Source organism: Actinacidiphila guanduensis (assembly GCF_900103985.1).
Taxonomy (GTDB): Bacteria; Actinomycetota; Actinomycetes; order Streptomycetales; family Streptomycetaceae; genus Actinacidiphila; species Actinacidiphila guanduensis.
The window spans coordinates 57,672-173,014 of the sequence record NZ_FNIE01000015.1 but is presented as its reverse complement, the minus strand read 5'-3'; the positions used below and the strand labels follow the sequence as shown (position 1 = coordinate 173,014).

The window sequence follows — 115,343 nt, the reverse complement described above, 5'->3', positions numbered from 1 at the left end:
GATGACCGCGGCCGGCGCGGGCGTGGCCTTCTTCGGCTCCTCACCGGCGAACGTGAAATGGCTGCTGGCCAACAACGCCAAGCGCTCGATCGGCCCGGACAAGGTCAACCAGCTGCGGCACGTGATGTTCCTGCGCGACGCCGAGGGGGTGCGTGCCCACATGGAGCGCCACCGGGCCCTGCTGCAGCCGAAGTTCGAGGCCGTCGCCCGTATCCTCCAGCAGGAGCTGGGCGGCACCGGCCTGGCCAAGTGGACCTCGCCCAAGGGCGGTTACTTCGTGACGCTCGAAGTCCCGGACGGCTGCGCGAAGGAGGTCGTGCGCAGGGCCGCCGAGGCCGGCATCGTCCTCACCCCGGCGGGCGCCACCCACCCGTACGGGAAGGACCCGCGCGACGCCGTCATCCGCATCGCGCCCAGCTACCCGGGCCTGAAGGAGCTGGAGCAGGCGATCGAGGGCCTGGCCGTGTGCGTCCGCCTGGTCGGGTACGAGCGGCAGGCCGCCTGACCCCTGTAGCTCTGCGTCCGTGCGGGCGCCCGGCCGGCCCCGGCCCCCCTGCAACCGCGGGGGGCCGGCGCCGGTACGGGCCCGGGCGTCAGCCCAGCGTCACGTCCGCCGAGGCGGTGAGGCCGCCGGAGGCCACCGTGACGGTGACCCGGCCCGCCCGCACGGCCGTCAGCGTCCCCGTGGACACATCGAGCACGGCGAGCGTGCGGCGGCTGCGGCGGGCCGTCCGCGCGGCGGCCGCGGAGTCCACCACGACCAGGCCCGGACCGCCGCTCCAGGTCACGCTGGCCGGGAAGCGCAAGGGGAAGCGCAGGCCGAACTCGCTGGTGATGCCGGTGGCCGCCAGCTGCGTGGAGGCGCCGCTCTTGAGGGTGCCGGGGGCGTCCAGCTCGATTCCGTCGATGAGCGGTCTGCTCTCGGCCCGCAGCCACTCGCGGGTCTGCGGGCTGGGCTGCCCGGCCTGCACCCCGGCCGGGCGCGGTTCGACGCCGACGTGCATCCAGCCGAAGAAGCCGCCCTGGTCGGGCGAGCTGTAGGGGGTCTTGCCGACCGCGGGGGTGTTGACCTCCAGCACGCCGTCGGAGCGGGTGACGGCCGCGGTGTGGGCGTGGCCGTTGAAGAGGGCGACGGGCTTGCCCGAACTCTCCCGGAAGTCGGCCAGCCACTGCTTGAGCAGGCCCGCCTCCAGCTGGTCGGAGAGCTGGGAGGCGCCCGAGCCCGAGGGGTCCTGCAGCGGGTGGTGGAAGGAGACCACGACGCCGGTGACCGCGGGGTCCTTCTCGGCCTTGGCCAACTCCTCCTTGAGCAGCGGGACCTGGTCCCAGTCGGAGGTGCGCATGTCGCCGGTGTGGGAGTCGAGCAGGATGAACCGGGTGCCCTTGTGGTCCAGGATCTGCTTGTTGGGGCGGCCCGTCGCGGCGAGGAAGGCGTCCAGGCCGCCGGTCGCGGTGAGGCCGGCCTCGTGGTTGCCGGGCGTCCAGTGGACGGGCAGGCCGCTCGGGACGTGGTCGCGCAGCAGCCCGTTGGCGAGGGCGAAGTCGGCCGGGTTGTCGTCGTCGACGAAGTCGCCGTTGATCAGGATGAAGTCCGGTTCGGCGGCGACCACTTGGTCCAGGGCGAGGGCGGCCTGGCGGCCGGAGAAGGAGTCGAGTCCGGCCGCGGCGCTGACGTGCAGGTCGGACAGGACGGCGAAGGTCCAGTGGTGGGCGGGCACCTCGCCCTGCTCCACCACGTAGGGGTCGGGCCGGGGCGGCTCGGTGGTGTCGGGCTGCTGGCCGACCTGGGCGGCCAGGCCGTCGAACTCCAGCTGCCCGGCGTTCTTGTCGGTCTGCGAGGTCTCGGCGATGTAGACCCGCGCCAGGGTGAGCGGGTCGGAGTAGCCGGCCGGGATGTCGCCGACGACCCGGCGCCAGCCGGTCCAGTCCACGACGGTGGCGAAGGTGAAGGGCACGTTGGTGGTGCCCTGGGAGGAGACCATGGCGCGCAGCCAGTGGTTGTTGCCGTCGCCGTTGACCCACAGGGCGAGGCGCTTGGTGCCGGCCGGCAGGGTGATCGGCGCCGGGCCGGCCACCGCGTAGGCGGCCGAGGTGCTGGACTGGCCGGTGAAGTCGTAGGTGAGCCGCAGGGCGTGGTTGTCCGCGGTGGCGCCGGGCCGCTCGGGGGCGGCGGTGAAGGCGACCGAGGCGGTGCCGCGCGCCGAGGCGGCCGTCCAGGTCTCGGTGGGCTCGAACTCGGCGAGGGAGACGTCGACCAGGCCGACGGTCACCGGCAGCTTCGCGGTGACGCCCTGCACAGTGGCGGTCACCACGGTGGCCTTGCCGGAGGCGTCGGCGGCGCCGGTGACGGCGAGGCTGCCGTCGCCCGCGTCCTTCACGCTGACGACGGCGGCGTCGAAGTCCAGCTCGGCGTCGCGGGGGGCCACGGGCGCGTCGAAGCCGTCGGCGTCGTAGCCGGTCAGGCGGACGGTGGCGCTGCTGCCCGGGTCGATGGTGACGGCCCGCTCGGTGAAGGCGAGGTGGTCCAGGGGGCCGACGACCCGCAACGCGTGGCTGCCGTCCGCGCCGCCGGCGTCGGCCCGCAGGGTGCCGGCGCCGGGGCGGTCGGCGCGGAAGACGCCGCGGCGGGTGCTGCCGAGCGAGCCGGGCACGGCCCGGTAGCGCACCTGGTGCCCGGAGGCGTCCACCGGCGACCAGGTCTCGTCGAAGCCGGCGACCGTGACGTCCAGGGTGAGGCCCGGCACCACGCGGTCGGCCTGCGGCCGTACGTCCAGGCCGCGCAGCCGGCCCGAGCCCTTGGCGCCGAACAGGCCGACGCCGTCGGCCACCGGCCGCTCGCTGCCGTCCGAGGGGGTGTTGATCACGCCGGCCGCGGTGTCGCCGGGGCGGCGGGCGACGAGTTCGGTGGAGCCGCCGCCGTCGAGCATCAGGGCCTCGTCGGCGCCGAGCCGGACCATCAGGGCGGCGGTGTCGTCGAAGCTCAGCCCGGCCGAGAAGTTCGCCGAGCCGTCCACGGCGACCAGCAGCAGCCGGTGCCCGCCGGCCGGCCAGCCGATGGCGGTGCGCGGCTTGGGCTCGTCGTTGCCGGTGCTGGGCGGGAAGTCGACGGCGGTGCCGCCGCGCACCAGCACCGAGCCGGAGCCGAGCGCCATCCTCAGCGCGACGGGCGCGTCGGTCTGCGGCGCGAACTCCACCGTGACGGTGTCGCCGGGCCGGGCGGCGGCGAGGTCCGCGGCGGCGGCGCCCCGGCCGAGCACGACGTAGCCGCCGTCGGGCACGGGCGTGTCGGTGATCGCGGCGCCGGTGGCGGTCACCTTGCCGCCGGAGACGACGAGTTCGGTGTACGGGCCGGGGTCCTGGATGAGGGTGCGGGCCCCGTGGCCCCACTGCGGGGTGAACACGGCGATGCCGTCGGCGGGCACGGACGCGGAGTTGAGGGCCGCCAGCGGGCGCCTGGTGCCGGCCACGGTGACCGAGCCGGTGAGCACCAGGTCGGCCAGGCGGGCCACCTGGTCGGCGCCGAGCGCGGCCACGGTGGCGTGCTGGGTGGTGGCCTTGCGCAGCTCGCCGCCCTGGATCTCCGGGCCTTCGGCGGCGTAGGTCTCGGTGATGTCGAAGTAGTCGCCGTTGACGGCGGCCACCGCGTGGGCGGCGTTCGCCGCCTGCGCCACCGGCTGCGGGTCGCTCACCCCGGCCCCGAGCAGGTCCGCGCCGGCCTGGCCGAGGTCGGCGTTGAGGACGTGCACCCGGGTCCATCCGGTGCGGCCGAAGGTGTCGAAGGAGGTGAGGACGATTCCGGGGGCGACGGGGATGTCGGTGCGGTCGGTGGCCACCGATTCACCGGGGACGGTGAGTCGGTAGTCGGGCGCGGTGAAATCCGGAAAACGGGGGGCCGTCGGGAAAGCGGGTCCCGCGGAATCGGCCGCGGCCGGGGTGCCGCCGGGCGTGCCCGCGCGGGCGGCCGTCGTGCCCGCGGTCGCGGTGAGTCCGGCGGCGACCGCGCCGACGATGAGCCCGCGGCGTGTGACGCCCGCGGCGGCGCCGCTCCCGGTGCTGGGGGTGCTCTCAGGGTCCATGGGGGGCAACGTATGGGCTGCGGGGGACCCCGGGATGAACGGCGGACCGATATTTCTTCCCGTCCTGCGGCGACGCGGAATTCGCCAGTGGTTCAGACAACTGGAACGACGGAAAGCAAGGGGAAGGACAACGGGAAAGGCAACGGGAAAGGGGCGCCGCCGAATTGGCGGCGCCCCTGGCGAACCGCGCCCGGTGTCCTGAGCGTTGGGGTGTGCACGCGGTGGTACGGGTCCCGGCGCGGGCCGTTGCGGGGCCAGGTCCGCTACAGGGCGTCGGCGCGGCCCTCGATGCCCTCGGCCGGGCCGCCGGCCCGGGCGTCACGGGTGAGGTCGAGGCCGAGGACGCGGTCCACGAAGGCGGCCGTGCCGAACTTCGCGCCCGCCGGCACATTGCGCGCGGCCGCGACCGTGCGCAGCAGTTCCAGCACGGCGGGGGTGTCCAGGTCGTCGTCCAGCGCGTCGGCCACCCGGCGGCGGAACACCTCGGGGACCGGCCGCGCGGGTGCGTGCGCCCACTCCGCGGCCCGGGCCCGCCAGGCGCGCAGGGTGCTGTCGGCTTCCAGCACGTCGTGGAAGGTGAGCGACAGGGGCCGCCGGTAGGACTGGCCGAGCAGCACCAGCCGGATCGCCAGCGGGTCCACGCTGCCGGTGTCGAAGGGCTCGGCGGCGGTGTCGGACACCTCGCCGACTTCGATCCACAGCCCGTCCTCGGGCTGGTGGAGGGAACTGCCGAAGAGGTGGGCGTCCGGCTCGCCGGTCAGGCCCGAGGGCGGGGGGATGCCGAGCGTGCTGCGGACGTAGGTGATGCCGCCGGCCTGCTCGGGCGGGTGGGCGAGGTCGTGCTCGACCCGCCGGCCGCCGGCCGCCACCGCGCGCACCAGCACGTCGCCGGTGAGCAGGGTGCGCATCTCGGCGGCGCCCACGAAGCCCTCGGCGCACGGCAGGTGCAGCCGGACCCGCACCGCCCCGTCCTCGTCACAGGGCAGGCTCACCAACCGGCGCACCCGGCCGTCCGTCACTTTCACCGGGCGTGTCCCTCCCGAGCTCCCCATCCGACCTTCCCCGCGGCGGTTCCCACGTGTCCAGCCCCATCGTCGCGGCTGCGGCTCCGGCGCACCAGCACCGGGGTGGCGATCAAGCCGACCTTTCCCCGCCACGGGGACGGGTGGGGCCGGGTGGGACTGGGGTGAGCAGTGGGGAGGCGGTCCCTGGCGCGACCGGGGGTGCGACCCGGGGGTGACCCGGGGGGTGAGCGGACATCAGCCGGCCCGACGGGCACGAGCGGACGCGATCGGGGACGGCCCGGCGGCCGGGTTCGGCCATACCTGCCGTGCGCCGGGGGAGCGGTCAGCGGGAGCCGGCGAGGAGTTCGGCCGCGGCCACGCCGGAGGCGGCGGTGGCGCCGTGGGTGAAGATGCGCAGGGCGCCCGCGCCGGAGTCCTCGGGCAGGCCCATCTCGACCACGATCGCGTCGGGGCGGTCCGCGGTGAGGGTGGCCAGCGCCCCGCCCATCCAGCGGTTGCGGGCCGCGTCGCGGACCACCACCACGAGCGGGCGGTCGGCCGCGGGCGCGAGCGCGTGGGCGGTCAGCACGCTCGGCTCGTCGGCGAGTTGGCGGTGGGTGACGCGGACGAAGGTGGTCCCGGGCAGCCGCTCGCGCAGCGGCGCCGCGACGCCCCACGGGGTCTCCTTGGCGATCGCCAGGTTCGTGGACGGCACCAGCTCCACCACGTGCGGGGCCGCGGCCAGCGGCAGGACGCCCTCGGCACCGCTGACCCGCACCGCCCGCCGCGCGGCCACGTACCCGATGTCGCGGCCGACCGGGTCCACCGGCACCGAACCGGCCAGCCGCGTCGACCAGCCGGCGAACTCCTTCACCCGGCGCGATGCTTCGGCCAGCCGCGCCTCGGTGAGGGCGCCCGAGCCGACCGCCTCGACCAGAGCGTCGGCGAGGTCCTGGGTCGTGTCCTCGCCCGCGCTCTCACCGCCCACGCACACCGCGTCGGCGCCCGCGGCGACCGCCCGCACGGTGGCGCCCTCGATGCCGTAGCGGCCGGTGACCGCGCCCATCTCGATCGCGTCGGTGACGATCAGCCCGTCGAAGCCCAGCTCCTTGCGGAGCAGGCCGCCCAGGACCCGGCTGCTCAGCGTCGCGGGCACGTCAGGGTCGTAGGCGGGCACCAGCAGGTGACCGCTCATCACCGCCCGCACGCCCGCCGCGAGGGCCGCCTTGAAGGGCGGCAGCGCCTGTTGGGCGATGGTGTCGAGGTCGGCGTCGTAGCTGGGCAGGCCGTGGTGGGAGTCCACGGCCACATCGCCGTGGCCGGGGAAGTGCTTGGCGCAGGCGGCGACCCCGCCGGACTGCAGGCCGCTCACCCAGGCCGCCGCGTGCCGGGCCACCCGGTCCGGCTCCACCCCGAAGGAGCGCACGCCGATGATCGGGTTGTCCGGGTTGGAGTTGACGTCCACACTCGGCGCGTAGTCCAACGTGACGCCCACCGCGTGCAGTTGGCGGGCCAGGTCGCGCGCGACCTCGGCGGTCAGCTCGGTGTCGTCCACCGCGCCGAGCGCGAAGTTGCCCGGCCGGGTGGAGCCGGTCGCGGACTCGATGCGGGTGACGTCGCCGGCCTCCTCGTCGATGGCGACGATCAACTCCGGGTTCTCCGCCCGCAATTGCGCGGTGAGCCGGGCGACCTGCTCGGGGGAGGCGATGTTGCGGGAGAAGAGCACCACGGAGGACAGGCCGTCGGCGATGGCCCGCAGCACCCACTCCGGCGCCTCGGTGCCGACGAATCCCGGCTGCAGGACGGAGAGCGCGAGTCCTCGCAGCTCACGGCTGTGCTTGCTGGCGGACATCGGCGGAGCCTTTCGCAGGGAGCCGGGATTGGTACAGACCAACGGATAGTGGCTCAGCCGATCTTGGGTGTCAAGGCACCCCGCAGCCTTCGCCGCGGCGGGCTCGCGGCAGCCCCGCCGCACCCCGCGGCGGTTTCACGACAAGCCCGCGGCAACACGCTTGACGACTCTGCGTCGCCCGATAAGTGCGTACGGCAACGGGAATTCGCCGGTCACCCGCGGATGATCATCCGGGCACCCTGTGCGAGGTGCGGAAACGGCCCTTTCGGAGGAGTTCCGGATAAGCCTGCCTTCGCCGGTGCAATGCCGCCGCACAACCCGCGGTGGCCGGTTGTCGGGACACTGTCCCCCGACCTGTCATTTGACAGGTCGAGTTGGTCTAGTCCAGTTTAGGACCACGCGAGTTCAGCGAGCGACAGCCGCGGCGTGCGCCCCGGCGGACGATCACGCTGGCCGGCAGAGCCCCGCGGTGCCCGACGGTGTCCACCGGCGGTCCCCGAGCCCCACCGCCAGGCGTTTTCTCCCCCGGGCGCCCACCCATTGCCGTGCGTATCCTCTCGCGCACCGACAGCAGCGCGGGCCTGCGGCACGACTGTTGCCGGCACCGCAAGGGCATTGCCCGGAAGCTGATCCGAACCCTGGGAGCGACCGACGTGTTGACGCCTGACCGGCTTTACCGAGCCTCCTCGGAAATCCCCTACTCCAGCGCGGACGGCGAGAGCTATGACGCCCCGGTCCCGCTCCGGGACCTGCGCAAGTCGAAAGAACTCCGCGTGCTGTCGGACGACGACTTCGCCTTCTGGCAGAAATACGGCTACGTCGTGGTGGAGCAGGCGATCACCGCCGAACACGCGCAGCAACTGCTCGACTTCGCATGGGAGTTCCAGGGCCTCGATCCCGAGCGCCCGGAAACCTGGTACGAGGAGCCGAAGTTCCGCGACGACCTCGACCGCGAGCTGCACATCTACGGCTTCGTCGAGGCCTACCACCACCAGCTGATGTGGGACAGCCGCCAGGCCCAGCGGGTCTACGACGCCTTCGTGGACGTCTGGGACTGCGAGGAGCTGTGGGTCACCCTGGACCGGCTCAACCTCAACCCGCCGAACATCAAGAACCGCGACCGCGCGCTCATCGCGCCCACCGAGCGCGGCTTCGACATCCGCCTGCACTGGGACATCGACAGCACACTGGACGTGCTGCCGCAGCGGGTGCAGGGCATCATCGCGCTGAAGGACACCAAGCCCGACGAGGGCGGCTTCCAGTGCAACCCCGAGCTCTTCCACCGCTTCGAGGAGTGGAAGGCGACCCAGCCCGAGGACCGGGACCCGATCCGCCCGAGCATCGACACCGACGAGTTCCCCGTGGTGCGGCCCGATCTGAAGGCCGGCGACCTGCTGATCTGGAACGGCGCCCTCGCCCACGGCGTCGCCCCCAACCTGTCGGCGGACGGCGTGCGCGCCTGCCAGTACCTGGCGATGATGCCCGCCCTGGAGTCGCACGAGGAACTGCGCCGCTCGCGGGTGGAGTCCTGGCGCACCCTGAGCACCCCGGAGTGGAACAAGACGCTGGTCGGCGACCGGGACAAGCACGAGTCGCTGCGCTACGGACCGGCCGAACTCACCGAGCTGGGCGCCCGGTTGCTGGGCCGCGACTCGTGGAACACGCCGTACGGCAACGTTGTCGACCAGGCGGCCGGAGAGTAGCGATGCGCCGCATCTGTCTGGCCCTGCCCACCAACCGGGCCTGCGCACCGGCCATTTCGGCGCTGCACGACGAGGCCGCCTACGCGGCACGCGAATTCGGCGTCGAGGTGCACATGCTCGTCCTGGACTCCTGCGAGGGGGCCGTCCTGGCCGAGCACGCGGCCCTTGCCGCGCGGCTGCCCGAGGTGCCCGGTGTCGTCGTGCACCACCTCGGCGAGGACGCCCAGCGCGACTTCCTGCGCGCGGTGATCGCCCGCTCGGGCGCCGCCGGGCCCGACGCCCTGCTCGACCTGATGCTGCCCGCGGCCCTGTCCTACGGCGCCTGCACCAACCGGATCTTCCTGGTCGCGGCCGCCCTGGGCTGCGCGTCGGTGCACCGCCGCGACTCCGACAGCCGCTACCAGAGCCTGGACGGCGAGGTGGTCTACCCGGTCCACCACGAGCTGCTCTCGCTGGGCCGGCCCGCCGCCGAGGCTGCCGGCGCCGTCACCGCGACCGACCTCGACCCCCGGCACCTGGCCAAGCCCGTCTCGATGGTGGGCAGTTCGTTCATCGGCGAGATGTCGGTGGACATCGCCGAGATGCAGCGGCTCGACCCGCGGACCTACCAGGAGGTCGTCGGGCTGTGGGCGCCCTTCGACTGGCCGGCCGAGCAGAAGCGGGAGTTCGCCGCCGACTCCTTCATCGGCGCCGGCACCGAGCCCTTCACCGCGGACCACTCGGTGCTGACCCTGGTGGACCCGATGCGGGTGGACATGTGCAACATCGCCTTCCACGGCGTGCACGAGGACGTGCCCCTGCTGCCGGCCACCGACACCATCGGCAGCGACTACTTCCTCATCCACCTGGTGCACGACGCCACCCTGCCCGGGGTGCTGCACAACCGGAACATCGTCAACTTCTACACCGGCGAGCGCCGCACCGACGCCGGATTCGCCGCCTACCAGCTGCGGTTCGCCAAGTTCCTGCTCTCCATGCTCTACCTCAACGACGTCTACGCCCACCTGGAGCAGGCCGGCGCCTCGCTGCTCGGCCCGGACCACCGGGTGCGGCCCGCGGCCGTGACCGAACTGCTGTGGAACGCGGCGAAGCTGGACGACGGCGAGAACGTGCAGCGGCTGGAGATCCTGGACCGCGCCTACCGGCGGCTCGGCGGCCGGTACGCGGCCTTCGCCGATCGGCTGGCCGGCAGCAGGGACCGCCTGCTCGCCGAGGCCCGCACCGACATCGAGGAGTACGCGCTGCTCACCGAGGCGTGGCCGGCGCTGGTCGCCGCCGCCAAGGAGCAGGGGCCGGCGGACGGTTGGCGCCGCGGCTCCGGCGCGGTCCCGCAGCAGCCGAACCGACGGCCATGACCCGGACGCGCACCGAGGAGCGCGGGCAGCAGGACCCGCTGACGGCCGCGCTCGCCGCCGCCGACCAGGACCGTATCGTCTTCGACCTCACCGGGATCGAGGCCCGCTACGACGCGCTGATCGCCGAACTGCCCGGCGCCGCCGTGCGGTTCGCGCTCAAGGCGTGCCCGGTGGACGAGGTGGTGGACACCCTGGCTCGCCGGGGCAGCGGTGTGGACGCGGCCAGTGTCCAGGAGATCCGGCAGGCCCTGGCCTGCGGGGTGCCCGCCGAGCGCATCCACTACGGCAACACCGTCAAGTCCGACACCGAGATCGCCGAGGCGTACCGGCTCGGCATCCGCGACTTCGCCACCGACAGCCTCGCCGATGTCGCAGCCCTCGCCGAACACGCCCCCGGCGCCCGGGTGTTCTGCCGCCTGGCCACCGACGGCGGCGGCGCCCTGTGGGGGCTGACCGGCAAGTTCGGCTGCTCGCTGCCCGACGCCGTCGCGGTGCTGGTCCAGGCCCGCGAGCTGGGCCTCATCCCGGCCGGACTGTCCGTCCACGTCGGCTCCCAGCAGATGACGGCCGGCGCCTGGACCCGCGCCTTCGACCAACTCGTCGCCGCCGTCCGCGAGTCGGCCCGGCACGGCATCACCCTGCGGTACCTGGACCTCGGCGGCGGTCTGCCCGCGCTCGGCTACCTCGACCCGCGCGGCGAGCCCCTCGACCCGCCGCTGGACAAGATGTTCGCCGTCATCCGGGAGGGCATGCAGCACTGCCGCGAGGCGGCCGGCCACCCGCTGGACTTCGTCGTGGAACCCGGCCGGCACCTCGTCGCCGATCACGGCGCCATCCGCGCCCACGTCTCGCGGCTGACCCTGCGGCACGGCCCGGACGGCGAGCCCCAGCACTGGCTCTACCTGTCCTGCGGCCGTTACAACGGCCTGTACGAGATGGACGCCCTGCAGTACCGGCTGGTCTTCCCCGGTCACGAGGGCGCCCCGACCGTGCGGGCGGTGGTCGCCGGACCCACCTGCGACAGCGACGACGCCTACCCGCGCGGCCACGCGCCCGTCCCCGTGCCGGCCGCGCTCGCCTCCGGGGACCCGGTGTGGGTGCTGTCCAGTGGTGCCTACGCGGTGAGCTACATGACCCAGGGCTTCAACGGGTTCCGCCCGCTGCCCTGGTCCTGCGTGCGCGGGAGCGGGGCCTAGATGCAGCCGCGCGCCCGGGTGCGGCCCATCGCCGCCGACGACTGGGAGGCCATCACCGCCCTGGAGGCCCGCGCCTACCGCCCCCTCGGGCTCTCCGAGGAGCGGGCCGTCCTGCAGTCCAAGGCCCGCTCCTCGCCGGCCACCTGCTTCGCGCTCGACGCCGCCGGGCGCAGCCCGGCCGGCTACCTGCTGGCCCTGCCGTACCCCGAGTCCGCGGCGCCCTCGCTCACCGCGCGCGAGGAGAGGGTCTTCCGCAGCCGCAACCTCCACCTGCACGACCTCGTCGTCGCCGAGGAGTTGCGCGGCCGCGGGTACGGGCGGCTGCTGCTGCGCCGGCTCGCCGGGCAGGCCCGCCGGGCGGGCTACGAGCGGATCTCGCTGGTGGCGGTGGGCGGCAGCCGCGGATTCTGGGCCGCGAACGGCTTCACCGCCCGCGACGGCGAGGTCGCCGGCTACGGACCGGGCGCGGTCTACATGTCCATGGCCCTGCCGCGGCCGGGGGACCACGGGCGGCACGTCCTGGCCGGGCACCCGCGGGGCGCCGGGCGGGAAGAGGCCGGGCGGAACGGGATCGTCCGCAACGGGACCGTCCGTAACGAGCCCGGCCGTGGCGAGCGTGGCCGTAGCGACATCGGCCGGAACGAGAACAGCAGGGACCTGACCAGGCGGGACGAAAGTGGGATGAGCTGATGCTGCGCGTACGCGACCCGTTCTGGCGAGGGCAGTTGGCCACCGCCGCGTTGTTCTGCTCGCTGGGTTTCCAGTACGCCACGTGGGCCTCGCGGCTGCCGGCGCTCAAGTCGCACCTCGGGCTGAGCGCGGCCGAGGTGGGCCTGCTGCTGATGTCCACGGGCATCGGGGCGGTGGGTACTTTCCCGCTGGTGGCGCTGCTGATGCGCCGCCTCGGCTCGCGCCGCCTGGCGCTGGCCAGTGCGACCTGCCTGGCGCTGCTGCTGCTCGCGATGTCCGCGCTGCCGGACTACCCGGTCGCGCTGCTGGTGATGCTGTGCGACGGGGCGCTGGTCGGCGGGCTCAACGTGGCGATGAACGCGCAGGGCGCCGCGCTGGAGGTCGCGCACGGGCGCAACGCGATGGCCAAGCTGCACGCGACCTTCAGCGGTGGCTCGCTCGCCGCGGCCCTGCTCGCCTCCGGCATGAACGCGATCTCCTCGCGGCTGATCGTCCACTTCGGCGTGGCCGCCGCGCTGTTGCTGCTGCTGGTGGCGTACGCCAGGGGCGGGCTGCTTGCCGAGGACCGCCCGGCGGAGAAGAAGGAGAAGAGCCGCGGGCGGTGGACGCTGCCGTCGAGGGTGACGCTGTGGCTGGGGGCCGCGATGGTCTTCGGCACGGTGACCGAGGGCGCGATGAACGACTGGTCGGCGCTCTACATGAAGGACGTGGCCAAGGCGTCGGCGGAGGTCGCGCCGCTGGGCATCGCGGTGGTCTCGGTGATGATGGTGCTCGCCCGCCTCTTCGCCGACGGCTGGCGGGCCCGCTTCGGCGACGGCCGCATCGTCCGCTCCGGCAGCGCGCTGGCCGGCATCGGCCTGGCCCTCGCGCTCCTCAGCGGGGGCGTCGTCCCGGCGCTGATCGGCTTCGCCTGTGTGGGCCTCGGCATCGCCGCGGTCACCCCGTGCGTGTACGTGGCCGCGGCGAAGGACGGCTCCGACGCCCTCACCGTCGTGGCCACCATGGGCACCACCGGCCTGCTGGCCGGCCCGCCGGTGATCGGCTTCATCGCCAACGGCAGCGGCCTGGTCTGGGGCCTGGCCGCGGTGGCCGCCTCGGCGGTCCTGGTCTCGGTCTGCAGCACCCAGATCAACTGGCCGTCGACCACCGCGACTTCGGCGGCGTCGGCGCCCGCCCCGACCGAGGCGTAGCGCTCCGCCGGCCGGCAGGGTCCGGCCGGGTGTCGCCCGCTCTGTGACAGGGGTCACTTCCGGCGGTGACACATCCGCGGGGCTCCCGGAGTCAGTGCTGCGTACGGATGGGCACGGCGAGGGGAGAGCATCGTGGACGCGCGGTTCGACTACTACGGGACGGCCACCGGCGCCAGGTTCGGGCGGTACGTCGGCTCGGCGGGCAAGGCGGTCGCGGACTCGGGGCTGCCCGCGGCGACGCAGGAGCTGGTGAAGATCCGGGCGAGCCAGATCAACGGCTGCGGGTTCTGCCTGGACATGCACATCAAGGACGCCCTGCACGCGGGGGAGGACGCGCTGCGGCTGCACCTGGTCGCCGCCTGGCGCGAGGCGACCGTCTTCACCGACGCCGAGCGCGCCGCCCTGGCGCTCGCCGAGGAGGCCACCCGTATGGCCGACACCCCCGGCGCCGTCTCCGACGAGGTGTGGGCGGCTGCGGCCCGGCACTACGACGACGACCAACTGGCCGCCCTGGTCTCCCTGGTGGCCCTGATCAACACCTACAACCGGATGAACGTGACCACCCGCCAGCCTGCGGGCGACTACCACCCCGGCCAGTTCGACTGAGCACCAAGCCCCGCCAGGGGCCCACGCGGGCGGGCCCGGGGTAACGGGTGCCACGGGGGCCCCGACCCCCGCCAGGCCCAGCCACGCGAGCCGGCAGGCGGGGACGAGGCCGCCCCACGCGGGCCGACAGCACGGGGAAACGGGCGTCACGGGGGCGCCGATTCCCCCATGCCCGTTTGGCCGAAACCCACCCCCGCCACTTGCCCCACCCTCGGCTCCTAGGCTCGCCCTCATGAACCGTCTGCAACGCGCAACCGGCGCCGTCGTGGGATCGGCTGTGGGCGACGCGCTCGGCGCTCCCTTCGAGTTCGGCCCGGAGGGCGCCTTCTCCGCCCGCTTCCCGCGGCCCGGCAGCGGCGGCGAGATGTGCGGGGGCGGCGGCTGGGCGCCGGGCGAGGCCACCGACGACACGCAGATGGCCGTGCACGTCGGCGAGTCCCTGCTGGAGCGTGGCGGCCTCGACCTGCCCGACGTCTTCGCCCGCTTCCGGCGCTGGGCCGCGGCCGACCCTATGGACATCGGCGTCCAGACCGAGGCCGTCCTCACCGGCGGCCTGCCCTGGGACCGGGCCGCCGCCGAGCACTTCCGCACCGAGAGGCGGGCCGCGGGCAACGGCGCGCTGATGCGGGTGGCGACCTCCGGGGTGTACTTCGCCGCGCACGGCCGCACGGCGACCATGGACGCCGGCCGCCGCCTTGCCGCCCTGACCCACGGCGACCCCGCCGCGTGGGAGGGGACGGCGATCCTGCACGACCTGCTGCGGGTGGCCCTGGACGGCGACGACCCCTTGGCGGCGATCCCCGGCACGCTGGCCGCCGTCGTCCCCGAGCACCGCGAGCGCTACGCGGTCGTTCTGTCGGCGGGTTGGCACCCACGGGACGCCACCGAGTTCAACGGCGCCGTCTGGCCGTGCCTCGGCACCGCCGTCTGGGCGCTGCGCACCACTGGCTTGTACGAGGACGCCGTGCGCGCCGCCGTCGACTGCGGGGGCGACACCGACACCGTGGGGGCGGTGGCCGGGGCGCTGGCGGGCGCCGTCCACGGCGCCGAAGCGATACCGGCGCGGTGGCAGGAGGTGCTGCATGTGCCGCTGCCCGGTGCGCCCGTGGCCGGGCGGGTGCTGCGGGCGCCCGAACTCGCGGGGCTGGCCGGACGGTTGGTGGGAGCGTGAAGGACGGCGCGGGGAGATCCGCGCGATGCGGGTCCGGGCGGCCCGGGGAACCCCGGTGGCGGGCTCAATGGCCCGGGGTGGGCGGGGAGCGCGTACGGGGGCTGCGGGGAAAGGGGTTTGACGGCGGGCGGGGGTGGGGGTCGGATGGCCGATGTGATGCATAAAGGCGCGTACCCCGTCGGTGGAGAGCTGGTGCGGCGGCTCGTCGCGGGGCGGTTTCCGCGCTGGAAGGGGCTCGACGTGCGGCCGGTGGCGTCCGGGGGGACCGTCAACGCGCTGTTCCGGCTCGGAGAGGAACGGTGGTGCGGCTGCCGCTGACCGAGAGCGGGGCCGGGGACGTGCTGCGCGAGGCCGAGTGGCTGGGGCGGTTGGCGCCGCTGCTGCCGGTGGCCGTGCCCGAGGTGGCGGCGGTCGGGGAGCCCGCCGAGGGGTACCCGTGGCCCTGGGCGGTGCACCGGTGGCTGCCGGGGGAGCACCCCGAGCCGGGAGCGCTCGCCGCACCGCGGGAGTTGGCCCTTGACCTGGCCGGATTCGTCGACGCCATGCGCGGGATCACCCTGCCCGGCGGGCCGCCGGCCCACCGAGGGGGCCCGCTCGCCCTGCTGGACGCCGGTACGCGGGCCGCGATCGAGGAGCTGCGTGCTCTGCCCGAGGAAGGCGTCGACTGCGCCACGGTGACCGCGGTGTGGCAGGACGCGCTGGCCGCGCCGGGCCCGGACGGCCCGCCGGTGTGGCTGCACGCCGACCTGATGCCGGGCAACATCCTGGTCGACGGCGCCGGTCGGCTCGCCGCCGTGATCGACTTCGGCTGCGTGGGCCTCGGCGATCCCGCCTGCGACCTCTTCCCGACCTGGAACCTGCTGCCCGCAGCCGCCCGGCGGGCCTTCCGGCAGGCGCTCGCCGTGGACGGGGCCGCCTGGCGCCGCGGTCGCGGTCGCGCCCTGTCCCAGGCGTTGCTCGCCCTGCCCTACTACCGGGCCACGAACCCTTCGATGGCCGCCAACGCGCGCCACGTGATCCGCGCGGTGCGGTCCGGGGCGGCCGGGTGAACCCCGCCGGGGCGGAGGAGCAAACCGGCCGGGGTGGGGTCAGCGGTTGCTGTGGACCGGGCCCACCTGGAGGTTCTGGACGCCGGAGCCCACGCACTCCTGGCGGTTCCACGGGATGTTCGTGGACTCCTTCTGGTTCGGCGGGTAGACCCGCAGCGTCGGCACCGTCTGCAGATCGCACTGGGCCGCGGAGTAGCCGCCCTGGCCGTTGACCGTGCGCACGTCGGCGTAGGCGTGCGCGTTGGGGATGAGGGTGACGATCGTCGGCGCGGTGGACGTCCGCTCGGCCGCCTTGCCCATCTGCGTGTTGTGGATCTTGACGAAGGAGACCCCGGGGAAGCCGCTCAGCGTGCAGGGCGCGCTGCCGGTGTTCTGGAAGACCAGCTGGAAGGTCGTGCTGCCCGCGCCGCTGCTGAAGCCGTCCGCGGTCACCTTCAGGTTGCTGGTCGCGCAGCTCGGCGTGGTGCTGCCGGCCGCCCGGGTGGACTGCCCGCTTGACTCCTGCGCGGGCGCGTTGCCCGCGGTGGTGGGCGCGGTGCTGCCGCCGGTGTCCGTGGTCCCGGTCGAGGTCGGGGCGGCCTGAGCGGTCGTGGAGGTGGCCGGCGCGCTGGAGGAGGTGGACGCCGTGTCGTCGGAACCGCACGCGGTCAGCGTGAGCCCGGCGGCGACGAGCAGCAGCGCGGGTACTCCACGGCGGACGGTGGTGCTACGCATGGTGTGCCTCTTTCCTGTGTGCCGGATGTGTCCGGAGCGCCGCAGACCATCCTGCCCCCGCCCGGCCGCTTCAAGGCGCCGCGTTACACGGCGGGGACAGAACCTCCGAGGGCGGCGAACATTCGTTTCACGGCCGTTCCGGTCACCGGCCGACGAGAACCCGCAGGTCAGCCCGGTTCTGCTCATGCCCCCCCTACGACCGCGCCCGCATCGCCTCCGCGGGCGGCGTCCGCAGCGCCTGCCGGGTGGGCATCTCGATGGTGGCGAAGGCGGTGACCGCGACCGTGACGGCGGCGGCCGGCAGCAGCCAGACCGGCCCGGCCGGCCAGGGGCGGCCCAGGAAGCCCTGGCCGAGCAGGGCCAGCGGCAGCGCGGACAGGGCGAGCCCGGCCGCGATCGCGGCCCCGGCGACCATTGCCGCCTCGCGCCGCATCATCGACAGGACCTGCCGCGGCGTGGTGCCGGCCAGCCGCAGCGCGGCGATCTCCGAGCGGCGCTGCGCGGTCGCGGCGACCAGCCTGTTGGCGATGCTGAGCAGCAGGTAGCCGAGCATGACCACGACCACCGCGAGGTTCACCCAGGCCTCGGGCGGGGTGCCGGCGCCGTTGCCGTCCCCCGCGGTGGCGGTGAGCACCAGCCCGGGCCGGGCGGCGGCGTATCCGGCCAGGCGCTGCCGCGCGGCGGCGCTGCCGTCGGTGCGGACCAGCACGCTCTGGTCGAGCCCGGCGGTGGTGTGGCCCGCGGCCAGGTCGCGGGAGAGCACCAGCGGGCCGAAGCCGAGCCCGCGCCCGTACACGGCCACCACCCGGGCCCGCACCGGCGTCCCGTCGCCCAGGGTCAGCCGCACGTAGTGGCCGAGCCCGGCCCCCCGCGATCCGGCGGCGTCGCTGCTGACGGCCACGGTGGCGCCGGTCAGGGCAGACAGGCTGCCCTGCCGCACCCCGAGGTCCAGCACGCCCGCGGCCCGGGGCGTGAGCACCATCGCGGACTCCGACTCGGTCGTCGGGTCGCCGAACTGCCGGTACGTCCACAGGGCGGTGGTGGTCGCGGTGGGGGCCGCCGCCCGTACGCCCGGCAGGGCCCGCACCGCGGCGGCCGTACCGTCGGGGAGGCCGCCGAGCGCCGGGGCGGTCAGCTGCTGCCCGGCGAGGGTGCCGGCGCGGGCCTCCTCGGAGGTCGCGGCCATCACGGTGGTCTGGGCGAGGGTGTAGGTGAGGACGAAGACCACGGCCATCGCCAGCGGGGCGACCACGCCGGTGACGCGGTGGGCGTACGCCCGTACGTTCGCCGCCGCCAGCCAGGTCGGCGCCGAGGCGCCCGGGCGCAGGTTCCGTACGGCGGCCTCGCCGGCCCGCCTGACCAGGGCGGGGCCGGCCGACGCGAGGCCGATGGCGGCGAGGATGCCCGCGATCGAGGTGGCCGAGGCGGAGACCAGGCTGCGTTGCAGCAGCGGCGCGGTCGACAGCACGCAGGCGGCAGCGATGAGCAGCAGGCCGATCCCGGTCCTGCCCGGCGACGACTGCCGCGGCTCGCTGTGCGAATCTGCGACGGCCTCGGTGGCGGGCATCCGCGAGGTGCGCCAGGCCGCGCAGCCGGCCGCGGTCCACACGGTCGCGGCGACCAGCGCGATGGTGGCGAGCGCGGGGAACGGGCTGAGGGCGAGCGGCAGATGGGCGGGCAGCACCCCGCGGCCGACCAGCAGTGAGCGGAACCGCCCGGCCAGCAGGTAGCCGATCCCGATGCCGGGGGCGACCGCCGCGGCGGCGACGCGCAGCGACTGGCCGCGGGCAAGTCGCCTGATCTGCTGGGGCGTCGCGCCCACGGCCCGCATCAGCGCCAGGTCCCGGCGCTGCCCGGCGATCGAGACGCCGAGCGCGCCCGCGGTGACGAACCCGGTGATGAGCAGCACGATCCCGCCGAGCGAGCCGGAGAGCAGGACGAGCAGCGAGCGGCCCGCGTCCTCGCCGGGGGCGGCGGCCGCGCCCCGGCCGCCGCCGGTGGTCACCTTCAGCCCGGTGCCGGCGAGCAGGTGCCGGGCCTCGTCCGCGACGCGCGGGCCCTGCCCGGGCGCGGCGGTCAGCCCGACCAGGTCCACGGTGCCGGCCCGCGGCCCGCCGGAGGGCCCGCGCCCGGCCAGGCGCACGGCGGCGGTGTCGGCGACGTAGATCCCCGCGCCGGGAGCCCGCACCAGCGCGGTGACCCGGTACGGCGCGGCCGCGCGACCCGCGGCGGCGAGCCGCACCCGGTCGCCGAGGCGCAGCCCGGTTCCCGCGTCCACGGCGACCTCGCCCGGGCCGGAAGGCGCCCGCCCCTCGATGCGCGGGTGGGCCAGCAGCCGGGTGGAGGACCAGCCGTGCCCGTCGGCCCGCGGGTCGCCCTCGGCCACCGGCAGCACCCGGCCGCTCCTGTCGATCACCGCGGCGGGGAAGCCGATGTCGCCCACGGCCGCCGTGACGCCGGGCAGCCCGGCCAGCCGCCGGGTGAACGTCGCGGGCACCACGGCCCGTTCGGGCAGCGCGATCGGCACGTCGCCGGCCGGGTGGTACTCCTGGCCGGCGGCGACCACGACGTCGGCGCCGCCGAGCCGGCCGGGGGCGAGGTGGGCGCGCAGACCGGACTCGGCCAGCACGCCGGTCGCGGTGATCAGCACGGCGCCGCCGAGCACCGCGCCCGCGACGGCGAGCAGCGCGCTGATCCGGTGGGCGGTCATCCGCCAGGCGAGGTGCAGCACGGCTCACCGCTCTCCCAACGCGGCGAGGCAGTCGGCCAGTCGGTGCGCGGCCGGGGTGTGCAGGGCGTTGACGACCTGGCCGTCGGCCATCACCAGCGCGCTGTGCGCACGGGCCGCCGCCGCGGGGTCGTGGGTGACCATGACCACGGTCTGGCCGAACTCGTCGACGAGGTCACGCAGCAGGTCCAGGACCTGGCGGGCGCTGCGCAGGTCCAGCGCGCCGGTCGGCTCGTCGGCGAACACCACGGCCGGCCGGGCGGCCAATGCCCGTACCAGAGCCGCGCGTTGCTGCTGCCCGCCGGAGAGCTCGGCCGGGCGGTGGTGCAGCCGGCCGCCGAGCCCCACGCGCTCCACCAGGGTGCGCAGCCAGGCCCGGTCGGGGGCGCGGCCGGCCAGCCGCAGCGGCAGCGTGATGTTGTCCTCGACCGACAGCGAGGGGATCAGGTTGTAGGCCTGGAAGACGAACCCGACACGCTCGCGCCGCAGTTCGGTGCGGCGGGTCTCGTTCATCCCGGCGATCTCCCGCCCGTCGATCCGCACGCTGCCCGACGTCGGGGAGTCCAGCCCGGCCGCGCAGTGCATCAGCGTGCTCTTGCCGGAGCCGGAGGGCCCCATCACGGCCAGGAAGGTGCCGCGCTCGACGGTCAGCGACACGTCGTCCAGGGCGCGCACACCGCCCGCGTACGTCTTGGACAGGTGCGCCAGCGCGATGGCCGGGGCCTGGGCGCCCGACGGGGCCGCACTCACCGCCGCCCCCGTCCGCGCAGCGCCCGCACCCCGAGCGCGGCCGCGGCGAGCGCGGTCACGAGGCCGCAGGCCAGGTGGAGCGCGGTGGGCACCCCGCTCAAGGAGGCGGCCATGTTGGCCGCCACGCCGATGACCAGGACGGTCCACAGCAGCGCGCGGATCACCTCGCCGCGGGCCGGTGGGCGCGAGGCGGGCTCGGGGCGGGCGGGGCCGCTGAGGCGGTAGGGATCGGCTTTCGCCACGGTGTCCTCCGGGGGCTGCTCGGGTACCGGCGCCTGTGGGCCGCGCCGCTGTGCCGTTCCGACGTGCGACGACGCTACGCAGCCGCGCTCTTCGGACCGATCCCGCGAGCCACCGGATCCGCGGTACAGCAGGCTGTACTTTCGGGCCTCCGCGGGGTTCCGGGGGTGACGCCGCGTGGCGGTGCGGCCTAGGGTCGTGGGCAGACGGTGACCGCGCCCGCCGCCGTACGGCGCCGCGCCGTACCCGGCGCCCCCGGTCCTCGGCGGCCGCACGGCGGCCGCCTGTTCACGCGCGGTGACGCCCCGGACGCGTGACGTACCGTACGAGAGGAGCCCGCATGGCCATGCAGGCGGCCACGATGCCGGAGCCCGCCGACGGACCGCGGGCCACCGCCGTACGAGCGGCGCGAGCCGCGGCGGGCGCGCTGCGGCAGCTGCTCGGCGGGTTGCCGACGGCCGCCGCCGCGGCAGCCGTCCTCCTCCTGCTCGCCCTGAGCGCGATCACCGCCCCGGCCGGGATCGGCCTGCTCCTCGCGCCCGCCGCGCTGCGCGCCCTGCACGCGCTGGCCGGGCGGGAGCGGGCCCGGCTCGGCCGGCACGGCCTTGAGGTCGTCGCCCCCGAACCGCCCCCGACCACGCTGCGCGCGGCCCTCACTGACGCCACCACCCGCCGCGAGCTGCGCTGGTCGGCCCTGCACGCCACCGCGGGGCTGCTGCTGGGCTTCCTCGCGGTGTGGCTGCCGCTGTCCGCCGTCCGCGACACGGCCTTCCCGCTGTACTGGCGGCTGATGCCCGAGGGCACCACCGCCACCTCGCTCGGCGTCGGCAGGGCCGACTCCTGGCCCGACGCGCTGGCCGTCGCGCTGCTCGGCGTCGGCGAGATCGCGGTCGTCCTCGGCCTGACCCCGGCCATGGCGCGCCTGCAGGCCGGGCCCGGACGGCGGCTGCTGGCGGCCGGGCCCGGCACCGATCTGTCCCTGCGCGTCGCCGAGCTGACCGCCACCCGGGCCGCCGCGCTCGACGCCCACGCCGCCGAACTGCGGCGCATCGAGCGTGCCTTGCACGACGGCACCCAGAACCGGCTGGTCTCCGTCACGGTGCTGCTCGGCGCCGCGCGCCGCCAGGTCGCCCGCGACCCCTCGCGCGCCGGGGAGATCCTGGAGCGCGCCCAGTCCGCCGCCGAACAGGCACTCGCCGAACTGCGCACGGTCTCCCGCAGCATCCTGCCCGCCGTGCTGGACGACCACGGCCTCGCGGGCGCCCTGTCCGGCCTGGCCGCCGAGAGCCCGGTCCCCTGCCGCATCGACGTGGACGCCCCCCAGCGCTGCGCGGCCTCGGTGGAGGCCACCGCGTACTTCGTCGTCGCCGAGGCGCTGACGAACATCGCCCGGCACAGCGGCGCCCGCCAGGCGGCGGTGACCGTACGGTCGAGGGCCGGCCGCCTGCGGGTGACGGTGACGGACGACGGCCGCGGGGGCGCGGTGCTGCTGGAGGAGGCGGGTCTTGAGCCCGGCACGGATGGGCTCGTACGGGGTGGCGCGGTGCCGCCGGGCGGGGCGGGCGGACTCGTACCGGACGGTGCGGTGCCGCCGGAGGCGGCTGGTCCCGGTGCCGGTGGCGCGGACGGGCTCGTACGGGACAGCGGGCCGGTGCGGCACGGCCGGGCCGGCCCCGCTTCCGCGCAGGCCCCCGGCGGCGCGCCCACCGCTGCTGCGCACACCCCGGTGAGTCCGCCGCGGCTGCCCGGGAGCGGGTCCGGGCTCAGCGGGATCAGGCGGCGGGTCGCCGCGCACGACGGCACACTCCGCCTGGACAGCCCGCCCGGCGGACCGACCATCCTGGAAGTGGACCTGCCCTGTGGAACGTGAGCCGTGTGAGCCCGAGGACCGTCCGGTGCGGATCGTGATCGCCGAGGACGACCCGCTGCTGCGCGAGGGCGTCGCCCTGCTGCTGCGGCCGGAGTCGCTGGACGTGGCGGCGACGGCCGGCACCGCGGAGGAGGCGCTGGCCGCGATCGACGCGCACCGGCCGGACGTCGCCATCTTCGACGTGCGCATGCCGCCCACCCACACCGACGAGGGCATCCGCGCGGCCGTCGAGGCCCGGCGCCGCCGCCCGGACCTCGCGGTGCTGGTGCTGTCCGCGTACGTGGAGCAGAGCTTCGCCACCGAGCTGCTCACCGGGGGCGTCGCGGGGCTCGGCTACCTGCTCAAGGAGCGGGTCGGCCGGGTCGAGGAGTTCCTGACCGCGCTCCACCGGGTGGCGGACGGGGGCACCGCCATCGACCCCGAGGTCGTCGCCCAGCTCTTCACCCGCTCCCGCCAGGACACCCGGCTGGACCGGCTCACTCCGCGTGAGCGGGACGTGCTGGCGCTGATGGCCGAGGGGCTGGGCAACGGGGCGATCGCCGAGCGGCTGGTCGTCACCGACGGGGCCGTCCACAAGCACATCCGCAGCATCTTCGCGAAGCTGGACCTCGCGCCGACGGACCAGGTGGACCGGCGGGTGGCGGCGGTGCTGCACTACCTGGAGGCGTCGCCCCGCCGGCTCTGAACGGACGTGTGGGCGGCCGAACGTCCCTGGCAGCGCCCGGCGTTGACGGTACCGGCGCCGTGCGGCCCGTCCGCCGGGGCGAGTTGCGTACCCTCGCGGCCCGGCCGCGGGGCCGCCGTCAGTGGGAGGGGCCCGTCGCGCTCTCCAACGACGCGGTCAGGGAGCGGAGTTCATCCAGCAGGGCGCTCGCCTGGGTGCGGTTGAGCGCGGTGGCGCGGGCGATGGTGAGCGGGACGTCCTTGATCGTCGTCCGCATGGCCTCGCCGGCGGGCGTGAGGCGGACGATCACCGAGCGCTCGTCCTGCGGGCTGCGCTCGCGGGTGACCAGCCCCGCGGACTCCAGCCGGCGCACCAGCGGCGACAGGGTGCCGGAGTCCAGCCGCAGGTACCGGCCCAGCTCCTTCACCGACAGCGGGCCGTGCTGCCACAGGACGAGCATCACCAGGTACTGCGGATAGGTCAGCCCCGATTCCTTCAGCGCGCCGCGGTAGATGTCGTCGTACGCCCGCGCGGCCGCGTGGAGGGCGAAGCACAGCTGGTCCTCCAGGCGCAGCACCGGCTCGGCGGAGGGCTGGGCGGGGGTCGTCGGCTTCATGGCGCCAGTCTACGGGGTTCGGTTATCCGCAGTCGAGTTGTGCACAACTGAATTGTGTGCTTCACTTCTGGTCGTCGGGGCCGGATCGGCCGGCCCGCGAAGAGGGGAAGCACGATGGACGTCGTCTACACCGCCGCAGCCACCGCCACCGGCCGTGACGGGCGCGCGGTCAGCTCCGACGGGCGGCTCGACCTGAAGCTGGCGTTCCCGCCCGCGCTCGGCGGCAACGGTGAGGGCACCAATCCCGAGCAGCTCTTCGCCGCGGGGTACGCGGCCTGCTTCGCCAGCGCGCTGGGTGCCGCGGGCCGCGCGTCGAAGGTGGACACGCGTGACGCCTCCGTCACCGCGGAGGTGGGCATCGGCCCCGACGGCGACAGCTTCGGCCTCACGGTCACCCTGCGGATCGAGCTCCCCGACACGATCGACGCGGCCGCCGGCCGCGAACTGGTGGACCGCGCCCACCAGCTCTGCCCTTACTCGAAGGCCACCCGCGGCAACATCGAGGTCGACCTCGTCATCGAGTAATGGCTCGCGGCACGCCGAAGGCCGGCCCCTTCACACCGAGGGGGGCCGGCCTTCGGCGTACGTACGGTCAGTAGTGCCAGTGGGGCCTGCCGGACACCATTCCGCAGGTGATACGGGTGCCGTTCGCGTCCGTCGTACTCGCCCCGAGGTCGCTCTCCCGGCAGAACTGCCCGGCCCTGTAGCAGTTCCCGGCGTTCGAGCGGATGCTGCACACGCTCGCGTGCGTCACAGGTGGGGGCGGCGGCGTCGTCCGCCGGATCACCGGCGCCCTGGTGTGCGTCGGGGCCGCGGCCTTCTGGGTCGGCGGGTGCGTGGCCGGCGCCTTGCTCGGCGTCGTCGGCGGTGTCGTCGCCGGCGTCGTCTCGGGGGTGCTCGGCGGGGTGGTGACGGGGGTGGTGGGCGGCGTGGTTGCGGGCGTGGTCGGCGCCGCGGTCGTCACGCTGGGCGTGTGGGTCGGTGTGTGCGAGGTGTCGGCCCCGCAAGCGGCCAGCGCCGCGGCGGCGGCCACCGCGACCAGGGCTCCCCGTATTCGTCTCGTTCTCATGCGGGCACGCTAGGTGCTGGGCAATTGCTCCCACTCCGGAACGAACCAACCTACGCCATGCGTTGACGGGACCCACGGGTTCCCGCCGTAGGAGTTCCCCGCCGTTCCCGACCGCCAGGCCGGTGCCTGGCTGATCGCGCAGTTCCTCCCCCAGAGCTTCGACTGGGAGGTACCCCCAGCGCCCCTGGGTTGTACGGCCTCGCCGTTCGCGCGAAGGGCAAGGTTTTCAGGGGCGCGGGGAACTGCGCGCGCAACCGGCCACCGGGCGGTGGGCGGGAATGGCGGCGAACTCCCGCGGCGGGGAGCCGTACCCGCACCGCGTATGCGGGACCGTGTCGGTGGGGGCACGCGGGACCGTGTCGGCGAGGGGGCGGGGGTCAGCTCAAGGGGGCCGTGGGCCAGAGGGGGTCCGTGGCCACGTCCTCCGCGGCGCGCAGGACGCGCAGGACATTGCGGCCCGTCAGAGCCTCGAGTTCCGGCCGCGACCAGCCGCGCAGCGCCAGTTCGCGGAGCAGCGCGGGGTAGCCGGAGACATCCGCGAGGCCGGCCGGCTGGCGATCGACACCGTCGTAGTCCCCGCCGAGGCCGATGTGCTCGACACCCGCCGCCTCCCGCGCGTGCTCGACGTGGTCGGCGACCTGGGCCACCGTCGCCTCCGGGCGCGGGTGCGCCTCCAGCCAGGCGCGCAACCGGCGGTCGAGCGGCCGCTCGCGCTCGGCGGCCACCTCCTTCGCGACCGCTTCGGCGTCCTCGCCCGGCCGCGGGGCGCGCGGCCAGCTCCAGGGCCGGGCCGGCAGGTCCAGCCGCTGCCGCTCGGCCCGGAAGGCCGCCGACCACGCGGCCACCTCGGCGGAGACGAAGGCGGGCACGAAGGTGAGCTGGACGACGCCCCCGTTGTCCCGCAGCCGCTCCAGCACCCGGTCGGAGACGTTGCGCGGGTGGTCGGTGACCGCGCGGGCCGAGGAGTGGCTGAAGAGCACCGGCGCCTCGGAAGCCGCGAGCGCCGCGAGCTGCGTGCTCTCGGCGACGTGCGAGAGGTCGACCAGGACCCCGATCCGGTTGAGTTCGGTGACGATTGCGAGGCCCGTCGCGTTCAGCCCGCCGACAGCGGGCGCGTCGGTGGCGGAGTCGGCCCACGCGGTGTTGTCGTTGTGGGTGAGGGTGACGTACCGGACGCCGAGCCGGGCCAGGATACGCAGCACCCCGGCCGAACCGGCCAGGCTGTGGCCGCCCTCCACCCCGAGCAGCGAGCCGATCCTCCCGCCGGTGTACGCCCGTTCGACCTCGGCCGCGGTGTAGGCGATCCGCAGGTCGTCGGGGTAGGCGGCGACCATCCGGTACACGGCGTCGATCTGCTCCAGCGTGGCGACCACCGCCTCGGGCTCCGGCAGGTGCGAGGGCACGTACACCGACCAGAACTGCGCCCCGACCCCGCCCGCGCGCAACCGCGGGAGATCGGTGTGGAGTTCGGGCCGCGCGGTGTCCAGGCCCGCCACGCTGTAGCCGGCGCGGGCGCGCAGGGCGGCGGGCAGGTCGTTGTGCCCGTCCACGACGGGGGTGCTCTCCAGCACCAGCCGTACGGTCTCGTCGGGTGCGGGATCGGCGCGGTAGGCGGTCATGGCCCAGGGCTCCTCGGTTCTCGGTGGTGGGGCGGCCTCAACGGCCGCTCGGGCGGGGGGCGTTCCGGTCAGCGGGGCGAGAAGACTGCCCGTCCACGACGGTGCCGACCGCGGTGGACAGCACGTGCGGGAAGAGCGGGGCGTCGGTCGGCTTCAGGGCGAGCACCACCACCGCCGGGGCCGGCGCCGCCATCGAGGCGGGGCCGGCGAGCAGCGCGGAGGGGCCGTTCGGGTCCCTGATCCCCAACTGCCCGTCGAGGCCGGACTTCACGTCGGAGCGGTGCCGGATGCTTGCCGCCTCATGTACGCGGCTGCGCCGGGCGGGGCGGTCGTACGGGGGCGGTGGTGCAGGACCCGATGCGTATGGCTGCGGCGGGTGCGAGGCCTGCGGGTCGTACGGGCCCAGAGCTCCGCCGTACCCGAAGTCGACCCTGCTTCAGGGCGGTTGACGTCGGCACCGAACTCGCCGCACGCGGGACCGCGTTCGGGACGGCGGAACTGTCACCGCCGTGCCGGACCGTTCACCGCGAGCGGCCGCGTACCGCGAACCGGCGTCAGCGGGCCGGGAGTTGTCCCGGACACAGGGCGCTGTTCACGCGGAGCAGGTCCACGTGGCGCCGGGCGACGAGCGGGGCGAAGGAACCGCGGGGGAGGAGGCGCATGACGTCGCCGTGGGGGAGCCGCATGTGATCACCTCGCACCTGTCCGGCCCTCGGGCCTCGCGCTCGCGGGGCAGCCGTTGCCCTGCCGGTCGTCACCTGGAGCACTCCACCGAGGCGGAGGGTCGCGCGCTCGACGGGCCGGAATCCGGCGTCGACGCGCGTCACCGTCGCTCACGCTAGCCCGTGCGCCCGCCTTCGGGCAATGGCGTCCTGAACCGTGGACGAGCCCCGGTCGAGCCCCGGTCGGACCCTGCTCGGACCTGCGCGGACCTCCGCGAGGGCTCCCTGCCGATCCGGTCAGAGGGCGCGGCCTCGCCATCCGGACCCTGGTGGCCGGACCCGTTGACGCGCCCGTTGGCGGACCCAGCTGCCGTGCCGACGCGGGCGTCGCGGGGTTCTCTTCGCGCGGATTGTGATGTGTCATGGACATGCGCGTCACTCGCGCCACGCACAGCACGGCACGGCACCCGCACCACACGCGTACACGCCGCACCCGTACGCACGTACCCGCCCGCACCCGCACCCGCGATGCACCCGCACCCGCACGCACTGCACCCGCCCGCATCCCCGTGGCCCATCACCCGAGAGGATCGCATGAGCGTGAGAAGTCCCAAGTCGCTGGCGGCCGTTGCCGTCGCCACCGTGGCCCTGCTGCTGGGCGGCGGCCTCGGCACCGCCGCCGCCAGCCCCGCCGCCCACCCCGCTGCCGCTGCCGGCTCCCGTCCCGCCGCCACCGTCGCCTGCAGTTCGGCCGCCGCCTCCGGGCAGGCCGTCCAAGGCGCCCTGTCCCCGGGCGAGGTGCGCCGGCAGCTCGCCCCGCTCACCGCCCAGCACCGCGCGCAGTACGGCATCCCGGACAAGGGGCCGCTCGGCTCCACCGCGGCCACGCCCGACGCCAAACCGCTGGCCGACATCCACCCGGCGCAGGGCACCGCCTTCAAGTCCGCCTCCGGCGCGGACGGTTCGTGCGCCACCCAGTCGGTCACCACCGCGCTCACCGTGCGGGACGGCTACACCACCATCTACACCCCGACGATGTACCCGCCCGGCGGCTCCTGCGTCGAACTCGTCACCGTCTACACGCAGTCCGTCCACGAGGTCGCGGCCTGGGACTGGTGCCGCAGCGTCGACTTCGCCGCCTCGGTGCCCATCAACAGCTCGTTCCTGTCCACCTACACCAACGGCTCGGGCGCCTACACCGGCCGGGTCATCCGCACCTCCGCCTCCTCCAACACCTGGTCCGCGGCGCTCTACAACTACGCGGCCGGCCGCTGGGACACCCTGTTCACCCAGTCCGGCACCAACCAGTCGGGCCGCACGGACGGTTGGGACATCGAGGAGCTGTACTCCACCGTGCCCTCCTCCGGAACGGCATACTCCTGCACCGACATGGCCGGCCTGACCTTCGAGTCGTCGGGGATCTCGGTGCGCACCAACGGCAGTTGGGCCCTGGCGTCCCCGGCCAACGCCGACACGCACTACGACTCGGGCGCGGGCGCCTTCGCCTGTCCCACCCGCGCCTACCAGATGGTCAGCGCCTACGACCACTGGAAGGTCACCGGCTGAACCCCGTACGGGCGTGAACTCCCGTACGGGCGGCTCCCCTTCCCGCGAGGAGGGGAGCCGCCCGTACGCCGCTTCGCGGACGCCCCTCAGCAGGCGCCCTGGTCCGACCAGACGGCCCAGGAGGACGGGTCGGAGGGCACCGCGCCCGTCGAGTAGTACGTGGCCTTGTACGCGTGGCCGTTGTAGGAGACGGTGTCGCCCGGCACGTAGGAGGTGGACGGGTTCCAGGCCGCGGGGCACCCGGTGCCGCCGCCCCCGCCGGCCGCGGTGGTGGCCGTGACGGGGGAGGAGAGTGCGCCCGTGCCCGCGGTCCCGGTGGCCGCCACGGTGTAGGTGTAGGAGGTGGCCGCGGACAGCCCCGTGTCGGTGAACGAGGTGCCCGAGGTGGTGCCGACCTGGGCGCCGCCGCGGTAGACGGTGTACGAGGCCGCGCCCGCCACGCCGGACCAGGACAGCGAGACCGAGCTGCTGGTGGTGCCGGTGACGTGCAGGCCGGCCGGCGCGCCCAGCGGCGGGGGCGTGCTGCCGCCGCCGGAGGAGACGAACTCCCAGGTGATACCGGTGATCACGCCCGTCCCGGTCGGCGCGAACTCCTCGAAGGCGGGCTGGCTGAGGTCGATGTGGGTCGCGTCGCAGGTGGGGCACTTGTCGACGACGGGCAGCGTGACGGTGCGCCCGTTGTAGCCGACCTGGACGGAAATCCCCTGGCACAGGGGGTCGTTGTTGGGGTTGGCGGTCGTCCACCACTGGTAGGAGACGGCGACGAGGTATTGCGTGGAGGCGTCGATGGGCGTGCCGCAGGCGCCGTAGCCGACGTCGTTGTAGTAGGTCATCTCGCCGGACATGGGCTGCCCGATGGGGATGGCGGCCGCGGCGGGGCCGGTGGCGAGCAGCACCAGCGCGGCGGCGCCGGCGAGGCCGCCGAGCCACTTGCCGATGCGTGGGGGGATGCGCACGGAGCTCTCCTCTGTGTTCCGTTCGGCGGGTCGGGTCCGAGCAGGGCGTTCCGAGCAAACGTATTGACTGTACGCGAACAAACTCGGGTCCGGCCGGAGCGGCGGCGCCCCAGCGAACGGTTCCGGCCCGCGCTCCGCACCCGGCGCCCCCACGCGCCTCCCGCGCCCCCGCGGAACCCCTGATCACTTCCTCGGCCGAAGGCCCGCGCGGCCAGGCATGTTGCCCGATAGTCACGCCTTATGGCCATCGACTACCGCAAGCGCCTCATCGACTACCGCAAGCGCCCCAAGGCGCCCGCTCCGGCCGCAACGGGGAACAGGGCCGACAGCGCCGCGACCACCCCCGCCACCGGCGGGGCCATCAGCCTGGAGAAGGTCGCCACCCGCGCCCCCGGCCTGGTCAGCCTGTACAAGAGCGCCGCCGTCTCGCTGGCCAAGCACCGTGTCGTGGGCAGCCGCGCGGCCGTCTACCTCGTCCTGGACCGCTCCGGCAGCATGCGGCCCTTCTACCGGGACGGCTCCGTCCAGCACTTGGCCGAGCAGACCCTGGCGCTGGCGGCCAACCTGGACGACGACGGTGTCGTGCCCGTCGTCTTCTTCTCCACCGAGGTCGACGGCATCGCCGAGATCGGCCTGGACGACTACCGCGACCGCGTCAACCCGCTGCACGAGTCGATGGGCCACATGGGCCGCACCAACTACCACCTGGCCATGCAGGCGGTCATCGACCACTACCAGGCGTGCGGCGCCACCGACCCGGCCTTCGTCGTCTTCCAGACCGACGGCTCGCCGACCTCCCGCGCCGCCGCCGAGCACGTCCTGTGCACCGCGGCCCGCCTCCCCCTCTTCTGGCAGTTCGTCGGCTTCGGCGACGACGAGTTCCGCTTCCTGCGCAAGCTGGACGACCTCCCCGTCCCGGCCCGCCGTCCGGTCGACAACGCGGGCTTCTTCGCCGCGGGCCCGTCCCCCCGCTCCCTGACCGACAGCGCCCTCTACGACGCCCTCCTCGCCGAGTTCCCCCACTGGCTCGACTCCGCCCGCACCGCCGGCATCCTCCCCGCCGCCTGAGTGGCCTTGGGCAGAGCCGGGTGAGGTTCGCACCTCAGGCGCGCCGGTCCTCGTCCCTGTGCGGGCCCTCCGCCCAGCCGAGCACATAGGAGAAGCGCCGGATTCTGGGCACCCACAGCTGAAGCGCGGCCAGGTCGGGCAGCGTCACTTCGGGCGACAGCCGCAGCAGCGTGCTGTGCACGCGTGACCATTTCGGTACGCTCTCCGGCTGCAGGCTACCGACCACGCGGTTGCCCTGGCCGCGGACTTCCAGGTCGGCGACGAAATCGGGCCACGGCGTCTCCGGCGGTCTGGACATCAGACCGCCTGCGATGTCGTGCACCGGATCGGGCGGCGTGTCCAGCATCTGCTGCAGGAGCCTCGGCTGCGCTGTGATCAGTCCGAGCAATAGGACGACTGCCTGGTAGTCGCCCGGTTCGCCGTCCTCCCCGAGGAAGCGGGAGGCGCCGGACAGGTCCCGGGTGGACCTCAGCATGCGGTAGAGGTTGAGCAGTCTCTTTGCCTTCCGAGGAGTGCCGATCAGCGGGTTCAGGCTTGCCAGCAGGTCCAGTTCCGGCTTCGTCAGGGGTCTGAGGCTTGGTGCCGCGGGCCGTGGACCTCGCGGAAGGTCAGCCTCGGAGCCGGTCTCGACCGTGAGGGCGGTGTATGTCGATGCGTCCTCGACGCCGCGCGCCGAATCGGCGGACGCGTTGTTGACGGGCGCGATCGGCTCGGCTGCCTCAGCGGGCGCGGCCAGTGAGGACAGCAGTGGACGCAGGCTTCCGGCAGGCAGGCCAGGAAGGAGGAGAGGGATGTTGATGATCTTCTCCAGGTAGTCCTCGGGCAGCACCCGCGATCGATCCGCCGGGTCGCCGTCCTGTGTGTCCAGCATGCCGACGTAGTGGCTGGCCAGCGCCCGCACCAGCCAGCGCGGGTCCACACCGAGGACGACCACGAACAGGTCCAGGGCCAGCAGGAGGTGCACGGCCTGCAGTACCTCGACCACTTGCCTCGGGCTGCACCGATCGAGGTCGTCGATGTAGAGGACGATGCGATCGATCGGCCGATAGGAGGGCTCGGCCTGTTCCGGGTGCGCCCGCCAATCTCTCATCAGCGCGACCAACTGCTCAAGGTCCTTCCGCAGCACGGAAATCAGACCGAGGTTTCCCTTGTAGGAGTCGCCCCCGGCCCGCGCGCTCAAGAAGCTGTAGAGCCTGCGCCCTGGGCTCAGCTCGGTCAGTTGGCGGCCCAGGGCCCCGATGTGGGATACGGCGTCGTTCAGTTGGGCCTCGGCAACGCGCTGGTCGGCCTCGGCCTGGCGGAGATCGTCCAAGGCACGGGCCACCGCGCTCTTCGTGTCGGCCCGGCGGATGCGGTGCAGGTCCGCCCTCAGGTCTTCCGCTAGCCCGCGTAGCGCCCGGAGCCCCGAACGGGCACGCGCGACAGCGGCGAGTCCGAACGCTGTGCAGGTGACGAAGACACCTCCGCCGGAAACGAGCACCTCGGGTGAGGCGGGAGCAAATGCCATAGCGGTGATCATGGCCAAGAGGGCCAGCACGGCCACCCCGAGCGCGGCCCTGCCATGACGTTCGCGCGTCAGGCCACGGAGCGCCTGCGCATCCGAGACCGTGCCGTGCAACTGGTCCGCGAGGATTCTGGCCTGGTCCACGTCGTCCTTGACGCCCAACCTGCGCCACACGGCGCCCACGCGCTCGGCGAACTGCGGGGACTCCGCGAGCGAGCGGACCAACTCGCGGATTCCGACATCCCTGTCCGCCCCTGCTGCGTCCACGGCCTCCTGCAGGTGGGCGACGGTCACGCGGGCCTGCCGGGTGAGGGCGTCCAACTCACGGCGCTGGTCGAGCCGTACGGCAAGACGGTCGCGCAGGTCCCGCCGCTGGTCCTCCGGGCTGGCCTCGGGACCTGCCAGTTGGCGGAAGATCTCGTCGCCCAGACTTGCCCAGATGTTGGTATCCGCGTAGTGCCAGGCGTTGAAGCCGATCTGGGCGATCTCCGTGCAGTACCCCGGATGGCCCGACGCCGCCAGCTCCGCGATCCGGCTGCGCAGCATTGCCATGAAGTAGCTCTTTCCCGACCCCCATTCGCCGAAGATCCCCACAGACAAGGGCGTTGGCGTCCCACGGTCGCTCACGACGGCGGCGACCATGGACACGTACGGCGCCAGGCCGAGCCGGTCGCGGTTCAAGGGGATCCCGCCGTTCGGGTCGACCCAGTCGGCGGACACGCCACCCAGGAGGTCGGCCGGTGGGACCCTCCGCCCATCGAGCCGCTGCGAATCCGGCGCCGGCAGCTCGCCGGCCGCTGCGGCCTCCACGGCTGAAGCATCCGACTCGCTGTAGCCGAAGAAGACGACGTGCGTCCCGTGCCGGCGTGCGGCCGCCAGAGCCGCGGGCACCTCCACTGCCGCGACCAGTTTCCTGTCCAGCCCGAGGGCACCTGTCGCGAACAGCGGCAGTCCGACCGCATGCGCGCCGGCTTCGGCCGCTGTTGCGATCGCGCTCTCGGCGGCCGAAGTGATGGAGCCGATCGTCAGTGCACCGGTCCCTGCCTCGTGCGGCGTGGCCAGGACGGCGAGCCACGGACCCGCTGGCGCCTGCCCTCCGGACTCGGTCAGCCGGACGGTTCCTGGCCGCGTCGGCACCACCTCCGAGAGTGGCACCGACCGGAAGGGCGCCTCAGGGAAGTGGTCGGCGACGGTTGCCGCGAGAAGGCCGAAACTCTCGCCCACGGACACCACGATCGCGTCGATGTCCAACAGCCAGGGTTCCCCCGTCACCGCGACCGACATGCGTCCCGGTAATCCCGAGTGCCCACCCGCCCCGAAATCGCGCGACTCGGTCATGCCGTATCTCCTGTCGTCAACGTCGGTGCCGCAACACCTGAGCTCTCCGCCGCACCGGGCAGGTGCAGACCCCGGACCTTAGCGCCGCCTCGGAAGGGCGCCCGCGAGGTTTCGGCCGTTCGGCGGGGTGGGTCTGTTGTGGTGGGTGGGACCGTTGGGGCGCACCGGTTGTATACGGAGTTGCGGGCTCCTGGGTGCCGCGAGCTGGGCGGAGGGGCTGTCCGGCGGTCCTCGGCAGGCCCGGTGGGAGGCGCGGGGGCTCCTCGGGGAGGTGATTGCGGATCTTCATAGGAAGGCGAGAAATGACAGGTCAGAGGCGTGTGTCCGAAAGTTGGCCCTTGCACATGTTCGGGAAGCCGCTGCCCGTTGACGATCTCGTCCGCGCGGATCACCCTCACTTGTAGATGCCCCCTACACGCGAATCCGCGTAACGCGCGCGTTTCGCCGCCGGGGGCACGCGGCCGGGCGGAACCGAGCGTACGGAGGAAGAGACGTGTGCGGAATCGCCGGATGGATCTCCTACCAGCGTGACCTGCGGAGCGAGCAGGACACCCTCGACGCGATGACCGGGACGATGGCATGCCGCGGGCCGGACGCCGGCGGCACCTGGGTGAGCGGGCCCGCCGCCCTCGGCCACCGCCGGCTCGCCGTCATCGACCTGCCCGGCGGTCGGCAGCCGATGAGCGTGCGCACCTCCGGCGGCGAGGTCGCCATGGTGTACTCCGGCGAGGCCTACAACTTCACCGAGCTGCGCCGCGAACTGACCGCCCGCGGGCACCACTTCACCACCGACTCCGACACCGAGGCGGTGCTGCACGGTTACCTGGAGTGGGGCGACGCGGTGGCCGAGCGGCTCAACGGCATGTACGCCTTCGCCATTTGGGACACCCGCACCCGGCGGCTCGTGATGATCCGGGACCGGATGGGCATCAAGCCCTTCTACTACTCCCCGACCGCCGACGGCGTGCTCTTCGGTTCCGAGCCCAAGGCCATCCTCGCCAACCCGCTCGCCGACCGGACCGTGACCGCCGACGGGCTGCGGGAGCTGTTCGCCTTCGTCAAGACGCCCGGCCACGCCGTCTGGCACGGCATGCGCGAGGTCGAGCCCGGCACCGTGGTGACCGTGGACGCCGACGGCATCCGCACCCGCGTCTACTGGTCGCTGGAGACCCGGCCGCACACCGACGACCGCGCGGCCACCATCGCGCACGTGCGCGAGCTGCTCGACGACACTGTCCGCCGCCAGCTCGTCGCCGATGTCCCCCTGTGCACCCTGCTCTCCGGCGGCCTGGACTCCTCCGCCATGACCGCGCTGGCCGCCCGGCACCTCGCCGAGTCGGGCCGGCGGGTGCGCAGCTTCGCGGTGGACTTCGCCGGCCGCACCGAGAACTTCGTCGCCGACGAACTGCGCACCACCCCCGACACCCCGTTCGTGCACGACGTCGCCGAGGCGGCCGGCACCGACCACCAGGACATCGTCCTGGACTCCGACCAGCTCGCCGACCCCGAGGTGCGCTCCCGTGTGATCCGCGCCCGCGACCTGCCGGCGGGGCTGGGCGACATGGACGCCTCGCTCTACCTGCTCTTCAAGGCGATCCGGCAGCACTCCACGGTGGCCCTGTCGGGCGAGTCGGCGGACGAGGTCTTCGGCGGCTACCTGCAGTTCTTCGACCCCGAGGCGCGCAAGGGCGGCACCTTCCCCTGGCTGGTGAAGTTCGCCCGGCAGCTCGGCGACGACGAGTCCGTCCTGCTGCCGGACGTCGCCAAGCTGCTCGACATCGACGGCTACACCCGCGACAGCTACGCCACCGCGCGGGCCGAGGTGCGCCGGCTGGAGGGCGAGAGCGACTTCGAGTTCCGCATGCGCGAGATGTCCTACCTGCACCTGACCCGCTTCGTGCGGGTGCTGCTGGACCGCAAGGACCGGGCGAGCATGGCCGTCGGCCTGGAGGTGCGGGTGCCGTTCTGCGACCACCGGCTGGTCGAGTACGTCTACAACGCGCCCTGGGCGCTGAAGTCCTTCGACGGCCGGGAGAAGAGCCTGCTGCGCGAGGCGACCGCGGACGTCCTGCCGAAGTCGGTCTACGACCGGGTGAAGAGCCCGTACCCCTCCACCCAGGACCCCGCCTACGCCGTGGCTCTCCGGAACGCCCTGAAGGACCTCCTCGCCCGCCCCTCGCACCCGGTCTTCGACCTGGTGAGCCGCGAACGGACCGAGCGGGACGCCGCATTCGACGGTCCCGTCGTCGACCAGGCGGCCCGCAAGGGCATGGAGCGCACCCTCGACCTGGCCCTGTGGCTCGACATGTACCGCCCCACGATCACCCTCGACTGACCCGCCGGGCAGAGAACCGGGCAGAAAAACGCGGCACGAGGAACGCAGAAGGCAGAACGCAGCACGCGGAACGGAGGACGCGGGGCCGAACACCGGACGCGCCCGGCGCAGGGAACCCGGACGCGCCCGGCCCCGGGAAAGGGCCGGGCGCACGACCCGCGGCAGCAACCCGCCGCGGTTCAGGGCGCGATGGTGAGCACCGCCCGCCCGTCCGACCCCGCGGTCACCGGGAGGGAGAACAGCTTGGTGGAGGTGTCGTACGCCACCGCTCCCGCCTTCCCGTTGCTCGCCGTGGCGGTCGGCTTGCGGGGCGCGTACCCGTGCAGCGTCACCGGCCCCTCGCCCGCGGCGAAGGCGACCGTCACGTGCACGCTCCCGTCGTCGCTGAGGTGCTCGATCCGCTTGTCGCCGTGCGCGACGAACTTCCCCGCGTCGCCGAGGAACGCGATGCCGGAGTCGCCGACCGGGGCCACCACCCAGTAAGTTCCGCTGCCGACGGTGGTGTTCACGCCGCCGCCGGCGCCGACCAGGGCGCCGGTGCCGGCGAAGTAGTCGTAGACGTAGGCACGTCCGGTCACGCCCACCTCGGACAGCGCGAAGGAGACGGGCTGCGACAGGCCGGTGGCCACCGCGCCCTGGGTGACGCCGAGCCAGTCGATGTCGCCGCCGCTCGCCCCGGTGGCCGTCGCCCGCACGGTGTTGGCGCCCTGGGCGAGCGTGGCGGTCACCCCGACCACGCTCCACGACGTCCACCAGCCGGTGGAGGGGAAGGAGAGGGTCTGCGCGGCCCCGCCGTTGACGGTGATCGCGAGCGGCCGGTCGCCGAAGCCGCCGTTGGAGTAGCGGAACTGCAGCGTGTACGTGCCGGCGGCCGGCGCCTGCACGGTCCACTCGACGTAGTCGCCGCTCGCGTTCTGGTAGTCGGCGAAGCCCCGCCCGGTGTAACCGGAGTTGTCCGAGGCCACCACCGGCCCTGACAACTTCGCGTCCTCCGCCTGGTAGAGCTGCTGCGGCGGCACGAACTGCCGTGCGTAGGAGAAGACATAACGGTAGGTCAGGCCGACATGCGCCACGCTCGTGCTCGCCACCATCGCCGGCATCCGCCCGGCGCCCTCGCCCACGTAGGTCGCGTCGGTGGGGACGATCGGCACGTCCGGCTTGACGATGACGCCGTCCGGGCGGGCCACCTGGAACAGGTTGGCCGCGTTCACCTTCCCCAGCGCGTCGCCGACGCCGACCGGCCCGGCCGACAGGTTCGCCAGCAGCAGGTTGGTGGTCTCGCCGCTCATGAAGACGTCCACCCACGGCCAGATCCCGAGCGCGCTGGCGAGCTGCGAGTCGTAGAGGAACATGTCCCACTTGGGCCGGTCGAAGCGGTCGTCGCTGACCCGGATGGTGGTCAGGTTGGCGTAGCGGGTGCTCTGCAGGTAGTCGCGCGGCAGCGCCATGCAGTACTGCAGGTCCAGGCCGTCGCTCGCGGCGTGGTGGGCCATGGCGTCGAAGAACTCGTCGGCGTCGGTGAGGTTCTCGGCCGGCTTGGCGTTGTTGCAGAGCCAGTCCTGCTCGTAGACGACGACCCCGCCGTCGCGCAGGTAGTCCATCACGCTCTGCCAGTAGGCCGGGTCGGTGATGATGTTGTTCGAGAACGTGTACTCACCGTGGTACGGGCTGGACGCGTTGATCCAGCGGCCGTGGGTGACCAGCGGCATCCCCAACTGCGAGCGGAAGGCAGCCAGTCCGTTCGGGAAGAGCGTCCGGTCCGCCTGGTACAGGTAGGTGCCGTCCGGGTTGTCGGTCCAGTCGGCGTTCGGGCCCTTGGGATACCACCAGCTGTCGAGCTGCATGTAGCCCATCGGGAGCTTGTGCGCGGCCCACTCGTCGCGGACGGCCAGCAGGGTGCCGGTGTAGCCCTTGGACTGGTCGTAGGCGTAGTAGTAGTCGGCGCCGTTGTCGGTCCAGTAGCCCAGCGTGTTCAGCACCACGCCCGCGTCGTTGGCGGGCAGCGGCTTGCCCGCGAGGCGGGTGAGGGCGGTGCCCCAGGAGCGGTGGGCGGCGCCGATCCCGTCCTTGGTGGTCAGGATCGTCCGGCGGGTGTAGCCGGCCGGCAGCGTGCCGACCGAGCCGAGCACGCCGGCCGCGATGGCGCCGCTCGCGTCCTGTGTCGTCTGCGCCTCCTGGAAGTGGTCGGCCGCCGAGACGATGAAGGCGGCGCCGGCGTCGTCGAAGAAGATCCACGGGCTGTCCGAGGCGCCGGCGAAGGTGTTGAACTGGAAGCGGCCGAAGCAGTCGGCGTGGCTGAGCCGGTGGGGCAGCTTCGGGTAGCCGGTGAAGGTGGGGAACGGGTCGGCGTTGGCGGCGGCGGTGACGTAGGTGTCGGTGAAGATCACCGCGGAGGCCGCGTCGTAGACCCGGATGCCGCCCCTGCGGGCGCCGGACTTGAAGGTGAACGTGGTCTCGGTGTAGGCGCCCAGCGCGTCGGAGCCCGAGGCGGTGGCGATGTCCGCGGCGGCGCCGACCGAGCCGCTGAACGTCCAGCCCAGCGCGCTCGCGGTCACCTGCCAGGCGCCCGAGGTGCTGACGGTCCCGCTGAGCACCTTGGGCTTCGGCCGGTGCGGGTGCCCGTCGGGTCCGTGCGGTCCGCCGTGACGGGGGCTGTGCGCCTCCGCCTGCGTCGCGGCCGCCAGTGGCAGGGCGAGGGCGGCGGACCCGAGCCCGGTGGCCCTGATGAAGTCGCGGCGGTTGAATCCGGACATGGGGGTGCTCCTCGTCTCGCCGCGGGCGGCGCCGGGGCGCGGCTCCGCGGGGCTCGTCACGGGAGTGGATGGCGGACAGTGTGCTGTCGTGTTTCTTTTGCGGTCAAGACCCGAAGATAAGGAAACAGTTCCGCACAGGGGGGCCGCTCAATAAGCCGCAGGCCAACGGCACTTTTCTTGTCTGCACAGTTTTTTGCCGAACGGTAAATGTTCGCTCCCGTGAACGAACTGACGCCGCGTCATGTCAGCGCGGGTGCCTCGTGGGGTCATTGGTGTGCCGTGGGGTTGACCCTTGAGGGTGGCCGGAGCTAGCGTCGATCCGGAATGGTTCAGTGCGCGATCCGTTGTTCACATCTATGAACGGCGTGAATTCCCCGCGTGAATCCAGGAGCGGCGCACCCGAAAGGCCCGGCGGGCCCGGCACCGTATGGCGTTTCAGTGTCATTGACAGCCGTGGTCCGCACCAGCACGATGTCAGCCGTCCCACCGCCGCTTTCCAGGGGTCGGCGCGACCGCGTGTGCTGAATCGTTTCACACCGGAGGTTCCGATGGCACGGTCCCGCCCGCCCGCGCGCCGGTCGCTGCTCCTGCTCGCCGCGCTGACCGCGTGGCTCGCCCTGGTCGGCCTGGTGCTCGGAACCCCGGCCTCCGCCGGGCCCTTCCCGGACCGCCCCCCGCACGGCGCCGGCCACCCCTCGCGGCCCGGCGACCCGCACGCCCACCCGCACGCCGACGCCGCCACGCCCCCCACCGCCCTGACCGTCGGCGGCCTCACCGCCCCCGCCGACGTGGACGCGAGCGGCACACCGCTGCTCGGCTGGCAGGTCGGCGCGGACCGGCAGACCGCCTACCAGATCCAGGTCGCCACCACCGCGGCCGCCCTGTCCGGCACCCCCGACATCTGGGACTCCGGCGAGGTCGCCTCCGCCGCGAGCAGCAATGTCGCCTACCGCGGCCCCGCGTTGCAGGCCGCGGCCGGCTACGTGTGGCGGGTGCGTACCTGGAACTCCGGCGGCACCGCCTCCGGTTGGTCGGCCGCCGCCTCCTTCGGCACGGGCCCCGGCCGCAGTTGGCCGGGCGCGAGCCCCATCTGGGCGCCCGACGCCCTGTGGCAGGACTACACCTTCCAGGGCACCTTCGTGATCGACGCGAAGTACGCCAGCGTGACCTTCCGCGAGACCGACACCCGCGACTTCTACCTGTGGCAGTTCAAGGGCAACGGCGAGAACACCATTGCCCCCCAGGTGCAGAAGAACGGCACCTTCTCCAACCTCAAGGCCGCCGAGCCGCTGCCCTTCGCGCTCGCCGACGGCACGGTGTACGACTTCCGGATCGTGGCGGCCGGATCGACGTTCACCACCTACCTCAAGCCCGCGACCGGCACCTCCTGGTCCCTGGTGGACACCACCACCGACACCACCTTCCCGGCCGGCGGCATCGGCTTCCGCACCGGCATGAGCGAGCAGGCCACCTTCGACGACATCGACGTCACCGGCTCGGGCGGCACCGTGCTCTACAGCAACGACTTCAGTGCCCCGGGAGCGACCGGCTTCTCCTGCGGCACCGTGGTGGACCAGGCGCTGTTCATCGACAAGAGCCAGAACTGCGGCACCGGATTCGGCTCTGTGGACTGGGTGTTCCTGCGCGGGCAGACCACCTTGGCGGCGGGCCGGCAGATCGCCTGGGCGCACCTGTACGCGACCGGCGCCTCCACCGCGCCCACCCACCAGTTCGTCTACAAGCTGTGGGTCAACGACCACTTCGTGGGCGTCGGCCCGACCCGCCCGATCGGCAGCGAGACCCGCTACGACGGTTACGACGTCACGTCGCTGCTGCGCCCCGGCGCCGCCAACACCGTCGGCGCCCTGGCCTACACCACCAGCGACCAGCGCTTCCTGGCGGACCTCGTGGTCCGCTACACCGACGGCAGCACCCAGACGTTCGGCACCGGTCCCGCCTGGCGGGCCAGGAGCGGCGCCGATGTGCTGCCGAGCGCCGGCAGCATCGGCACCGGTTTCTACACCGCCCCCGTCGAGGACTTCGACGCCCGCGCCTACCCCACCGGATTCGCGGCCCCGGGCTTCGACACCTCCTCCTGGCTCGCGCCCGTCGTCAAGTCCGCCTTCTCCGACCTGGAGCCGACCCCGACCGCGAAGGTGGGGCAGCAGACGAAGACCCCGGTCTCCGCGGTGGAGTACGCGCCCGGCGACTACTACGTCGACTACGGCCGCACCTGGATCGGCGGCCTCTCGCTCGACCTCACCGGCACCGCGGGCCAGGTGCTCGACATCCGCTACGGCGAGGTGCCCTCCGGCACCGACACCGTCCGCTACCAGACCTCGGCCGGCAACACCTACGAGGACAAGTGGACGCTGCGGGCGGGCAGTCAGCACCTGGAGACCTGGGGCCTGCGGGTCTTCCGCTACGTGCAGATCACCGGCGCCCCCACCGGCCTGACCGCAGCCGACCTCACCGCGGAGGCGTACCTCTACCCCTTCGACGAGTCCGCCGGCACCTTCGTCTCCTCCGACAGCTCGCTCGACCAGGTGTGGGCGCTGTCCCGCAACACCGTGGAGACCGCGAACCAGGACCTCTACGTCGACTCCTGGGAACGCGAGCGCGGTGTCTACGAGGCCGACTCCTACCTGCAGTTGATGTCCGACCTCTACACCGGGGGCGACGCCGCCCTCGGCAATTACTCCCTGAACTTCCTTCTGCCGAACCGCACCTGGCCCACCGAGTGGCCGATGTACCTGATCCTCGCCATGCACGACAGCTACGAGGCGACCGGCGACACCACCGCGCTGACCGCCGCCTACACCGCGCTGCGGGGCAAGCTGCCCGACGAGTGGTTCGACCCCGTGAGCGGGCTGATCCACAAGACCACCGGCGACACCGGCGGGACCTGCGCCACCGACTGCGACCTCGTGGACTGGCCCGCCTCCGAGCGGGACGGCTACGTGTTCAGCTCCTACAACACCGTGATCAACGCGATCGGTTACGCCGCCTACCGCGACATGGCCGACATCGCCACCGCGCTCGGCCGCACCCAGGACGCCGCCGCCGACACCGCCCGGGCGCAGACCATCAGGTCCGCCGTGAACGCGAAGATGTGGGACCCGGCCAAGGGCGCCTACCGCGACGGCCTCGACGACAGCGGCGCCCCGATCTCCCACTACGCCGTGCAGGCCAGCGTGTTCGCCACCGCCTTCGGCCTCACCGACGACCGGCAGGCGTCACAGGCCGCCGCCTACCTCGGCAGCCGCGGCATGGCGTGCAGCGTCTACTGCGCGGCCTTCATGATCCAGGCCCTCTACGCCGGCGACCGGCCGGACCTGGCGCACGCCTTGCTCACCTCCACCGGCACCGACAGCTGGCTGAACATGATCCGGGCCGGCGCCGGGGCCACCATGGAGGCGTGGGACCTGTCCCTGAAGCCCAACACCACCTACTCCCACTCGTGGGCGGCCTCACCCGCCTTCGACATCCCGCAGGACATGTTCGGCATCCGGCCCATCACCCCCGGCTACGCCACCTTCGACGTCAAACCGCAGCCGTCCGGGGTGAGTTGGGCGCACGTGACCGTGCCCACGAACAAGGGCGGCATCGGGGTCGCCTTCGACACCGCCGGCAGCCGGGTGGACACCTCGGTGGAGGTGCCGCCGAACACCGCCGCCGACGTCCGCCTGCCGGGCGGCACCGCGGGCACCACCTCCGTGTACATGGACGGCCGGACGGTCGCCGCCACGTACGACAACGGCTACCTGCGGGTGGACGGCGTCCCGCCCGGCTGCCACGTCTTCACCACCGACCCGGGCACCTCCGCCTACGGCGACCCGCGGCTGACCGGCATCTGCCCCGGCGGCTACCGGCCCGCACCCGTGCCTCGGGCCCGCCCGCAGAAGCGGACGGGCCCGGACGGGCGGTGACGCCCGCGTCAGCCGACGTGCACGGTGACCGTGACGGTCTTCAGCACCGCGGGGAGCCTGGTGGTGTCGACCTTCAGGATCTCGCCGTTGTCGGTCTGCCCGGTGGACGGCAGCGTCTTCTGGTGGACGGTCCAGGTGCCGTCGGGGTCCACGGAGATGGTGTCGATGCCGAAGTCGTCGTCGTTCGACAGGTACAGCGTCTTCCCGGCGTCCGTGGTGGCCACGCCCTCGACCTTGTCGTGCGCGAAGAAGCCGCCGGTCGGGTCGAGTTGGCTGACCAGCGTGCCGAGGTCGAGGTACGGCTGCTTCTGGGCGACGTTCACGCCGGCGGCGGTGAGCGCGGCCAGCGCGTCGTCGGTGCCGTCCTTGCCGACCAGCGCCTCGGGCGTCTTGCCGCCGATCGTCAGGTTGCTGACGTCGGTGGCGCCGTTGGTGTCCACCTCGTAGAGCGTCTTCTTGGCGAAGGGCTCGAAGTTGCCGTCGCGCTCGTCCACCAGGAACTTGGTGTCGGACAGCGCGGTGATCTCGCTGTTGGCGTCGCCCGTGTCGTCGGGGTCGTCCAGCAGGTAGAGGTACTGCTTGGTCTTCAGCGTGTGCAGGTCGATCGTGAGGATGCGGGTCGGCGCGACGTTGCTCGCCTTCGGCCCGAGGTCGGGCTGCTGGAGCGCGGACTGCATGAGACCCACCAGCGTGGAGCCGTCCGGCGTGACCGTCAGGCCCTCCATGCCCTTGTTCTTCAGCCGGTCGGCGAACTCCGCCGGCAGGTACCCCAGGATCGTGTGGTACGCGTTGTCCGGGCTGTTCCGGTACGGGGTGAGCCGGCCCAGCTCGTAGCCGTTCGCGTCGAAGTGCGTGAGGTACGGGCCGTATTCGTCGGAGACCCAGAACGTGCCGTCGGGCAGCGCGACCAGGCCCTCGGAGTCGTAGCCGTAGGGGTCCTCGGCGATGGGGACGGGCGTGCCGCCGTTGGCGTTCGTCGCGGCGACGTCGTCGATGACCTCGCTGGTGTCGTGCGGCGGGCGGCCGCTGTACGGCACGCCGCCCAGCCGCTTCGGGCCTTTGAGGGTGACCTTCCTGACCAGCTCGGCCTTGCCGCCCACCAGTTTGAACTCGCCGATCTGGGGCGTGAAGTCCGGCACCATCTCGGACTTGTTGCCGTCGGGGGCGTCCGCGTTGGGGCCGCGGTCGGTCAGGCCGTAGAAGGAGCCGGCCTTGCCGGGCACCGCGGCGAGCGCGGAGCCGTAGCCCTCGCCGGAGATCCGGGTGGTGGTGCCGTTCGGCCCGGCGACCTGTGCCAGCGGCGGCAGCGGCGCGCCGTTCGCCTGGGTGTCCTGGTACAGCTGCACCGCGTCGGTCGCGGTGTAGGTGAAGGTGTCGGTGCCCTTGAAGCCGGCACTCGGGGTGTAGGTGAACGTGCCGTCCGCGTTCACCGCCACGCTGCCGTGCCCGGGGGCGGTGTGCCGCACGACCGCGGTCGCGCCGGCGTCGTTGCGCAGGACGTTGCCGGTCACGGTGCCGCGGCCGGAGAAGGTGTCGGCGTTCGCGCGGAAGTCGTGCGAGGGGGCCGACAGCCAGCCGTGCGCCTGGGCCGTGGCGGTGGCCGCCCCGGCCATGGCGACGGCGGCGCCGATCGCCACGGCGACGCGGGCACGCTTGCGGGGGAATCGTCTCTCAGTCACACCCGAGAACTTGGCGGCCCGTGGTGAACGGCGGGATGCGCCCCGGTGAACCCTCGACCGCGAACCCCTCGGAACCTGGATTCTCCTCGACGCGGGCCGCCCGCCGTGGTAGCCGTGTGGTTGCCGGGACCGGTGATACCGGCCGCTAGATCGTGCCGTCCTCCCACCACCAGGCGCGGCCCAGGTCCGCCCGGCTGTCCACGTGCTGGTGGTCCTCGGTGTAGGTCTCCAGGCCGGAGAAGCCGCAGGTCTCGGACTTCTGGTAGACGGTCTTGTTGGCCACGCCGGGGACGTCGAGGTCCGCGGCCGTGCCGTACAGGTGCATGCTGTCGCTCGCGCCGCCGACCGACGCGTTGTGCGCGATGCTGCGGAAGCCGGAGTTGACGGTGATCGGGGTGTTGCCGAGCTTCTTGCGGAGCGCTTCGAGCTTGTACATCAGCCGCCGCACGTTCTCCTTGGCGGCCGACGCGCTGACCTTGCCGCCGTCGAAGGTGCCGCTCACCCGGTCGGTGAACTCGCTCCAGTCGAAGTGCGCGGTCGAACCGTCCGACTGCTCAAGGGCGTTGAGCTGCGCCTGGGTCGCCGGGCCGACGATCCCGTCCACCCCGAGCCCGTAGGCGCCCTGGAAGAGCCGGACCGCGGTGGCGGTGCCGGGCCCGAAGTCCCCGTCGATGGCCACCCGGGTGTGCCCGGCGGTGCTCGTCGCCCAGCCGGCGACCCGGATCTGCAGCTCGGTGACGTCCGCGCCGGTCGCCCCCTGCTGCAGGGTGCGCGACCAGCCGTACGCGGAGGCCGTGCCGGACAGCAGCACCGGCCCCACCGCGGCACCGGCCCCGACGGCGAGCGCTCCGCGCAGCAGGGTGCGGCGGCCCAGGGGGAAAGCGGAGGAGGACGGTGCGGGGGACGCGGAGGGTGCAGCCATCGGTGGTCCTTCCGTGACTCATCAGGTCCATGCCAGCCGCGGCGCGGCCGTCCCAGCATGCCGCCCGCCCCTTGAGTGCTCAAGGGGGCGGCGGTGACGGGTGGGTGACGCGTGGGGGGCGCACGATGATTGACATGTCCATAGCGACTGGGGATGCTGAGGAGCCATGAAGCTTCTGCGCGGCCGGTACGGCCTGGCCCTGTGCGGCGCGGTGGCCGCCGCGGTGTCGCTGCTGGGCCCCGGGCCCGCGCAGGCGGCCGCCCCCATGGACCAGACCACGATCCATAACGCGGACCCCAGCGTGATCCGGGTCGGCAGCACGTACATCTCCGCGGAGTCCGCCGGCGGCGGCATCGCCGTGCGGGAGGCGTCCTCCACCGGCGCGCTCGGCGCGGCGACCGCGAAGAAGGTGTGGTCGGACACCAAGGGCCGCGGCGAGGTGTGGGCGCCGGAGATCGTGGTCGACAGCGGGCGCTACTACATCTACTTCACCGCCGGCACCGGCGCCGCCCACCGGATGTACGTGATCAGCTCGGCCACCGCGGACAGCGGCTACGGCGCCGAGACCGAACTCGCCCTGCCCGACGACAAGTGGGCCATCGACGGGAACATGTTCACCTTCAACGGGCAGCGCTGGTTCGTCTGGTCGGGCTGGGCGGGCGACACCAATGTCGAGCAGAACCTCTACCTCGCCCGGATGAGCAGCCCCACCACCCCGACCGGGGCGCGCTACATCATCTCCCAGCCGCGCGAGAGCTGGGAGCGGGTGGTCGGCGACCCGTACATCAACGAGGCACCCGCGGCGATCAAGGACCCCAACGGCCAGCTGCACATCGTCTACTCGGCCAACGGCAGCTGGAGCGACCAGTACTGCATGGCCGACCTGCGGCTGCGCGCGGGCGGCGACCCCACCTACGTGTGGGACTGGTACAAGTCCAACGGCTGCCTCTTCGGCTCGCACGCGGACACGATGATGTCCGGCTGGGACCCGACCCTTTATGTGGACGGCCCCGGCAGCCACAGCTTCGTCCTGCTCAACGGTGACATCAACACCAGCCCGCCCGCGGGCCCGACCTTCCCGCTGATGTTCACCGCGGTCCCCAAGGGCACGCCGTACTCCTGGTCCAACCGCTACTGGTTCACCGGCAGCTTCTGCTGGTGGGGCAACACGACCTACACCCGCGCCAACGTCCCCGGCGCGACGAGCAACACGGGATGGGGCCTGAAGTTCTTCGAGTGAGACCTTGACAGAGGCTCGTGAAAGCATCCAAGGGCGGTCGATCTTGGGCGAATCGCGTGGTACGTTCTGTCACACCCGATCTCAATAGAGTGACCCCGGCAGCGCGCCAACGCTCCGGGGTCCGGCACAGGAGCAAGACCTCCCGATGCACATCCATCGTAGCCGCCACACGCGCGGTTTCACCGTCCTGCCGAACACGGCGCTGCAGGACCGGCGGCTGTCCTACACCGCCCGGGGCCTGCTGGCCGACCTCCTCTCCCGCCCCGACGGCTGGCGCGAGGACGGCCGCCGCATGGCCGACACCAGCCCGCAGGGGCGCCTGGCCGTCGCCAAGGCCCTGCGCGAGCTGACCGCCGCCGGGTACTACCGCGTCGAGCGGGTGCGCCTGCCGGACGGCACCTTCGTCAGCCAGGCCCACGTGTACGACACCCCGTACGCAGCCGCGCAGGTGGGACCGGGTGCCGTACTTCCGGGCCCCGGCCGGCCGGCGGACGGCGCCCCTGCCGCCCACCCCGTAAAGGACCGCGGGAAAGAACCCTCCCTCCCCGCGCGGCGGACACCGGCCGGGGGCACCAGGGGTGCGCGACCGGGCGGGAGGCGGGAGACCCCACCGGACGGGAACACCCCTGTGCCCGGCAGGGTGCCGCCCGGCACGGCGGCGGGTGAGGCGGCGGCCCTGCTGCACGAGGTGACCGCGGCCGAGCCCCGTCTGCGCCTGGGCGCCGCGGAGGCCCTGGCGCTCGCGCCCCTGGTGACACCCTGGCTGGAGCGCGGCCTCGGCCCCCGCGACCTCGGCTCCGCCCTGCTGGTCGGCCTGCCCGAACGCGTCCACAGCGCGACGGCGTTGCTGCGCGACCGCCTGACCCGCAAGCTGCCCCCTGCATCGGAGCCGCTCACCGCACCGCCGCGGCCACGCCGGCACGAGTGCGCGGGCTGCGCCCGCCCGATCCCGCACGAGGGCACCTGCCGCACCTGCGCGGGCCTGGACGCCGTGCCCCCCGACACCCTCGCCGAACGCGCCCGCACGGCGGCCCGCGGCCGCGCCCTGGTCCACGCGACCCTCACCGGCCGCCGCCCGGACGCCTTGGCGGCCGCCGCTTCGGGCGCCTGACGGCTCACGCCAGGGGGCCTGGTTCCGGCAACCGCCGCCCGGCCCGCGCGGCCTCCGCTGCCGCCACTACGGCGCCTGACGGCTCCGGTCCCGTCCTGCCCGGCGGGCGCCCCACCTCGCCGGACTGGCGCGATCCGGTGGCCGGGAAGCCCGGCCGGCTCGGTCACCGGAACGGTCGGCGTGCCCGTCCGCGGACAGCTCGTGCGCCTCAGTGCAGTTGGCGGCGCACCAGGTGGTGGAACAGACCCTCGGTGTCGGCGAGGAGGTCGGACGGGGGGCCCTGCTGGGCCACGCGGCCCTCGGACATCACGATCACCCGGTCCGCGTCCATGATCGTGGACAGCCGGTGCGCGATCACGATCCGCGTGGCCCGCAGCGCGCGGGTGCTGTCCATCACCACGCGCTGCGTCTCGTTGTCCAGCGCGCTGGTGGCCTCGTCGAAGAAGAGGATGCGCGGGCGGCGGATCAGCGCCTGGGCGATCATCAGCCGCTGCCGCTGACCGCCCGAGACGGCGCCGCCGCCGTCGGAGAGCACGGTGTGCATCCCCATCGGCATCTGCTTGATGTCCTCGGCGAGGCCCGCCAGTTCGGCCGCCGCCCACGCCTCCTCCAGGGTGTACGCGCCGGCGCCGCGGATGCAGTCGAGGATCGAGCCGGTGAGCGGCTGCGCGTTCTGCAGCACCACCCCGCACTGGCGGCGCAGCGCGGACTGGTCGAGCGCGGCGAGGTCCTGGCCGTCGTAGTGCACCCCGCCGGACAGCGGCCGGTCGAAGCCGATGAGCAGCCGCAGCAGCGTCGACTTGCCGCACCCGCTGGCGCCCACGATCGCGGTGAACTCGCCCGGCCGCACCTGGAAGGAGACGTCGTCCAGCACCAGCGGCGCGTCGTCGGCGTACCGGAAGGACAGGTTCCTGACCTCGATCGCGCCGGACAGCACCCCGGGCCGGGTGCTGCCGCCGCGCACCTCGGGAGCCGCGTCGAGAATGGGCTTGACCTGCTCGAACAACGGCAGCACCGCGGCGGCCGACAGCAGCGCCCCGGTCAGCTGCGTCACCGAGGTCAGCATCATCGTCACCGCGGTGGTGAACGTGAGGAAGGCGCCCGGCGAGAGCGCACCGCGGGCCGGGCCCGCCAGCAGCATGAAGGTGGTGAGCGTGCACAGCGGCAGGCACAGCGAGGTGAAGACGGTGACGAGGTTCTTCGTCCGGCCCACCCGCTGCTGCAGCTCCCGGCTGCGCGCGAACTGCCCGGCCCAGGCGGCGTAGGCGAAGCTCTCCGAGGCCGACACCCGCAGCTTCGGCAGCCCGCGCAGCGTCTGGAAGGCGAGGTTGCTCAGCTTGTTGGTGAGCACCACCAGCTGCCGCTGCCACCGCAGTTGGGCGAAGCCCAGGCCGAGGAAGACCGCCCCGATGACGGCCAGGACCGCGAGCGCCACCAGCGCCATCGGCACGCTGTACCACAGCAGCAGCACCAGGTTCACCGCGCCGACCGCGCCCGCCTGCACCATCACCGAGCTGGTCCCCGACAGCACCTTGCGGATCGCGCTGATGCCCATCGCCGCACTCGCCAGTTCCCCGGTGGAGCGCTCGGCGAAGAACCGCGTCGGCAGGCTCAGCAGCCGGTCCCACACCGCGGGTTGCAGCGTCGCCTCGACCCGGCCCTCGACCCGCAGGATCGCGGTGTTCTGCATCAGCAGGAAGGCGGTGGACACCACCGTGGTGGCCACGATCGCCAGCGCGGTCTGCACGATGAGGCTGCTCTCGGCGTTCGGCACGTACACCCCGAGCACCCGGCCGGTGGCGATCGGCACCAGCGTGCCGAGGCCGACGGCGACCAGCCCGCTCAGCAGCAGCGCGCGCAGGTCGGCGCCGGTGCCGCGCAGGCAGAAGGCGAGCAACCGCCGGGCGGACATGGGCTCTTCGGGCAGCGGCCGGTAGAACATCACGGCGCTGGGCGCGAATTCGGCCGCGTTCGCCCTGCCGACGCGCGAGCGGCGGCCGGTGGCCGGGGTCACCGCCTCGTACCCGCCGCGGCGCCACAGCAGGGCGACCGGGGCACCGCTCGCTGCCCGATGACCCACCAGGGGACCGGAGTTCTCCCGCCACCACTGCCCGCCGAGCCGGACCGTACGGGTACGCACCCGCGCCCGAACCGCGATCCGCTCGACCGCGCCCATCCGGTCCGCCCCGTCCGGGTCGTCCACCGCCCCTTCGGTCAGGTCGAGTTCGATCCCGGCCGCGGCGGCGACCAGACGGCATGCCTGCAGCGTGCCGTCGTCGCGCGCGCTCCCGCGACCGCCCGCCGCCCGCCCGGCCCCCGGCTTGCCCAGCGAGGCCAGCAGCGTGTGGTCTGCCTCCTCGCGTACCTGCTCGCCGGCCCTGATGCCGGCCGCGGCCCGGTCCTCGTACGCCTGCTCCGCGCTCTCGATCCAGCGGTCCAGCGCGAGCAGCAGCCGGGTCTGCTGGTCCACCAGGCTGCGCCACATCCGGCCGTCGACCAGCAGGTCCCCGTAGGCGGCCTGGTACGCGTCCCCGTTCGCGCTCGCGCCGTACCCGTAGCCGTACGGGTCGGCGTAGCGCACGCTGCCCGGCGCGACCGGCATCCACAAGATGCCCTCGTCGGCCGGGCCGCCGCCCTCCTGCCCGCTGCCGCCCGGGACCGCGCGGCCGTCTACCGGCGCGTCGAACAGGACGGCCAGGCCGCGCCCGATGCCGCGGGCGAAGGCGTTCTCCAGCGGGCCGCCGCCCCACGCCTGGCTGCTCTCGGCCCACCCGTCGGCCCAGGGGCCGGCCCCGCCGCCGTACCCGGTCCCGTACACCGAACCGTCCCCGTACACCGAGCCGTCGCCGTGACCCCCGCCGTAGGCGACCTCGTTGCCGTAGCCGGTGCCGAACAGCTCCTGCAGCGCGATCCGGCGCAGCACGCTGCCCTCCAACGGGCGGCCGACCAGGGTGTGCTGCGGGCCCGCGGCCGGACCGAGCAGCAGCGTGCCGGTGCCGAGCCGGCCCAGGAAGTGCCAGCGGCCCTGCTGCGCCGCGTCCACCGCGAACAGGTCCATCGCCCCACCCGCGACCAGCCACAGCACGTGCGGGCCCTCCAGCGGCAGGCTGCGCCGGCCGGCCGGCGCCACCGGCAGGCCGAGCGCGCCCATGGCGTCCAGCACCGGGTCCGCGGGCCCCGGCCGCACCTCGGTCACCTCAGCGCTCCCTGACCAGGTCGGCGTACGCCCCGCCGGCCGCCAGCAGGTCCTCGTGCCGGCCGCGCTCCACGACCCGGCCGCGGTCCAGGACCACGATCTCGTCGCTGTCGCGGACCGTGCTCAGCCGGTGCGCGATCACCACGCAGGCGCAGCCGCGCCGCCGCAGGTTGTCGATGATCACCTGTTCGGTCTCGGCGTCCAGGGCGCTGGTCACCTCGTCCAGGACCAGCACGCTCGGCTGCCGGACCAGCGCGCGGGCGATCTCCAGCCGCTGCCGCTGGCCGCCGGAGAAGTTGCGGCCGTCCTGCTCCACCCGGGCGTGGATGCCGCCGGGCCGACGCGCAACCGCGTCGTGCACGGCGGCGTCCCTGAGCGCGGCCACCACGTCCTCGTCGGGGATCGACGGGTCCCACAGCGCCACGTTGTCGCGGACGGTGCCCTCGAAGAGGAAGACGTCCTGGTCCACGAAGGACACCGACGCGGCCAGCGAGCCGCGCGACAGCGTGTCCAGCGGCTGCCCGTCGATCCGGATCTCGCCCTCCCACGGCCGGTAGAGGCCCGAAATGAGCCGCGAGACGGTGGACTTGCCGCTGCCCGAGCCGCCGACGAGCGCGACCTGCCGGCCCGGCCCGACCTCCAGCGAGAAGTCGGTGAGCAGCGGCTCGTCGAGCGGGCTGTAGCCGAAGGTGACGCCCTCCAGCGCCACATGACCGCTCAGCCTGCGGACGCCTCCCGGGCGGTCCCGGACGAGCGCCGGGTCGGCGGGAAAGCGCTCGACGTCCTTCAGCCGCGCCACGTCCGCCGCGAAGTCCTGCACCCGGCCGGCCGTCGCGCTCAGCCGGCCGACCGGCGCGGTGAAGCTGGTCACCAGCGTCTGGAACGCGACGAGCAGCCCCACCGAGATCTGCCCGTCCACCGCCCGCACGCCGCCGAACAGCAGGATCAGCGCGCTGTTGAGCGCCGCGAGGGTGGGCGCGACGACCGCGAGCGCCGCGCTCGGCACCCCAAGTCGCTGCTGGCCGTCGAGCGTGACGGCGTGCTGCCCGGCCCAGCGGCGGAAGAACTCGTTCTCGCCGCCGGTGGCCTTCATCGTCTCGATCACCTGCAGCCCGCTGTAGGCGGTGTTGGTCAACCGGGCCCCGTCCGCCCGCAGTTTGTGCACCCGGGTGCTCCTGATCCGGGCCACGACCCGCAGCGCCACGACGTTCAGCAGCGCCAGCAGCACCCCGATCACCGTCAGTTGGGGGTCGTACGTCCACAGCAGCACCGCGTAGATGACGACGACCACAGCGTCCACACCCGCCGAGGCGAGGTCGCGGGCCAGCGTCTCGGCCACCGAGTCGTTGGACTGCAGCCGCTGGACGAGGTCGGCGGGGCTGCGCTGGGCGAAGAACGTGACGGGCAGCCGCAGCAGATGGCGCAGGAAACGGGCGCTGCCGAGCGTGGAGGAGATCACCCGCCCGCGCAGCAGATTGGCCTGCTGCACCGAGGTGAGCACCGCGGTCAGCGCGATCAGCACGGCCATCGAGGTGAAGACCACCGGCAGCAGCGAGGTGCGCCCTCCGAACAGGAAGGTGTCGATGTACGCGCGGCTGACCGCGGGCACCGCCACCCCGACGGCGACCAGCAGGAAGCTGGCGGCGAGCGCGGCCAGCGTCGTGCCGCGGGTGCCGCGCAGCCGGGCCGGCAGCGCGGCGGCGATCCCCGGCCGCCGCCCGCCGGGCCGGAACCTGGGACCCGGCGCGAAGGTCAGCACCACACCGGTGAAGCTCGCGTCGAAGTCCTCCTCGGAGACGAACCGCCGCCCCCGAGCCGGGTCGTTGAGCCGCACCCCGCGGCGGCCGAAGCGGCGCACGGTGCCCTCGTAGACCACGAAGTGGTTGAACTCCCAGAACAGGATCGCCGGGGCGCGCACCTGCGCCAGCGCGGCAGGCTCCATCTGCATGCCCTTGGCGTCCAGCCGGTACCTGCGGGCCGCCTTGAGCACGTTGCTCGCCCTGGAGCCGTCGCGGGAGACACCGCAGGCGATCCGCAGCTCCTCCAGGGGCACATGGCGGCCGTAGTGGCCGAGCACCATGGCCAGCGCCGCGGCGCCGCACTCCACGGCCTCCATCTGCAGCACGCCGGGCGTGCGGACCGTCCGCTGCCGCCGCGCCCTCACGGCAGCATCCAGTCGACCGGGTGCTGCGCGGCCAGGTGGACGGACCCGCTGATCAGCGTCCTGGAGTCGATCGGATACGGCGGCCCGTCCGCCGTCGACCACCGGTAGCCCGACTTCGTGCCCGCCGCGCGCTCCAACCGCACGACCACCGGCACGGGTTGGCCCTTCGCGGAGAACTGGCTGCCCAACTGGGCGTCGCCCAGGAAGCTGCTGATCTGGGCCTGCGTCTGCGGCGCCCGGCCGACCGCCAGGACACGGCCGCGCAGCACGCCGAACCGCTGGGTGGGCACGGTCTGGACGGTCAGGTCCACCTTCGCGCCCGGCGCGATCGAGGACGCGTCGCCGCTGCGCGCGTACAGCACGGCCACCAGCGGGTCGTCGGGGGCGTCGGCGTGCTCCAGCGTGGCGAGGTCGGCGCCGGTGGCGACCACGGTCCCGATCTTCGCGGTCAGCGCGGTCACCCGGCCTGCGGCCACTGTGCGGACGGTCTCCACCGCGCGGCTCGTGCGCACGGTGAGCAGCTTCGCGCCGCTCGGCAGCGACTGGCCCTCCTGCGCGTACACCGCGGTGACCTGGCCCGCGTACGGGCTCTGGAGGACGTAACTGCCCTGCTCGCGGGTGAGGATGCCGGGGACGCCGACCTTGGCGGAGATCGTGCCGGTGACCGCCCAGAAGGCGGCGGCGGCCATCACGGCCGCGGTGACGGCGAGCGCGAGCCGGCCCTGGGGGCGGGCGAGGCGGACCGGGATGTCGAGTTCTTCGGGCGCCTGGAGCTTGGCGAGGGCCTTCTGCCGGAACTGCACGGGACCTTTCCTTCAGCCGTCCGCCGGGGGCCTTGCGGGTGTGGGGGTTCCGCGCGGTGTGCGGGGGCCTGAGGTGCGGGATTTGCGCGCGGGTGTGCGCGGGTGTGCGGGTCGTGCGTGGGCGCGGGCTCGTGCGAGTCGCGCCGGACGGAGCCGGACGCGGCCGGACCCCGGAACCGGCGGTTCCGGGGTCATGGCCGAACTCTCGCGGTCAGAGACCCGCGAGACCGGTGACGCCGGAGAGCGTGGTGGTGGCGCCGCCGACCAGGTTGGTGACCTGGCCCACGGGCAGCAGGTTGCTGACCGGGGCGAGGACGTCGCCCAGGCCGAGGCCGTCCACGCCGATGCCCACGCCCACGCCGCCGGAGATGTTGTCCAGGTCGCCGTCGGCAAGCTCGCGGGTCTCGACCTGGGGAGTGGTGTTACGCATGAATTGCGTTCCCTTCATGACTCTGCGGAATTGCGAATGGTGAGCAGGGGCGCGCGGTGTTCGAAGCAACGGCCGAACACAATTCGCCGCACCCGTTCGACGCAGGACGCTAGTACGGCGTCCTGCCGTGCGGCCACCCTGGTCAGCTCGGTGTTTCGGTCGGCCTTTCGGTACCGCGACGCGTATTCGTGCGGCATCGGCCACGATATTCTGACGTTTCCTTCACATCGTTCGAACGGCTATTCCTGCCCGCCGGGCGCGCCGCCGACCGCGATGCGGACATTCCTGCGACTTACGATTTCGGCCCGCCGGGGGCGGCGGAACGTGTCGCGCTGCTGTGCGGCTTGTGCGTCAAAGGTGTGCAGGAATGCGGGGTGCCTGCGCTGAGCTCGCGGGGTGCCCCCCGGGGTGCCCCTTCCCCGGTTGCCGGGACCATCCGCCGGCCCGCGCTCGTCGCGCAGTTCCTCCCCCAGAACTTCGCCTGGAGGTACCCCCAGCCCCCCTGGGTGGTACGGACCTTGCCGTGCGCGCAAAGGGCAGGCTCTACAGGGGGCGGGGAACTGCGCGAGCAACCACCGACCGGCCTGCGGCCGGGACCGGCGGAAGCTCCTACGGGGGGTTGCCGTTTCTTGGCAGCGCGGCTGCGGCTCAGAGGGAGCCCGCGTCGGCCGACGGGTGGCCGAGGAGGGCGTCGGGGAGGCGGTCGCGGCCGTCGATGCCCAGCTTGCGGTAGGCGTTGGTGAGGTGGATCTCGACCGTCCGCAGGCCCACGGCCAGCACCTCGGCGAGTTCCCGGTTGGTCCGGCCCTCGGCGGCGAGCGTGGCCGTGCGCAGCTCGGCGGCCGTCAGCGACGCGACCCCCACCGGGTCCGCGGCCTTCGGCGGCCGCCCGCCCGCCGTGTACATCTCGACCCGGGCCCGCCCGGCCAGGTCCGGGCAGCCGCACTCCTCGGCGACCGCGATCGCGCTGCGCAGCGAACGCCGGGCGGGCACACGGCGGTTGGCCCGGGCGAGCGCGGCACCGTGCGCCGCCAGCGACCGGGCCAGGCCGAGCCGGTCCTCCGAACGCTCGGCCACTTGGACCGACTTCTCCAGCAGCGCCAGCCCCTCGGTGCCGCCCACGACAGCCCCCAGCGCCCGCAGCGCGGCGCTCAACGGTCCCGGCGTGCCCCACCTGCGCGCCTGCTCGACCTCCTCCGCGGCGTACCGCCGGGCCTCGGCCGGCTCGCCGAGGGCGAGCAGCGCCCAGGCGGCGCCCGACCGCCAGGGCGCGACCGCCGGGTTGTCCGCCTTCCACGCGGGCAGCCGGCCGCCGGACGTCAGCAAGTCCCGCAGCCCGTCCGCGTGTTGCCCGGCGGCCACCCGGAGCCTGCCGCGCGCGAGCAGCAGCGCCGTGCCCGCCCAGGTCCGCGCCGTGTCGGTGCGCACCTCGGCCACCAGGGCCGCCGCCTCGTCGTACGCGCCCAGATCGACGTGCACGTGGACCAGCCGGGCCAGCAGCCCCAACGCGGCACCCGCGTACCGCGGGACCCCGCACCCTTCCAGCAACTCCACTGCGGCACGCGCGTCTTCGGCCGCCGCGGGCATGCGGCCCAGCCGGTGGGCGACGGCTCCGCGCAGCGACCGTACGGCGGCGAGCCCGGGCCGGTGCCCCCACCGGTTCACCTCGGCGAGCAGCGCCTCGCACCGCTCGTACGCCTCCTCGGCCCGCCCGGCCTGCGCGAGCACCAGCACGGCCCGCAGCGTCGGACGCAGCGACTCCGGCGTGAACGGGGCTGCCGCCAGGGCCTGTTCGGCGAGCGCGGCGGCCTTCGACCGGGACCGTCCGGCCCGCGCCGTCCGGGTCGCGAGCAGGCTCAGATGGCGTATCTCGTCCACGCCGCCGGACCGTTGGGGCCGGGGCAGGCGGGGGAGCGGCCCGGTGGCGGCGCCGGCGGGCGCCTCCGCGTCGCACCGCAGGTCGGCCGCCCACAGGGCGCGCTCGCCGGGGACGGGCTCGGGGTTGGCGTCGAGGAGCCGGTCGGCCTCGTGGGGGCGGCCGGTCGTGGTGAGGTGGTCGGCGAGTTCGCGCAGGGCGGCTTCGCGGAGGGAGGGTTGAGGGCTTTCGCGGGGGCGAGGGGTGTGCGCTGTGGAGTGGGGCGCGGTGGTGTCCGGCGCGGTGGGGGCGGCCAAGGGGAGGGCTGGAACGGGTCGGTCGTGTCCGGGTGGGTCTTGTACGGGCCGTTCTTGCGTGGGCCGGTCCTGTTCGGGTCGGCCGGGTGCGGTCGGCTCACGCAGGGTCTCGCCTGGCGGGACTTGGGCGCTCGGCGCCGGGACGTACGAGGGGTCGGCGTGCCGGGCGCGGTGATGTGCGGCGTGCTCGGGCGCCGGCTGGTCGTGCGCTACCGATGCGCGTACGCCGTCGCCCATGGTCCGTGCGTGCTGGGCGGGCACGTGTGCGGCGGGCTCCCGTGCGGTGCCGCCGAGGTGGGCGTGGTCGCGCGCGGCGAGGTCGTACGGGGCCGGTTCACGCAGGCCCTGGTCGGGTGCGCGTTCGTGCAACGGCTGCTGCGGGACGCGCTGTTCGCGCGCGGGCGGGGTATCCGCGAACTGCTCGCGGGCGGGGCGAGCGTGCCCGAGTTGTTCGCGTGCGGGCCGGACATCCTCGAACTGTTCGCCTGCGGGCCGGGCGCGTACGGCATCGTCGGCGCCGAGCCGATGGAGTCCGCCGCGTTCGGCCCCGGCGTCGTGGCGATCTGCGTCATGGCGATCGGCTGCCGCGGGCTCGGCTGCGTGGGCTCCGGTTCCGTGGCGGCCCGCTGTGCGGGTCCCGGGTTCAAGACGAACAGCCCACTGCCCCTCGGCCTCCTCCGGCCGTCCCGATTCCTCTGTCGGGTCCGCTGGTTCACCGTCTCGGCCCGCTCGCTGCCCTTCAAGCTGCCCCGCGCCTTCCGCCGGCGGCCCCGCGCACGCTGCCGCCAAGTGGTCGATCGCCGCTTCGAGGTCCAAGTACCCCTCGACGTGGCCGAGTTCGGCGAGAAGTTCGGTGCGGGTGGCGTCCGGCAGCGGCTCACGCAGGGCCCGGGCCAGGTATGCGGCGGCCTGGTCGGGAGCGCCGCGGTCGAGGGCGGCCGCGGCGGCGGCCCGCAGCACCTCGCCGGCCCACGGGCCGGTGGGCAACGGGGTGGCGACGAGCTGTTCGGCCACCCGGTCGTCAGGGGCGCCGGTGGCCCGGAGTGCGCCGGCCGCCCGGGTGTGCAGGGCGTAGAGGTCCGCCAGCGGTACGTCCTGGAGCACCGCGTTGCGTATCAGGGGCTGGGCGAAGGCGAGGGAGCCGTCCGTGACCTCGATCAGGCCGGAGCGGTCCAGCGCCGTCACGGTGTCCATCACCTGCGCGGGCCCGACCTCGCAGAGCAGGCCCACCCGGGCGAAGTCCGCGTCGGCGCCGAGGACAGCGACGGCCCTTGCGAGTTCGAGGGCGTACGGCGACATCCGGCGCAGGCGCGCGCGCAGCCAGGCGGCCAGCCGGGGTACGGCGATGTCGCCGAGCAGCCCTGCCGAGTCCGCCGTGGGGGCGACCGCGTGGTCCCGCAGCGCCGAGGTCAACTCCGCCACGGACAGCGGGTTCCCGCCCGTCTCCCGCATCACGGCGGCGACGAAGGGCTCGTCGGGGGCCGCGGTCAGGGCCCGCTCGACCACCGTTCCGGCGGCGAGGGCGCTGAGTTCGGCGGGGTGCACCTCCACCGCGCTGACGGCGAGCAGTTCGTCGAGGGCCGCGGGGTCCGCGCACGGCTCGCCCGGGCACACGGTGAGCATGACGGCGACGGGTGCCTGGTCGATGCGCTGGGGGAGGGCGCTGAGCCAGCGCAGCGACTCGCGGTCGAGGTACTGGAGGTCGTCCACGGCGACGAGGACGGGGGAGCGGGCCGCGAGCCGGGTCAAAGCGGCCTGGAACCGCTGGAGTTCGGCGGCAAGTTCGGCATCGGAGGGGTGCCCGGTGAACGCGGCCGCGGCGTCGCCGGGCTCGGGCAGGGCGGGCGCGAGCAGCCGGTTCACCAGCCCGAAGGGAAGATCGCGCTCGGACGGTATGCCCCGGGCGGCGAGCACGGTGAAGCCGCTGTCCCGGGCCGGTGCGAGGGCCGCGCGGAGCAGCGCCGACTTCCCCGTGCCCGCGCCGCCGCTGACCACCACCATCCGCCCGGCGCCCGCGGCCGCCGCGGCAAGCATCGCCTCGACCTCACCGAACTCCCGGTCCCGCTCGACCAGTTGCGAGTCCGAGTTCTGCATGTGGTAACCCCTTTTTCGGGAGGCCCCCCTTTGTTTTGAGACGCCCCTCCGCCTCCGGGCGCTGGAGTCACTGTCGACAGTCCACCGTGCTCAGTTTCTTCGTTCCTCAGAAACTTCCGCGCGCTCTCCCTTTCGACAGCGACGCGCCCTTCGGCTCCAGGGCTTTTCGACCTCCCGCTGGTTCCTGCCCACGGGCACCCCCACCGGGGGCCGTCACGTTCAAGGGCGCCCCCAGATGGCACCCTTCACGCTCACCGGTACCCCTGCCGGGAACCCTCGTGGCACGGTCGCCCCCACGCGGCGCCCCTCAAGCACGCGGGTGCCCCGGCGGCAGCCCTCGCGCTCATGGCGGCCACGCGTGGAGCTCTTGAGAGCGCGGGTTCGCCGATCGGGAGCCGTGTCGCTCGCGGGGGCCGCCCGCGCGGGTTCGCCCGCTGCGGGCTCGCGCTGGTTTTGACTGCCAGGTCGTGCCATGTCCTCGTCCACCGCAGATCAGTTGCCCCCGACCGGGTGCCACACCTTAGCGCCTCATCCGGCCCGCGAGCAGGCTTGTGACCAGGGCTTCACGGCTCCATCACGGTTCGGGACCCTGCGTGTCGGCTCGCCCCCGGTGGCAGCCGGGGCGTTCAGTCGAACCAGTCGGGGTCCCCGGTCTCGATCAGCTCGCTGAGCACGTCGCGGTCGTGCAGGGCCTCGCGCAGCAGGGTGCCGAGGGTGCGCAGGGCCTCGGGGTCGCGTCCGTGGGCGACGAACATGCCCGCCTCGGGGTCGAAGGCGACCCGCCCGGCCAGCTCCGGGGCCCGCGACCGTATCGCCGAACGGGCCACGCCCGCCCACCCGTACCCGTTCCCGTACTGCCCGCAGTCCTCGAAGACGTCCAGCAGGTCGACCATGTGCCGGTCGCTGAGCATCAGGCAGTAGTGGCCGGGCTTGTGCTCGTACTCGAAGAACTGCAACGGCTCCAACGCCAAGGTCTCGTCCACCCTCCCGAACCTACAATCCACCTTCGACACCCGCCCGGCCGTCGCGCAAGCCTGCCCGACGGCTTCCCCGGACGCGGTCGAGAGGCATCCCCGGACCGGGGATTTTGGACGGTGTTGAGCAGAAGCCCACGCCCTGCGCACTCCTGCGGCCCCGTTTTCGGCATATTCGGCCCACCCCGGCCAAGCCCCCGGCCGGCGTGCCCGTTGGCGTCCGAATCCCCTGTCAGGCAAGTAATTTGACGGCTTCCGCCAATCCCGCGCACTGCTGCGCGATGCCTTGACTTTCGCTCAGAACAGGCTGAACAGTGGCTGGGCGAGTTCTCAAGGGTCCGGTGGGCGGCCGCGTGCGCGAGTGCGGTGCGCGTGAGAGGAGACATCGTTGTCAGCTCAACGATCGAGCCGCCGCCCCGCACCGGTGCCGTGCACGCTCCCCATGAACCTGTGCCCCAGCGGCGCGTGACGTGAAGGAGACAACCTTGCGCTCCCGAAGACTCCGGACATCGGCCGGACGCATGCTGGCCGCCGCCGTCGCGGCGACCGTGGTGGCCGGGGTGCCGGCCGTGGCGGAGGCGAGCCCCGCCGGCCCGGCCACCAAGGCCGCGGCCGCCACGACGCCGCTCTACCTGGACACGCACTACTCGTTCGCCGAGCGGGCCGCCGACCTGGTGTCGCGGATGACGCTGCCCGAGAAGGTGGCGCAGCTCCAGACCAACAACGCGCCGGCCATCCCCCGGCTCGGGGTCCAGCAGTACACGTACTGGAGCGAGGGCCAGCACGGGATCAACCGGCTCGGTGCCGACACCGCGGCCGGCGGGCAGGGCGAACTCGACGTCACCGCCACGAGTTTCCCGGTGAACTTCGCCGCCACCATGTCCTGGGACCCGCAGCTGACCTACCAGGAGACCACCGCGATATCCGACGAGGCGCGCGGCTTCCTGGACAAGTCGCTGTGGGGGAAGGGGCAGAACAACATCGGCCCCTCCGCCGCCGACTACGGCGACCTCACCTTCTGGGCGCCCACGGTGAACATGGACCGCGACCCGCGGTGGGGGCGGACCAACGAGTCCTTCGGCGAGGACACCTACCTGGCGTCCGCGATGGCCGACGCCTTCGTCGACGGCTACCAGGGCGAGACGCCGAGCGGCAAGCCGATGACCCCGTACCTGAAGGTCGCGGCAACGGCCAAGCACTACGCGCTGAACAACGACGAGAACAGCCGGCACACCCAGAGCGCGAACACCACCGACGCGAACATCCGGGACTACTACACCAAGCAGTTCGCGAGCCTGGTGCGGGACGCCCACGTCTCCGGCGTGATGACGTCCTACAACGCGATCAACGGCACCCCGGCGCCCGCGGACACCTACACCGTGGACGAACTCCTGCAGGCCACCTACGGGTTCGGCGGATACACCACCTCGGACTGCGGCGCCATCGGCGACATCTACTCCTCCGGCGCCCACAACTGGGCCCCGCCCGGCTGGACCACCAACGGCACGACGTGGACCGACACCGCCACCGGCGAGCAGATCTCCGCGGCGGCCGGCGGCCAGGCGTTCGCGCTGCGGGCCGGCACCCAGCTGAACTGCGCCGGCGGCGAGTTGACCACGCAGAACATCGACGCGGCCATCGCGCTGGGCCTGCTGACGCCCGGCGTCATCGACGGCGCGCTGACGAAGCTGTTCACGGTCCGCATGGAGACCGGCGAGTTCGACCCCGCGGGCAAGGTCGCGTACACGAAGATCACCAAGGACCAGATCGAGTCGCCCGCCCACCAGGCGCTCGCCGAGAAGATCGCCGCCCAGGACCTCGTGCTGCTGCAGAACGACAAGGTCGCGGGCACCTCGGCGCCGCTGCTGCCGGCGAACCCGGCGAAGCTGAAGAACGTCGTCATCCTCGGCAATCTCGCGAACACCACGACGCTGGGCGGATATTCGGGCCAACCCACGCTCAGGGTCGACGCCGTGCAGGGCATCACCGCGGCCGTCAAGGCCGCCAACCCCTCCGCGACCGTCACCTTCGACGCCTGCGGCACCTCGACCACCGCCACAACGCCCGCCTCCTGCTCGGCCGCCACGCAGTCCGCGGTCAAGGCCGCCGACCTGGTGATCGTGGTCGTCGGCTCGGACATGGCCGTGGCCGACGAGGGCACCGACCGCTCCGCGCTGTCGCTCCCCGGCAACGAGGACTCGCTGGTCGGCCAGGTCGCCGCCCTCGGCAACCCGCGCACCGCGATGGTCATGCAGGCCGACGGCCCGTACGACATCCAGGCCGCGCGGAAGGACTTCCCGGCGATCGTCTTCAGCGGCTACAACGGCGAGAGCCAGGGCACCGCGCTCGCCCAGGTCCTCTTCGGCGAGCAGAACCCCTCCGGCCACCTGGACTTCACGTGGTACGCCGGCGACTCGCAGCTGCCGCCGATGGACGACTACGGCCTCACCCCGTCCCAGACCGGCGGACTCGGCCGCACCTACCAGTACTTCACCGGCACGCCGACCTACCCCTTCGGCTACGGCCTGTCCTACGCGCACTTCGCCTACTCCCACGTCCAGGTGGGCCCCGGCACCGTGTCCGCGGACGGCACCGTGAAGGTCGGCTTCGACGTCACCAACACCGGTACGGTCGCGGGCGCGACAGTCGCGCAGCTCTACGCGGCCCCCCAGTTCACCGTGCCGGGCGCCGAGTTGCCCAAGGAGCAGCTGGTGGGCTTCCGGAAGACGGCGGTGCTCGCGCCCGGGCACACCCAGCACGTGAGCCTGTCCGTCAAGGCCGCCGACCTCAGCCAGTGGGACGAGGACGCCCTGAAGCAGGTGGTCCACGACGGCGCCTACCAGTTCCGGGTCGGGCCCGACTCCGCGACCGTCGCCGGCTCCGGCACGGTGCGGGTGCACGGCACCATCACCCCACGGGTGCGGACGGTCACCGTCCAGCCCGGCCAGGTGGTCTTCAAGCCCGGCGACGCGCTGGACCTGAAGGGCACCAATGCGTGGCTCGCCCCGGACACGGACTCCGCGCTGGAGCAGCAGCACGCTGCCGCGGACCACATCGTCGAGGCGGCCGACAACGACCAGTCCTTCGCCGACCTGTCCCGCGCCCACGTCACCTACCGCAGCACCGACCCGGAGGTCGCCTCCGTCAGCCGCACCGGCGTCGTCACCATGCGGGCACCCGGCGCCGCGTCGATCGAGGTGACGGTGGACGGCGTGACCGGCACCGCGCCGATCGTGGTGCAGGACCCGTTCACGCTCCAGGCGGACGGCATCGTGAAGCCCGACACGGCGATCACCGCGACCGCGACCTTCACCAACACCAGCGGGCAGAGCGTCCGCGCCCTGTCGGTGGGCCTCACCGTGCCCGACGGCTGGACGGCGACGGCGACCTCACCGGTCTCGGTGGCGCGCGTCGCGCCCGGCCAGAAGGTCACGGCGACCTGGAGCGTCCAGGTCCCGGCGAGCGCGAGCCCGGGCACCAAGGCGGAGCTGGACGCCTCGGCGGCCTTCACCGGCGGGGCCGGCACCTACACCGAGGCCGCGGTGAGCGCGCTCACCGTGACCTCCGGCGCCACGCCCCAGCAGGTCACCCCGGTGGTCACCGGGACCGACCCGGCGGCCGGTTCGCTGCGGGTCGTGATCGACAACCCCTCGGACACGCCCACTTCCGTGACGGGCGTGACGTGGAAGCTCGGCAGCCGCACGGGCACCCAGCCGGTGTCCGCGACCATCGCCCCGGAGTCGACGGCGACCGTCGATGTCCCGGTGACCGGAATCGACTTCGCGAAGCCCTATCCCTTCACGGTGACCAGCGTCATCTCCGGCGACCTGTCCTCGGAGGCGTTCTCCGGGCACGTCACCTTCCTCCCGGTGGTCAGCAAGTCCCTGGGCACCTCGTGGACCCTCGACCAGGTCCAGGACGGGCCCTCGGTCGACATGGCCGCGACCGCGGACGGCACGTGGAGCACGCTGGACGGCTCGCAGCCGTACGGGGGTCCCTCCGACCTGTCGGGCAAGGTGTGGCTCGACTGGGACGCCCAGAACCTCTACATCACCGCCGACCTGACCGACGACGTCCAGTCCCAGCCGGCCACGGGGGCGGACATCTGGCAGGGCGACTCCCTGCAGTTCGCGGCAACCTCGGGCGTCCCGGGCGCCTCGGCCACGGAGAGCACCGCCTCGGTGAACGGCCACTACGAGTACGGCGCCGCCCTCACCTCGGCGGGCTCCCAGCTCTACCGCTGGATCGCCCCCACCGAGGGCAGCGGCCAGGTCACCAACGCGACGGTCCATGTCACGCGGAACGAGTCGACCCACACCACCCTCTACGAGATGGCCGTCCCCTGGAGCGACCTCACCTCGATCCAGCCCACCGCGAACACCGTCTTCTCCTTCGCCCTGGACGACAACGACAAGGACAACGGCGTCCGCAAGGGCTACATGCAATGGGGCGACGGCATCGGCTCGAGCAAGGACGTAGCCGGCTTCAACATGGCCCAACTGATGCCGCCCGCCACCTCGTAACGACCCCCGCACACCCGCCGGCCACCCGGGCCCCCCGCCCCCCCAAGGGGACGCAACCAGGCCCGGGTGGCCGCCTTGTCGGCCGCGTCGGCAACTCCAGCTCCGCGCCCGGACCGTCGCAGTATCGTCGCGGGCATGAAGGTGCGGCACAACGTGCGCGCGGTTCTGCTCCACGACGGTCACCTCGTCTTCCTGCGCCGCGGCTGGCCCGGTGGCCCCTCCTACTTCGAGACCGTCGGCGGCGGCGTCGAGGCCGGCGACGCGGACCTCGAAGCCGCCCTGCGCCGCGAGGTCATGGAGGAGATCGGCGCCACCATCGGCCCGCCGATCGGGATCCTGACGTCGACCGACCCGGGCGAGCGCGTCACGGTCGTCCGCCATTACTTCCTCGCCGACGTGCTGGAGGTGGACGCGAGCCGTCGCGGCGGCCCCGAACTGGACGATCCCGACCTCGGGGACTTCACGCCGGTCCGCGTCCCCCTGGACGCCGCGGCCGTTGCCGCACTCGACCTCCAGCCGCCCGAACTCGCCGTCTGGCTGCGGGACTACGTCACGCGACGGGCGTGAGCGGCGGGAGGCCGCGTCAACTCGTAGTCGTGGCCGGGTCGCTGGTGCTGGGGGCGCCCGTTTCGATGTGGGCGGCGAAGCGGCGGATGTAGGCGGGGTCGGTGGAGGAGGTGACCGTGATGTCGTACCAGCGGTTGGCGGCGGCTACGCCCCAGTTGGGGACGGTGCGGGAGGTGGCCGGCTGGAGGGTGTAGGTGTAGTGCTGGGTGGGGGCGTAGGCGTCGGTGGCCGTGAAGGTGACCGGGGCCGAGGAGGGGTTGCTGAACACCAGGGTGACGTGGCCGGTCGAGGCGTCGTGGCGGGCGCTCACCTCGGGGCCGGCCGAGCCCGCCGTCCCGGCCATCCGGCGCAGGAAGCCGTTGGGGCCGTACACCGAGAAGTCGTAGCGGGCCGAGCCGGTGGGCATCGCCCAGGTGTCGCTGAGTGTCTTGCCCGCCTCGACGGTGTACGGCCACGGGCCGTCCGAGCGCACCGCGGAGGTGACGAGGAAGGCCGCGCCCGCCGTACCGAAGTTGCCGAAGGTGAACTGCATGCGCCCGCTCACCGGTTGGGTGTCGGCGCTCAGGTCGTACGGCAGGGCGCGGGCGTTGCGCAGGCCCGGCTCCTGCTTGGGCAGCGCGCCGGCCGCCGGCGGGGTCGGGACGTAGCTGCCGGGGTTGTCGTGGTTCGGCGGGACGTAGCCACCGGTGCCGGGCAGCGTCGGCGCCGCCGCGTTGCTGCGGGTGAAGTCGAAGGCGGAGGTGAGGTCGCCGCAGACCGCGCGCCGCCAGGGCGAGACGTTCGGGTTGCGCACCCCGAACCGCTTCTCGATGAACTGCACGATCGAGGTGTGGTCGAAGGTCTGCGAGCAGACCCAGCCGCCCGTGCTCCAGGGCGAGAGCACCAGCATCGGCACGCGCGGCCCCAGCCCGTACGGCCCGGCCGCGTATCCCGACACGCCGCCGGTGTAGAGGTCCTGCGTGACGTCCACCGTGGACAGGCCACGGGCCGCGGAGGCGGGCGGGAAGGGCGGCACCACGTGGTCGAAGAAGCCGTCGTTCTCGTCGTAGGTGAGGAAGACGGCGGTGCGGCTCCACACGTCGGGATCGGCCGTCAGCGCGTCCAGCACCTGCGAGACGTACCAGGCGCCGTAGTTGGCCGGCCAGTTCGGGTGCTCGCAGAACGCCTCGGGCGCGGCGATCCAGGAGACCTGCGGCAGCTTCCCGGCCAGGACGTCGGCCCGCAACTGGTCGAAGTAGCCGTCCCCGCCCGCGACATGGGTGCCGGTGCGGGCCTTGTCGTACAGCGGGCTGCCGGCCTTGGCGTTGCGGTACTGGTTGAAGTACAGCAGCGAGTTGTCGCCGTAGTTGCCGATGAAGGCGTCGCCGGTCCAGCCCCAACTCCCCGCCGCGTCGAGGCCGGTGCCGATGTCCTGGTAGACCTTCCAGGACACGCCCGCCTTTTCCAGCACCTCGGGGAAGGTGCTCCAGGCGTAGCCCGCCTCCTCGTTGCCCAGCACGGGACCGCCGCCCTTGCCGTCGTTCCCCGCGTAACCGGTGTACAGGTAGTAGCGGTTGGGGTCGGTGGAGCTGAGCATCGAGCAGTGGTAGGCGTCGCAGATGGTGAACGCGTCGGCGAGGGCGTAGTGGAAGGGGATGTCCTCGCGGGTGAGGTACGCCATCGTGGTGGTCGTCTTCGCCGGGATCCAGCGGTCGTAGTTCCCGCCGTTCCACGCCTGGTGGGTGCCGGACCAGCTGTGGTCGAGGTCCTGGATGAACTGCAGGCCGAGGTTGTCGGCGTCCGGCCGGAAGGGCAGCGTCTCGTGCCCGGAGGCATTCGCCTGGTGGAAGACGGACTTGCCGCTGGGCAGCGTCGCCGGCCGCGGGTCGCCGAAGCCGCGCACACCGCGCAGGGTGCCGAAGTAGTGGTCGAAGGCGCGGTTCTCCTGCATCAGCACGACGACGTGCTCGACGTCCTGGAGGGTCCCGGTCCCCGCCGCGGCCGGGATGGCGGCCGCCTTGGCGATGCCGCCGGTGAGGACGGAGGCCGCGGCGGTGGCCCCGGCGAGCTGCAGGAACCTTCGGCGGTCGACGTTGGCCATGGGCGGTTCTCCTGACGTCCGGTGGGGGCGGGGTCCGGCGGCGTACCAGGCGGCGGGCCGGCTGCCTCGTACGACCCGGGGTCGCGCGACATGACGTGTGCATGGTGGTGACGCGGGAACATGGTGTCAATGCCGCGTGAACGCGGGCGTGCGGCGGCCCGTCCCGCACCCGACGCTCCGGCGACGGCACACTGTTGCCCCTCTCGGACGGCCGGGGCGGCGGCCCCTATCATCGACCGCGACGGCTGACGTGGGGTCACCTGTGCGAGTGACCGGGCGCATCGCGTACCGGCGGAGAAGAGGCAGCGTGGGTCAGAGACGGGGATCGCGACGGAAGCTCGCGACGGGTGTCGTGGGCGCGGCGATGGTCGTCGCGGGGTGCGTGTCGGTGCCGGCGGCGTCGGCCGCCCCGGGTACGCCCGCGGCGACCAGCGCGGGGGCCTCGGCGCAGGCTTCCTCGGGGGCCTCCTCGGGCGAGCAGCAGGACTTCGCGTTCGCCGCGCGGGAGTCGAAGGTGCCGCAGGCGGTGCTGATGGCCGTCGGGTACGAGGAGTCCCGGTGGGACGTCCACCAGGGGCACAACACCAGCGGCGGCTACGGGCCGATGAGCCTGACGGACGTGACGCCGTCGATGGTCGCGGACGGCGGCGCCGGCGCGGCGGGCCGCTCCGACCTGGCGTCGCTGACGGCCGACCCCTCGCTGCACACGCTGACCGCGGCGGCCCGGCTGATCGGCGTCCCCGCGCAGCAGGTGCGCACCGACCGGCGGGACAACATCCGCGCGGCGGCGGCGCTGCTCGCCTCGTACGAGAAGAGCCTGGCGGGCGGCACCCCGAGCGATCCCGCGCAGTGGTACGCGGCGGTGGCCCGCTACAGCGGGTCGAGCGACCAGTCCGCCGCCGCGGGCTTCGCGAACCGCGTCTTCGCGACGATCAGGTCGGGCGCCGCGCGCACCACGGCGGACGGCCAGCGCGTGGACCTCGCGGCGCAGCCCTCGCTGCGGCCCGACACCGGCCGGCTGGCCGCGCTGCACCTCGCGAAGACCTCGGCGGCGGGCACCGACTGCCCGCCCGACCTGGACTGCCAGTCGGCGCCCGCGGCGACCACCAACTACCAGGTGGCGAACCGTCCTTCGGACGGCATGAAGATCGACTACATCGTCATCCACGACACCGAGACGCCCTACCAGACGGCGATCGACGCCTTCCAGAACCCGGCCTCCGGTGACGCCGCGAACTACGTGATGCGGTCCTCGGACGGCGCGATCACCCAGTCGGTGGCCGACAAGGACCTCGCGTTCCACGCGGGCAACTACTGGTTCAACATGCACTCGATCGGCATCGAGCACGAGGGCTACGCCGCCCACGGGGCCACCTGGTACACGCAGGTCCAGTACGAGAACACCGCCGAACTGGTGAAGTACCTGGCGGCCAAGTACGACGTGAAGCTCGACCGCGAGCACATCATCGGCCACGACAACGTGCCCGGCCCGGTCGACTCGTACGTCTCCGGCATGCACTGGGACCCGGGACCGTACTGGGACTGGAACGGCTTCATGGCGCTGCTGGGCGCGCCGACCGACCGGGGCCGGCACGGCGTCGGCCCGGTCGGCACCGCGGTGACGATCGCACCGGCCTTCGCGACCAACGAGCAGACGGCCACGGTCTGCCCGAAGGACGACCCGACCGGCGCCACACCCGCCTGCACCGAGGAGACCGCCCCGTCCAACTTCCTCTTCGTGCGCACCGCGCCGAGCGCGGACGCGCCGCTGGCGGGCGACCCGTACATCCACGCGAACGGTGCCGCGGGCACCGACGACATCAGTGACTGGAGCGCCACCGTCTCGGCGGGCCAGCAGTTCGTCGTCGCCGGCCGCCAGGGCTCGTGGACGGCGATCTGGTACGGCGGCCAGAAGGTGTGGTTCGACAACCCGCACGGCTGCAACACGGTCCAGGCGCGGCACGTGCGCATCCTCACGACGACGGGCGCCAGTGCCCCCGTCTACGGCGAGGCCTACCCCGACCCCTCGGAGTACCCCGCGGGCCTGGCCCCGGACACGGCCCCGCCGCTGAGTAAGTACGCCTTCCCGGCCGGCCAGGCCTACGTGGCCACCGCCGCGCCGGCCCCGCATGACGACTTCTACCCGGCCAACGGCACCACCCGCCCCACGGAGACGTACATCGAGGGCGCGGCAACGGTCTACACGATCCAGTACAACCACCGCGTGGCGCTGGTCAACGCGGCGGACGTCACCGAGAGCTAGCCCCTCTTCCCCCTCAACGGGCCCCCGCCCCGCGGCACCCAAAGCCGCAGGCCGGGGGCCCGTGCGTCTGGTTGTGCCCAACTCGACGCAGCTCAAGCAGAAGGCCCGCCGAAGACCGATTCCTCCTGGCCCGGCCACGCGAGAAGTACGCCGACCCGCTGGCACAAGTGGATCCACCTCCGCTCGGACGGCTCCCGCTCCACCCACAAAACGGCTGATGCATCCGGGGCGCGCTCGCGAAGTCGGTCCTGGTAGTCGAGCACTTGGCCGAGGCCCGCCCGCAGTTGGCGAACCTCGTTCGCCTGCGTCAGGGACTTGACCTCGCAGACGGTCAAGTGGCCGGCCCTGTCCCTCCAGGCAAGATCGAAGTCGGGGTCCGACACGTCAGGGGACAAGACGGTGAGACCGCGACTCTGCGCTTCGGCGGCCAGCAGATTCTGCAGCCTGCGGTGCGTCGCCAGGTTCCGCCCCACCAGATCCGGGTCCGGCGTACTGGCTGCGGCTGGTGTCACCACCACGTTCTCGTCCGGCGGCACGTAGCGCTGTCCGATCGCAACTTCAGGAGCGCTGACGGTGGCGTTGACGGGTACGAGGTGGAAGCGGATGACCTTGCGGAGGGCGCCGCCGCCGGTAGCCGGCGCCTCGTCCTCCGTGTAGGGCTCCTCAGGATCGAGGGTCCATTCCCCGATGTACCGCACAGTTCCGCGAGCACCGTCGAACAGACGCAACCTCTTTCCCGTTTGCGCGTGCTCCAGAATCGCCTTGTTGCCCCGAATCATTCTCTGGTCACCGACTTGGCCTTCGCCGGTGTAGTGGAACGTTCCGTCCTCGTTCCAAGTGTCGAAGTAGCCGTGCTGGTGACCTGAACTGGGAGCGGTGAAGATCAGCACATTGTCCGTCCTGCTACTCGGGGAGATGCCGTTCTGGGAGCTGCCCCCGTACCGATGATGCAGGTCGACCCTGCGGATCTCGTCACCTGGGGCGAGGTCCCACTCCGGGTCTGCTCCCTCCCTCGCCTCGATGATTGTGCGCAGGATCTGCCACTCCACGGCGGTCAACCGATGAGGGCTGCCCGCGAACGGCTGCCGAAGAATGGTCAGTTGACTCATACGGGGGTCGGCGGCGAGCCGAGCTTTGGGGACCCGCAGGTCGAGCCACTTGTCGACGGCGAGCGGCACGAAGTGTCGGGGGCCGGGGTCCTCGGCCCAGTAGCTCAGGTCGGGCTGCCCGTACGCTGCCGCGCCGGTGAAATGACCGTATGCAACGACGCCGGCGTTCTCGCCGGTGACCCACAACGCGAACTCATCGCCGTCCGCTACTTCGTCCACGTAGCGGGCGATCGTCCATGAGGTGAGGAGGTGACCGTCGCGGCGGTGACCTTCCAGGTCGAACCGCTTCGGGTTACAACTCAGCAGCCAGGCAGACACGCATCCCCCAGGGTGACTCCAGCGATGGGAGCACTCTAGGAGCTATTCGCGTGATCATGTGATTATCGTGTTGCAGGGCCGCGGGTTCGTACCGGAACACCCGGTATCCGCCGGACTGCCGGCTTCGTGCCCTCTCTTGCTTACGTCGCCGGGAGCCGTACGACGTAGGACTTCTCGCCCGCCAGGACCAGTTGGCCGGCGTGGTAGGTCAGGGTGCGCGGGAGGGCGCAGGGGAAATGGGCCGCGTCGACGGGCTTGTGGACGTCGCACGTGCCGTCCTTGGCGGCTTTCGCGGTGGGCTTCGCGGAAAGCACCACCGTGGCGGTGCCGTTGTGGAGGTGGAGGACGTAATCGCCGCTGCCACCGGTGAGTCGGACCGCGTGGACGTAGAGTCCGTCCGCGCCGTCCGAGGCGAGCCAGGTCGTGGTGAGGTCGGCGGGGCGGCCGTCGACGCCGGGGATGGCGGCGGGCAGCGCCGGCGCGGTCTCCTGACCCTGCGGGGAGATGACGCGCACGGCGCCGAGGGTGGGGGAGCCGGTCCTGGCCCCTCGTAGGTACGTCGTGCCGTCAGGGGCAACGGCGTTGCCCTCGGTGAGGAAGGTGGCGTCCTTGTCGTCGACGACCGGCTGCTGGTGGAAGCGGGTGAGCCTGCCGGCCGCCAGCGACCAGAGGGCCCGGCCGTCGAGGATCACGACGGCGCCCGCCTTGGTCACCCCGACCGGGACGGCCGACTTGGTGAAGCGGACGCTGCCGGCCGCGGCGGTGGCGGCCGCGGTCGCGTTGTAGTCGCGGGTCCGGTCGGCGTTGCCCGCCAGCACCGCGGCGGCGCCGCTCTTCGGGTCGAACCGGACCACTTCGCCGCCGTGCCCGAACAGCAGCGTGCCGTCGGGCATCGCCACCAGGCCGTCCGGCGGGGTCGCGTCGTAGTAGTGCTCGCTCGCGGGGTAGGCCGTCCCCTTGCCCGCGGTGCTCAGCCCGGCCAGAGCGGGGGAGTTGACCAGGTAGGTGGTGCCGGCCGCGTCGGTCGCGGCCCCGTTGGGATGGACCGCGGACAGCGTCTGGCCGACCGTGGTGCCGTTGTCGTACGTCCCGAGCAGCGCGGCCTGCCCCGGCTTCGGCGCGGGCGGCTTCCCGTTGCCGCCGCAGCCGGTCACGGCGACCAGCCCGGCCAGCGCGGCCGCGACGGCAACCGAAGCCGTACGCCCGCGGGAGGCCGTTGCGCGCTGGCGTGCTTCGGACGTGGCGGCGCTGTGGGCCGTGAATCCCGTTCCCTGCGTAAGCAATTATCGAAAGCTCTCCGTGTGTCGGCGCGCGTTCAGCTGGTCGGGACGCCGATGTCCAGGATGTAGGGGCGGTTGCCCGCGAGGTAGAGGTGGCCGGCGCGGTAGGCGAGGGCTTGGGGCAGAGTGCAGGGGAAGTCGCGGGCCGCTACGGGTTTGTGGGCCTTGCAGGTGCCGGATGCGGCCGAGGCGGTGCTCGATGCGACGATGTCGGCGCGGCCGTCGTGGATGTGGAGGACGTAGGAGCCCGGTGCCTTCGCCGGGATGGCGTTGAGGTAGATGCCGCCTGTGCCGTCCCCGGTGAGGAATGTCGGCTGCAACTGCGCTGTCGGCACGTCCGCACCCGTCAACTGCGAGGGGACGGCGAGCTTGTGGGCCGCCTGTCCGTCGCCGGGGACGACGACCACGTCGGCCAGGGACGCGGAGTCGCCGCGGGGGGCCAGGAAGACGGTGCCGTCCGGATCGGCCGTCGATTCCTCGCCCAGGAAGGGGCTGACGGCGCCGGTCGGGCTTTTCGCGGCGGCCTGCCGGTAGCGCTGCGTCAGCCGTCCGTTGCTGAGCGACCACACGACGTTGCTGTCCTCGATGAGGACCGTGCCGTCCTTCTCCACGCCCAAGGGCGTGACTCCACGGGCGAAGTGGAAGCCGGCCGCGGCGGCGGACGTGGGCACCGCGGCGGTCAGGGACCGGAACGCGCCCGCGGTGCCGGCGAGTTCGGTGATCGTGCCGTCGGGGGCGATCGACACCACCTGGCCGTCCTCACCCGTGAGCAGGGTCCCGTCGCCGCGGACGACGAGCCCGCTCAGGCCGCGGTCCTCGGGCGCGGGCCGACCGGCCTGCCGTCCGGAGACATCCGTGAACTTCCCGTCCGCGCCGAGCCGCACCAGGTACTCGTCGGTGTTCACGTACACCGTGCCGCCCGGGCCCGCGGCCACGCCCCGCGTGTCGCCCGCCACCTCCGAGCCGATGCCGCCGTCGCCGCTCGCCTCCCCGATCACCCGGGCCTGCCCGGCCTTCGGCGGGCCCGGCGGCCCGGAGTGCCCGCCGCACGCGGCCAGGGCCAGCAACCCCGCGACAGCCGCGACGGCGCTCCTTGCCCGGTGCCGTGAACCCAGCGTCATCCGCACTCTCCTCAACGATCGGTCGTCCCCGAACCGCCGCCCGGCCCGGCCCTGAACATCACTCGTCACGCCTATTGCCCGTCCTTCTGCCCGTGGGCGCGGCGCATCGAGGTGGAGTCGTTGTACCCGTCCTTGCCGGCGTTGAAGAGATCCAACGGGAGACTGCCGTCAGGGGCGTTGTCGTGCCACCACTGGTTGAAGGCTCCGGAGTACTGCCCGTTGATCGCTGCCTGGTCCAGTTTGCCGTCGTGGAACCAGTGGGCATCCTTCGGCGGGGTCACCGCACCGGAGTTGATGAGGCCCTGAGCGATGGGGATCTTCAACTCGCGCATCTCGAAGTCCTGTTCCGACTGGGCGTCGTCCGTCACGGCCGCGGCGTGACCACCCGGGAACTGGTACGAGCCCCAGGCCGTCCCCCCGGCGATGCCCGCCGACAGACCGCCCAGGAGGAGCTGGGCGCCCACTTCCCCCTCCTCGGCACCCGGAACGACCGTACCGAGGACGCCGCCGACGATCCACGTGTACATCGCCGATTGCGTGTCTTTTGCATCCTGCGCCGCTGCGGGGGTGTACTTCATGCCTTCCTTGACCGTCTGCACATCCCCGTCGAGCATGGCGAGCTGACGCATCAGGTCGTGCGCGGCCTTGGGGTCCGCGCCGGCGTTCTTCGACGTGGTGGCGATGTAGCCGTCCATGCTTCCGGAGAACAGGCCCGCCGCCTTGGGATCGGTCATGAACTGCTGCATCAGCGCCTCGATGGCGTCCTCGTCACCGCTGACGAACGGCCTCCCGGTCTTCGAGTCGATCGACGACGAGAACCGCACCTGGTTCGGATCCGGCTTCACCGGGCCGTTGTTGTCCATGCTCTGGGCCAGGTCGGGAACATAGATCGCCGCCACCTGGGCCAGCCCCTCGGCGAGTTGGCTCGGCAGCTGCGGGTACTGCTCCTTGATGTTCGCGGGCTGGTTCTTCGCTGCGTTGGCGTTGTCCAGGGCGCCCTGGAATACGTTGGCCGCCGCTGTCGAGGCCTTCGCCAGCTCCGCTCCCTTCAGGCCGTTGGGGCTGGTCGCAGCGAGCAGCACCTGGGCGGGGAACTTGGAATCGTCGCTGATGCCGGGCGTCTGCCAGTTGTTGTTGACGAGTTGGTCGGCGGCGAACCTGCCGTCCTTGCCCGCGAGGAGGTCGCGGGACGCCTGGGGGTTCTCGCCGAGTTTGGAGAGCACCGCGAGGCTGGGGTCGTTGGCGGCCACGCCGCGGGCTATGGCCTGCTGGTCGGGGATGTTCTTGGTGAAGTTGTCCTCGTGCAGGCCGAGTTCCTTGTACCAGGGGTCGTTGCTCGGGTCGATCCAGCTGTCGACCGTGCCGATGCTCATGTCGCCCGGCGTGTAGCTCGGGCGCAGGTTGTCCTTCTGGTCGGCGCGCCAGTGCAGGGCGGCGTCGCCCATGTCCGTGAGGAACGTGTGGTCCCACTTGTCGCCGGAAGGACCGTACTTGACGAGCATGCTCGCCGCCCACATGTCCTTCGGCGCGGTGAACGTACGGGCGTTGAACTCCGGCAGCTTGCCGGCCGCGCTCAGGTTCGTCGCGGCAGCCAGGTTGTCGCCGAACTCGCCGAGGATCTTCGTGGAGTCCGCGCTGAGGACGGTGCCGCCCTGGGTGCCGTCCATGGCGTGCAGTTCGAGCGCCAGGTTCGACTCGAGGTCGCCGCCGCCGTTGCCGTAGTAGCCCTTCATGAAGCCGTCGTCGTTCTTGCCCGCCTCGGCCTGGTCGGCAACGGACTTGATCGCGGGGCGCGTTGCGGGCCACTTCGGGTCGGCGTTCTCGGCCAGCCGGAGCAGTGTGGCGGCCTGGGTGCCGGCCTGCTGGGGGGTGGCGTCGGCGGGTTGGCCGAAGGTGGTGAAGGTAGTGGTGATGAAGTCCTGGTAGTCGCTCTGCTGCGCGTGGCTGCTGCTGAGCGCGCTCATCGCGGCAGTGGCGAAGGTGGACTCGGCGCCGGTGTGCACGAGGGGCGCGTAGTACGAGCCGTAGGGGCCCTGTGTGGCGCGGTCGCCGGAACCCGACATGAGGGCGGCCTGGAAGGCGGCGGTCAGCTGCGGGTCGTGCTGCGAAGCGGCGTACCCCGTGAGGGACTTGAGGTTGCCGGCCAAGTTCGTCTTGCCGGGGTCCTGGCCCATGCCGGCCAGGACCTGCTGGGTGGCGGCCTCGTTGGGCGCGAGGGCCTGCAGGTCGAGGGTGATGGTGTTCTGCGGCAGGCCGAGCGCCTGGGCGTAGAAGGAGTTGCCGCGGAAGTCCTGGTTCGGGTCTTTGCCGAACTGGTCCAGCCCGGAGGCGCGGACGGTCTTGGTGAGGAAGTCCGTGGGGAAGGTGCCGTACTGGAGCATCGCGGCGCGGTTCCAGGCGGCGGCGTTGTCGCCCTTGGGCAGGGGCGAGGTGTAGCTGGCGACGACCTTGTCGAAACCCGGGGCCGGGTAGCCGGCGTCGGTCGCGGTGGCGAGCGCGTGGCTGTAGACCATGAGGTCGGTGCCCGCGGTGCTGCTGCCGGTGGAGGCCAGAAGGGTGGGCATCAAGGTGGCCGCGGCCGGTGTGAGGTTGGCGTAGAACGCCGAGCAGAAGTCCGGGTCGTTCTCGTGGGCGAGCAACTCCTGTGCCATGGCGTGGTATTGGTCGCCGGCCTTGCTGTCGCCGCCGTTGTTGGCGTTGAACTGCTGGGCCAGCTTCTTGCCGTCCGCCTGCGCCTGCGCGGAGGTCTGGGTGACGGGCTCGGGGATCTGCACCATGTGGGTGCCCGGGCCGGCACCGGCGTCCATGACGGCGGCGAGGTTCTCGCGCCGCTTGAGCTTGGGCGACTCGTCGTCCAGCCAGCCGCAGATGTCGAGGAGGCTGCTCAGGTCGGTGGTGTCGAGCCCCTGCGACGCGAACTGCCCCTTGTACCGCGAGGCGAAGTCCCGCAACTGCCGGCGGTCCCCGTCGAACGACGTGATCATCTGTTTCAGCGCGGTCGGGTCTATACCCGAGAACTCTCCCATGGCGTCCCCCCGTTGGACACTCCCGGGCGCCCACCTTGGCGCCGCGCGCCCATACTCCCACCGGCCCCGCCGAATCGCCCGCATGGGGGTGAACCTTGACGGCTCCTGTACTTTTTCCGCCCCCCGTGACGACGGGGTCACGAACGGGTCACGACGGGAGCGCGCCGCGAGCTTGCGCGTCGGGCCGGCGGCCCATCCCGAGGAGCCCGCCCGGGGCCCCGTGCCTTGGAGCAGTCGCCCGTGCCGCGGGAGTCGAAACTCAGGACGAACGGAGGTCCGGGTATTCGGTCTCCAGAGCTGCAAGCTCCGTGACCAGTTCGTCGAACTGCGCATCAGTGATCTGCGGAAGATCGTTGACGTAGTAGCTGAAGCGGTGCCCGGCTATGGCGGAGGACAGCTGAACATACCGGTCACGCGTAGCCTCCGGGATCTCCCCGCGATCAGCAGGAGGGGCTTGCGTTTCCCGGACGGCCGGGCCGGAGAGGGAGAGCATCTCCAGGAACTCTGCCTCCGAGATGACCTCAATGGTGTGTCCGCCGTCCAGGAGTTCCTGTGCTCTGCGGTGCTTGCTGCTGAGCGTCATCCCCGGCGCGAAGCGCGAGGGATCGGCGGTTCCGAGAACGAGGAGATCTGTTTTGAGCCCGACCGACGCTGTCGCCTGCGCTCCGACATCAGCAAGCCTCTTCTGAGCCTCGGCTCTGGTTATCGTACTCAAGGTGCCGGTGAGACAGACGGTTCGACCATAGAGGGCGCCTTCGGGATCGGCATTCGGGTTCGCCCGGGGGATCGGCGTCCGCGGTTCGTACGTACGGTGGCGGCAGTTGTTCCAGGAGTCCGACGTGGAGTACTGCCTGCCGTACTGGATCTGAAGCGTTCTCAGCAGGTCGTCGAGGTTGTCGACACGATGCTTGCTCATGGCCGCAATGACCACTCGTGCGGTGGTGTCTGCGTCCTCCTGCGCGTCGTGGTGTGGGCCGCGCATCGGCACGCCGGCGGCTTCTGCGACGAACGGAAGGCGGTAGGAGAGCAGTCTCCAGGTCTGGCGGGCGATGACCAGGGAACAGGCGTAACGGAGGTCCGGTCGCGTCACTGAGGTGATGCTGCACGCGTCGCGCAGCGCGCCGAAGTCGAAGGCGGCGTTGTGCGCAACCAGGGAACGGCCTTCGGTGAAGGTGAGGATACGGGCCAGGGCCTCGGGCCACGTTGGAGCGTCCACGACCGCATCGGGAGTGATGCCGTGGAGCTTCATGTTGAACGCGGCGACCCCGCCTTTGTCCGGGGGACGGATGAGAGTGGTGAAGCGATCGGTGATTTGTTGTTCTCGACAGCTGTCATTCCGACGGAGCAGATACTGCTCCGCGAGTAGTTGGCAGTCTCGAAGTCGATCGTGACCCAATCCACCGTCATCAGCCCCCTGTTGTCCTCGGTCTGATCCTGGCACGGTCCGGTTCTGCGAGGTCGTGACTTCAACGGATCGGCACAAGGACTTGCCAGTGAACTGCCCACAGTGCGGCGAACTCGTGAGGAGGGCGAGCCGTACGCGAGGTATCCAGTGGAGCAGCCCGACGAGCCTGCGTTATCGATCGTGGAGGACGGTCGGTCGGGTGATCGGGACGACGGTGAGGAGGCCGTCGAGTCCTTTGTAGTCGTCGGGGTTGGTCGTGAAGAGAGGGAGCTCTTCGGCTACGGCGATGGCGGCGATCATGAGGTCGGCGACCCGGCGGCGGGGTTTGCGGCCGGCGCCGATCACGGCGGCGCAGACGCGGCCGTAGATGCGGGCGGCTTCGGTGTCGAAGGGGATGGGGTCGAACTCGTTCTCCGCGCGTTGGAGGATGTCGAGGCGCCGGCCCCGCTCCGCGTGCTCGTCGTAGTCGCTCTGCTCCTCGTTCCTGCGCACCTCGTGGGGTCCTGCGGAGAGCTCGGCCAGGGTGATGGCGGTGATCGCCACTTCGGCGGGGAGTTCCGCTGGGTCGATCCACTTGCGCAGGATGACGACGTTGGTGTCGAGCAGGCCCTGGGTGTACTCAGCGGGCATAGGGGTCGTCCGGCTCCTGCTCGGCGGTGGCGTCCTGGTCGGCCCGGAAGGCGTCCAGTGAGACGTCCGACGCTGTCCGGGACATGGCGGCGAACTCCGCGCGCGGGACGAACCGCCGTCTGCGCCGCAGCGGGATCAGCTCCCCGATCTGGTGCCCGTCGCGCGTGACCGTGAAGGACTGGCCGCTCTGGACAGCGTCCATGATCTCTTTGGACCGGTTGCGCAGATCGCGCTGAGTGATCTCCGGCTGTGCTGACATGGCTCCAGCGTAGCGCGTGGTAGCACCGGGTGCCACGAGGTATCCGGCCGGAGCTGGGCCCCGCAAGCGTCGGCGCGCCCGGAGGATTCCCATCCCCGGGCGCGCTTGCCGTGCCGCTCGTACGTCCGTGAAGGACGCCCCCTACTTGGTGAAGTAGAGGTACACCCACGAGCCGTGGGTCGTCGTGTTCAAGGAGTCGCCGGACGTCCCCTTGACGTAGGAGGCACGGACGCGGGCGCGGATGCCTGAGACGCCGGGGGCGCCGAGGCGGACGGCGACCTTGCCGCTGGTGCCGAGCTTGAAGTACTCGGCGTCCGAGTCGTACCACTTGCCGTCGTAGTAGACCTGGAGCGCCAGCTGCTCCTCGCGGCCCTTGGCGTAGGTCATCGTGGTAGTGAGGACCGGGTCGGTCTTCTTGTGGAACCAGTAGTACGTAGTGGAACCGATCTTCGCCTTCCGGTACTGCTTGGAGACCGCCAGCGACACCTTCACCCGGGCGTATGCCGTGGACTTCACGGTCTTCGGGGCGGAGTGGGCGTCACCTGCGAAGACGGCGCTGACGGTGGTGTTGCGGGTCAGGGTGAGGGCGACGCTGAGATTGCCGCTCTTGCTGACCGTCCCCTTCTTCAGCAGCTTGTTCGGCTTGTCGGAGCCCGCCGGGTCGGCCCACAGCTCCACCGTGCGGTTGGTGTAAGTGGTGCCGAGGTGCGCGGTGAAGGTGAGGTGCGTGCCGTAGCCGTAGACGCCCTTGTTGTGGTTGAGCGAGAGCGCCACCGCGCTGCGGGAGACCTGCACCGAGGCCGAAGCCGAGGCGGCGACATGGGTGGCGTCGCCCGCGTAGGCCACCTTGTACGTCACCTTGCCGCCGGCCGGCGGGGTGTCGGCGAAGGTGAAGGCGCCGCCGGCACCGGTCCTGACCGAGGCGAGCGCCTTGCCTTTGGGCGACGACAGGTCGGTGCGGGTGACCGTGAGGACGGTGCCGGCGGGCACCGCCGTCTTCGAGGTCAGCGTGCCCTGGACGGTCAGCTTCTTGGCACGGGTGGCCGTGGCGGGCGCGGACACCTTGAGGGCCGGCACCTCCTTCTCCGGATCGCCCAGCGTGCGCAGCGTGAGGACGCCCGCGTCGTTCTCGGAGACCGCGAACAGCCGGCTGTGGTCCGGCGCCCAGGCCAGCGCGCCGTCCACCAGCGTGTCGGCGCCCGAGGAGGAGCCGGTGTTGGGGAAGTCGTACTCGCGGGTCGGCGACGCGGCGCCCGGCGCGAAGACGTGGACGTCCGGGTCGTACCAGGAGAAGGAGCCGGCCGCGACCTCGCCGTCCGGCGCGACCGTCACGGCGTTCGGGTAGGCGGCGGTCGGGTAGTCGCCGGCGCGGGACAGGTCGGCGGTGGAGAACGCGCCGATGGCGTAGCCGTACGAGGCGCCGTCGTCCCAGGAGGTCAGGACCTCCTGGCCGTCCGGCGTCAGGTCGATCTGCTTGACGTTGGACGCGACGTTCGCGCGCGCCCGTACCGTCACCCCGTCGGCCGTCACGTCGAACACGGTGAGCGCGGAGTCGCTCTCGGCCGCGAGCACGTTCGGCGCGGCCGGGTCGGCGGCGAGCAGCGGGTGCTCGCCCAGGGCGCCGCCGTCCACGTCGAGGGCCACCACCGGCTGGTCGCCGGACAGGTCGAGGGAGCCGAGGCCGCCGGCGTAGCCGAACCACAGCCGGTCGCCGAGGCGTTCGAGCGCGGTCGGGTCGGCGCCGTCCACCGGGTAGGACGCGGTGGACCGGTACGTCGAGGTGTCCACGGCGACGATCTCGTGGGCGCCCTTGACGGCCGCGTAGAGGGTCGCGGAGTCGGCGGACAGCGCGAGGCCGGTCACGCCGGGCAGGCCCGGCAGGCTCGCCTGGACGGTGCCGCTGTAGTCGGTGACGAGGAGCTTGCCGTCGGCCGGGTCGGAGAGGTAGACCCGCTGGTGGCTGCCGTCGACCACCATGCCGCCCACCGAGGTGGCCGGCAGGAGCTTGGCGGAGTCGGCCGCCGCCGTTCCGGCCGTACCGGCCGCGAGCGCGGCCGAGCCGAAGAGGACCGCGAGCGCGGTCGCGGTGGAAAGAGTGCGCTGACGCACGATGATGTCCGCCCCCTGGACGAAGAAGCCCGGCCGCGGCCGGGTACGTGAAATGCGGCCGCGCGCCCCCCATTTCGCCGGAGCCCGGCGTGGTGCGCGACCGATGGGAAGCCTATGGCACGGCTGTGACAACGGCTGCGCGGGCCAGGCGGTCATGATCGAGACCCCAACCGACACCGACACCGACGTCACGGACCTTCTGCTCGCCGGCGGCGGGGCGATGGGTGACCGTACGTACGTCGACCCGATGCGATCGGTGCCGGGACGTCACCCGCCGCCGCTGGATCGATGTTTGGTACCCGGTCCCCACGGAGGCCGGTTGCCCGGACCCCACGTGGGGCCCGGGCAACCGGCGTGGTCCGCGCCGTAACCGGCGCCTGGCTATGCCGACTCGGCGCTGTAATAGCCGTCGAGGTCCGCGATGGTCTGGACGTCACCCGTGTAGTTCGTCAAGGAGACCCTGCCGTCGACCACGGGCACCACCACCTGGTTGGCGATGGTCGTACCCGCCGGGTAGTTGAGGTTCGACACGCTGGGCAGCGGCGTGCCGTGCGGGTAGACGGTGAGGTGGCTGCCGGCGGTGGGGGCGGTGACCGTGACATTGAGGGTGACCGCGGTCAGATCGGCGATCGGGACACCACTGACCCCTCCGACCCGGAAACTCACCGTCGCGCCGGGACCCACCTGGCCGGTGCGCGCACCGAGTCCGCTGCGGGTGTCGAGCAGGCGTACCGGGTCGACCGGCGTGAACGTGGACCCCGCGGTGGAGAAGTAGCCCGTGACGTCGGCGACGAGGTCGATCGTTCCGCCGCTGTTGTAGAGGTCGGCGATGCCGTTGTGTACGGGGACGGTCACCAGGTTGGCAATGGTCTGGCCCGCTTGGTAGTTGAGGTTGGAGACGGACGGCCGGGCCTGGCCGTCGGGGTAGACGATGATGTGGCCGCTTGCGGTCGGTTGCACGGCGGTGACGTTCATGGTGACGGCTGTGACGCCTGAGGCGGGGACGCCGTGGGCGCCGGCGACTGTGAGTCGTACGGTGCCGCCGCCGGCGACTCGGGCCTTCGGGGCCCCGGTTCCGTTGCGGGTGTCCAGGAATCGGGTGGGTGTGATCGTCTTCAGGGCCGACCCTGCGCCGTTGGCGGTGTAGTAGCCCGTGACGTCGGCGACGAGGTCGATCGTTCCGCCGCTGTTGTAGAGGTCGGCGATGCCGTTGTGTACGGGGACGGTCACCAGGTTGGCGATGGTGTCGCCCGTCCGGTAGTTGAGGTTGGAGACGGACGGCTGGGGCTGGCCGTCGGGGTAGACGATGATGTGGCCGTTCGCGGTCGGTTGCACGGCGGTGACGTTCATGGTGACGGCTGTGACGCCTGAGGCGGGGACGCCGTGGGCGCCGGCGACTGTGAGTCGTACGGTGCCCCCGGCGGCGATCCGGGCCTTCGGGGCCCCGGTTCCGTTGCGGGTGTCCAGGAATCGCGTCGGTGTGATCGGCACGAGTCGGCTGTGCGTCGTCGCGGAGGCAGCGGTGACGGTGAAGCCGTCAGGAAGATAGCCGGGCGACTTCGTGCCGGTGGTGTATCCGGGTTGGCCGACGACGACGTCGTACGAGCCCGGATCGGCCGACCCGGGGGAGAGCAGTACCGTCAGCGCCGTGCCGTCGGCGCTGACCGACACCGGGGTGCTCATCGTGTCGTACGACGCCGGGCTGGCGTTCCTCACCAGACCCACCTGTGTTCCCAGGGTCAGGTGTGAGCCGTGCACGACGACCTGGGTGGCCGTGCCGGCCGGTCCGGTGGCCGGACTCAGCGATGTGACGTCCGCAGGGGCGGGCAGGGCGGAGCAGCCCTGCGTGCACACGCCTTGGATGGAGTACTCGACCGGGCTGGTGGTGTCGTCGGCCGAAACCACCAGCAGGTACTGGCCGGCCGTCGCGGACGACGAGATCTGGCAGAAGGCCCTGAAGCCCGGATCGGACATCACGCACTGGTAGGCGGAGTTGGGGGAGGTGCCCGCGAAACCCGTGGTGCCGAGCAGGGTCAGCGACGGCTCGTATCCGGCGTCACTGTCGGTGCCGTAGATGTCGAAGCGCTGCGAGGGCTTGAGGTCCATCACCCCGCAGTAGCCGGACGCGGAGTCGGTGAAAGTGCCGCTGAGGACGGGGAAGCCGTCTGCCGACAGCGAGTTGGCGGTGCACTGCGGCGCCCAGCCCGCGGCCGTGCCGACCTTCCAGGTGTCCACCCGCGCCTGGATGGGATCGCCGTTGTAACCGGCGGCGACGACACCGACGACGTAGGACGTCGAGCCGGTGACGCGGCACGCGGTGCCCTGCTGCCAGCAGACGACCTTCCCGGTGTCGTCCGCGACGAAGAGGTCGGCGCCTGTCTCGTACTCCGGGTGCGGGGTGCGGACCGACAACCACAGCTTGTCGCCGCTGGCGGCGGACACCCGCAGGCAGCCGCTGTCCAGGGCTGAGCCGAACGCGTAAGCGGTGGTGGCGCCGCCGATGGCGAGGGAGGCGGGCGCCGCGCAGGACGCGGTGGCGGAGATGTCCCGCCGGACCAGGTCGTACGTGTCGTCGTAGCCGGTGCCGACCAGCAGCACCTGGTAGGCGGTGCCGGCGGCGAAGCGGCAGGTGGTCAGGGAACTGCCCGCACTGGCACAGACCTTGTCGCCTGCTTGGTCGTAGACCTGGTAGGAGGCGTTCAGCCGGCCGCTGGTGTTGGTGTAGTCGAACATCTCCGCCGGGGAGTGCGAGTCCGCCGGGAGCGCCAGGCACTGCATCTGGTGGTCGGCGGCGCTCAGGGAGACCTCCGCGCCCCAGGAGCCGCCGAAGTCCGACTCCGGCCAGCTGGTGCAACCGCTCGTGGAGCCGGTCCGCTGGACGGTGTAGACGTAACTGCCCGTACCTGCACCGGAGTCCGTGCCGGTGGCGGTGTTCAGCAGCGCGAGGTGGAAGGGCGCGGTGCCGTTGAGCTTGCAGACGAGAACGACGGTGTCGTCGTCGCACTGCCGGGCGCCCGTGGCGTCGAAGACCGTCTCCGCCAACTGCGCGCCGCGGCCCTCCTGCTGGTCGAGGAGGTAGAGGCCCTGGCCGGTCGCCGTCGGCAGCGTCCAGCACAGTTGCTCACCGGGACCGGCGAAGGACCCGGTCAGGGCGCCGGAGGCGAAGCCGTCGTCGCGGCCGGCGACGCAGCCGTCGGTGCTCGCCGCAGCGCGGAACCACACGCCGTAGGCATCGGGTCCGTCGTCCTGGAAGTCGCGGGCCCAGGTGTAGTCCCCCGCGGTCAGGGAGCAGGCCGCTTCCTGGTCCTTGGTGCAGACCTCGGTGCCGTCGGCCCGGTACAGGGCGCCGGTGACTCCGCGGTCGGCGGCTGCGGTGCCGAAGACCCAGGAGCCGGCAGCCGTTACGTGCAGGATGCGGCAGCGTGAGGTGGACGACGCGTCCGGGACGGTGCCGTACGCCTGCGGTTGCAGGGCCGGACAGCCCGCCGGGGTGGACAGGCGTGCGTAGCCGACGGTGTAGTCGCTCTGCTCGCCGAACCGCTGGTCGAGTTGGACCCGGTAGGGCGCGGGGCCGGTGAGGGGGCACTCCATCTCGAAGGCGCCCTCGTTCTTTGCGCACACCAGCGTGCCGTCCGCGTCGTAGACCCACGCGTTGTCGGTCCAGTCCGAGACCCGTGAGCGCAGGACGTCCCCGGCCACCAGCGGCAGGCTGTAGCAGTCCCCGGCGGAGCCGGCGGCCAGCGAGCCGGTGAGGGAGGCGGGCGCGCCCAGCGCGGTGTCCTGTGCGGACACCGCGGTGCAGGAGGCGTCCGACAGCAGGGCGTTCCAGGCCACGGTGAAGCCGGCACCGGGAACGGTCAGTGTGTACGTGCCGGCCTGCGTGGTCGGGCAGCGCAGGGTGCCGTAGGCGTGCTGCTGGGGGTCGTCGGGACGGTCGCAGGTGAGCGTGCTGCCGTCGGGCGCGGTGACCACGGGGGACGGTTCGAACGCGTCCTGGGAGATCACCTGGACGAAGAGCAGGTCGTCCTGCTGCGGCAGGTCGAGCGTGTAGGCGGCGCCTCCGTCCTGCGGATCCGCGCAGGAGTAGACCGTGTGCGGCGTCAGGGCGCCGGAACAGGAGTCGGGCAGGTCGGAGACGACGGTCTGGTGCACCGCTTGCATGTGCGCCGTCTTGGCGTCCGCCGTGCTCCATGTCCGCTTCGCCGCAGTGGATTTCCCGGTCGTGTTTCCGGACGAGTGGGCCGTGGGCTTTGCGCCGTGCTTCGCCCTCGATGTCGCCGTGGTCGTGGAGCGTGCGGCCTTCGCGGCCGGCGAACCGGGCACCGGCTTCGCCGTGGGACCCGACGCCGTGTGTGTTCCGGTCCGGGCGGTGGCGGAGTTCCCCGCGGCAGCGGATGGCGCGCTGCCCGTTCCCGTCGCCGGTGCCGCGGCGGCCACCGGGGTGAGCCACAGCGTCGTCGCGGTGGCCAGGGCCGCAGCCAGCGCGCTGATGCCGCGCACGCCGATACCGCGGCCGGTGACGGCCTTTCGCCCCGCGGCCCATAGGCCGGTCCGCGGCATGCCGGCGGGTCTCGATTTCCTCATGATTCCCCCCTGGAATCGCCCTGTCTCACGATCGGCGGAGGCCGTCGTCGGGGCAGCCGGAGTATAGGGCCGGGCCATGACAAACGGGCCGTCATTTTTCAGGGCGAGGATCAGCGGGGAACCCCGCGCAGATGTCAACGCCAAGGCCCACGCCGGCTACCAGCACGTGCTGCGCGTCGCACACCCCGCACCTCTGGGGGCCTGGGGCGCCGCGGACGAGGCGTTGGCCTCCACGAGGGGATGGGGCGGTGCCTTGGAAGGGGCGGGTGCTAGCCCGCCCCGCTTCCGGGTTCAGGGGACGAGGTGGCCGCCGGCGCGGAAGAGTTCGTACCACTCGGCCCGGGTGAGGCGGAGGTCGGAGCCCTGGGCGGCGCCGGTGACGCGCTCGGGGCTGGTGGTGCCGAGCACGACCTGCATCCGGGCGGGGTGGCGGGTGATCCAGGCGGTCGCGATGGCAATGGCGGGGACGTCGTACTGGGCGGCGAGCCGGTCGATGACGGAGTTGAGCTCGGGGTAGTCAGGCGAGCCGAGGAAGACACCGGTGAAGAAACCGGCCTGGAAGGGGGACCACGCCTGGACGGTGATGTCGTGCAGACGGCAGTAGTCGACGATCCCGCCGCCATCAAGGGTGGCCGACTGCTGCTCCGCGAGCATGTTCGCGGCGACCCCTTGGGCGATGATCGGCTCGTGGGTGATCGAGAGCTGGAGCTGGTTGGCCACGATGGGCTGGCGCACGTACTTGCGCAGCAGGTCGATCTGGCGCGGCGTGTGGTTCGAGACGCCGAAGGCGCGCACCTTGCCCGAGGATTCGAGTTCGTCGAAGGCGCGTGCCACCTCTTCGGGCTCGACGAGCGCGTCGGGGCGGTGCAGCAGCAGGATGTCGATGCGGTCGGTGCGCAGGGCCGCGAGTGAGCCCTCGACCGATTTGACGATGTGCTCGTAGGAGAAGTCGTAGTACGGGCCGTCCGTCACGATGCCGGTCTTGGTCTGGATCGTGATCTCGTCGCGCTGCGAAGGGCTCAGTGCCATCGCCTCGGCGAAACGGCGCTCGCAGGCGTGCAGCTCGCCACCGTAGATGTCGGCGTGGTCGACGAAGTCGATCCCCGCGTCGCGCGCGGCGCGGACGAGCCCGCGGATCTCTTCGTCGGTCTTGTCGGCGATGCGCATCAGGCCGAGCACGATGTTCGGGGCGAGGATGCCGGTGCCGGGCATGGTGAAGGTCTTCACGGTGGGTTTCCCTTTCCGGTGTTCAGGTCTGCACATTACAAGCGGGGCGCTGCCGCTAGAGGTTGGCGGGGCCAGGGGGCCCGAGCCGCGCGTGATGGTTCCTGCGTGGTGCTCGGCTGTCGTGGCTCGGTGCTTGGGCAGTGCGAGACGGGGGCCGTGTCGGTCGCAGATCGGTGAAGACGCCTCTGCGCAGCGACGGTTCACGCTAGCGTGTGGCCATGCTTACGCCTACGGGACGTTTGCTGGCGCGGCTGTGGGAGTCGTCTCAGCGCCGGCTCCTCTTTCACCGCGGGCCAGGACAAGATCGCTGAGGCCGCGCGCTGATCCCCGCGCGATACGAGGCACCTGTCGCACGCTTCCTCTGCCACCACGGCTTCGAGTCCGACCGTCCGGTGAGAGACGCGGCAGTTGACGGAGGGGGATGGGAGGTGTGTTCGACATGCGAGTACGCGGGCGCTCCCGCCAGCGTAAGGACTCATGAGGCGAAGCATCACCAGCCCGCCGACCGCCGAACGTGAGGGCACTTGGGCGCGCTCGGTACAATGAATTGCCGATGAGCAGACGCGAATCGGCGCCTCAGGCCTTATCCACTCTTTGCGCCCGCCCAAGGGCGGAAGTTTTACGCGCTATTCGGACGCTCCGGAGCACGCAAAAGGCCCAGGTCTTCGACCTGGGCCTTTCAATGGAGCGAATGACGGGATTCGAACCCGCGCTCTGAGCTTGGGAATCACGGGGCATGGAGACCCCAAAATCTGCGCTGACCTGCTTGTACGGCTGCTCCGAGAAGGTGCGGCAAGTGGTGCTGATGACCGCGTCTGACCGGGGATCACCGCTCGACCGGGCACGCATCGGGCATGCAGCGGCAGGATCCCCGTCTTACTTCGGCTGACTACTTTCGGCTGATGTATCGAAATCCAAACATTAGATGTTGGCGCTCGACTCCTTGGCCTTCTGTAGAAGAGTTTCCTGGTTACGGCGGCTGCGTACATCGTCCTTGCGCAAGCTCCTGCCCTCGTTCAAGACAGACTCAAACTGCTCCGCGGCAAGCTCGACTGCAGTAGTGATCGCTAGTTCAATCCTCTCCGATTCAGAAATCTTGAACCTCAATTTCTTAGCGCCCCTCAGCTGCTGTTTTGCTGACTCTATCTCAGAGGTTTCGAAGATAGGCACAAGTTCCGGTGTGATTAGAGCGGACACCATCATCGCGATGTGATACTTCGCGGCTTTGAGAGTAGTCGATTCGGGTGTTCGGGCGAAGAACCTGTCTACCCGATACAATATCCAGGCCGCGTAATAGTAAGCCTCAACGGAGTATTCACCCCAAACAAACGAACCCTCAGCCTCTAGCTCCTTCGGAGCGCCGATCGCTCGGAAAGAATCACCGAAGAGTGTTGCAGCGACCGCTCGGTTGAGTTCGGGAGTCGTGACAACGCGAGTCCGCGGGAAATCAAGAGACCCATCCTGGTTCTGCCGCAGATAACGTAGGCCGTTTACGCCCGACTGGTTGAAATACTCTTCCACGTCTTTCGCCATCTGGGAACTCGCCTGAATGTCAGTTGAGCCGATGGGAGTTTGCAGGTTAGTAGCGATCGCCACGCTTGTTCGCACCCCTGCGTCGCCTGAGCTGACGATCTTCACCGGGACCCAAAGGTCAGAGAGGAGGGACGGATTGGCCTTGACTGGTTCGCTTGCCGCCCACCTAACGAGCTGGTGACTCGTCTGCCCGCCATTTACGATCTGATACCCGGAGATGAAGAATCTGTCACCAGACCCCCGGAGAGATGTTGCAATGATCGTGAGCCCGTTGTTGAGGAAGGGAAAGTGCTCGCGTTCGTCGCTATGAAGGGTTCTCGTGATCCGGATATTCACTGGGTTGTGGCTACCGAGATCAAGGCGCACGTTGTCATCGAAGATGCCTGGTCGTACGGAACCAGTCTCATCCGTCAGCAGCTTCATCACTGCCGTGCCGGACAAGAGCCCGATGTAACCTCACTCACCCGCTCAGTCGCAGGAATGGTCTGTCGCTTCTCAAAGTTGAATTGAATATTCTGTGGTCCGTGACGCTCTTTCAGCTTTGTGGCTAGTGCATCGTGGCCATGGGTGTTGAGGTGCAAAGGTTCTGAATAGATGCCGAGAGATCGAATGCGTTCGAGCGCCTCTGTGACCTGAAGTTCTTGCCGTGCGCTCTTCCCGTCATTGCCGCTGGTGGTGACGTAGTAGAGTTCGCACGGAATTCGCGTGTCTTGAAACTTATCACCGCTCTCTGCGATCCGATCGATCAAAGCGGCCAGATCGACCAGGGCTGGAGGAAGTTTGACGCTATTCGACTTAATCGCGTACTTTGTCACAGCTTCGACGCCGTGGAGGAACTTCGCGATGAGCTTAGAGTCGTAGGACTCGCTTGTCTTTGCCTGGATGAAGAGTACCCTCGCTGAATTAAATGCCTGGTCTGAGATAAGGTCGTCGATTTCTGAGGGTTCGAAGACGATCTGTCCGTTGACTACGACGGCAGCGATGTCGATGCCCTCGTCGGTCCCGCCGCCGAGAACAGTGCGCTCAATCTGCTCGACATCGTCCCGTACATAAGGGAAGAGGTAGTTGGCTGCGACGTACAGTTCGAACTGCTTGGCCTCGCCCCCCTCGAAGCCGAAGTCTCGCGCAAATTTGGCCACTCGCTTACCTGTGAGTGTGTGCACTTCATCCCCCTAGTCAGCCCGAGCGTTGATCGTTGTCACGGTGTGTTTGTCAGTGAGCGTAGCGTCTGGGGTGCCTTTGGGTGAGCTAGTTCTAAGCGGCGACGGCGGTCCGCTTCCGTACTGAGCGGACCGCCGAGGCATGAGGACCGCGACGATGCACACTCGGTGGCTTCAGGATCGCGGACTGGTTCACTGCGTTAAGCCACGACTCACCCCTGCTCCCATCTCGTCTGCTGTCGGCCCGCACCTAGGTGGAGCGGGCGCGATTCCTGGCGTCCAGGTGGAGCGCGCCACTGTACGAACGACCCTGACGCCCTGGACCACGCCCGCTCGGCTTGCCCAGGTCGATGGCCGTCGGGATGGGAACTCCCGCACCAGTTCCACGATGATCGTGCGGCGCCAGCCGGGCCTCGTCATCCCGGGGCCCGAGCGCCCCTGCCGGGGGCATCGTTGTGACCTCGGGTGTGCGGTCTCGCCTCAAGCTATCCGGCTGTGCTTCGTGGGTGCGCGGCGTCGGCCGGGCCGAGCGGGGCGGGGACAGGAGTGACAGCGCGGCCGGGTGCCTTGAACCTGTGGAGAAGATGGTTATTCGCACCTTGGTCTGCTGGTCTGCTGGCGTCGTTGACGCGCTCGGAACCCGTGCTGCGGGAACACGCCGACCGGCAGCGCCTCCGTAAGGTGCTTCAGGCCGCACCTGCCCAGGCCCGCACGAGAGCCGTTCGACTCGCTGAGCTGGGGCTCTTGTTGACGGCGCTTGCCACCTCGGGCTGCCGGTGCCCTCTCCTGGTTTGGATAAGGGGCGAGGGTCGGTCCCCGGCGCCGTTCGCTGTCCGTCCTCCACGGGGAGCACGGCGCGCTCCCGGTCGTGGAAGAGGGTGGGTGGTCGCCGTCACGATGCGGCCTCCGCGGTCGCCTCGGGTCTCCACATGCTGGGCAAGGGCGTTGACGATCAGGAGCCTGCGGTGAGGTGTATCGTCCGCGTCCGGCCACGCCAATGGAGGGGTACTGGACTGCCTCCGGCGTCGGTGACGGAGATCTCCACGGCGCTTGCCGAAGCAACGGGGCCGCGCTGGCGGCTGATGGTCTACCTGGCAGCGTTCGGATCGGCCAGGCCGGAGGAACAAGCCGCTCTGCGTCGGCTGGACGTCGACACGGTAGATGTCGGAGTGTGGATCCGGTCCGCGCAACCCGAGTCGGCGACGGAACGCCGTGTCCCGGGAGACACCAAGTCCGACGTCGGTCGTCGCTTTCTCGCACTGCCGGAATTCATGCGCAAGGCCCTGGTGCGCCACCTCGTGTGGTACGCGGAGAAGAAGCCGAACGGATTGCTGTTTGTGGGGGAGAAGGGTGCGCCTTTCCGGCGCTCGACGTTCGGCCGGAAATGGCGGAAGGCCCGCGCAAAAGTGGGGCTGCCCGACGACTTCCGGTTCTACGACCTGCGGCACACCGGGCACGGCCACCAGCACTCCGACCGGGAGTGGCAGGGGGAGGTGGCGGCCGGGCTCGATCGGATGGTGCGCAGGGCGCGGGCGGAAGCCAAAGCCGGTGAGGTGCGCGAGCGTTCTGGCACGGATCTGGCACGCGACAACTGAATTGGTCTAGGCAACGAGAAAGCCCCAGGTTTTTGACCTGGGGCTTTTCTTTGGAGCGGATGACGGGAATCGAACCCGCGCTCTGAGCTTGGGAAGCTCATGTTCTACCATTAAACTACATCCGCATTGGGGGCCTTCTGGAGGGGGCTCCGGGGATACTGTACCCCATGGGGTGGGGTGGGTGGAGGAGGGTTCGCGGGGGTAGGTTGAGGGGCGGTGTCGTGCTCCGGTGGGCGGGGCGGGGTCCCCTATCGTGTGGGTTTGTCTGCCACGCGGAGTTGGGGAAGGGACTTCATGGAGCGCACCGTCGTTCGTTGTGCCGAGGGCCATGTGTTCAGTACGGCCTCGTTTCCGATGCAGCAGCTGGGAGCCGATCGGCTCGGGCCCGGGCGGCTGTTGAGGTGTCCGAAGTGCGCGCGGCTGCGGCACGCCGTGCCCGTCAGCGGCCTGCAGGACAGCTCGGGGAAGTAGCCGGCCGTACGGCCCGACCGCGCCGGGGCGGTGCTCGCGCCGCCTCCGCGGTCGCCAAGCCGGGCCGAGGGCCGCGTGCCAGGGCCCAGGGGTCAGGGGTCATCGCTAGGGCTGGGACCAGCGCCAGGGCCGGGTCCAGGGACCAGAGCCAGGGCCCAGGCCAGGCCCAAGAGCCGAGCTCTGACGCCGAGACGGCCTCCGTCCATACCGCAACGGCACCGGACCGGGGCGGCGGTCGAAACCCCGTACCGAGTGGTTGCCCCGACCCCGTGGCGAGTGGTTGCCGAGCCCAGGCCGGGGGGTCGTCCCAGGACCCGGAGCCGCTGGCACTACCCTCGCAGGGTGCTTCTCTCCGACAAGGACATCCGGACCGAGATCGACAACGGCCGGGTGCGGGTGGACCCGTTCGACGCGTCGATGGTGCAGCCGTCGAGTATCGACGTGCGGCTGGACCGCTACTTCCGCGTGTTCGAGAACCACCGGTACCCGCACATCGACCCGGCCGTCGAGCAGCCGGACCTCACGCGGCTCGTGGAGCCCGAGGGCGACGACGCGTTCATCCTGCACCCCGGGGAGTTCGTGCTCGCCTCCACCTACGAGGTGATCACCCTGCCCGACGACATCGCCTCCCGGCTGGAGGGCAAGTCCAGCCTCGGTCGGCTCGGGCTGCTCACCCACTCCACCGCGGGCTTCATCGACCCCGGGTTCACCGGCCACGTCACCTTGGAGCTGTCGAACGTCGCCACGCTCCCGATGAAGCTCTGGCCGGGTATGAAGATCGGCCAGCTCTGCCTCTTCCGGCTGACCTCCGCCGCCGAGTTCCCCTACGGCTCATCCCGCCACGGCTCGCGGTACCAGGGACAGCGTGGCCCCACCCCGTCCCGCTCGTTCCTCAACTTCCATCGCACTCAGGTCTGAGCGGCGGACCGCGACCGTACGACCACGGTCGTACGTGCGAAGGGGACGCGACACAATAGGCGGGGCGTACGGTCGGCCCACGCGCGTACGACCGCCGTAGGTGCCAGGAACGTACAAGACGGCGTACGTCCCCGGGCTCGAGAGTGGGGCCATGAGCACCGAGCACACCGCCACTGCACCGAGGTCCGCGTCGCCCGCCCCGTCCGTCCACTCCACGGCACCCGACGCGGCCGCCGGCCCCGTCCGCTTCGACACCAAGATCGCCGTCCTCCTGCGGGACGACCTCGCGACCTGGCAGCGGCTCAACGTCACCGCCTTCCTCGTCAGCGGCCTGGGCGCACAGCTGCCCGAGGTCATCGGGGAGCCGTACGAGGACGCGGACGGCACGGCCTACCTGCCGATGTTCCGGCAGCCCGTACTCGTCTTCGAGGGCAGCGGCCAAGTGCTCAAGGACGCCCACGCCAAGGCGCTCGCCCGGGCGCTGCCGCGGGCCGTCTTCACCGCCGAGCTCTTCACGACGGGCAACGATCGCGACAACCGCGCCGCCGTCAGGGCCGTGACGACGCAGGAACTGGACCTGGTGGGCCTCGCCGTCTACGGACCGCGCAACGGCGTCGACAAGGTGCTCAAGGGCGCCCGCATGCACCCGTAGCGAGGCGGCCGGGCCAGGTGAACCGCAGCGCGTCGGTGGGCGACGCCAGCCCGGCGGCACGTCACCGCAGCACATCACCGCACTCGCGCCGGCGCACCGAGCGAGGGCACCGGCACCTCGCCGCATCAGCCGAGGGGCGCCGGGGGCACCACCGCACCATGCAAGGGCACCCGGCCCCGACAGAGCGGCACCAAAACAGACCCGCCCCTACAGACCGGTCGCAGCTCTAGAACAGCGACAGCTTGAACAGCATCAGCAGCGCCACCAGCTGGATCGAGCACGCCCCCAGCGCCTTCTGCCACGGCAGGTCGTGGGACTTCGCCACCATGGACGTCAGCAGCACCCCGCAGGCGATCCAGGTCAGCCACCCGAGCAGCTGCACGAACCCGTTGTCGCCGCCCAGGAAGAGCGCGAAGAACAGTCGCGGCACGTCCGTGAGCGACGTGATGAGCATCGCGAGGCCGATCGTCGGTGCCCACGCCCCGTCCCCGCCGAACTGCCGGGCCAGGGCGTTGGTCACCGCGCCCAGCGTCAGCCCGCCCAGCACCACGGCTATCGCGGTGGTCAGCACCCAGGGGACGCTGGTGCTGAGGGTGGCGCTCAGCACGTCGCTGCGGGCCGCGCCGAACCCGAAGACGGCGAGCAGGCCGTAGATGAACGTGACGGTCAGCGCGGGGCCCCACACGGTGTGGTCGCGCATCTGCCAGAAGGTGCGCCCGGGGCGCAGCACGATGCCGCTGAGCAGTTGCTTCCAGTGCAGCCTCGGTCCGGCCGGCGGCGCCGCGGCCTGGCCCGCGCGGTACGTCGCCACGTGGTCCTCGCCGTAGCCCGGGTACGGGGCCGCGTACGCCTCGTCGCCATAGGCGCCGTACTGCTCGCCCTGGGCGTACGGGTCGGTGGGCGCCTGGCCGCCGAAGGTGAAGGCGCGGGTGTGGCCGGGGGCGTCGTCGTACGAGGGGGCCGCGGGGGCGCCGTAGCCGTTGCCGGCGCCGGGCCCGTACGAGCCGGGGCGTCCTCCGGCGTCCTGAGCGCCGTTGTACGGCCCGGAGCCGTTGTACGGCCTTCCGTACTGCCCGCCGTTCACGGGCGCTCCGCCCTGCCGCTGCCCGCGCCCGTCCCGTCGATCCCTGAAACCAGCCACGTCTTCGAACGTACCCGCTGCCGCGTGACCCGGGGCGGCCCGCTGCAAGGCTGTGGTCCATTGCTGCCAACCTGTGACACGCCCGGTAGCCTTCGGGCGCGGATGGGTGACCGCTCCGCGCAGGGCGCCGACCGGCAGGCGGGAGCGCCGACGACCATGGGGGGCAGCGGTATGGGCACCAGGGCGACGACCGGGGTGGACAAGGCGGTCCGCCGCAATGGCGGCGAGGCGGCCTGCATAGGCCGAACGGGTGGCGTACGGGCGGGTGCGCGCCGCAGGGGCGGCGTGGCGGCGTGCGCGGCCATAGTGCTCGGGGTTCTGCTCGCAGGTTGCGACAGTACGCCGCCGGACCGGGTGACTCATACGGCTACGACGACCGCGACGGCCGCGAGCGCGTCACCGACCGGCGCCGACGTGCCCAGCGGCGGTCCCGCCCTCACCGACCTGCCCGCGCGGCTGGAGAGCGACGGCACGACGATCACCATGGGCGACCCGTCGGCCCCGCACACCCTGAGCGTGTACGAGGACCCGCGCTGCCCGATCTGCGAGCGCTTCGAGCAGGCGAACGCCGCGCAGGTCCTGGCGCTGACCAAGGCGGGCAGGATGCGTGTGCAGTACACCCTGGCGTCGTTCCTGGACCGCAATCTGGGCGGGGGCGGCTCCAAGCGGGCGGTGAACGCCCTGCGCGCGGCCCTGGACGCGGGGGGCTTCGCCCAACTGCACACGCTGGTCTACCAGTACCAGCCGCCGGAGACGACGGACGGCTTCACGACGGCCTACCTGCTGCAGCTCGCCGGGCAGGTACCGGGGCTGCGCTCGGCCACTTTCGACGCGGCGGTGCGCGGGCAGACGTACCAGGACTTCGTCGACCGCTCGGAGCAGGCGTTCACCGACTCGGGTGCCCAGGGCACCCCGACGCTCAAGATCGACGGCAAGTCGGTGCCCAACACCGACGCCATCTTCACCGCGGCGGGCTTCAAGCAGGTGCTGGCCCAGCACGGCATCTCCTAGGTGTTCGGGCGCGGCACCCGACCCCGACAGTCAGGCACCCGAGCCCGACAGTCCGGCACCCGGACACGGCAGTCAGGCCCCGAGTTCGTACCCAAGGTGCTCAATCCACCGCCGGCCCAGGGTGCCCAACTCACCGCCAGAGCGGCCCACCGACACCCCAGGTGCTCAGCCCGTCTCGTCACAAGGGCGCCCACCCTCGCGCCCAAGGTGCCCAACACGCAGCCAGGGTGCCCGACTACGACACAAAGGCGCCTGGGAGGCTTCGCCTCCCAGGCGCCACGCTCCAACCCCGAAGAGGCCCCGCCTCAGCCGGCCGCCGCCTCCGCCGGCACCTCCGCCGGCGTCTTCACCGAGTCCAGCAGCAACTGCGCGACATCCACGACCTGCAGCGACTCCTTGGCACCCGCGCCGGAGCCGCCTTCGGCCGCGGCTTTCTTGCCGTTGACCGAGTCGGTGAGCATCACCAGGCAGAACGGGCACGCGGTGGAGATGATGTCCGGGTCCAGGGACAGGGCCTCGTCCACCCGCTCGTTGTTGATGCGCTTGCCGATCCGCTCCTCCATCCACATGCGCGCGCCACCCGCGCCGCAGCAGAAGCCGCGCTCCTTGTGGCGGTGCATCTCCTCACTGCGCAACCCGGGCACCTTGGCGATGATCTCGCGCGGCGGCGTGTAGACCTTGTTGTGGCGGCCCAGGTAGCAGGGGTCGTGGTAGGTGATCAGGCCCTCGACCGGGGTGACCGGGACCAGCCGCCCCTCGTCCACCAGGTGCTGCAGCAGCTGGGTGTGGTGGATGACCTCGTACTCGCCGCCGAGCTGCGGGTACTCGTTGGCGATGGTGTTGAAGCAGTGCGGGCAGGTGGCGACGATCTTCTTCGACGCCTTGGGGCGGCGCTTGGCCGGGTCCACCTTGCCGTCGTCGTCGACCTCCTCGCCGAAGGCCATGTTCAGCATGGCGACGTTCTCCATGCCGAGCTGCTGGAAGAGGAACTCGTTGCCCAGGCGGCGGGCCGAGTCACCCGTGCAGTTCTCCTCGCCGCCCATGATCGCGAACTTCACGCCCGCGATGTGCAGCAGCTCGGCGAACGCCTTGGTCGTCTTCTTTGCCCGGTCCTCCAGGGAGCCGGCGCAGCCCACCCAGTACAGGTACTCGACCTCGGTCAGGTCCTCGATGTCCTCGCCGACGATCGGGACCTCGAAGTCGACCTCCTTGACCCAGGCCAGGCGATGCTTCTTCGGCAGCCCCCAGGGGTTGCCCTTCTTCTCCAGGTTCTTGAGCATGGTGCCCGCCTCGGAGGGGAAGGCCGACTCGATCATCACCTGGTAGCGGCGCATGTCGACGATGTGGTCGACGTGCTCGATGTCGACCGGGCACTGCTCGACGCAGGCGCCGCACGTGGTGCACGACCACAGCACGTCGGGGTCGATGACGCCGTTCTCCTCCAGGGTGCCGACCAGCGGCCGTTCGGCCTCGGCAAGGGCGGCGGCCGGCACCGCGGCCAGCTGCTCGGCGCTCGCCTTCTCCTCGCCCTCGGCGTTCTTGCCGCCGCCCGCCAGCAGGTAGGGCGCCTTGGCGTGCATGTGGTCGCGCAGGCTCATCACCAGCAGCTTCGGGGAGAGCGGCTTGCCGGTGTTCCAGGCCGGGCACTGCGACTGGCAGCGGCCGCACTCGGTGCAGGTGGAGAAGTCGAGGATGCCCTTCCAGGAGAACTGCTCCACCTGGGAGACGCCGAAGACGTCGTCCTCGCCCGGGTCCTCGAAGTCGATCGGCACGCCGCCGGAGGTCATGGGCTGCAGGGGACCCAGGGCGACGGGACCGGTGGCGTTGCGCTTGAACCAGATGTTGGGGAACGCCAGGAAGCGGTGCCAGGCGACGCTCATGGTGGTGTTCAGGCCGAGCACGATCGCCCACACCATGGTGACGCCCAGCTTGATCATCGCCGTGGCGTAGACGGTGTTCTGCAGGGTGTCCGTGCTCAGGCCGCGGAAGGCGGCCACCAGGGGGTAGGAGGCCCAGTAGGCGGCCTCGTAGTGGTCCACGCCGTGCAGGGCGCCCTCCAGGGCGCGCAGGACCAGGATCGCCAGGCCGATGACCAGCACGACGTACTCGACGAAGTACGCCTGCCAGAACGTCGAGCCGGTGAAGCGGGACTTGCGGCCGGCGCGCGAGGGCAGGTTGAGCAGCCGGATGGCGATGAGCACCAGGATGCCCAGGGTCGTCATCGCGGCGATGAACTCGATGTACACCTCGTACGGCACCCAGGTGCCGATCGCCGGGAGGATCCAGTCGGCCTGGAAGAGCTGCCCGTAGGCGTTGACGATGGTGAGGCCCAGGGTCAGGAAGCCGACCGCGACGAACCAGTGGGCGACGCCGACGACGCCCCAGCGGTTCATCCGGGTGTGGCCCAGGGTCTCGCGGACCATGGTCACGGTGCGGGCCACCGGGTTGTCGGTGCGGCTGCCCGCGGGCACCGGGGAGCCGAGCCGGACGTAGCGGTAGATCTGCGCGGCCGCCCGGCTGATCAGGGCGACGCCGACCGCCGAGAGGACCAGCGACACGATGATCGCGGCGAGTTGCATGGGGGCTCCTCGGGCCTGCACGAGCGAGATGTACTAAGCGGTAACTTATTGCGGTCCTGCTGAGATTACCCGGGATCGCGGGCCGCATACAGCAGTGTCGCCGGTGATCTGCGTCAAGGTGGGAAGCAGGGCAGGACGGGGTGGGCGGGCGGCCCGCCGGGGTGCCGGTCGGGCCCGGCTGCGGCCGTTCGTCGCCGATCCGTCGCCGATCCGCCACCCATCCGCCGCTGCCCGCAGCCGATGCGCCGCCCGCACGCCGCAAAGTTGAGTCTGCATGACTCATGTCAATTGACACCGGGTGCCGAGTGATGCACTCTTGAGTCAGTTCCACTCAAGTCAGCTGGAGGACTCACCATGGCACGTGCGGTCGGCATCGACCTGGGCACGACTAACTCCGTCGTCAGCGTTCTGGAAGGCGGCGAGCCCACCGTCATCACCAACGCAGAGGGCGCCAGGACCACGCCGTCCGTCGTCGCCTTCGCCAAGAACGGCGAGGTGCTCGTCGGCGAGGTGGCCAAGCGCCAGGCGGTCACCAACGTCGACCGGACCATCCGCTCGGTCAAGCGCCACATGGGCACCGACTGGCGGATCAACCTCGACGGCAAGGACTTCAACCCGCAGCAGATCTCGGCGTTCATCCTGCAGAAGCTGAAGCGGGACGCCGAGTCGTACCTGGGCGAGAAGGTCACCGACGCGGTGATCACCGTCCCGGCGTACTTCAACGACTCCGAGCGGCAGGCCACCAAGGAGGCCGGCGAGATCGCGGGCCTGAACGTGCTCCGCATCGTCAACGAGCCGACGGCCGCCGCCCTCGCCTACGGCCTGGACAAGGACGACCAGACCATCCTCGTCTTCGACCTCGGCGGCGGCACCTTCGACGTGTCCCTGCTGGAGATCGGCGACGGCGTGGTGGAGGTCAAGGCCACCAACGGCGACAACCACCTCGGTGGTGACGACTGGGACCAGCGCGTCGTGGACTACCTGGTCAAGCAGTTCCAGTCCGGCCACGGCGTGGACCTGTCCAAGGACAAGATGGCGCTGCAGCGGCTGCGTGAGTCCGCGGAGAAGGCGAAGATCGAGCTCTCCTCCTCCACCGAGACCACGATCAACCTGCCCTACATCACCGCCTCCTCCGAGGGCCCCCTGCACCTGGACGAGAAGCTCACCCGGGCGCAGTTCCAGCAGCTGACCGCGGACCTCCTGGAGCGCTGCAAGACCCCGTTCCACAACGTCATCAAGGACGCCGGCATCCAGCTGTCCGAGATCGACCACGTGGTCCTGGTCGGCGGCTCCACCCGTATGCCCGCCGTGGCCGACCTGGTGCGCGAGCTGACCGGTGGCAAGGAGGCCAACAAGGGCGTCAACCCCGACGAGGTCGTCGCCATCGGCGCGTCCCTGCAGGCCGGTGTCCTGAAGGGCGAGGTCAAGGACGTCCTGCTGCTCGACGTCACCCCGCTGTCCCTGGGCATCGAGACCAAGGGCGGCATCATGACCAAGCTGATCGAGCGCAACACCACGATCCCGACCAAGCGCTCGGAGATCTTCACCACCGCCGAGGACAACCAGCCGTCGGTGCAGATCCAGGTCTACCAGGGCGAGCGCGAGATCGCCGCGTACAACAAGAAGCTCGGGATGTTCGAGCTGACCGGCCTGCCGCCGGCCCCGCGCGGGATGCCCCAGATCGAGGTCACCTTCGACATCGACGCCAACGGCATCATGCACGTGGGCGCGAAGGACCTGGGCACCGGCAAGGAGCAGCGGATGACCGTCACCGGCGGCTCCTCGCTGCCCAAGGACGAGGTCGACCGGATGCGCCAGGAGGCCGAGCAGTACGCGGACGAGGACCACCGCCGCCGCGAGGCCGCCGAGACCCGCAACCAGGGCGAGCAGCTCGTCTACCAGACCGAGAAGTTCATCGCCGACAACAAGGACAAGCTTCCCGAGGACGTCAGGTCCGAGGTCGAGACCGCGGTCGCCGACCTGAAGGAGAAGCTGAAGAACGAGGCGACGGACGACGCCAACACCGCGGCGATCCGCGAGGCCACCGAGCGCGTCGCGGCCACCAGCCAGAAGCTCGGCCAGGCGCTGTACGCCAACGCGCAGTCCGAGGGCGCCGGCGCCGCCGGTGCGGGCGCGGGCGCGACCTCCGACGCCGGCCAGGCCGACGACGACGTGGTCGACGCCGAGATCGTCGACGACGAGACCGGCAAGAGGGATGGTGCCGCGTGACGGAGGAGCCGAAGGGCTTCGAGGAGCCCGACGTCCCTTCCGAAGCCGCCGACGAGCCCGGCTCGTCGGGCAAGGGTGCCGAGCCCGCCGACACGGCGGGCCCGGCGGCCCCCGGCGGGGACGACAGCACAGCACGCGAACTGACCGCCGTGCGGGCGCAGCTGGACCAGGTGCGCACCGCGCTCAACGAGCGCACCGCCGACCTGCAGCGCCTGCAGGCCGAGTACCAGAACTACCGCCGCCGTGTGGAGCGGGACCGGGCCGCCGTCAAGGAGGTCGCGGTCGCCAACCTGCTCACCGGGCTGCTCCCGGTGCTCGACGACATCGGCCGGGCCCGTGAGCACGGCGAGCTGGTGGGCGGCTTCAAGTCGGTCGCCGAGTCGCTGGAGACGGTCGCGGCCAAGCTGGGCCTGCAGCAGTTCGGCAAGGAGGGCGAGCCTTTCGACCCCCTGGTGCACGAGGCCCTGATGCACAGTTACTCGCCGGATGTCACGCAGACCACATGCGTGCAGATCCTCCAGCCGGGGTACCGCATCGGGGAGCGCAACCTCCGTCCGGCGCGGGTCGCGGTCGCCGAACCGCAGCCCGGCAGCCAGGTCAAGGAGGAGACGGAGCAGAAGGCGGACGAAGAGGAGAGCGGTGGCCCGGACGAGGGCTGACACGACCGGCCGGGCCGCGCGGCCCGGCCGGTCACGGGGGCCGGCCGTCCGGTCGGCGGAGCGGCCGGCCACGGTGCCGGCCGCGCGCCCGGTCGAGGGAGAGTTGACGGAGAGGAGGGACGTCGGGGATGAGCGTCAGTAGGGACCTGTTGGAGAAGGATCTGTACAAGGTCCTCGGCGTTCCCAAGGACGCCACCGAGGCCGAGATCAAGAAGGCGTACCGCAAGCTCGCCCGCGAGTTCCACCCGGACGCCAACAAGGGCGACGCCAAGGCCGAGGAGCGCTTCAAGGAGATCTCCGAGGCCAACGACGTGCTCTCCGACGCCAAGCGGCGCAAGGAGTACGACGAGGGACGCGCGCTGTTCGGCAACGGCGGCTTCCGCCCCGGCCCCGGCCCGGGCGGCACCGGCGGGTTCAACTTCGACCTCGGCGACCTGTTCGGCGGGGCGGGCGGCGGCACCGCGGGCACCGGCCAGGGCGGCGGCTTCGGCGGCGGTCTGGGCGACGTGTTCGGCGGGCTGTTCAACCGCGGCGGCGGCACCCGGGTGCAGCCGCGGCGCGGCCAGGACATCGAGTCCGAGGTGACGCTGAGCTTCACCGAGGCGGTCGACGGTGCCACGGTCCCGCTGCGGATGTCCTCGCAGGCGCCCTGCAAGGCGTGTTCGGGCACGGGCGACAAGAACGGCACCCCGCGGGTCTGCCCGACCTGTGTCGGCACCGGGCAGGTCTCCCGCGGCGGCGGTGGCGGCTTCTCGCTCACCGACCCGTGCGTGGACTGCAAGGGCCGCGGCCTGATCGCGGAGAACCCCTGCGAGGTCTGCCACGGCTCGGGCCGCGCCAAGAGCTCGCGCACCATGCAGGTCCGCATCCCGGCGGGCGTCACCGACGGGCAGCGCATCCGGCTGCGCGGCAAGGGCGCGCCCGGCGAGCGGGGCGGCCCGGCCGGCGACCTCTACGTCGTCGTGCACGTCGGGCGGCACCCCGTCTTCGGCCGCAAGGAGGCGAACCTGACGGTGACGGTGCCGGTGACCTTCGCGGAGGCGGCACTCGGCGGCGAGATCAAGGTGCCCACCCTGGGCGGTCCGCCGGTCACCCTGAAGCTGCCCGCGGGCACGCCCAACGGCCGCACCCTGCGTGCCCGCGGCAAGGGCGCGGTGCGCAAGGACGGTTCGCGTGGCGACCTGCTGGTCACAGTGGAGGTGGCGGTGCCCGGGCAGACCGAGGGCAAGGCGCTCGACGCCCTGGAGGCGTACCGCGAGGCGACCGCGGACTTCGACCCGCGGGCGGAGCTGTTCAAGGCCGCAAAGGGAGCGTGAGGCATGAACATCGATGGCAGCGGGCCCGGCGGCCCCCGCACCCCGCGGGGCCGCAACCCCTACCAGCTGACCGAGGAGTCGCCGGTCTACGTCATCTCGGTGGCGGCCGAGCTGTCCGGGCTGCACCCGCAGACCCTGCGGCAGTACGACCGCCTCGGGCTGGTCTCGCCCGACCGTACGGCCGGGCGCGGGCGGCGCTACTCGGCGCGGGACATCGAGCAGTTGCGCGAGGTCCAGCGCCTCTCGCAGGACGAGGGCATCAACCTGGCGGGCATCAAGCGGATCATCGAGCTGGAGAACCAGGTGGCCGCGCTCCAGGCCCGGGTCGCCGAGCTGTCGGCCGCCGTCGAGGGCGCCGCAGCGCTCGTCCAGCAGCGCGAGGCCGCCGTCCACGCCTCCTACCGCCGCGACCTGGTGCCGTACCAGGACGTCCAGCACACCAGCGCCCTGGTCGTCTGGCGCCCCAAGCGCGAGAGCCAATAAGCATCACCAAGGGGCGCGGGGCTGTCCTTTCCATTCGGTTCCGCCGCGGAGCGCGATCAGCCACGGCCGGTGTGCAGTCGGCGGCGGGACGGGAGCCCTGCGGCGGGAAGCCGCCCCGTCACACATGCCCCATCGCCCGGGTCACGGCGATCTCCAGCACCACCCGGTCGGGGTTGAACGGCGGGGTGCGCTCGTAGCGTTCGGCGTAGCGCCGTACCGCCTCGGCCACCCGCTCCGCGTCCTCGCTGACGGTCGCGATCCCTTCGAGCGTGGCCCAGCGGCGTCCTTCGAGCTGGCAGACAGCGACGGGGGCGCCGCTCGGCCCGGCCGCGCGCACATGCGCGGCCTTGCGGCTGCGGGTGTTGGTGATCACGCGGGCGAGGCCGGCCTCGGGGTCGTACGTCACGCCGACGGGGACGACGTGTGGGGTGCCGTCCGGCCGCGGGGTGGTCAGCGTGCACAGGTGGCGCTCGCGCCAGAAGGCGAGGTACGCGGGCTCGGGCGCGAACGGGTCGCGGCGGGCCGTACGGGACATGGGCGACATGGCGGAACGGTAACCCGCGGCGCGGGCGGCGGCGCCGATGCCCCGTGGAGCCGCCGCGGCTGCCCGTGCCTCAACCCTCCAGCCGTACCGGCAGGCCGGCCACGCTGTTGCCCACGAAGCCGGGCAGCGGCGGCAGTTCGGCGTCCGGGACGGCCAGGGCGAGGCGTGGGTGGGCCGCGTACAGCTCGCGCAGCGCGATGGCGGTCTCCAGGCGGGCCAGCGGGGCGCCCAGGCAGTAGTGGGCGCCGTGGCCGAAGGCGAGGTGGCGGGTGCCGGGCGGGCGGGTGATGTCGAAGCGGTCGGCGTCGGGACCGTACTCGCGCGGGTCGCGCCCGGCGGCGAGGTACCCGGCGAGCACCGCGGTGCCGCGCGGGACCGGGGTGCCGCCGACGACGAGGTCGGTCGTGGGGTAGCGGAAGGGGAAGTTGGCCACGGGGCCGTCCCAGCGCAGCACCTCCTCGACCACCGCGTCCCACGAGGATTCACCGGAAAGGACGAGGGCGAGCTGGTCGGGGTGGGTGCACAGGGCGCGCACCGCGTTGGTGATCAGGTCGAGCGTGGTCTCGTGGCCCGCGACGATCATCAGCAGCAGGGTGCCGACGAGTTCCTCGTCGCTCAGCTGCTCGGCGCCCTCGCCGAGGTCGGTGTCGCGGGCGGCGATCAGCGCGCTGGTCAGGTCCTCGCCGGGGCGGGCCCGGCGGGCGGCGGCCACCTCGGCGAGGATCGCGTGGACGCGCTCCTGCGCGGCCATCGCCTCGGCGCCGCTGCTGGCCGTGCTCACCAGCCGGCCGGTCAGGGCGTGCAGCTCGTCGCGGAACCCGTGGTCCACGCCGAGCAGTTCGCTGATCACGCCCATCGGCAGCGGATAGGCGTAGTGGGCGCGCAGGTCGACCGATCCGTCGGCGCCGGCACGGTCGGGGAGCGCGGCGAGCAGGTCGCCGGCGAGCTGCTCGATCCAGGGGCGCAGGGCGGCGATCCGGCGCGGGGTGAACGCCTTGGTGGCCAGGCCGCGCAGCCGCCGGTGGTCGTCGCCGTCGGCCGTCGTCATGCCGGTGACCAGTGCGAAGGCGTTGAGCTGCCACTGCGGCGGGACGCGGCCCTGATGGAGGGCGGCGAAGTGCCGGGGGCTCTTGGCGACCTTCGGGTCGGCCAGGAAGTCGCGCAGCTCCTGGTAGCGGCCGACGACCATGCCCGGCACGCCGTCGGGCAGGAGCACGGGGCAGGCCGCGGCCGCCTCCCGCAGCGCGGCCGCCTCCTGGTGCACGGCGGCACCGGAGGCGTCCATGGTGTGCACGGTGTTCATCGAAAGCCCCTCCCCAGGTCAACTCCCACCACCGCCAGGGGAGTTGGGTCCGCATTCTGGCACCGCCGACACGACTTCCTCAATGTTCTTCCACAATTTCTCCCCAGGCGGGGGGTCGGTGGCGCGGCGCCCCGGGCGGCCCGCCGGACGCCACCGGCGATTCGTCGTCCACACGGCGATTCGTTGTCCACAGGGCCCCCGAAAGTGCCTTGAGTGGAATAGACTCAACTTGCTTCATGTTGAGGATGGCAGGTTTACCCATCAGCATAGGGATGTACGACGAGGGAGGACAGCACGCCCGTGGACGCCGAGCTGACCAACAAGAGCCGGGAAGCGCTGAACAACGCCAACACCAGGGCCGTCGCCGAGGGCAACCCGGACCTGACGCCCGCGCATCTGCTGCTCGCGCTGTTGAGCGGCACGGACAACGAGAACGTGCTCGACCTGCTCACCGCGGCCGGCGCCGACCCCGCCGCCCTGCGCACCGAGGCCGAGCGCCTGGTCGCGGGCCTGCCCAAGGTGCAGGGCTCCACCGTCGCCCCGCCGCAGGCCAACCGTGACATGCTCGCCGTCATCGCCGACGCCTCGCAGCGCGCGAAGGACCTCGGCGACGCGTACCTGTCGACCGAGCACCTGCTGATCGGGATCGCCGTCAAGGGCGGCCCGGCCGGCGACCTGCTCACCTCGCGGGGCGCGACAGCGAAGGCGCTGCTGGCCGCCTTCGAGACCGCCAGGGGAGGGCAGCGGGTGACCAGTTCGGACCCGGAGGGCACGTACAAGGCGCTGGAGAAGTACGGCACCGACTTCACCGCAGCCGCCCGCGAGGGCAAGCTCGACCCGGTCATCGGCCGCGACCAGGAGATCCGCCGCGTGGTCCAGGTGCTCTCCCGCCGCACCAAGAACAACCCGGTACTGATCGGCGAGCCCGGCGTCGGCAAGACCGCCGTCGTGGAGGGCCTGGCCCAGCGCATCGTCAAGGGCGACGTGCCCGAGAGCCTGCGCAACAAGCGCCTGGTCTCCCTGGACCTGGGCGCCATGGTCGCCGGCGCGAAGTTCCGCGGCGAGTTCGAGGAGCGTCTGAAGGCCGTGCTCGCCGAGATCAAGGACAGCGGCGGGCAGATCATCACCTTCATCGACGAGCTGCACACCGTGGTGGGCGCGGGCGCCGGCGGCGACTCCGCCATGGACGCCGGCAACATGCTCAAGCCGATGCTCGCCCGCGGCGAACTGCGCATGGTCGGCGCCACCACCCTCGACGAGTACCGCGAGCGGATCGAGAAGGACCCCGCCCTGGAGCGCCGCTTCCAGCAGGTGCTGGTCGCCGAGCCCACCGTCGAGGACACCGTGGCCATCCTGCGCGGCCTCAAGGGCCGCTACGAGGCGCACCACAAGGTCCAGATCGCCGACTCCGCGCTGGTGGCCGCCGCCACCCTCTCCGACCGCTACATCACCTCCCGCTTCCTGCCCGACAAGGCCATCGACCTGGTGGACGAGTCGGCCTCCCGGCTGCGCATGGAGATCGACTCCTCGCCGGTCGAGATCGACGAGCTGCAGCGATCGGTCGACCGGCTGCGGATGGAGGAGATGGCGCTGCGCAACGAGACGGACCCCGGCTCCGTGCAGCGGCTGGACAAGATCCGCAAGGACCTGGCCGACCGCGAGGAGGAGCTGCGCGGCCTGACCGCCCGCTGGGAGAAGGAGAAGCAGGGCCTGAACCGGGTCGGTGAGCTCAAGGAGCGGCTGGACGACATCGACACCCGCATCGAGCGCGCCCAGCGCGACGGCGACTTCGAGACCGCGTCCAAGCTGCTCTACGCCGAGAAGCCCAAGCTGGAGGCGGAGCTGGAGGAGGCCACCCGCGAGGAGCAGGAGGCCGCCAAGGAGACCATGGTCAAGGAGGAGGTCGGCCCGGACGACGTGGCCGACGTCGTCGCCGCCTGGACCGGCATCCCCGCCGGCCGCCTGCTGGAGGGCGAGACGCAGAAGCTGCTGCGCATGGAGGAGGAGCTGGGCAAGCGCCTGATCGGCCAGACCGAGGCCGTGCGCTCCGTCTCCGACGCGGTGCGCCGCTCCCGGTCCGGCATCGCCGACCCCGACCGCCCCACCGGCTCCTTCCTCTTCCTCGGCCCCACCGGCGTCGGCAAGACCGAGCTGGCCAAGGCCCTCGCCGACTTCCTCTTCGACGACGAGCGGGCCATGGTCCGCATCGACATGAGCGAGTACGGCGAGAAGCACTCCGTCGCCCGGCTGGTCGGGGCGCCCCCCGGCTACGTCGGCTACGAGGAGGGCGGTCAGCTCACCGAGGCCGTGCGCCGCCGCCCCTACAGCGTGGTGCTGCTGGACGAGGTGGAAAAGGCCCACCCCGAGGTCTTCGACGTGCTGCTCCAGGTGCTCGACGACGGCCGGCTCACCGACGGCCAGGGCCGCACCGTCGACTTCCGCAACGCGATCCTGATCCTCACCTCCAACCTGGGCAGCCAGTTCCTGATGGACCCCTCCCTCAGCGAGCACCAGAAGCGGGAGGACGTGCTGGCCACCGTCCGCGCGTCCTTCAAGCCGGAGTTCCTGAACCGGCTGGACGACATCGTGGTCTTCTCCGCGCTCAACCGGGACGAGCTGCGCAGCATCGCCGCCCTGCAGACCGACCGCCTCGCCGAGCGGCTGCGGGACCGCAGGCTGCGCCTGGAGGTCACCGACTCCGCCCTGGACTGGCTGGCCCAGGAGGGCAACGACCCCGCGTACGGCGCCCGCCCGCTGCGCCGCCTGGTGCAGACCGCCATCGGCGACCCGCTGGCCCGCTCCATCCTGGCCGGCGAGATCCTCGACGGGCAGACCGTCCGGGTCGACCGGGCAGTCGACGGGCTGATCGTGATGGGGGAGGATGGCGGGGAAACGTCACGAAGGGAACCTTCACGGTGAGCATCGACCCGTCCTCGATTCCGAACTTCGGGGGCCAGCAGGGCCCCACGCCGAACGGCCCCACGGGCCCGGCCGTGGGTGTCCCGAACCAGGAGCTGATCAAGCAGCTGCTCGATCAGATGGAGCTCAAGTACGCGGTCGACGAGGAGGACGACCTCCTCGCGCCGTGGGAGGAGTTCCGCACGTACTTCATGTTCCGCGGAGAGGGCCCGCAGCACGTCTTCGCCGTGCGCACCTTCTACGAGCGGGCCTACTCCGTCGACGAGAAGCCGCAGCTGCTGGAGGCCGTCGACGAGTGGAACCACCTGACGCTGTGGCCGAAGGTCTACACGAACACCGATGACGAGGGCGCTGTCCGGCTGATCGGCGAGGCCCAGATGCTCATCGGCATGGGCGTGAGCATCGACCACTTCGCGGCCACCACCGTCAGCTGGATCCAGGCGTCGATCGAGTTCAACAAGTGGCTCGGCGAGCGGCTGGGCCTGGAGGAGGACGGCGAGGCGGGCGCGGACGACTGACTGAGGCCCGCGGCCCCCTGTGAGGCCCTGCCTCGCGCTTTCCCCCGGACGTCGAGCGGCCGGCCGGGCACCACGGTGTGCCCTGGCCGGCCGCTGTGCGTCCGGGGGCTCGGGCAGCGGGCGCAGGTACGGCTTCGGGCCCCACATACCCCCACGTACATGGTCCGCCCGGCGGCGTACGGCGTCGCTCCCGTGCCCGTGCGGCAGACCTCGCAGCTTCCCGGACCGCACCCCGCACGCTCAAGGGCGCGGTTCCGCACGTCGGGCCTCGCAGCTCGCACCCGGCCCCTGCAGGCGGCGCCCGCACGTCCGGGCCCGTGCAGGCCGCACCCCGCACGTCCGGGCCTGCGCAGGCCGTACCTCGCACGTCCGGGCCCCTGCAAGCCGCACCTCGCATGTTCGGGCCACCAGCAGGCCGTACCCGCACGTCCCGGGTCGCTGGCCCGCGTCGTATCCCGATCGCCCGGAAGCGGCCGCCGATCTAGGGTTATGGCCATGGCTTCCGCACCCGGCGAACTGCTCGCGCCCACCACGGTGACCGCGCACGGCCTGCTCCTGCGGCCGCTGACCGAGGCCGACGAGCCCGAGGTGGCCCTGGCCATGGACGACCCGGGTGTGCTGCGCTGGGCCGTGGGCCGCAACGTGGCCGCCACCCCGCTCCCTCTGCGGGCCAGGACCTGGCTCGCCCCGCGGCTGACCGGCTGGGCCACCGGCACCGCCGCCTTCGCCCTCACCGACGCCGAGGACGGCGCCTTCCTCGGCTACCTCGGGCTGCGCGACGTCCAGCGCATCCCCGACCAGGCCGTCGCCGGCTACTGGGTCACCCCCGCCGCCCGCGGCCGCGCGGTGGCCGCCCGCGCCCTGGACGCCGCCGCCACCTGGGCCTTCCGGCGCCCGTCGGAGGGCGGCCTCGGCCTGCACCGCATCGTCCTGGATCACGCGCTGGACAACATCGGCTCCTGCCGCGCCGCCACCCGGGCCGGTTTCGCGGAGGAGGGCGTGATGCGCGAGTCCTTCCTGGAACCGGACGGCTCCCGCCGCGACAGCCACCTGCACGCCCGCCTGGCCACGGACCCCTCCCCGGACCTGGGCACCTGGTAGCAGCCCCGCGCCCCCGGGCCGTCAGGGCGCATCCGACCCGGCGGCGCCCGCTCGTCAGCCCCGCAGCCGCTTGAGCCGTTGCACCGCCTCGGCCAGCACCTCGTCCTTCTTGCAGAAGGTGAACCGCACCTGGGAGCGGCCGGCGTCGGGGTCGTCGTAGAAGACGGAGTTGGGGACGGCGACGACACCGCAGCGCTCGGGCAGGGCGCGGCAGAAGGCGTAGGCGTCCTTCTCGCCGAAGGGGGCGATGTCGGTGGTGATGAAGTAGGTGCCCTGGGGGAGGTGCACCTCGAAGCCGGCGGTGCGCAGGCCGTCCGCGAGGAGGTCCCGCTTGCGCCGCAGGTCGGCGCGGAAGCCCTCGTAGTGGGCGTCGGGCAGCCGCAGCGCCTCGGCGATCGCGTACTGGAACGGGCCGGCGCTGACGTACGTCAGGTATTGCTTGGCGGTCCGCACGGCGGCGACGAGCGGCGCGGGGGCGGTGGCCCAGCCGACCTTCCAGCCGGTGAGGGAGAAGGTCTTGCCCGCCGAGGAGATCGTGACGGTGCGCTCGCGCATGCCGGGGAAGGCCGCGATCGGCAGGTGCTCGCCCTCGAAGACCAGGTGCTCGTAGACCTCGTCGGTGACCACCAGCAGGTCGCGTTCGACGGCGAGTTCGGCGATGGCGGCCAGTTCCTCGCGGGTGAGGACGGTGCCGGTCGGGTTGTGCGGGGTGTTGAGCAGGAGCAGCCGGGTGCGGGGGGTGACCAGGGCGCGCAGGCGGTCCAGGTCGGGGCGGAAGCCGGGCGCGCGCAGGGTGAGCGGGACGCGTACCCCGCCGGCCATCGCGATGCAGGCCGCGTAGGAGTCGTAGAAGGGCTCGAAGGCGATGACCTCGTCGCCGGGTTCGAGCAGGGCGAGCAGCGCGGCGGCGATGGCCTCGGTGGCGCCGGCGGTGACCAGCACCTCGGTGTCGGGGTCGAACTCCAGGCCGTGGAAGCGGCGCTGGTGCTCGCTGATGGCGTGCCGCAGCTCGGGGACGCCCGGTCCCGGCGGGTACTGGTTGCCGCGGCCCTCGCGGATCGCCCGCACGGCGGCCTCGCGCACCTGCTCGGGCCCGTCGGTGTCGGGGAAGCCCTGGCCGAGGTTGATCGCGCCCGTCGCGACCGCGAGCGCCGACATCTCGGCGAAGATCGTGGTGCCGTGCCCGTCGAGCCGGCGGTTCAGCAGCGGCCTGCCGCCGGGGGCGTGCGCGGCCTCGTCAGCGTTCTTCACGTGCCCTCTTCCCGCCTCGTCCCGGGCCCCTCGCGGCGCCCGCCCGGCCCGCTCGCAGTCCGCTCGCGTCCGGTCCCGCTTCGTGCCCGGTCCCGCTCGTCTGCGGGCGCGTCCGGCTCGTCGCCTGCTGGTGTCCCGGCTCCTTGTCCGGGGGCCGAGCGTACCGGGTTGTCATATCGGAACACCTGAACCCGTAAGCCCCCCAAGGGATGGAAAGTCCGCACAGAAGGGTAAAAACGCTGACCGGTGGCTGCCATCCGTGGTTCGGTTGTCACGGATCGCCCCGATCCCCGATCCGGACCCGCGTCGGCACGAGCCACCGCACCCCCGCCCTCGCCGGCGGAGGGCGGCAGGACCGCCATGTGCCGCGCGTGTGATCCCCAGCGCGCCTGCGGAGCCCACCCATGCTCACCACTCTTGAGACCTCGTACACGGACACCCGGGCCGGCGACCTCGCCTGGTGCCTGGGCAAGGAACCGCTGCCCGCGCTCGCCGTGCTCGGCGTGCGGGTGGGCGGCGACGGCGTGCTCGCCGACGTCGAACTGCGGCTGCTCGGCGCCTCCCACCAGGTGCTGGTCGACTCCGGCCGGGGCGACTGCTCCGAGACGGTGGCCTGCCTGCCCGGCAGCCAGGCGCCGCTGCCCTTCGAGGTGGCCCGCAAGGTCGGCGCGTGGGACTACGAGTTCTCCGCCCGTGTCGAGCGGCTGTCGGCGGGCTCCTTCGCCGGCCGCGCCCAGGAACTGCTCGCGCTGGTGGCCGACCATCCGCACGGCCTCGCGGGCACCTTCCCGGGCGACCCGCACGCCTTCACCGCGATGCTCGTGCAGTGCGCGGAGGGCAGCGTGAAGTGGCGTACGTGGCACGCCTATCCGCAGGAGGGACGGCTGGTCACGACCCGGACCCGGGTGTGCCTGGCGGGATGAGGACCGGGCCGTGCGAGGCGTCCCGGGGCGCGGCTTCGCGGCTTTCGCGCGGGCGGCGCCACCCCGGCGGGGCGGTTTCGGCGCCGCCTGTGCAGCGCTGCCGGGCGGCGTCGCTCCGGCCCGGGAATCGCCGTGGGTGGCTCTTCCGGCCTGGGGACGCCGACAACCGGCTCGGCGGTGGCCTGCCGTGGCGGCGGACGCCTCGGCGGCGGCCCGCACGGCGCGGGGGAGCGTCAACCCCGGGCCCCTTTCCGGTGATTACCCTCGTGTGGGTGACCAGTCGTAGCCGATGAGTCACATAACGTGCCTTCATGCTCGACCAGCGCGGCCTTCCGCGGGCCTCCCGCCCCCTGCCTCTCCCGCTCCCCGTGCCCGCCCGGGCCGCCCGGGTGCTCGTGCTCGGCGCGGTGTTCATCTGCGCCGCCTGCGGGCTGGTCTACGAACTCGAACTCGTCGCCCTCGCCTCCTACTTGGTCGGCGACTCGGTCACCCAGGCGTCGGTCGTGCTCTCGGTGATGGTCTTCGCGATGGGCTGCGGCTCGCTGCTGGCCAAGCGGCTGCGCGGCCGCCCCGCCGCCGCCTTCGTCGCGGTGGAGTCCGCGCTCGCCCTGGTCGGCGGCCTGTCGGTGATGGTTCTGTACGCGGTCTTCGCCTGGTACGGCCAGGCCCGACTCGCCATGGTGGGCTGCGCGTTCGGGATCGGCGTGCTCATCGGCGCCGAGGTGCCGCTGCTGATGACCCTCGTCCAGCGCATCCGCCGGCAGGACGCGGGCGGCGCCGTGGCCGACCTCTTCGCCGCGGACTACGTGGGCGCGCTCGTCGGCGGTCTCGCCTTCTCCTTCCTCCTCCTACCGTACCTGGGCCAGTTGACGGGCGCGCTCGCCACCGGCGGGGTGAACGCGGTGGCGGGCGGCACCACCGTGCTCTGGCTCTTCCGCGGCGACCTCTCCCGCCGCGGCCGTTGCCTGCTCCTCGCGGCGAACGTCGCCGTCCTCGCGGTCCTGGCCTGCGCGGCAGTCGGCGCCGGTCCCTTCGAACGGGCCGCGCGCCAGGCGGTGTACGGCGGGCAGGTGCGGGTGGCCGAGCAGACCGGGGCGGAGGAGATCGTGCTCGCGGGCGGCGGGAGCGGCGGCCCGGGAACGGCCGGCCGGGACGCGGGCGGTTCACCGAGCCCGTCCCTGCGGCTCTACGTGGACGGGGACTTGACGGTGTGCGGCGCCGACGAGGCCCTGTACCAGCAGGCGTTGGTGGCGCCCGCGATGGCCGGACCGCACGCGCGGGTGCTGATCCTGGGCGGCGGGGACGGGCTCGCCGTGCGCGAAGTGCTGCGGTACGCGGGCGTACGGGCGGTGACGGTGGTCCCCTCGGACGCGGCGCTGACCCGTCTCGGCCGCACGGACCCGCGGCTGTCCGCGCTGAACGGGCACGCGTTCGCGGACACGAGGGTGCGGGTGGTGGCGAGGGAGGGGTTCGACTGGCTGCGGGGGGAGTGGGGGGCGCGGGCCAAGGGGGCAGTGGGTGCGTTGGGTTCGGGTGCGAGCGGTACGGGGTCGGGTGCGGTGGGTTCGGGTCCGAGCGCGGCGGGGCGGGGCTCCGGTTCGGCTGCTGCGGGCGCGGGTGCCCGCTCGGTGTCGGGGGATGCGGGGCCGCGTGTGGCGGGTTCGGGTGCCAAGTCGGCCGGATTTTCGCCGGGTTCGGGGGCCGATCATGACGCGACGGCCGCGGCAGGCGGTGGACCGTACGACGTCGTCATCGCCGACCTGCCCGACCCGGACAGCTCCGACAGCGCCAAGTTCTACTCCGAGGAGTTCTACGGCCTCGCGGGGCGGCTGCTGGCGAGCGGCGGCCGGATCGCCGTCCACGCCGGCGGCTCCGCCCACAGCCTGTGGACAACGGACGCGACACTGCGGACCGTCGGCCTGCACCCGGTGCCGTACACAGTCGACGGGCCGTACGCCTGCGGCCGTAGCGCCGTATGGGACTTCCTGCTCGCGGGGCCCCGGCCGCCGTTGCTGACGCTTCCCGTCAACGCCCCGCCGCACCTCGGCTTCACCCGAGCGGGTCTGGATGCCGCCGCCCGCAGCGCCCAACGCACCCGCCCCCCGCGGCCGTTGCGTCCCTCCACGTTGCTGCGGCCCCGTGTCGCCGAGTAGCCGCTGTGCCAAGATGCCCGCGTTCGGCACCGGGACGGAAGGGGCATACGTGAGCGCGACGGGCAACACGGGACTGCGGGTGGACAACCCGTGGCGCGGCCACCTGCTCACCCTGAAGGCCGATCTGCAACGGGAGATGGGCGAGCTGAGCGGCCTGCTCGCCCGGCCCTGCGCGGACATCGGCGAGGGCTCCGTCTGGGTCGGCCCGGCCGCCGACACCTGGCACCGCGAGGCCGAGGCCCGCCGCCGCGACATGCTCGCCCAACTCCGCGCGCTCGTCCCCCTGGTGGAGACGGCGATCCGCACGTGCCCGGAGAAGGTGACGATCGGCGAGGCGAAGCTCCTCCAGGCCGACTTCCTCTAGGAGTCGCGGGTGCCATCCTCGACGAGCCCCGCGGCGCCGGCCCAACTGCCTCACGGGGGCGGGACGTTCTCGGGCATCGACCCCGAACGGCTGCCCCTGACCATCGGCGCCCTCGAACGCGACGCCCGCCGCCTGCACGACAGCGCCGCCCGCCTGCGGGCCCGTTTCGCCCACTGCCGCATCGACACCGCCCCGCTCGACCGCCTGCTCGCGATCTCCGCGTGGGCCGGCGGCCAACTCCCCATGCTGCGGCGGCGCCAGCACCTCGCGGCGGCCACCGGCGAGTTCGTGCCGTACTACTCGCTGGTACCGCTGCCCGACGGCGCTCCCGGCAGCTCGGCCGAGGCGGCGGCGGACGGCACCGCGCTGGCCACCCGCTTCGGCCGCTCACTCGCCGAGCGCAACGGCGCCGTTCCGGAAGCTCTGTTCGCCGCTCTCGCCGCCAACTGCCGTGACGGGGACTTCCTCGCCGCCTTCTACGCCTCGCTCGGCCCGCGCCGCCTGTCCCAACTCTCCGCCGCCATGGCCGCGAACCCCTACGACGACCGCTACCTTGCCCACCCCGACCAACTCGCCTACGACCGCGACCTCGTGAGCCGCACCTTCGCCGCCTACACCCGCGTCGCCGCTGACACCTCCGCGCCGCGCGCCCAACACGCCTTCTGGACCAACTGGCTGGACCGCTTCGACCATCCCGGCCAGGGGTTCCGCCCCGACCTGCTGCTGCCCTTCGTCGACAGCGGCACGTACGACCCGCGGTTCCTCGTCGCCCTCGCCGACCGCGTCTTCACCCCCGGCGCCACCCACGACACCGCCGCCCGCATGTCCGGCTCACCCGGGGCCGGGCCCTGGGAGGGCGACCACTACGCCCAACTGTGGACCGCGCTCGCCCGCAGCCCCGCGGCGGCCGGGGCCTTCGTCGCCCTGCGGCCCGACATCGTCGCCGACGGCCTGCACCCCGGCGGCGGCAACACCACGCCGGAGCGCACCTCCGCGTTTGTCGCTGCCCTCACCGCGGCGACGGTCACCCTGCGCGCCACCGATCCCGCGCTCTCCGACCGCAACACGGCCTGGCTCGTCACGACGACGGCCGCGCCCACGGCTGCCGCCGCCCGCCCCCTACCGCAGGTCTCGCTGCTCTACTCCGAGATCCTCGCCCAGCACTGGGACGACCTCCAGTACGCGATCACCTCCCCCGCGCAGGACGCCTTCTGGCCGGCCCGCACCTGGTCCCCCACGGCCTTCGCCCGCACCCAGAACCCCACCCGCCCCGGCCTCGAACTCCACCCCGCCGCCTGGAGCCGCTTCATGCGAGCAGCGATCCGCAGCCCCCAGGCCGCCGCGAGCATGAGCGCACTCTTCGAGACATACGCCAACAAACTGTCCGCCCGCATCTCGTCAGCGCAGCGCAGTAACAACGAGTCCGTCGACTTCATGAGCTTCCAGATGGGTCTCAGCGACAACTTCTACAGCGATGCGTTCAGTGCGGCCCAGAAGCAAATGGGCGACGGGGCGCAGGCGTGGGCAGACAGCATGACCAATTTCCGCAAGGGGCTGGTTCTCGCGGCGGTGGCCTTCGCCACAGGCGGGAGGGAGGGGGCATCGGAGCTGGGGCGGGAGAAGGGTCAGGAATATGCGGCTGACCTGCTGGCGCAATGGGTGGGCCAGTACGTCCAGGTTCCGGTGGACCGTGCCCCGAAGGAACTGGTGGACGGGATCAGGGGGTTGAAGAACACCCGACTCGAAACCACGTGGCGATCCGCCTTTGCCACCAGGGTTGCCGAGTACATCCAGCAGGACTTCGCCAGCATCGGCAAGGTGACCTTCAGGGTTCCGGGTGAAGCCGCGGACGGCTCGACGTACTCCGGAAACCCATACGCTCCGCGTGGTTCGGAGGGCCCTCGGTACATCACGGGGCCGAAGGACGACTTCGTGGCCGCGGTCCGGAGGAACGGCGGGCAGGTCGACCCGACGCGTATGACACCGCCGCAGCAGGACGCGTACACACGGTGGTTGCAGGACCCCGCGGTCGCCGCCAAACTCGGCGACGACCGCGTGTACCTGCAGGTTCTCGGCCAGGGGTAGCGCTCTCACGCATCCCCGGGAACGACCTGCCAGGTGAGGACCCCCGCTGCCGGCTTCCAGGTCTCGAAGGTGAACGACAGCAGATCCCCGCCGACGAACGGGTACCGCAGTGCAGTGCCGCCGCAGGTGACGTGAGGCGTACCCGAGTGCGTGCTCCGCGATTTCCAGGAGAACTCGAAGGTTCCCGAACCCGCGCAGGCCGCTTCGATCACGTAGGGCTTGCCCTTTTGGACGGCGAGCTTCGTGGTCGGGAGCATGCTCGGGCCCTGGACCGGCCCCGTCCAGTGGAGGGCTCGGGTGGGGGAGTGCGTGAGCTTGGACTCGGCCTCTTCGCGGAGCTGGGACTGCGTGCGGGGGTGCGGCGATGGGGTCGGGGGGCGGGTGGGGGACGCCGTGCAGCCGGCCAGGGGGAGCAGGGCGGCGAGGGCGAGGAAGGCCGGCGCGGCGGCGCGGGCGAGCCGCTTCATGAGGGACCCCGTTCCGGAAGGAGTCGGACCAACTCGGATCAACGCGGACGAGCACGGACGAGCACGGACGAGCACGGACGAACACCGAACGTATCCCACCCCGCACCCCCACCGACCCCCGACACCAGTCTGCTGGCGTACAGCCCGAGAGGGTCCGCCAGCAGCGAGGACACGCACCCCACGCCCGCGCACCAGGCGCCCCGCCGTGCGAAAAAGGCGGTGCCGGGACACGCCAGGTGCCCGCGGTCCTGGGTAGGCTCCGCCGCATGGAGCACGAGTCGTTCGTTCCGGCCCCCTCCGCCCGGCTGGCGGGCTCCCTTCGCACCCCAGCCGCGGTGGCCGCCGCGCTGCCCGGGTGGCAGCCGGACCCCGGGACGGCGCAGACCGCGCCCACCGCGCAGGGGCGGCT

Annotated in this window: 79 protein-coding genes, 1 tRNA gene and 1 pseudogene (2 of these 81 cut by a window edge); 39 read left to right on the top strand and 42 right to left on the bottom strand. The window is 72.2% G+C overall.

Going from position 1 to position 115,343, the window contains the following annotated elements; all coding sequences use genetic code 11:
- Window positions 1-505 carry the 3' end of an aminotransferase class I/II-fold pyridoxal phosphate-dependent enzyme gene (locus BLR33_RS28390; protein ID WP_093787485.1) on the top strand. The gene continues 764 nt to the left of window position 1, outside the view, so the window shows 505 of its 1,269 coding nt (coding positions 765-1,269); its start codon lies beyond the left edge, outside the window; the stop codon is at window positions 503-505.
- Window positions 506-593: 88 nt separating this feature from the next.
- Here the strand turns inward: BLR33_RS28390 and BLR33_RS28385 are convergent, their stop codons facing one another.
- From BLR33_RS28385 to BLR33_RS28375, 3 genes are all read right to left on the bottom strand, one after another.
- Window positions 594-4,076 (bottom strand): phosphodiester glycosidase family protein, encoded by a 3,483-nt coding sequence (locus BLR33_RS28385; RefSeq protein ID WP_093787484.1) that lies wholly within the window; start codon window positions 4,074-4,076, stop codon window positions 594-596.
- 263 nt (window positions 4,077-4,339) lie between these two features.
- Window positions 4,340-5,101, bottom strand: a complete 762-nt coding sequence (locus BLR33_RS35370) for a hypothetical protein (protein ID WP_176930567.1) — start codon at window positions 5,099-5,101, stop codon at window positions 4,340-4,342.
- Window positions 5,102-5,423: 322 nt separating this feature from the next.
- The gene (locus BLR33_RS28375; RefSeq protein WP_093787482.1) at window positions 5,424-6,932 is read right to left on the bottom strand and encodes a glycoside hydrolase family 3 protein; all 1,509 of its coding nucleotides are present in this window, start codon (window positions 6,930-6,932) and stop codon (window positions 5,424-5,426) included.
- A gap of 653 nt (window positions 6,933-7,585) precedes the next feature.
- Between BLR33_RS28375 and BLR33_RS28370 the strand changes: the two genes are divergently transcribed.
- The 8 genes and pseudogenes from BLR33_RS28370 to BLR33_RS28340 all read left to right on the top strand — a co-directional run bounded on the left by BLR33_RS28370 (window position 7,586) and on the right by BLR33_RS28340 (window position 15,892).
- Window positions 7,586-8,635, top strand: coding sequence for a phytanoyl-CoA dioxygenase family protein (locus tag BLR33_RS28370; RefSeq protein WP_093787481.1), 1,050 nt, complete (start codon window positions 7,586-7,588; stop codon window positions 8,633-8,635).
- A gap of 2 nt (window positions 8,636-8,637) precedes the next feature.
- A complete protein-coding gene (locus BLR33_RS28365) occupies window positions 8,638-9,990 on the top strand; it encodes a DUF6271 family protein (protein WP_176930565.1) in 1,353 nt (450 codons plus the stop codon).
- The gene (locus tag BLR33_RS35365) at window positions 9,987-11,186 is read left to right on the top strand and encodes a type III PLP-dependent enzyme (protein ID WP_176930563.1); all 1,200 of its coding nucleotides are present in this window, start codon (window positions 9,987-9,989) and stop codon (window positions 11,184-11,186) included. The genes BLR33_RS28365 and BLR33_RS35365 overlap by 4 nt, the downstream gene beginning before the upstream one ends.
- Complete coding sequence (locus tag BLR33_RS35360) at window positions 11,187-11,876, top strand: GNAT family N-acetyltransferase (RefSeq protein WP_176930560.1); 690 nt, start codon at window positions 11,187-11,189, stop codon at window positions 11,874-11,876.
- On the top strand, window positions 11,876-13,066 hold the full coding sequence (locus BLR33_RS28355) for an MFS transporter (RefSeq protein WP_093787480.1): 1,191 nt from the start codon (window positions 11,876-11,878) through the stop codon (window positions 13,064-13,066). The genes BLR33_RS35360 and BLR33_RS28355 overlap by 1 nt, the downstream gene beginning before the upstream one ends.
- Window positions 13,067-13,198: 132 nt before the next feature.
- Window positions 13,199-13,672 carry a carboxymuconolactone decarboxylase family protein gene (locus BLR33_RS28350; RefSeq protein ID WP_093787479.1) on the top strand — a complete coding sequence of 158 codons (474 nt, stop codon included), beginning with the start codon at window positions 13,199-13,201 and terminating at the stop codon, window positions 13,670-13,672.
- A 232-nt stretch (window positions 13,673-13,904) separates the two neighbouring features.
- Entirely contained in the window at window positions 13,905-14,843 is a 939-nt protein-coding gene (locus BLR33_RS28345; protein ID WP_093787478.1) for an ADP-ribosylglycohydrolase family protein, read from the top strand.
- 156 nt (window positions 14,844-14,999) lie between these two features.
- Window positions 15,000-15,892: pseudogene (locus BLR33_RS28340) on the top strand (aminoglycoside phosphotransferase family protein).
- 39 nt (window positions 15,893-15,931) lie between these two features.
- Here BLR33_RS28340 and BLR33_RS28335 read toward each other — a convergent pair.
- The 4 genes from BLR33_RS28335 to BLR33_RS28320 all read right to left on the bottom strand — a co-directional run bounded on the left by BLR33_RS28335 (window position 15,932) and on the right by BLR33_RS28320 (window position 20,326).
- On the bottom strand, window positions 15,932-16,606 hold the full coding sequence (locus tag BLR33_RS28335) for a DUF4232 domain-containing protein (RefSeq protein WP_093787477.1): 675 nt from the start codon (window positions 16,604-16,606) through the stop codon (window positions 15,932-15,934).
- 193 nt (window positions 16,607-16,799) lie between these two features.
- Entirely contained in the window at window positions 16,800-19,337 is a 2,538-nt protein-coding gene (locus tag BLR33_RS28330) for an ABC transporter permease (protein ID WP_093787476.1), read from the bottom strand.
- Between the two features lie 3 nt (window positions 19,338-19,340).
- The gene (locus BLR33_RS28325; protein WP_093787475.1) at window positions 19,341-20,084 is read right to left on the bottom strand and encodes an ABC transporter ATP-binding protein; all 744 of its coding nucleotides are present in this window, start codon (window positions 20,082-20,084) and stop codon (window positions 19,341-19,343) included.
- Complete coding sequence (locus BLR33_RS28320; protein ID WP_093787474.1) at window positions 20,081-20,326, bottom strand: hypothetical protein; 246 nt, start codon at window positions 20,324-20,326, stop codon at window positions 20,081-20,083. The genes BLR33_RS28325 and BLR33_RS28320 overlap by 4 nt, the downstream gene beginning before the upstream one ends.
- Window positions 20,327-20,664: 338 nt before the next feature.
- Between BLR33_RS28320 and BLR33_RS28315 the strand changes: the two genes are divergently transcribed.
- Both BLR33_RS28315 and BLR33_RS28310 read left to right on the top strand, forming a co-directional pair.
- Window positions 20,665-22,194 carry a sensor histidine kinase gene (locus tag BLR33_RS28315; RefSeq protein ID WP_407639732.1) on the top strand — a complete coding sequence of 510 codons (1,530 nt, stop codon included), beginning with the start codon at window positions 20,665-20,667 and terminating at the stop codon, window positions 22,192-22,194.
- Window positions 22,195-22,219: 25 nt separating this feature from the next.
- Window positions 22,220-22,879: a response regulator gene (locus BLR33_RS28310; protein WP_093787473.1), complete on the top strand. Its 660-nt coding sequence runs from the start codon at window positions 22,220-22,222 to the stop codon at window positions 22,877-22,879.
- A 118-nt stretch (window positions 22,880-22,997) separates the two neighbouring features.
- Here BLR33_RS28310 and BLR33_RS28305 read toward each other — a convergent pair whose 3' ends face one another.
- A complete protein-coding gene (locus BLR33_RS28305) occupies window positions 22,998-23,474 on the bottom strand; it encodes a MarR family winged helix-turn-helix transcriptional regulator (RefSeq protein ID WP_093787472.1) in 477 nt (158 codons plus the stop codon).
- 114 nt (window positions 23,475-23,588) lie between these two features.
- On the opposite strand from BLR33_RS28305, the gene BLR33_RS28300 reads away from it, so the two are divergent.
- A complete protein-coding gene (locus BLR33_RS28300) occupies window positions 23,589-23,999 on the top strand; it encodes an organic hydroperoxide resistance protein (protein WP_093787471.1) in 411 nt (136 codons plus the stop codon).
- A gap of 203 nt (window positions 24,000-24,202) precedes the next feature.
- Entirely contained in the window at window positions 24,203-24,556 is a 354-nt protein-coding gene (locus BLR33_RS35355) for a hypothetical protein (RefSeq protein ID WP_176930558.1), read from the top strand.
- A 364-nt stretch (window positions 24,557-24,920) separates the two neighbouring features.
- On the opposite strand, the gene BLR33_RS28290 is transcribed toward BLR33_RS35355, so the two are convergent.
- The 3 genes from BLR33_RS28290 to BLR33_RS36820 all read right to left on the bottom strand — a co-directional run bounded on the left by BLR33_RS28290 (window position 24,921) and on the right by BLR33_RS36820 (window position 26,848).
- Entirely contained in the window at window positions 24,921-26,162 is a 1,242-nt protein-coding gene (locus tag BLR33_RS28290) for a dipeptidase (RefSeq protein ID WP_093787470.1), read from the bottom strand.
- Between the two features lie 37 nt (window positions 26,163-26,199).
- On the bottom strand, window positions 26,200-26,433 hold the full coding sequence (locus BLR33_RS28285) for a hypothetical protein (protein ID WP_093787469.1): 234 nt from the start codon (window positions 26,431-26,433) through the stop codon (window positions 26,200-26,202).
- Window positions 26,434-26,716: 283 nt separating this feature from the next.
- On the bottom strand, window positions 26,717-26,848 hold the full coding sequence (locus tag BLR33_RS36820) for a putative leader peptide (protein WP_265737055.1): 132 nt from the start codon (window positions 26,846-26,848) through the stop codon (window positions 26,717-26,719).
- A 570-nt stretch (window positions 26,849-27,418) separates the two neighbouring features.
- Here BLR33_RS36820 and BLR33_RS28280 point away from each other — a divergent pair.
- Complete coding sequence (locus tag BLR33_RS28280; protein ID WP_093787468.1) at window positions 27,419-28,390, top strand: hypothetical protein; 972 nt, start codon at window positions 27,419-27,421, stop codon at window positions 28,388-28,390.
- Between the two features lie 86 nt (window positions 28,391-28,476).
- Here BLR33_RS28280 and BLR33_RS36815 read toward each other — a convergent pair whose 3' ends face one another.
- Window positions 28,477-29,346, bottom strand: a complete 870-nt coding sequence (locus tag BLR33_RS36815; protein ID WP_322987204.1) for a cysteine/serine endopeptidase inhibitor — start codon at window positions 29,344-29,346, stop codon at window positions 28,477-28,479.
- Between the two features lie 240 nt (window positions 29,347-29,586).
- Here BLR33_RS36815 and BLR33_RS28270 point away from each other — a divergent pair, with 240 nt between their 5' ends.
- The gene (locus tag BLR33_RS28270) at window positions 29,587-30,414 is read left to right on the top strand and encodes a vWA domain-containing protein (protein ID WP_093787467.1); all 828 of its coding nucleotides are present in this window, start codon (window positions 29,587-29,589) and stop codon (window positions 30,412-30,414) included.
- Window positions 30,415-30,448: 34 nt separating this feature from the next.
- On the opposite strand, the gene BLR33_RS28265 is transcribed toward BLR33_RS28270, so the two are convergent.
- On the bottom strand, window positions 30,449-33,256 hold the full coding sequence (locus BLR33_RS28265; protein WP_093787466.1) for a P-loop NTPase fold protein: 2,808 nt from the start codon (window positions 33,254-33,256) through the stop codon (window positions 30,449-30,451).
- A 493-nt stretch (window positions 33,257-33,749) separates the two neighbouring features.
- Between BLR33_RS28265 and asnB the strand changes: the two genes are divergently transcribed.
- Window positions 33,750-35,591, top strand: a complete 1,842-nt coding sequence (asnB, locus tag BLR33_RS28260) for an asparagine synthase (glutamine-hydrolyzing) (protein WP_093787465.1) — start codon at window positions 33,750-33,752, stop codon at window positions 35,589-35,591.
- 179 nt (window positions 35,592-35,770) lie between these two features.
- On the opposite strand, the gene BLR33_RS28255 is transcribed toward asnB, so the two are convergent.
- Complete coding sequence (locus tag BLR33_RS28255) at window positions 35,771-38,344, bottom strand: CBM35 domain-containing protein (RefSeq protein WP_093787464.1); 2,574 nt, start codon at window positions 38,342-38,344, stop codon at window positions 35,771-35,773.
- A 548-nt stretch (window positions 38,345-38,892) separates the two neighbouring features.
- On the opposite strand from BLR33_RS28255, the gene BLR33_RS28250 reads away from it, so the two are divergent.
- Window positions 38,893-42,273: a family 78 glycoside hydrolase catalytic domain gene (locus BLR33_RS28250; protein ID WP_143031778.1), complete on the top strand. Its 3,381-nt coding sequence runs from the start codon at window positions 38,893-38,895 to the stop codon at window positions 42,271-42,273.
- 8 nt (window positions 42,274-42,281) lie between these two features.
- On the opposite strand, the gene BLR33_RS28245 is transcribed toward BLR33_RS28250, so the two are convergent.
- On the bottom strand, window positions 42,282-43,952 hold the full coding sequence (locus tag BLR33_RS28245; protein WP_218136715.1) for an esterase-like activity of phytase family protein: 1,671 nt from the start codon (window positions 43,950-43,952) through the stop codon (window positions 42,282-42,284).
- A 145-nt stretch (window positions 43,953-44,097) separates the two neighbouring features.
- Window positions 44,098-44,874, bottom strand: coding sequence for a D-Ala-D-Ala carboxypeptidase family metallohydrolase (locus BLR33_RS28240; RefSeq protein ID WP_176930556.1), 777 nt, complete (start codon window positions 44,872-44,874; stop codon window positions 44,098-44,100).
- Window positions 44,875-45,040: 166 nt separating this feature from the next.
- Between BLR33_RS28240 and BLR33_RS28235 the strand changes: the two genes are divergently transcribed.
- Complete coding sequence (locus tag BLR33_RS28235) at window positions 45,041-46,114, top strand: glycoside hydrolase family 43 protein (protein WP_093787462.1); 1,074 nt, start codon at window positions 45,041-45,043, stop codon at window positions 46,112-46,114.
- Window positions 46,115-46,259: 145 nt separating this feature from the next.
- The gene (locus tag BLR33_RS28230; protein ID WP_176930554.1) at window positions 46,260-47,225 is read left to right on the top strand and encodes a hypothetical protein; all 966 of its coding nucleotides are present in this window, start codon (window positions 46,260-46,262) and stop codon (window positions 47,223-47,225) included.
- Between the two features lie 208 nt (window positions 47,226-47,433).
- Here the strand turns inward: BLR33_RS28230 and BLR33_RS28225 are convergent, their stop codons facing one another.
- The 6 genes from BLR33_RS28225 to BLR33_RS28200 all read right to left on the bottom strand — a co-directional run bounded on the left by BLR33_RS28225 (window position 47,434) and on the right by BLR33_RS28200 (window position 59,067).
- Window positions 47,434-50,376, bottom strand: a complete 2,943-nt coding sequence (locus BLR33_RS28225) for an NHLP bacteriocin export ABC transporter permease/ATPase subunit (protein ID WP_093787499.1) — start codon at window positions 50,374-50,376, stop codon at window positions 47,434-47,436.
- A gap of 46 nt (window positions 50,377-50,422) precedes the next feature.
- Window positions 50,423-52,585, bottom strand: a complete 2,163-nt coding sequence (locus BLR33_RS28220; RefSeq protein WP_265737054.1) for an NHLP family bacteriocin export ABC transporter peptidase/permease/ATPase subunit — start codon at window positions 52,583-52,585, stop codon at window positions 50,423-50,425.
- Window positions 52,582-53,388, bottom strand: coding sequence for an HlyD family efflux transporter periplasmic adaptor subunit (locus BLR33_RS28215; protein ID WP_093787498.1), 807 nt, complete (start codon window positions 53,386-53,388; stop codon window positions 52,582-52,584). Before BLR33_RS28215 ends, BLR33_RS28220 begins: the two co-directional genes overlap by 4 nt.
- Before the next feature lie 211 nt (window positions 53,389-53,599).
- The gene (locus BLR33_RS28210; protein ID WP_093787460.1) at window positions 53,600-53,818 is read right to left on the bottom strand and encodes a hypothetical protein; all 219 of its coding nucleotides are present in this window, start codon (window positions 53,816-53,818) and stop codon (window positions 53,600-53,602) included.
- 648 nt (window positions 53,819-54,466) lie between these two features.
- The gene (locus tag BLR33_RS28205; RefSeq protein WP_093787459.1) at window positions 54,467-58,084 is read right to left on the bottom strand and encodes an AAA family ATPase; all 3,618 of its coding nucleotides are present in this window, start codon (window positions 58,082-58,084) and stop codon (window positions 54,467-54,469) included.
- Between the two features lie 626 nt (window positions 58,085-58,710).
- Window positions 58,711-59,067: an immunity 51 family protein gene (locus BLR33_RS28200; protein ID WP_093787458.1), complete on the bottom strand. Its 357-nt coding sequence runs from the start codon at window positions 59,065-59,067 to the stop codon at window positions 58,711-58,713.
- 476 nt (window positions 59,068-59,543) lie between these two features.
- Between BLR33_RS28200 and BLR33_RS28195 the strand changes: the two genes are divergently transcribed.
- Window positions 59,544-63,581, top strand: coding sequence for a glycoside hydrolase family 3 C-terminal domain-containing protein (locus BLR33_RS28195; RefSeq protein ID WP_218136714.1), 4,038 nt, complete (start codon window positions 59,544-59,546; stop codon window positions 63,579-63,581).
- A 135-nt stretch (window positions 63,582-63,716) separates the two neighbouring features.
- On the top strand, window positions 63,717-64,148 hold the full coding sequence (locus tag BLR33_RS28190) for an NUDIX domain-containing protein (RefSeq protein ID WP_093787456.1): 432 nt from the start codon (window positions 63,717-63,719) through the stop codon (window positions 64,146-64,148).
- A 16-nt stretch (window positions 64,149-64,164) separates the two neighbouring features.
- On the opposite strand, the gene BLR33_RS28185 is transcribed toward BLR33_RS28190, so the two are convergent.
- On the bottom strand, window positions 64,165-66,228 hold the full coding sequence (locus BLR33_RS28185; protein ID WP_093787455.1) for a phosphocholine-specific phospholipase C: 2,064 nt from the start codon (window positions 66,226-66,228) through the stop codon (window positions 64,165-64,167).
- Window positions 66,229-66,592: 364 nt separating this feature from the next.
- Here BLR33_RS28185 and BLR33_RS28180 point away from each other — a divergent pair, with 364 nt between their 5' ends.
- A complete protein-coding gene (locus BLR33_RS28180) occupies window positions 66,593-68,491 on the top strand; it encodes an N-acetylmuramoyl-L-alanine amidase (protein ID WP_093787497.1) in 1,899 nt (632 codons plus the stop codon).
- Window positions 68,492-68,583: 92 nt separating this feature from the next.
- Here the strand turns inward: BLR33_RS28180 and BLR33_RS28175 are convergent, their stop codons facing one another.
- From BLR33_RS28175 to BLR33_RS36430, 9 genes are all read right to left on the bottom strand, one after another.
- Window positions 68,584-69,918: a hypothetical protein gene (locus BLR33_RS28175; protein ID WP_093787454.1), complete on the bottom strand. Its 1,335-nt coding sequence runs from the start codon at window positions 69,916-69,918 to the stop codon at window positions 68,584-68,586.
- A 140-nt stretch (window positions 69,919-70,058) separates the two neighbouring features.
- Entirely contained in the window at window positions 70,059-71,201 is a 1,143-nt protein-coding gene (locus BLR33_RS28170; protein ID WP_143031777.1) for a hypothetical protein, read from the bottom strand.
- 32 nt (window positions 71,202-71,233) lie between these two features.
- Window positions 71,234-72,319 carry an NHL repeat-containing protein gene (locus BLR33_RS28165; protein WP_143031776.1) on the bottom strand — a complete coding sequence of 362 codons (1,086 nt, stop codon included), beginning with the start codon at window positions 72,317-72,319 and terminating at the stop codon, window positions 71,234-71,236.
- A 71-nt stretch (window positions 72,320-72,390) separates the two neighbouring features.
- Window positions 72,391-75,345 carry a hypothetical protein gene (locus BLR33_RS28160; protein WP_143031775.1) on the bottom strand — a complete coding sequence of 985 codons (2,955 nt, stop codon included), beginning with the start codon at window positions 75,343-75,345 and terminating at the stop codon, window positions 72,391-72,393.
- Window positions 75,346-75,604: 259 nt separating this feature from the next.
- Entirely contained in the window at window positions 75,605-76,786 is a 1,182-nt protein-coding gene (locus BLR33_RS28155) for an exonuclease domain-containing protein (RefSeq protein ID WP_143031774.1), read from the bottom strand.
- Window positions 76,787-76,921: 135 nt separating this feature from the next.
- Window positions 76,922-77,380, bottom strand: coding sequence for a type II toxin-antitoxin system VapC family toxin (locus tag BLR33_RS28150; protein WP_093787449.1), 459 nt, complete (start codon window positions 77,378-77,380; stop codon window positions 76,922-76,924).
- On the bottom strand, window positions 77,370-77,639 hold the full coding sequence (locus BLR33_RS28145) for a type II toxin-antitoxin system Phd/YefM family antitoxin (protein ID WP_093787448.1): 270 nt from the start codon (window positions 77,637-77,639) through the stop codon (window positions 77,370-77,372). The genes BLR33_RS28150 and BLR33_RS28145 overlap by 11 nt, the downstream gene beginning before the upstream one ends.
- A gap of 141 nt (window positions 77,640-77,780) precedes the next feature.
- Window positions 77,781-79,748 carry a hypothetical protein gene (locus tag BLR33_RS28140; protein WP_093787447.1) on the bottom strand — a complete coding sequence of 656 codons (1,968 nt, stop codon included), beginning with the start codon at window positions 79,746-79,748 and terminating at the stop codon, window positions 77,781-77,783.
- A 381-nt stretch (window positions 79,749-80,129) separates the two neighbouring features.
- Window positions 80,130-83,909, bottom strand: coding sequence for a hypothetical protein (locus tag BLR33_RS36430; RefSeq protein ID WP_093787446.1), 3,780 nt, complete (start codon window positions 83,907-83,909; stop codon window positions 80,130-80,132).
- 10 nt (window positions 83,910-83,919) lie between these two features.
- On the opposite strand from BLR33_RS36430, the gene BLR33_RS28130 reads away from it, so the two are divergent.
- Window positions 83,920-84,399 (top strand): hypothetical protein, encoded by a 480-nt coding sequence (locus BLR33_RS28130; RefSeq protein ID WP_143031773.1) that lies wholly within the window; start codon window positions 83,920-83,922, stop codon window positions 84,397-84,399.
- Window positions 84,400-84,623: 224 nt separating this feature from the next.
- On the opposite strand, the gene BLR33_RS28125 is transcribed toward BLR33_RS28130, so the two are convergent.
- The 3 genes from BLR33_RS28125 to BLR33_RS28115 all read right to left on the bottom strand — a co-directional run bounded on the left by BLR33_RS28125 (window position 84,624) and on the right by BLR33_RS28115 (window position 88,231).
- Entirely contained in the window at window positions 84,624-85,559 is a 936-nt protein-coding gene (locus tag BLR33_RS28125; protein ID WP_093787444.1) for an aldo/keto reductase, read from the bottom strand.
- Window positions 85,560-86,480: 921 nt separating this feature from the next.
- Window positions 86,481-87,533: an AIPR family protein gene (locus BLR33_RS28120; protein WP_143031772.1), complete on the bottom strand. Its 1,053-nt coding sequence runs from the start codon at window positions 87,531-87,533 to the stop codon at window positions 86,481-86,483.
- A complete protein-coding gene (locus tag BLR33_RS28115; protein ID WP_093787442.1) occupies window positions 87,515-88,231 on the bottom strand; it encodes a hypothetical protein in 717 nt (238 codons plus the stop codon). Before BLR33_RS28115 ends, BLR33_RS28120 begins: the two co-directional genes overlap by 19 nt.
- A 1,049-nt stretch (window positions 88,232-89,280) precedes the next feature.
- On the opposite strand from BLR33_RS28115, the gene BLR33_RS28110 reads away from it, so the two are divergent.
- Window positions 89,281-89,847 (top strand): tyrosine-type recombinase/integrase, encoded by a 567-nt coding sequence (locus BLR33_RS28110; RefSeq protein ID WP_407639731.1) that lies wholly within the window; start codon window positions 89,281-89,283, stop codon window positions 89,845-89,847.
- A gap of 51 nt (window positions 89,848-89,898) precedes the next feature.
- On the opposite strand, the gene BLR33_RS28105 is transcribed toward BLR33_RS28110, so the two are convergent.
- Window positions 89,899-89,972, bottom strand: a tRNA-Gly gene (locus BLR33_RS28105).
- Window positions 89,973-90,660: 688 nt separating this feature from the next.
- On the opposite strand from BLR33_RS28105, the gene dcd reads away from it, so the two are divergent.
- Both dcd and BLR33_RS28095 read left to right on the top strand, forming a co-directional pair.
- On the top strand, window positions 90,661-91,236 hold the full coding sequence (dcd, locus tag BLR33_RS28100; RefSeq protein WP_093787441.1) for a dCTP deaminase: 576 nt from the start codon (window positions 90,661-90,663) through the stop codon (window positions 91,234-91,236).
- A gap of 151 nt (window positions 91,237-91,387) precedes the next feature.
- Complete coding sequence (locus BLR33_RS28095; RefSeq protein ID WP_093787440.1) at window positions 91,388-91,888, top strand: DUF2000 domain-containing protein; 501 nt, start codon at window positions 91,388-91,390, stop codon at window positions 91,886-91,888.
- 226 nt (window positions 91,889-92,114) lie between these two features.
- On the opposite strand, the gene BLR33_RS28090 is transcribed toward BLR33_RS28095, so the two are convergent.
- Complete coding sequence (locus BLR33_RS28090; RefSeq protein WP_245771722.1) at window positions 92,115-93,029, bottom strand: Yip1 family protein; 915 nt, start codon at window positions 93,027-93,029, stop codon at window positions 92,115-92,117.
- Window positions 93,030-93,131: 102 nt separating this feature from the next.
- Between BLR33_RS28090 and BLR33_RS28085 the strand changes: the two genes are divergently transcribed.
- Complete coding sequence (locus BLR33_RS28085; RefSeq protein ID WP_093787439.1) at window positions 93,132-94,040, top strand: DsbA family protein; 909 nt, start codon at window positions 93,132-93,134, stop codon at window positions 94,038-94,040.
- 305 nt (window positions 94,041-94,345) lie between these two features.
- On the opposite strand, the gene BLR33_RS28080 is transcribed toward BLR33_RS28085, so the two are convergent.
- Window positions 94,346-96,619, bottom strand: coding sequence for a (Fe-S)-binding protein (locus BLR33_RS28080; RefSeq protein ID WP_093787438.1), 2,274 nt, complete (start codon window positions 96,617-96,619; stop codon window positions 94,346-94,348).
- Between the two features lie 354 nt (window positions 96,620-96,973).
- On the opposite strand from BLR33_RS28080, the gene dnaK reads away from it, so the two are divergent.
- From dnaK to BLR33_RS28060, 4 genes are all read left to right on the top strand, one after another.
- Entirely contained in the window at window positions 96,974-98,848 is a 1,875-nt protein-coding gene (gene dnaK, locus BLR33_RS28075) for a molecular chaperone DnaK (RefSeq protein WP_093787437.1), read from the top strand.
- Window positions 98,845-99,507, top strand: coding sequence for a nucleotide exchange factor GrpE (gene grpE, locus BLR33_RS28070; RefSeq protein ID WP_093787436.1), 663 nt, complete (start codon window positions 98,845-98,847; stop codon window positions 99,505-99,507). The genes dnaK and grpE overlap by 4 nt, the downstream gene beginning before the upstream one ends.
- A gap of 128 nt (window positions 99,508-99,635) precedes the next feature.
- A complete protein-coding gene (dnaJ, locus tag BLR33_RS28065) occupies window positions 99,636-100,823 on the top strand; it encodes a molecular chaperone DnaJ (protein WP_093787435.1) in 1,188 nt (395 codons plus the stop codon).
- Between the two features lie 3 nt (window positions 100,824-100,826).
- Window positions 100,827-101,306, top strand: coding sequence for a heat shock protein transcriptional repressor HspR (locus BLR33_RS28060; RefSeq protein WP_093787434.1), 480 nt, complete (start codon window positions 100,827-100,829; stop codon window positions 101,304-101,306).
- Window positions 101,307-101,424: 118 nt separating this feature from the next.
- On the opposite strand, the gene BLR33_RS28055 is transcribed toward BLR33_RS28060, so the two are convergent.
- Together BLR33_RS28055 and BLR33_RS28050 are read right to left on the bottom strand one after the other, a co-directional pair.
- Window positions 101,425-101,841 carry a pyridoxamine 5'-phosphate oxidase family protein gene (locus tag BLR33_RS28055; protein ID WP_093787433.1) on the bottom strand — a complete coding sequence of 139 codons (417 nt, stop codon included), beginning with the start codon at window positions 101,839-101,841 and terminating at the stop codon, window positions 101,425-101,427.
- Window positions 101,842-101,920: 79 nt separating this feature from the next.
- Window positions 101,921-103,153 (bottom strand): cytochrome P450 family protein, encoded by a 1,233-nt coding sequence (locus tag BLR33_RS28050; protein WP_093787432.1) that lies wholly within the window; start codon window positions 103,151-103,153, stop codon window positions 101,921-101,923.
- 300 nt (window positions 103,154-103,453) lie between these two features.
- Between BLR33_RS28050 and clpB the strand changes: the two genes are divergently transcribed.
- The 3 genes from clpB (at window position 103,454) to BLR33_RS28035 (ending at window position 107,691) form a co-directional block, all read left to right on the top strand.
- Entirely contained in the window at window positions 103,454-106,072 is a 2,619-nt protein-coding gene (gene clpB, locus BLR33_RS28045; protein WP_093787431.1) for an ATP-dependent chaperone ClpB, read from the top strand.
- Entirely contained in the window at window positions 106,069-106,590 is a 522-nt protein-coding gene (locus BLR33_RS28040) for a type III secretion system chaperone family protein (RefSeq protein ID WP_093787430.1), read from the top strand. The genes clpB and BLR33_RS28040 overlap by 4 nt, the downstream gene beginning before the upstream one ends.
- A 495-nt stretch (window positions 106,591-107,085) precedes the next feature.
- The gene (locus BLR33_RS28035; protein ID WP_093787494.1) at window positions 107,086-107,691 is read left to right on the top strand and encodes a GNAT family N-acetyltransferase; all 606 of its coding nucleotides are present in this window, start codon (window positions 107,086-107,088) and stop codon (window positions 107,689-107,691) included.
- 54 nt (window positions 107,692-107,745) lie between these two features.
- Here the strand turns inward: BLR33_RS28035 and BLR33_RS28030 are convergent, their stop codons facing one another.
- Window positions 107,746-108,942 carry a pyridoxal phosphate-dependent aminotransferase gene (locus tag BLR33_RS28030; RefSeq protein WP_093787429.1) on the bottom strand — a complete coding sequence of 399 codons (1,197 nt, stop codon included), beginning with the start codon at window positions 108,940-108,942 and terminating at the stop codon, window positions 107,746-107,748.
- A 404-nt stretch (window positions 108,943-109,346) separates the two neighbouring features.
- On the opposite strand from BLR33_RS28030, the gene BLR33_RS28025 reads away from it, so the two are divergent.
- From BLR33_RS28025 to BLR33_RS28010, 4 genes are all read left to right on the top strand, one after another.
- Window positions 109,347-109,865: a DUF2617 family protein gene (locus BLR33_RS28025; protein WP_093787428.1), complete on the top strand. Its 519-nt coding sequence runs from the start codon at window positions 109,347-109,349 to the stop codon at window positions 109,863-109,865.
- Between the two features lie 311 nt (window positions 109,866-110,176).
- A complete protein-coding gene (locus tag BLR33_RS28020; RefSeq protein WP_093787427.1) occupies window positions 110,177-112,018 on the top strand; it encodes a spermine/spermidine synthase domain-containing protein in 1,842 nt (613 codons plus the stop codon).
- Window positions 112,019-112,067: 49 nt separating this feature from the next.
- Window positions 112,068-112,382, top strand: a complete 315-nt coding sequence (locus tag BLR33_RS28015) for a hypothetical protein (protein ID WP_093787426.1) — start codon at window positions 112,068-112,070, stop codon at window positions 112,380-112,382.
- Between the two features lie 9 nt (window positions 112,383-112,391).
- Window positions 112,392-114,467, top strand: coding sequence for a hypothetical protein (locus BLR33_RS28010; RefSeq protein ID WP_093787425.1), 2,076 nt, complete (start codon window positions 112,392-112,394; stop codon window positions 114,465-114,467).
- A gap of 5 nt (window positions 114,468-114,472) precedes the next feature.
- On the opposite strand, the gene BLR33_RS28005 is transcribed toward BLR33_RS28010, so the two are convergent.
- Window positions 114,473-114,934 (bottom strand): hypothetical protein, encoded by a 462-nt coding sequence (locus BLR33_RS28005; protein ID WP_093787424.1) that lies wholly within the window; start codon window positions 114,932-114,934, stop codon window positions 114,473-114,475.
- A gap of 266 nt (window positions 114,935-115,200) precedes the next feature.
- On the opposite strand from BLR33_RS28005, the gene BLR33_RS36810 reads away from it, so the two are divergent.
- On the top strand, window positions 115,201-115,343 hold the 5' portion of the coding sequence (locus BLR33_RS36810) for an SRPBCC domain-containing protein (RefSeq protein WP_093787423.1). It continues 961 nt past the right edge of the window; only the first 143 of its 1,104 coding nucleotides appear in the window; its start codon is at window positions 115,201-115,203; its stop codon lies beyond the right edge, outside the window.

Coding starts and splice junctions, on each gene's coding strand:
- BLR33_RS28385 (WP_093787484.1), bottom strand. CDS start 4,076: ATGGACCCTGAGAGCACCCCCAGCACCGGGAGCGGCGCCGCCGCGGGC.
- BLR33_RS28375 (WP_093787482.1), bottom strand. CDS start 6,932: ATGTCCGCCAGCAAGCACAGCCGTGAGCTGCGAGGACTCGCGCTCTCC.
- BLR33_RS28365 (WP_176930565.1), top strand. CDS start 8,638: ATGCGCCGCATCTGTCTGGCCCTGCCCACCAACCGGGCCTGCGCACCG.
- BLR33_RS35365 (WP_176930563.1), top strand. CDS start 9,987: ATGACCCGGACGCGCACCGAGGAGCGCGGGCAGCAGGACCCGCTGACG.
- BLR33_RS35360 (WP_176930560.1), top strand. CDS start 11,187: ATGCAGCCGCGCGCCCGGGTGCGGCCCATCGCCGCCGACGACTGGGAG.
- BLR33_RS28355 (WP_093787480.1), top strand. CDS start 11,876: ATGCTGCGCGTACGCGACCCGTTCTGGCGAGGGCAGTTGGCCACCGCC.
- BLR33_RS28345 (WP_093787478.1), top strand. CDS start 13,905: ATGAACCGTCTGCAACGCGCAACCGGCGCCGTCGTGGGATCGGCTGTG.
- BLR33_RS28335 (WP_093787477.1), bottom strand. CDS start 16,606: ATGCGTAGCACCACCGTCCGCCGTGGAGTACCCGCGCTGCTGCTCGTC.
- BLR33_RS28315 (WP_407639732.1), top strand. CDS start 20,665: ATGGCCATGCAGGCGGCCACGATGCCGGAGCCCGCCGACGGACCGCGG.
- BLR33_RS28305 (WP_093787472.1), bottom strand. CDS start 23,474: ATGAAGCCGACGACCCCCGCCCAGCCCTCCGCCGAGCCGGTGCTGCGC.
- BLR33_RS28300 (WP_093787471.1), top strand. CDS start 23,589: ATGGACGTCGTCTACACCGCCGCAGCCACCGCCACCGGCCGTGACGGG.
- BLR33_RS35355 (WP_176930558.1), top strand. CDS start 24,203: ATGCTGCACACGCTCGCGTGCGTCACAGGTGGGGGCGGCGGCGTCGTC.
- BLR33_RS28290 (WP_093787470.1), bottom strand. CDS start 26,162: ATGACCGCCTACCGCGCCGATCCCGCACCCGACGAGACCGTACGGCTG.
- BLR33_RS36820 (WP_265737055.1), bottom strand. CDS start 26,848: ATGCGGCTCCCCCACGGCGACGTCATGCGCCTCCTCCCCCGCGGTTCC.
- BLR33_RS28280 (WP_093787468.1), top strand. CDS start 27,419: ATGAGCGTGAGAAGTCCCAAGTCGCTGGCGGCCGTTGCCGTCGCCACC.
- BLR33_RS28270 (WP_093787467.1), top strand. CDS start 29,587: ATGGCCATCGACTACCGCAAGCGCCTCATCGACTACCGCAAGCGCCCC.
- BLR33_RS28265 (WP_093787466.1), bottom strand. CDS start 33,256: ATGACCGAGTCGCGCGATTTCGGGGCGGGTGGGCACTCGGGATTACCG.
- BLR33_RS28255 (WP_093787464.1), bottom strand. CDS start 38,344: ATGTCCGGATTCAACCGCCGCGACTTCATCAGGGCCACCGGGCTCGGG.
- BLR33_RS28250 (WP_143031778.1), top strand. CDS start 38,893: ATGGCACGGTCCCGCCCGCCCGCGCGCCGGTCGCTGCTCCTGCTCGCC.
- BLR33_RS28240 (WP_176930556.1), bottom strand. CDS start 44,874: ATGGCTGCACCCTCCGCGTCCCCCGCACCGTCCTCCTCCGCTTTCCCC.
- BLR33_RS28235 (WP_093787462.1), top strand. CDS start 45,041: ATGAAGCTTCTGCGCGGCCGGTACGGCCTGGCCCTGTGCGGCGCGGTG.
- BLR33_RS28230 (WP_176930554.1), top strand. CDS start 46,260: ATGCACATCCATCGTAGCCGCCACACGCGCGGTTTCACCGTCCTGCCG.
- BLR33_RS28225 (WP_093787499.1), bottom strand. CDS start 50,376: ATGGGCGCGCTCGGCCTGCCGGTGGCGCCGGCCGGCCGGCGCAGCCTG.
- BLR33_RS28210 (WP_093787460.1), bottom strand. CDS start 53,818: ATGCGTAACACCACTCCCCAGGTCGAGACCCGCGAGCTTGCCGACGGC.
- BLR33_RS28205 (WP_093787459.1), bottom strand. CDS start 58,084: ATGCAGAACTCGGACTCGCAACTGGTCGAGCGGGACCGGGAGTTCGGT.
- BLR33_RS28190 (WP_093787456.1), top strand. CDS start 63,717: ATGAAGGTGCGGCACAACGTGCGCGCGGTTCTGCTCCACGACGGTCAC.
- BLR33_RS28185 (WP_093787455.1), bottom strand. CDS start 66,228: ATGGCCAACGTCGACCGCCGAAGGTTCCTGCAGCTCGCCGGGGCCACC.
- BLR33_RS28180 (WP_093787497.1), top strand. CDS start 66,593: ATGGTCGTCGCGGGGTGCGTGTCGGTGCCGGCGGCGTCGGCCGCCCCG.
- BLR33_RS28165 (WP_143031776.1), bottom strand. CDS start 72,319: ATGACGCTGGGTTCACGGCACCGGGCAAGGAGCGCCGTCGCGGCTGTC.
- BLR33_RS28160 (WP_143031775.1), bottom strand. CDS start 75,345: ATGGGAGAGTTCTCGGGTATAGACCCGACCGCGCTGAAACAGATGATC.
- BLR33_RS28150 (WP_093787449.1), bottom strand. CDS start 77,380: ATGCCCGCTGAGTACACCCAGGGCCTGCTCGACACCAACGTCGTCATC.
- BLR33_RS28145 (WP_093787448.1), bottom strand. CDS start 77,639: ATGTCAGCACAGCCGGAGATCACTCAGCGCGATCTGCGCAACCGGTCC.
- BLR33_RS36430 (WP_093787446.1), bottom strand. CDS start 83,909: ATGCAAGCGGTGCACCAGACCGTCGTCTCCGACCTGCCCGACTCCTGT.
- BLR33_RS28095 (WP_093787440.1), top strand. CDS start 91,388: ATGAGCACCGAGCACACCGCCACTGCACCGAGGTCCGCGTCGCCCGCC.
- BLR33_RS28085 (WP_093787439.1), top strand. CDS start 93,132: ATGGGTGACCGCTCCGCGCAGGGCGCCGACCGGCAGGCGGGAGCGCCG.
- BLR33_RS28080 (WP_093787438.1), bottom strand. CDS start 96,619: ATGCAACTCGCCGCGATCATCGTGTCGCTGGTCCTCTCGGCGGTCGGC.
- dnaK (WP_093787437.1), top strand. CDS start 96,974: ATGGCACGTGCGGTCGGCATCGACCTGGGCACGACTAACTCCGTCGTC.
- dnaJ (WP_093787435.1), top strand. CDS start 99,636: ATGAGCGTCAGTAGGGACCTGTTGGAGAAGGATCTGTACAAGGTCCTC.
- BLR33_RS28060 (WP_093787434.1), top strand. CDS start 100,827: ATGAACATCGATGGCAGCGGGCCCGGCGGCCCCCGCACCCCGCGGGGC.
- BLR33_RS28055 (WP_093787433.1), bottom strand. CDS start 101,841: ATGTCCCGTACGGCCCGCCGCGACCCGTTCGCGCCCGAGCCCGCGTAC.
- BLR33_RS28050 (WP_093787432.1), bottom strand. CDS start 103,153: ATGAACACCGTGCACACCATGGACGCCTCCGGTGCCGCCGTGCACCAG.
- BLR33_RS28035 (WP_093787494.1), top strand. CDS start 107,086: ATGGCTTCCGCACCCGGCGAACTGCTCGCGCCCACCACGGTGACCGCG.
- BLR33_RS28025 (WP_093787428.1), top strand. CDS start 109,347: ATGCTCACCACTCTTGAGACCTCGTACACGGACACCCGGGCCGGCGAC.
- BLR33_RS28020 (WP_093787427.1), top strand. CDS start 110,177: ATGCTCGACCAGCGCGGCCTTCCGCGGGCCTCCCGCCCCCTGCCTCTC.
- BLR33_RS28005 (WP_093787424.1), bottom strand. CDS start 114,934: ATGAAGCGGCTCGCCCGCGCCGCCGCGCCGGCCTTCCTCGCCCTCGCC.